The sequence below is a fragment of the Paenibacillus sp. NPDC057886 genome, from assembly GCF_042796655.1.
Taxonomy (GTDB): Bacteria; Bacillota; Bacilli; order Paenibacillales; family Paenibacillaceae; genus Paenibacillus.
Genome location: NZ_JBHVMZ010000001.1, coordinates 980418 through 1095760 on the forward strand (window position 1 = coordinate 980418; position 115343 = coordinate 1095760).

A 115343-nucleotide genomic window follows, 5' to 3' on the forward strand; every position below is an offset into this window, starting at 1 on the left:
GATGAGTCGCTTTCGGGATGATGTGGATGAAGTGGTTGAGTACGTGGAATCCTGGGTGGATTTCTGGGGGAGGCTTGTGTTCGCTATCGTATCCATCATCATTATGGCGAACATTAACTGGAAAATTACTCTGGTAGCTGTTTTGCCGCTGGTGGTCGTAACGATGCTGAATAACTTGTCTGGTAATCGGGCTCGCCGATATGCTCAAGTCAATCGTGAGTCGACAGGACGGATCACCAGTTTCATTGCCGAAATCTTTGGGGCTGTGCAGGCACTGAAACTTGGGCAGGCAGAAGAGCATGTCTCTGCTCGTTTTAACAAACTGAATGAAGAACGTCGTCAGGCCGCACTCCGGGATAATCTGTTCAAACAGTGGATGAGATCACTTAATCAGCATGTGCTCAGTATCTGTACAGGTCTCATTCTTCTGATGTGTGCGGCCGAGATGAAATCCGGCAATTTCACCGTAGGTAATTTTGCTTTGTTCACCAGTTATCTTGCCAATATAGGCTTTAGTATTTCCTTGTTTGGCTATATGGTATTTCAGCATAAACGGCTCAAAGTATCTTTTGACCGCATGCGAACCCTGTTTCGTCCTGGTGAGGAGGACCGGATCATGGATTTCAGAGAGACTTATCTGAATCAAGATCCACCTGAGCTTCCTACTAAACAGAGAGATCCCGAAGAGAAGCTAAGAGAGCTGGAGATCAGCAATCTGGCGTACCAATATCCTCATTCTGCAAATGGAATACAGGATATCAGCTTCCGTGTGAAGCGGGGGCAATTTCTGGTCATCACTGGACGGATCGGTTCTGGCAAGTCGACTCTGGTCCGCACACTTCTGGGACTGCTGCCCAAACAGGAGGGTACGATTCACTGGAATGGTAAAGATGTAGATCCTGCTACCTTCCTGATGCCGCCCAGAGCAGCATATACGCCGCAAGTACCCCGACTGTTCAGTGATACGCTGAAAGAGAATATTGTTCAGGGTAAACAGGGACGTACGGAAATGGCACTTGCAAAAGCCATTCGCTTGGCTGTTATGGATAAGGATATCCAAAATCTGGATCAAGGACTTGAAACGTCCGTAGGTCCAAGAGGTGTCATGTTGTCGGGTGGTCAGATTCAGCGCGCTGCAACTGGGCGTATGCTGATGACGGAAGCAGACCTGTTCATCTTCGATGATCTGTCCAGTGCGCTGGATGTGGAAACCGAGCAACAGGTCTGGGAAGGTTTGTTCCAGGAACCGGATGTCACATGTATTGCAGTGTCTCACCGCAGAGCAGCGCTTGCCAAGGCAGATCATATCATCGTCATGAAGGATGGACGAATTGAGGCCGAGGGCAGCTTGTCAGATTTGCTTGCTACAAATGAAGAGATGCAGCTGCTTTGGCAAGGCGAGCAAACACCGGTTAAAGTGGGATAGCGTAAGATATATAAGACATATAACAAATGAAAAAAGCCGTACAGACAACTCTTTGCGAAAGAGTTAAGATCTGTACGGCTTTTATTATTGCTCAATTGGTTAACATTTATTTGATCAGTTGCGCAATCAATGAATACGCAATGATGACCAGGAAGATGATCGTAATGTGATTAATGGAGAAAATAAACATTTTATGTGACCATTTCTTGGTTTCTTTCTTATCAAAAGTTGCCACACTAAGAATAAGCCAGGCCAAGCTTACCAGAAACGCAACAATGGCAATGAACGGACTCATCGGCCAAAACAAGAAGCTGGAGAATAACAACAATACCAGATAAACATTCGTCTGGATGTACGTCCGTCTGATTCCTTTTACGACAGGAAGCATAGGTACGCCAGCCGCTTTGTATTCATCGAATCTCCGGATGGCAATGCCATAGAAGTGAGGCATCTGCCACAACAGCATGGTAACGACCAAAGCCCAAATTTCATAATGACCCAACTCTGGTGAGATGGCTGCCCAACCGATGAGCGGTGGAACAGCGCCTGAAAGACTTCCTACTTCCGTATTGTATACCGTTGTCCGCTTGGTCCACATCGTATAAGGGAACACGTACAGCAGCAGTCCCAATATGCCGAATACGGCAGCCGAAGGGGAAGCGATATACAACATGATGCCCCCGATAATCGTAATGGCAATACCGAGGATCAATCCTGTTTTGGTATCTACACGACCTGTTACCGTCGGACGTGTTTTGGTGCGTTCCATGATCGCATCGATATCCCGATCATACAAATTGTTAAACACCCCGGCCGCTCCGATAATCAGGGAAGACCCGATGACAGAGAGGATAATGGGCACAATATTAGCTAAAATAGATGCATCAAATACATACAAAGCCAAACTTAAACCGGCAAACATGGCGATCAGATTGGATTTAATGATTCCGATCTTGATCGTATCAAAAAATACTTTCGGAATCGAGCTAGTATACTCCAGGCTGATTTCGGGTCGTGACCCTTTATTCAATGTTTTCAAGAACTCACTTCCTATATCTATACTTATATATCTCGTGGTTTTATTATAGCATTCAATACAGTATGTGAATTAATTAACGATTTAGTATTTAAAATAATGCCATTTGATTGTGAACAATTTAAAAACAAGGTTTTTTTCAATTGTTAAAAATGATTTTATGTGATACAGGTCATAGAATCTAAAAGGCAGCAATAACAAGTAAAGAATATTTTTCTTGCATTATGAGTTTCATTTGTTTATTGTAGATATAAGGGGTCTTTAATGGTTTAAAAGTGATCTCTTCTTACATTATTGTGTTAGAGAACAGCTGCAAGCGGCAAAAAGTAACCAGGATGGACATTTTTTTGGGACAATAAAGGATATTGAATATCTGGAAAGGGTGTTAAATATGAAACAACAGACGGATGTATTAATCATTGGTGGAGGACCTGCGGGTCTTAATGCAGCACTTGTACTAGGCAGAGCCCGCAAACAGGTGATGGTCATAGATGATGAACGCCCACGTAATTGGGTCACGCGTGAAACACACGGTTTTCTGACGAGAGATGGCGCAAGTCCGCGTGAATTTCGGAAGGTTGCGAAAGAACAGATTAGTGCTTATCCGTCCGTTCATTTTGTAGGGGACACAGCGACTTCAGTGACAGGAACAGATGGTGATTTTCAAGTTACAACGGCCCAAGGAGTCATCTATCGCACGAAGAAAATTTTGTTTGCAGTCGGGAAAAAAGACCTCCCGCTGGATATTAACGGGTTGACAGAGGTATATGGCAAGAGTGCTTTTGTCTGTCCTTATTGCGATGGCTGGGAATTAAGAGATCAATCGCTGGTCATCATTGTTAATGGAGCGAAGGCATTTCATATGGCCAAGACAATTTCCGGCTGGACAAGCCAGTTTACCATTTGCACAAATGGACCTGATGAATTAACGGATGAGCAGCGGGAGGAATTGAAGCAGCATGGTGTTCCGGTATGGGACTCCCCGATTCGATCCATTGAATCAAATGATGGGATGGTGCAGCAGGTTGTGTTAGAGGATGGCACCGAAATCTCGTGCACGGGAATTTTCTTTGGACCGAAACTAACAGCTGGATCAGAACTTCCGCAGACGATAGGCTGTGAGGTTACGGATGCGGGTACAGTCGTTGTAGATGATTTCGGCAAAACGACCGTAACGGGTGTGTTCAGCGCTGGAGATGCAGCATCGGAGCTGTACCAGGCTATTACTGCGGCATCCCTTGGTGCATTAACCGCTGTAACGATCAACAATGAGCTAAATATGGAAGCTTGGGATGAGCGCGGTAAACATCTAAACCCATAGGATAACGATGTACAGTGTCTTCTCCAAGACTTTGCATAAAGAATAATTCAACAAAAAAGATCAGATCGAAAGGGGATTGCAAACGCAATTCCCCTTTTTTGTGTTTAGTAGATCTTCTCTCTGACTAAGTGGACTGGTTCAGTCCGTTATTGGCATAAACCCAATATTTGATTTTCATTCAGGAACGGTTTATTATTTTATCAAATGATAGATATAACTATCATTGACGTTTATGCCAAAGAAGACACCTTCATAGGTGGCAAATATCCGCTGAAAAAAGGGGAGAGCTGCAGTATTCTTCTGCCACAGCTTCACCGTGACAAAGGAGCCTGGGGAGAGGATGCAGAGCTATTCCGACCGGAACGTTTTGAAGATACGACACAAGTGCCTCACCATGCGTATAAACCGTTTGGTAATGGAGAGAGAGCGTGTATCGACATGCAATTTGCTTTATATGAAGCAACCCTTGTTCTCGGTATGTTACTTAAACATTTTGAACTGGTAGACTACAGCGACTATAAGTTGGATGTGAAACAAACGTTAACGTTAAAACCAGGCGATTTTCGGATACAGGTGAGAGCACGCACAGTTTCACCCAAGCTGAGTACACCTGTTGCCCACTTGAATGAGAAGCCGAATCAGGTTATGCATACAAATGTAGCTGGCCACAGCCCTATTATGGAATCGATGGCCACTACAGAGGATGTTAATCCAACTTTATTGGTTCTGTATGGTTCCAACCTGGGGACGGCAGAAGGCATTGCCAGAGCGTTTGTAGAGAAAGCCCGCTCCTATGGAATTCCAAGCAAAGCCGCAGCATTGAATGATTGGGTTGGGCGCTTGCCCAAGGAGGGGATCGTTCTCGTCGTGACAGCATCGTATAATGGTAAACCTCCGCAAAATGCAATGGCATTTATGGAATGGTTGAAGGAAGCGGAGTCAGGGAGGGTGCACGGTGTGACATATGCAGTTCTGGGCTGCGGGGATCGAAGCTGGTCCGGTACATACCAGAGTATTCCTCGATTGGTCGATGAGAGGCTTGCGAGCTTGGGAGGCAACAGGCTGTTACCTCGGGGAGAAGCCGATGCAGACGGGGATATGGAGAAACAAGTGGAAGAGTGGCAGCGGATGTTGTGGCCTCCGATGTTAAACGCTCTGGGGATCAGCGAGGAATCCATGGAACACTCCTCACGAAGTACACTGCAAATGGAATTTGTTCGCGAGAAAGCTGATCTGCGACTTGCACGATCCTACAATGCCAGCTATGCCACTGTAGTGGTAAATGAAGAGCTTCAGGCCATGAATAGTGGACGGAGTACACGTCACATTGAGATGCTGCTGCCTGAAGGCATGACCTATAAAGAAGGCGATCATCTTGGCGTATTGCCCCTGAATGCCAATGAAATCGTGAATCGCATCCTTCATCGTTTTGAATTAAAAGAAGACGTTCAGATCCAATTAACTTCAAACGAAACACAGTTTACACATCTTCCTCTGAACCGTCCTGTCCAAGTAAATGAGCTACTCCGTTCCTGTGTTGAGCTGCAAGCACCTGTTACAAGAACGCAGTTGCAGGAGCTGGCGAACCATACGGTGTGCCCGCCTCATAAGCGTGAACTGGAGGCGATGTTGGAAGAAAACAACTACAGGAAACATGTACTTGAAAACAGAATCACCATGCTGGAACTGCTTGAAAAGTATGAGGCCTGTGAGCTGTCGTTCGAAAGGTTTCTTGAGCTGCTGCCTCCACTCAAGCCCAGGTATTACTCCATCTTCAGCTCTCCACATACTAATGCTAAGCAAGCGAGCATCACAGTGTCCGTTGTGAAAGAGCCTGCATGGAGCGGCAACGGTGAATTCCGTGGTGTGGCTTCATCCTATCTGGCCGACTGCCAAACGGGCGAGAGTATTCTGATGTTTGTACGTACGCCAGAATCCGGATTTGAGCTGTCGGAAGAGCCAGATGTTCCAATTATTATGGTAGGTCCAGGGACGGGGGTTGCACCGTTCAGAGGTTTCCTTCAGGCCAGATCTGTCCTGAAGGAGAGGGGATTGCCACTGAGTGAAGCACATTTGTTCTTTGGGTGCAGGAATGATTCGGATTTCATATATCGTCAAGAACTTGAACAATACGAACAGGCAGGAATCATCAAGCTGCATACGGCTTTTTCACGTGTTGAGGGTAAGCCCAAAACGTATGTGCAGCATCTGATGTTGCAGGAATCCGAACATTTGCTTCATTTGCTTGATGCGAAAGGGCGAATCTACGTATGTGGTGACGGAAGCCAAATGGCTCCCGCCGTGGAAGAGACTTTACTGCAAGCATATCAGAAAGCGAAGGGAGCAACCCTCCAGGAGGCGAAAGATTGGCTCAACAAGCTTCAGTCGGAAGGGCGCTACGTTCAGGATGTGTGGGCAGGTAAACGATCCGTTGAATCGGCTAAGACTCTGTACGTTGAGACACATTAAGATGGAGGCGGCGATAAGCCGCCTTTTTCTTGTCCCAAAAAAACAGCCGCCGATCTGGAAATTCTCATCCGGATTGGCGGCTGTTTTAATTTGGTTGATACGATCTCTTGACAAAGAAATTTTTTTGACGCAATATAATAAAATAACTTTATAAAGTATATAAATAAAGAGATTCAATCAGTTTTCTTGTGTTCATTTACTTTCAATTTATATGCAGGGAAGGGATCTATTTATGGCAACTTGGTTTCTTATCATTATCTACCTTGCGTTTATCAGTCTGGGGATTCCGGACTCTCTGCTAGGTTCAGCCTGGCCAGTCATGTGGCCTGAACTTGGCGCTTCGTTTGGGTCAGCAGGAATTCTGTCGATGGTCGTTGCAGGGGGGACTATCGTTTCAAGTTTGGTAAGCGGCACGGTTATTCAAAAATGGGGAACAGGCAAGGTTACGTTAATTAGCTGTTGTCTAACTGCCGGAGCACTCCTTGGATTTTCATTCGCACCTTCATTGGTATGGCTCGTCATTCTTGCCATTCCGCTGGGTCTAGGGGCCGGCGCCGTTGATGCTGCGCTGAATCATTATGTCGCAGAGCATTACAAAGCACACCATATGAACTGGCTGCACTGTTTCTGGGGTGTGGGCGCAACGACGGGGCCCATCATTATGTCGTATTACATTGCGGAACATCATTCCTGGAGAAGCGGGTATACAGCTGTAGCCATCGTCCAGTGCTGTCTTGTCCTGATTTTGTTTGCCACGTTGCCGTTGTGGAAGCGTGTTGCTGCAAGTCGGGAGAGTGCGAGTCTGAAAAACAAATCAGATGATGTGCAAACGGACAACACGTTAGCACAGCGTGAGAACAGACCCGAACGGAATGTATTGAAGATTAAGGGAGTCAAAAACTCACTGATCGCATTTCTATTTTATTGTGCCGTGGAGACAACGGTTGGTTTATGGGGAGCCAGCTATATGGTAGGCGCAAGAAACATCTCGGCAGAAACAGCTGCGGGATGGATCTCCTTATACTACGGAGGTATTACGATTGGCAGGCTGATTACAGGCTTTATCACGTTAAAAATAAAAAATCGGGTGTTAATTTTGGCTGGTCAAGTGACCGCCATTGTGGGTGGAATCATCTTATTGCTTCCACTATCCATTTCATTTGCACTGGCTGGATTTATGCTGATTGGTTTGGGGCTTGCACCCATCTATCCCGGACTTCTTCATGAAACTCCAGCTCGATTCGGCAAAGCAAATTCTGCCCGATTAATGGGATACCAAATGGCACTGGCGTACACAGGGACCACATTGCTTCCTCCGCTTTTTGGCGTTCTCGCTGCAAAAACCAATATCGGCTTTTTCCCGCTGGTTGTACTTGTTTTCCTTATCGTGATGCTGGCCAGCTCAGAGCAAGTGAATCGTATTTTGAAAAAGAAGATTCTGAATGGGTAGAGCTGGAAGGGGTGTAACAGGGACCGGGCTTGATCATGAAATTGGGATATGAAGAAAAGGGAGCGTTTAACATGCTATCATTAATATTGTTATGCTTGATCGTGTATGTGGGGGCATATGGGTGTCTGGCTGCGTCCAATCAGCCCATGGATGTAAAACCTGTGCGGTCGTTCGATGATTTCTTCGAGTAAGCGATATGATTTTTCATTTAAAAGATAATACACAAAAAAAGCGAGGAACAACTCTCGCTTTTTTTTATTATGCAGAATTATTACAGTTCATAGAGTTGCTCGTATTTATCCGTTAAGTAACGAATCAATGGAGCGGTATCAATCCTGTTTCCAGTGATGGATTGAATTAGCTCGTCCGCCGAACGTGATTTACCAAATTGATGAATATGAGTGGTCAGCCATCCGGTAATCGTCTCAATATGATCGGATTCAATCAAATGATCATAATCGGGAAGTTCGCGGCGAATGGCTTTGTGTAACTGTGCTGCATACACAAACCCAAGTGTATAGGAAGGGAATAATCCAAATCCGGCGCTCCAGTGTCCATCCTGTAAAATGCCTTCCAGATGAGTCGGGGGACGAATACCCAGATATTCCTCATATTTATCATTCCATGCTTCAGGCAATCCCTCGTAATCCACTTCTCCGGCAATAATGGCTTGCTCCAGCTCATACCGAATAATGAGATGCAGATTGTAGGTAAGCTCATCGGCCTCAAAACGGTTAAACGTCGGTTTTACTGCATTTAAAGCAAAATAAAAGTCATCCAAACTAACATGGCCAAACGTTTCAGGTTTGATTTTTTGCAAAATAAAATAGTTGTTTTCCCAGAAGCCCTTGTGTCTGCCAATAAATTTCTCGAAAAAGATCGACTGGGATTCATGAATGCCGTACGAAGTGAAGATCCCAAGTCCGGTATGTATCAGGTTGGGGTCAATATTCTGTGTATAGAGCGAGTGGCCTCCTTCATGTAAAGCACTCCACAAGGAAACGCGAACGTCATTTTCAACAAATTTGGCTGCGAGACGTGCATCGTAAGGATTGATGGCAGAACTGAATGGGTGCACGGTTGCGCCGAATTGCCCGGCATCAAAGTTGTAGCGAATGGCTTGTAACAACTCGATCCCAAGCTGCCGCTGCTGTTCAAGTGGGAAGGGATGAGTGAATATGGATGTGTCGGGTTGTTTAGCGGAAGATGTGACACGACGGATCAGCGGTATTAGAGCGGATTTGAGTTCACTGAAAATGCGATCCAACGTTACCTTATCCAGGTCAGGATCGAACTGCTGCACGAGTGGATCATATGCATGCTGCTCGTATCCCCAGTATCCGGCAAACTTCAAGCTTGCATCAAAGATTTGTTTCAAATGCGGAGCGAAAATGGAAAAATCATTGGCAGCTCTGGCTTCCAGCCAAGCGGCGTTTGCAAAACCTTGCTGCTGTACAAATGCCTGATATTCCTCTAAAGGAATGGCACTCCAGCGTTTATACGTTTTCCAATGCTCTGCAATAATTCGCTTGGATAGCTCATCAAGGTCCTCTTGTTGTGCTGCTTCCTCTAATCGCGAACCGAAATCAGCATCGGTCTGTAACTTAAACAGTTCTCCAGCCAATGTTGCTTTGGCTCGTGCGGCGTAGGATGCGCCCTTTCGAGGTGCCCCTGTGCGAGCATCCCAGGCAAGCAGGGTTTGTACCTGTTTATAATGCTCAACCTTCTCGATATGTGCCGCAAGTGCAGCATCCAAACGTTGTATCGTTGTCATGTTCGTGTCTCCTTCCAGATAAAGGATGAAATTTAAGTTGTATATTACCATCGGAATAGTTGGAAGTACATAGAATCACGCTTTTTCGTAGATTACAAAAAATGAATCAACCCATTACGATTGCTTATTTTACAAAAGACCTCTGTTCCCTTAGCCTGAAAATACCAATTTTCACTAATCCGACATGAACACTTGTATATCATTCGGGATAGTGAAATCGGATTTAACATTATGCATGAGAGCGAGAGGGGTTACATGATGAGAAAACATACGAAGCCTGCTTTGATGATGATTCTGGCATTCCTGCTTCTTGCAGGCTGCGCTTCAGGTGGAGAAGGACAGCAGAGTACACAAGCCTCTTCAACAACCGGTGAAAGTCCGTCACAGCAGACATCGGCTGAAGGCAAGACAGGCGGGACGCTGAACATTGGCTATCCAACACAACCGGTCACACTGGATGCACATGTGTCTTCCAATACAGCGGTCAAGGATATTTCACGCGAGATCTATGAGCAGCTGGTGACGCTGGATAAAGATGCACAGGTTATTCCGCTTCTGGCAGAATCCTATGAGATCAGCGACGACAAGTTATCCTATACATTCCATCTGCGCCAAGGTGTGAAGTTTCATAATGGCAAGGAACTGCAAGCGGAGGACGTAGTTGCATCCCTGAATCGCTGGATCAAACTGTCGAGCCATGGTAAAGCGAACTTTGTGGGTGCAGAGGCCAAAGAAACGGACCCCTATACCGTGGTACTTCAATTGAAAACACCGTTTCTGCTAACACTGCAACTTCTAGCTGACCCGATTCCCGCAGCGGCGATCTATCCTAAAGAAGTGGTTGATGAAGCAGATGATAAAGGGATCAAATCTTTCATCGGTACAGGTCCGTTTCAATTGGAGGAGTGGAAGCAGGATCAGTATATTCATTTGAAAAAATATGACGATTACGCTGCCCGTACCGAGCCGAGTGATGGAGCAGGCGGCAAAAAGGAAGCGCTGGTCGATGACCTGTACTTCCGCTTCGTAACAGACGAGTCGACCCGTCTTGCCGGAATTACTTCCGGTGAATATGACATTGCGCTGAATATCTCTGTGGATAATGAACAGCAGATTGCGGACAATCCCGACTTGCAAACATTCCTCAGTCCGGGAGGTATGATTGGATATTTCTATAACAGTAATGACGGCTTGTTCAAGAACGTCAAACTTCGTCAGGCTGTCAATGCCATTCAGAATGTGGATGACATACTGACATCGGCATTCCGTGATCCACAATTTTATGTGAAGACATCCTCTCTGGTTCTACCGGGATATCCGAACTGGTATTCGGAAGCAGGCAAGGAATCTTACAGCCAGGCTAACGCGGATAAAGCAAAGCAATTGCTTCAGGAGGCAGGCTATAACGGCGAAGAAATCAAAATTTTCACGACGAGAGATTACGTGGATCAATATAACGTAGCCGTTGTTTTGCAGCAGGAACTGGAGTCGATTGGCGTCAAGGTCAAGCTGGATGTCTATGATTGGCCTACTTTGCAGGAAAAACTCGGTACAGGTACAGGGTGGGATATCTATCCAATGAGTTATGCGTTCCGGCCTACGTTCTACCAGTATGCGTTCTGGGGAGGCGGGGCAGGGCTGCTGAAAAGCGAAAAACTGAACGAGCTTCTTCAAGGCATTCGCACATCAGATTCAGTAGAAGCTGCAAGACCGCTCATTGATGAATTACAGCAATTTGTATGGACCGAAGTTCCATTCTCTCAGATCGGTCATACCAAACAGGTTACAGCGCTATCGAAAAATATCAGTGGTTTCCAGAACATTTTGGGCCCGATCTTCTGGAATACAACCAATAACAAATAGTTAAAAGGAAAGGCAGCGGATGAAAAGGCGTAGCATCGCTCCCACAGGAATACGCCTTTCCGTTTTGCCATTGGAAAGTGAGGTGGCCCTCATATGGGTGGATATATTGTTCGTCGGTTATTGTCCTTGATACCTGTCCTTTTTGTGGTGGCAATCGTGGTGTTCTCCATTATTCATGTCACACCAGGGGACCCTGCTGCGATTCTGCTGGGTGAAGAGGCGAGCAAAGCCGATATCGATGAGCTAAGAAGCAAGCTGGGGTTGGACAGACCGATCTATGAGCAATTCGGCATTTGGTTGCTGGGGCTGTTATCCGGGAATTTGGGGGAGTCGATATTTCTGGACAAGCCTGTGACAGAGGCTTTTTTTGAACGATTGGCGCCTACATTGTCCCTTGCGATCATTGCACAGGTGATTGGTGTGTTTCTCGCCTTGTTCCTTGGCATTACAGCAGTCAAGCGAAGAGGGACCATCGTGGACCAATCGGTGATGGGTTTCTCCATGCTGGGCATCTCCATTCCGAGTTTTCTGTTGGGATCACTGCTGGTCATGTTCTTTAGCGTGAAGCTGCGCTGGCTTCCCGTTGCAGGGTATCAACCGCTAAGTGAGGGGCTGTGGCAGCATATCAAATACCTGTTGTTACCGGGCATCGTGCTCGGTATCATTCAGGCAGCGCTCATTACCCGAATGACAAGATCCTCCATCCTGGATGTGATGTCCGGCAATTTTATCAAAACCGCCAAAGCCAAGGGAGTCAAAGAAAAAACGATCGTGTATACACATGCATTGCGTGTTGCATTCATTCCTATTCTCACAGTTATTGGGGAATCGTTCGGTGGGCTCGTTACTGGTGCTGCGGTTATAGAAACGCTATTCAATATTCCGGGAGTGGGGCAGCTCATCGTCAATTCGATTAGTCGAAGAGATTACTCGGTTATTCAGGGCTCGGTGCTGCTGGTCACGGTAGCTTATGTGTTCGTAAATCTAATCGTTGATCTGTTGTATGGTTTGGTCGATCCACGAGTTCGATTAAGCAAGAAATGAAGGAGGTGGAGACAACTTGATAACCAATCCGGATACCACCATCGCTACGTCAGGACTTCACAAAAGGAAGAACAGGCGCATCGTATTCAGACGCTTTATGCATAATCAGTTGTTAACCACAGGGGCGGGAATTCTGCTTATTGTTGTGCTTCTGGTAATCATGGGGCCGATGCTTACACCATACGGGCCGTTACAGATTGATCCGGTGAATCGACTTAAAGGGCCCAACGGGCAGCACATATTTGGCACAGATAACTTTGGACGTGATGTATTCACTCGCGCCGTATATGGTTTGCGTATTTCGGTTGCGGTTGGTTTCGCTGTTACGGTCGTCTCTTCTTTGATCGGTATGATTGTTGGGCTTTTATCGGCAAGTTATTCCGTGCTGGATCACATCTTTATGCGCATCTGTGATGGTTTGTTTGCTTTTCCGTCCATTTTGCTTGCCATCTCCATCATGGCGGCTCTCGGCCCGAATCCGGGTAATGTCATTATTGCTCTAAGTATTATCTTCATTCCATCGATGGCCCGGATTATTCGTTCCAAGGCGCTGGTCATTCGGGAGTTAACTTATATTGAAGCGTTGCATGCGCAGGGAGCAAGCAGCTGGCGCATTATTTGGATTCATATGGCGCCCAATACGCTGTCTCCGCTCATTATCCAATCCAGCTTTATTTTTGCCGTATCGATCCTGACGGAAGCTTCTCTAAGTTTTCTTGGAGCAGGCATTCCTTCCCCGTCCCCTAGTCTCGGAAATATGCTTTTTGATGGAAAAACGGTGATCTACAACGCTTGGTGGATGACTGTCTTCCCGGGCATTTTCCTGGTGCTCGTTGTACTGGGGCTGAACCTGTTCGGTGATGGCCTTAGAGATCTGCTCGACCCGCATGCGAATAAGGTGAAAAGGGGGAGACGTCGTGGGAAAACAACCGCTGCTTGAGGTGAAGGACCTGAACGTGTCCATTTCAACCGAAAAAGGAACCATTCACCCGGTGGAAGGCGTATCCTTCCACGTCCTTGCCGGGGAGACGCTGGGCATCGTAGGCGAGTCCGGCTGCGGGAAAAGTGTAACCGCCGAATCCATTCTCAGACTGTTTGACGAAGATTACGTGGAATACTCGGGTGAAGTCCTCTACGAAGGAACCAATCTCTTAAGCTTGTCCAAAAGACAAATGGAACGCATACGTGGCAATGACCTCTCCATGATCTTTCAAGATCCCATGTCTTCCCTGAATCCTGTTCAGACAATTGGCAAACAAATTGCCGAGAGCTTGAAGCTGCATCAAGGCATGAATGGCAGACAGGCGCGTCTTGCTGCCGTGGATCTGCTGCGTATGACAGGTATCCCCTCCCCCGAAAAGAGGGTGGATGAGCATCCGCATGAAATTTCGGGCGGGATGCGACAGCGGGTCATGATTGCCATGGCGCTTGCCTGTAATCCGAAACTGCTTATCGCAGATGAACCGACAACGGCACTTGATGTGACGATTCAGGCGCAAATACTGGAGCTAATTGAAAGTCTGCAAGCGAAGACGGGACTTGGTGTCATTCTGATTACACATGACCTTGGTGTAGTCGCAGAGACGTGTACAAGAGTGGCCGTCATGTATCTTGGACAGGTCGTGGAGGAGGCGAGCGTGGACGATTTATTTTTCAATCCCCAGCATCCGTATACGTCAGGCTTAATGAAATCCATTCCTCGTATTGATGGCGAGCAGCACAGCAAGCTCCATGTCATTGAGGGAACGGTACCCGGGCTGCATCAGGTTCCGACAGGCTGCCGATTCGCTCCAAGATGCGCTTATGCGGATGAACAATGCCTGCGAGCAGCACCTTCCTTGAAACAGGTGGACGAGAACCATTCGGTACGCTGCTGGTATCCCGGAATAGCAACGATTCAGGAGGAGACACATGAACTCGAAATCATTGGTTGAGTCGAAGCCGCTGCTGCAGGTTAGCAATCTGAACAAACATTTCCCTGTTCGAACTTCTTTTGGCAGTACCAGGGGGCAAGTTAAGGCCGTCAACGGGGTATCCTTTGACATCCACACAGGGCAGACATTTGGATTGGTGGGCGAATCCGGCTGCGGTAAAAGCACACTCGGTCGGTCGATTCTCAGACTTGTTGAGCCAACGTCCGGGGAAGCATTTTATGAGGGCACGGATATTCTGGGGTTAAGCAAAAAAGAACTTCGAAGTTACAGGCAGCATATGCAGATGGTATTTCAGGACCCGTACACCTCGCTGGACCCTCGTAAACGCATTGGATATTCCATTGAAGAACCGCTATTAATCCACAAGAAGGGTAACAAACGGGACAGAATGGAAACAGCCATGTCGTTGCTACGCAAAGTTGGATTCAGTGAAGAACATTACGAGCGGTTTCCCCATGAATTTTCAGGTGGTCAGCGTCAAAGGCTGGGCATCGCCAAAGCGTTGGCCCTTGGGCCGAAGCTCATTATATGTGATGAACCCGTATCGGCGCTGGACGTGTCGATTCAGTCCCAGGTCATTAATTTGCTGGAAGAGGTTCAGGAGGAGCTCGGTATTTCCTATTTATTTATTGCACATGACCTTAGCGTTGTACGCCATATTGCGGACCGCATTGGTGTGATGTATTTGGGCGAGATGGTGGAGCAGGGGCCAGCGGAAGCTTTGTTCGCCGATCCTCTGCATCCCTATACCAAAACATTATTGTCTGCGGTACCTATCCCGAATCCCCGTGCCAAAAGGGAAAGAGTTGTATTAAGCGGTGAGATTCCATCGCCACTTCATCCGCCTGCGGGCTGTGTTTTTCATACCCGATGCCCGTACGTTATGGAGACATGCCGACAGGTCGTTCCGCAAAAACGGCTCGTCGCTCCAGACCGTGAAGTGCAGTGTCATTTATATGATGAATAGAGGAGGAATGAAACAATGAGTTTTCGTAGTTCAGCCGAAAAGTGGAAGGACGAGGCTATACGGCTTCGCCGCCATATTCACCAGAATCCTGAGCTTGGCCATCAGGAGTTTGAAACGGCCAAGCTGGTTGCCCAATTCTTGGAGGATGCTGGTCTCGAAGTACAGACGGGTGTAGGCGGCACAGGGGTTGTTGGGCTTTTGAAAGGCGGACGTGAGGGAAGAACCATTGGAATTCGCGCCGATATGGATGCACTCCCTATTGTAGAGAAGACAGGATTGCCGTTTGCCAGCGTTCGCGAAGGGGTGATGCATGCTTGCGGGCACGATGTGCATACCGCGATTCTTCTAGGGACAGCAGCCGCATTAAGTGAGCACAGGGATGAGCTTCAGGGAACGGTGAAGTTTATTTTCCAGCCTGCTGAGGAAGTACAGGGAGGCGCAACGGACCTGATTGATGCAGGTGTATTGCATAATCCGGAAGTGAATGCGATCATTGCGCTCCACGTGTGGCCGGATTTGCCTGCTGGCAAGATTGGTTTGAGAAAAGGGGCCATGCTGGCAGCGGCTGATGCTTTTGATATTCGAGTGACTGGAAAAGGTGGACATGCTGCCTATCCACATCGAACTGTCGATCCGGTCATCATTGCAGCCCAGATTATAACTGCGTTGCAAACGGTAGTATCCCGAAACCTGTCTCCACTTGATTCTTCCGTCATCTCGATCACAAAACTGCAAAGCAATAGCAATGCTTACAACGTTATCGCTGGGGAGGTTCAACTCAGAGGTACCATTCGTACGCATAATCCTGAGACACGTGAAGCCGTACCCGTATATATGAAGCGACTCATTGAGACCATTGCGGAAGGGTTCGGTGGTAGAGCGGAATTTGATTACTACCGCGGCGGTTCTCCTGTAATAAACGATGATCAAATCGTCGATGTGATTGAACAGGCAGCGGCAGACACTATTGGTCGGGAAGCTGTTGTGTATCTGAAGGAGCCATCCATGGGCGCCGAAGATTTTGGTGCGTATCTCGAATATGTGCCGGGTGCCATATTCCGGCTCGGCACGATTACAGAAGAAGATGCCCGATCAGAGCTGCCCCTTCACAGTGATTCCATTATTTTTGATGAGCAAGCGATTGTTACAGGAATATCGGTTCTTGGAGAAACTGCCATTCGTTATTTGAACCAGAGCAGTGATGATGAATCAAGGATTGCACTGGGCGTTGCAGCAGGCAATGAGGACAGGGGGGATCAACATGGCTGAGTTGCAGCAACAGTTGGAGGTGGATTCCATACTGCATGAGATCGATCATGATCTGCTGCTTGAATACAACAGACAGATTGCGAAGGAAATTCGTTTGTCGGGTTCCGAAGAGGAACTGCGGGCTTTCCATTATATTAAGGAACAGCTTGAAGACTTTGGATTGACCACAGAGCTTACGATTAACAAAGCCTACATCAGTATTCCTGTCAGAGCGGAACTTGAGGTCGGCGGCATTTCTTTTGCAGCTATTACACATTCCATGTCAGCCCGGGCGGAACAGTTGAACACGCATTTGAGATTCATAAATCTAAAGGATACAGACCATAACATCTGGGCCAATCAAGTGACAGGACATGCGGTGATCGTTCACGGACTAGCGAATGGGCCTACAATTTATCGTTTGCAGCAGTTGGGTGCCGCGGCGGTTATATTTATCAATAGTGGTGCGTATACGCATGAAATGATCGTTTCCTCCGTGTGGGGAAATCCGACACCGGAGGATGATGGCTATCCGTCCATTCCGGTTCTGTCGGTCAACCATTCGGATGGAGAGCAGATTAAGTCTTTGATCGCAGCGGGAGATGGAGAGATTCTAGAGATTACACTGACCGCGGAAGTGCGCACAGATTGGGTGGACATTCCGACCCTGGTTGCCGAGATACAGGGGACGAAAGAGCCTGAATCCTTTGTGCTGTTTAGCGGGCATGTGGATTCATGGCATTATGGCGCAATGGATAACGGCTCCGCCAACGCCGTCATGGTGGAGACAGCGCGGGTACTATCATTGCATCGTGACGCGCTGCGACGCTCCGTTCGGTTCGCATTTTGGTCAGGACACTCCCACGGCAGATATGCGGGCTCTGCATTATACAGCGATCTTCATTGGGAAGATTTGCACGAAAACGGGGTGCTGCATATCAATATTGATTCCGTGGGTGCCAAGGGAGCGAGTCATCTCGGTGCAGCAAATACAATGGCAGAGACTCGGACACTTTGTGCAGATGCCATACGTATCGTCACGGATGAACCTTTTCGAGGTTCACCGTTTGGAAGGTCGGGAGATCAGTCCTTCTGGGGTGCTGGCCTTCCGTCTGCTTTTATGGGGCTGTCCTATCAGCCTGAGGGCTGGTTTGGCTGGTGGTGGCATACGACTGAGGATACGCTGGACAAAATTGACGGAGATTATCTGGCCCGTGATTGCAAGGTGTACGTAGCAGCCGTCTATCATGCTGCCTCTGCTCCCATTATTCCAATTGATCAGAGACAGGCGATCCGAACCCTTTCCGAACGAATCGGCTATTATACAGAGCTTATCGGAGACAAGCTTGATCTTTCGCGTTTAACAAGCAGGGTTCAGCAGCTACAGGATGCCACGGACCATTTCTATGACCGGATAGGTTCCTCCCTCCCTGATACTTCCGTTGCAGAAGCGAACCGAACGATATTGTCACTTAGCAGATGGCTGGTTCCCATCAATTATGTTCGAGGCAGCCGGTATGATCATGATGCCGCAGGCAGTCATTCACTTGTGCCTGCGCTGTCAGACATCGAACTTCTGGCGATAGCCGAAGTAGGCAGTGAAGCCTTCTTCAAACTCAGAACATCACTTATACGTCAGGTGAATCGAATTAGTTATGAAATAAAGCAGGCAGAGCGACTTGTGGTGGAGGCCGAAAAGAATCCCGTTCTAAGTTAACGCCAGGTGAAGCAGCCTGTTTACAGCAAGAACATCATGTATAGAGGAGCGACTGTCATGCCGGAACGAACATTTGCAGGGAAAAAGGTAGTCATTACGGGAGCGGCAGGTGTGTTTGGCCAATGGATTGCACAAGCATACGCCGCCGAAGGCGCAAGCCTTTATCTGTCCGATATCCGGGAGGATGCCCTACGAAATATAGCAGATAAGCTGAAGCAGGAGGGAGTGGATGTTCACTGGCATATAACGAATCTTGTGGAGGAACAGTCCATTAATGAATTGGTTCAAGTGGTCGAGCAGCAATGGAAAGCGCCGGATATCGTCATCAATAATGCGGGAATATATCCATACCGCACACTCATGAACATGACGCTTCAACATTGGAATGAGACGATGGATCTGAATCTGGCAGCACCCTTCCTGCTCACTCAGCATTTCGCCAAACAGATGATTGCCAGCGAGGTAGAAGGTTCCTTCATTAATATAAGCTCTGGAGCAGCTTCCACCGCAGGTGTCGGCATGGGGAATTATTCGGTTTCGAAAGTAGGGATCGAGATGTTGACCAAAACCTTTGCCCTGGAGTTGTCACCCTATCGCATTCGGGTAAATGCAGTTGTGCCGGGTTATGCACCCGGCAGCGAGGTTAGTGTGATGACGAAGGAGCATACGGAACATATGATCCAAATTACGCCGCTAGGCCGGACATCAGGTCCGGATGACGCTCCCCAAGCGATATTGTATTTGACTTCTGACCAGGCTTCATTTATTACAGGCAGTATATTAACGGTAGATGGTGGACGCACGGCAGGCAGACTCAAGTAATAGTTGCACCCTAATAAAGAAAATAGAATGGCAGCTGGTGAGTCCAATTACGGCATAGCCAGCTGGGAAGGGAGTTCAAATTCAGGAACATATAAATTGCTCTGAAGCAGCGCAGCTCGAATGTCCAGCATGAGCTTTTCGCTCGCGGAGCCAAGCGGTATATTTCGCTTACGCAAAATGCCTGCAATGGGCCCAACTTTGAGATCGGCAATTTTTTGAATAACGGTACCGGGAATGGCTGGGCAGATTGTTGCAATCGGAGCAATGGTTATGCCTAATTTGGCTTGTACATAATACTTGTGAGACCGGATATTGCTTATTTCGATTCCCTGATAATCGCTGTCGATTTTCTCGGCCAATAGCTGCTCAATACGGATGCGAATCGGGCAATTAGGGGGTGTGAACAGAAATTGTTGTCCTTTCAGATCTGCCAAATGGATTTCATCACCCTGAGCAAATGGATGTGAATCATACAACAGCAACGCCATCGGTTCAAAAAGCAGCGGCTGAAACTCGGTATCCATACTCGTCTCAGGAGAGGGGCAGACGGCAAAGTCAAGCTGCTCATCAATTAGCAATTCATTAAGCAGCTTGCTGTCCCCGATGCGCACGCTGAGTTTAATCTTCGGATTCTGTTTCACAAAGGAAGACAGAATAGCAGGAAGCCGATGGCTGGCTGTTGGCTCGGATACTCCGATTCGTACAAACCCTGCTTGTCCCTGTTGAATGTCAGTAATCGTATTTGTCAAATACTCGTATTCCTTCAGAAGCTGATCGGCTCTGGCATAAAATATTTTCCCCGCTTCCGTCAATTTAATCTTTTTGCCTCTATCCAGTAATTTCATACCCAGATCGGCCTCCAGTTTCTGCATATGCAGCGTAATTGCGGGTTGTGAGTACTGCAAAGCTTCTGCTGCCTGTTGAAAGCTCCCGAGTTTTACAATCGTTTGAAAGGTCTTGATCATTCGCATTTCCATGGCAAACACCTTTCTATTCATTATTGTAATGATCAGTATATCATGGTTAATGCATACTATCCCAATAGGATATTATGTTTTTAAAGTGTTATCAAGGATAATTTGCTTCTGTTCTTTGCATGCGCTGAATTAATAGCGCTTTCAAGGGAATCGGCCCAAATATAAGGGTTGACAGTGTTTTTCGAAACGGTTTTAATTATATAGACCGATTGTTATAATTCATATAAGGATGTGGCTTTATTGAGTGAAAAGTCTAATGCTAGAGAACTAATCGTCAGCACAGCAGCCAGACTGTTTTTTTCACAAGGATATCATGCGACCGGTCTAAATCAGATTATTAAGGAGAGCAGTACGCCAAAAGGCTCGTTATATCATTATTTCCCACATGGCAAGGAAGAGCTCGCTCACGAGTGCATTCAAAAAGCCAATGAAAATATTCTGCAGAAGTTTGAAGAAATGTTTGCTGCTCATGATAATACGGGGGATGCCATTCAGCAATTTATTCATGATTTAGCGATTGAAACGGAAGCGGCAGGTTTTACGGGGTTTCTTCCATTTAGTTTCTGGGCAGCCGTGGAGACCTCCTGCATCAGTCAACAATTGCGAATTGCCTGTCAGGACGTGTTTGCAGGATGGCAGCAAATCATTACGAAACATCTGATTTTGGATGGCATAGGTGAAAAGAAAGCACAAGAGATGGGACTTCTCGTCATTTCCTTAATGGAGGGCGCATTGATTATCAGCCTGACCAACCAGGACAAACAGCCTTTGCTGACGGCTGCTGATTATTTGTCCGTTGTGGCGAAGAATGCAAAAGAGAAGCAGTAAGCTTCGTAAAGAGAAATAGAAATCGTCAGATTGTTTGAGGAGGATGGGATTGTGGAAGCTGCCATGAAGGCTGGTTCTGTAAAGGATCAACAAGAAACAAAACAATATAAAGTATTTCCGATTTTATTCGCTATGCTACTTAGCGGTTTTATTGGTCTGTTCGGTGAAACGGCACTTAACGTGGCATTGACACCGCTTATGGGCTTGCTCGAAGTTGGACCTACGACCATTCAATGGTTAACGACAGGATATTTGCTCGTTTTGGGTATTTTGGTGCCGGTTTCTGGCATGCTGTTACAATGGTTTTCGACGAGACAGTTGTTCACAACTTCTCTGATTTTTTCGATTGCAGGAACGCTAGTTGCTGCTATTGCACCGAGCTTTGAAATTCTGTTGGTGGCACGGGTATTGCAAGCTGTAGGTACAGCTCTGTTACTGCCACTAATGTTCAACACCATATTGGTTATCTTCCCGATTGAAAAGCGTGGCGCTGCCATGGGATTGATCGGTTTGGTTATCATGTTTGCACCAGCGAGTGGTCCGAGTATCTCGGGTCTGATTCTGGCCAATCTGAGCTGGCACTGGATTTTCTGGATCTCCTTGCCGTTCTTCATTATTTCATTGGTATGCGGCTTGCTGTTCTTACCGAATATCTCGAATTTGACCAAGCCCAAAATTGATGTTCTTTCCATTGTACTTTCCACACTTGGTTTTGGTGGCATCGTGTACGGATTCAGTAGTGCAGGAGGACATGGAGAAAGTGGCGGTGGCTGGACTAGTCCTATCGTTGTAGCCACACTGGTTATTGGAGTATTATCTTTGCTGTTGTTCAGCATCCGTCAATTGAGAATGAAACAGCCGATGATGGATCTGCGGGCATTCAAATATCCAATGTTTACAATCGGCTTGATTCTGATCTTCCTTTGTATGATGATGATGTTGTCATCCATGCTGATCCTGCCAATGTACCTGCAACAAGGTATGGCGGTTACGGCACTGACTGCCGGTCTGGTTCTGCTGCCGGGCAGCTTGCTGAATGGATTCTTGTCCCCGGTTATGGGGCGTCTGTTTGACAAATTCGGTCCGAAATGGCTTGTGATTAGCGGTCTTGCGATCGTGACTGTTGTACTCTTCATGTACACAGGAATCACTCCGACAACGACTCTGAGCAAGATTATTACGCTGCATGTATTCATGATGATCGGGATTTCGATGATTATGATGCCTGCACAAACCAACGGCTTGAATCAATTGCCACCTGATTTCTATCCTCACGGAACGGCGATTATGAATACATTGCAGCAGGTATCCGGGGCTATTGGTACAGCTGTTGCGGTAAGTATACTGAGCGCAGGTCAGACCCGCTTCTTGAGCGGTGTGACGGATCCTGAGAGTCCAGAGAATCAGTTGGCAGGTTTCACATCCGGTGTGCAAAATGCATTTATTTTCGCAATGGTTCTTGCTGTGATTGGACTGATCATCTCACTCTTCGTGAAACGAGTTAAGGTCGGTGCTCAGCAGGGTCAACAAGGTCCTATGCATTAATGGAAAGTCATATAAGAAATGAAACGATGCTCTCTCTTCAATAGGGGGCATCGTTTTTTTGTACCTTGACATGAAACGGGTTCCATCCATTAGAGTGAAAATAAACCTGCCAGTCGAATAAAATAAATCTCGATGTTGGAAGCAAATAGTTCATGTTCTGATGAAATTGTATATGTTCATATGGAATTTTAAAGATAATATAGAGAGTAGATTAATGATAACGGATAGAGGAAAACGTTTTAGAATGTATTTTATAATCAAGGAGACGTCTTTATGAGAATCGTTAAATCTATACCTGCGAATATTGAACAATTGCTAGATCGCTATGAGAAAAACGGTCATCTGACCATGCAAGCTTCACTAATGGGAAAGCAGCCGGTTGTCTATCGTTTACAAGAGTACTGCCTTAAGGTATATACTCCTCGTGGAAAAGTGGATGGAGAATTTGAATGTGAGGCGCTCTTGTCATTGCAAAACAACCATCATGTTCCTGAATTGTACGCGTACGCTTCGGGGAATTTTGTGCTGACAGAATGGATCGAAGGCTTCAACCTGAGACAGTATCGGGCAACATACGGACACATTCCGCACAATCTGATATATGATATGTTTTCAACAGAACTTCAGCAGATTCAGACGGGTTATCGTGATTGGGATGTCATTCGATATGAAAATTTGTTATGGACTGCAACAGGGGAGGTCAAGCGAACTGATTTTTGGCTGTGTGAACCTGTCAGTTGCATGCGTATTCGAGAGCGATTACAACAAGAGATTATTCGAAAAATTGAGCGGATATACAGTGGTGATGGGACTGACCTGGATGAGGTCATGCATTATTTTGATCGACACGGTCTTACGAGCCCGGAGGTTCAAGAGGCATTGGCACATTTCAGATCGCTAACACCGAGGATGGCACTAGCACAGTAACGGCACTAACAAAATAAAAACCCTGACGATTACCAGAATCGTTAGGGTTATTTTTGAAAATGAACTGTATTGCTAGTTTAGCATTTCTTCAGGAATCTACTTCTTAACCAGTTCCAATATTTCATTGGCTACAAGATCTGGGTGATATTGATGAATATAATGCTCGGTATCCTTAACTGTTACATGTTTGGAGTGTTCTGACCAGGATGTAAATTCAGCTTGGGTTTTATCCCATATCGGCTCACTGGCCCCGAAGTAATCTGCTGTCAGTATGGTAAGCGGAAACGGGAAGGGCTTTTTGTTGTCAACGACAACCTTGGCATTGGCTGACATTTCACGCAACTCATCCAAGGTGTTGGCATTCCCATAGTTAAGCAATAGAGCCGTTGTATCTATTTTCTTCAGATCATCTGGTACAAACTTCAGGCCGTTGCGATTGGCATTGGAGGCTTCCACAACAGCGTCAGACTGTAAAGTCAACCGAAACAAACCGGTTTTGATGCGGAATTGGTTCATGAAGCCACCAATCACACTTGCCATATCGTCAGTGTCATTGGCGTAATATTCCGGACTTCCCCCATCCAACATGACAATACCTTGTACTTCATCCGGATATTTTTGCGCAAACCGGAGCGTTTCCAGCGAACCGAGTGAGTGACCCACCAGAACGTAAGGCGGCTTTTGCCCAGATACCTCTAATAACTCGTGCAATTCATCTGCCACAGTATCGACATCGCGTTTCTTATCGGTCATATCGCTATAACCATAGCCAAAGCGATCATAAACCGCGAATTCCGTGTAAGGTGCAAGCTTTTCGTAGAGCGGATAATAATCCACATAAGGATCAGCTGTGCCCCATCCGGATGCAAGGACAACTGTTGCATCTCCTTGACCACCCGTATATAAATGCATATTGTCTCCATGTATGCTGTAGAGCTTGCCAGGCGGAATAAATGTTTTCTGATCCTGACGGGTGCTCACTTGTTGATAGATCAAACCTGTAACCAGAAGGAGAAGTACAGCCACTGCCCCGAATATAAACGTCTTAAATAATCTTCTGCGAAATTTTTTCATCATCTCTCACATACTCTCTCTGTATTTTCTCTATCATATATGCCCAATCTTATTAGAGAGAAAACAGAATCTTAATTCCACCTTAATTATTTTTCACCCGAATTAATTGGATAAAAAGTATATTTCTCAGAATTGATTGATAGCCAAAATCGCCCCTGTTGATATATTATACCGATATGAAGGATAGAAAGGGCGAGAAAGCAGATCAAGCTTACAAATGTAAGCGCTATCTTAATAGGCGCCTTAGAGCTGTATATTGTAAAAAAGGGGGCATCGCGATGAAAGTATTGATTGCCGACGACGACGATTATACAAGAGAAGGCCTAGTGGAGGCTATCGACTGGAAGAGCTTTGGTGTACATGAGGTGCTTCAGGTCGAAGATGGAGCAAAGGCTTTACGTGTTGCAACGGCTCAGAGGCCCGAAATTGTTATTACGGATATACGTATGCCGAAGCTGAATGGCATCGAATTCGCCGAGAAGTTCGTGGCAGTCTGCCCGGATAGCAAGCTGTTATTCATGAGCGGATATATGGATGTGGCTTACCTGAAGAGTGCAATTCAGCTCTCGGCCGTCGATTATGTGGAGAAGCCGATCAAGTTGCCGGAGATGGAGAACGCCATTCAGAAAACAGTACATTATATCGCCGAGCGGAAGGCGGAGCATTTACTGCTGGATCAGAAGATGGATCTGGAGCGTATGAAGCTGGCTAATGCCTTGAGAACGCAGTCCCACCACGCTGATGAACTTAGGTGCAAAGCCCAGGAGATCGGTTATCCGGTTCATTCGAGCTATGTATGTCTGATCGTATCCCAGTTCAACAAGGAAATGCGGGTTGATGCCGTCAACATCCAGAATTACTGGGAACAACATAATCTTGCTACCATCGCCGAGCAATTGGATTATGACCGTTTGCTGCTTGTCATGGCACTGCCCCGACCGGATGAGGAGATAGTGAGGATACTGGCAGAAACGCTATGCAGGGAGTACAGCGATCTTCGTATTGCAGCTGGTCAGGTAGTGGCCGGACTGGAGGAAGTATCTAGAAGTTTCCGCGAAGCGGCACTGGCCATGGAACGTGTTTTTTTCAAGCCAGATCTGTGTTACCTCAAATATGATCCGGTGAATTACGCACCACAGGGGCTCAGAAGCGACATATATCCTGAATTCTACAGGTTGCTGAAGCAGGAACCGGAAGGATTGATCATCTGGATGGAGACGTTCTGTAACAGAGTGGTGGAAGAAGGGGATCAGGCAAGAGAAAGAGTTCTTTCCATGTGTATCACATTTGCTAACGCGCTGTTCAAGGAGAGAAATGGTGTACTGATCCGCATGGGAAAGATGGTTCAGATTCAAGATGTGGAGAAGCAATTGAACGAATGCCGTACGATGCTTGAGGTGAAGGATCACATGCTTGAGCTGTGTTATGCATATCAGGAGGAGTTCACCCGGGTATCGCCATATTCGGGCTTGATTCGTGATGTGATGAACTATATATCTGACCATTGCAGTGATGTAGATCTAGATGTGCGGGAGATTGCCGACCATGTGCACTTATCCACCGCCCATCTTGGTGTCCTCTTTAAGCAGGAGACAGGAACTACGATTAAACAGTATCTGAATGACTATCGATTGGAGCTTGCCAAGAGGCTTATTCTCCAGGAGCACTTCAAAATGATCGATATTTCAAAAATGTCCGGATATGCCAGTGCAGGATACTTTGCCAAGGTGTTTAAGGCTGCTACGGGTGTAACGCCTGTGGAATATCGAAAGAAGTTTTCCCAATGAGGGTTCTGAAGTGGCTGGGCAATCTATCTCTGCAGAAAAAGCTGGTCATTCTGCTGGCACTCGCAGGCATTATTCCACTGATGATTACGTTCTCGGCGACGTATGGCGAGCTTCGTAATTCTGTAATCACCGGACAGAACTATGCAGCCAACCAAAGCTTTGACCAAACTTTATCACTGCTGTCCAGCAAATTTTCCCATATTGAGGAAGTGTCGTCGATGATTACGATTGACGAGCAGATCAATGCGGTTTTCTCCAAGGACCCGGAGCGTATGCAGGTGTGGGAGCAGTTGTCCGCCTTTGAACGAATCACGGATTATACACGTATTCTTCAGACGAACTCTGAGATTAACGGTATCGTATATTATATTAATGATGACTTCGTCATAACGGGTCCACATGCAACGATGTATCGTCCATATGCCAAGGTGTCGTCAATGCCCTGGGTCAGGAAGATCGTTGAAGGGGGCGGAGAAGCGGTGTGGGTGATGATGAAAGATGAGAGCAGCACATCGTCCGAGAGTTATTTAGCGCTGGGAAGAGTGCTGTGGAATATTAACGACTATTCCGAGCCGGTAGGCATCGTAACGCTGCGTGTGGAGTTGCCTCAGCTTCAGCCCTATATCATGAACTCAGCCATGGAGCAGCTGGTCTACTTGGAGACGGATGAGGGAGAAGTGGTTATCAGCAATGGACATGCGGAGTTGGAACAACGAAATGGATACAGATCTCAGGTGAGCCGAAACCAGTTTGAAGAGGTCAGAGTGGGTGACTCCTCTTATATCGTCCGAGATTCGAGAGTTGGATCGAGCAATCTGTTCCTGCACTCCGTCATATCTCCGGATACGGCAGCTACAGCCGTGAATAAGGTGCGAAACAAGGTGCTCCTCGTATACTTGCTTGTCTGTCTGGCTCTATTGGTATGCATCATCCCGGTGACGAAATCCATTACGAGTCGAATATTCTTGCTTATGAACAGAATGAGCCAGGTTCGGCAAGGCAGATTAAACACGCTGGATATTCCCAATAGGGAGGACGAAGTAGGTCATCTGGTATCCAGCTACAATTATATGATTAACAGTGTCAGGGAACTGATGGACAATCAATACAGGCTTGGGCAAGATAAGAAAGGGGCAGAACTTCGGGCATTGCAGTCCCAGATTAACCCGCATTTTCTGTATAATACGCTGGATATGATCGTCTGGATGGCACAGAAAGAAGAGAAGCAGAACGTTCAGCAGGTCGTGTACGCTCTTTCTGATTATTACAAGTTGATTCTGAACAAAGGGGAAGACTTCGTAACCCTGAGAGATGAGCTGCGGTTATCTGAGATCTATGTAAGCATTCAGCAGAAGAGATTCAAAGGCAAGATCCAATTCGATGTACACGTAGACGAAGCGGTAATGGAATGTATGTTGCCCAAAATTACGCTCCAGCCTCTGGTTGAGAACGCGATTGTACACGGTATTCTGGAGAAGCCCGAGAGCCGTGGCATCATTACAATTACGGGAGGCATAGAGGAGGGGCGAGTAAGGATCGTGGTCACTGATGATGGTCCTGGCCTAGAGCAATCTCCCTCTCGGCTACACCGCCATCAAGGCAGCGGATACGGCGTACATAACATCCGCAAACGGCTGGAGTTTTACTATAATGAAACGGATGGAATACATTATGAATCAGTTCAGGGTAGAGGCACAAGTGTAATTATCAATGTTCCAATGGTTTTTGGGGATGCGCATGAATTGAAACAAGCCAGTAATTGATTTTGATGAGAGCATGGCGACAGGTGTTCATACCTGTCGCTTTTGTTTTGTCATTTTCATCGAAAAGTACCAGAAATCTTGTGAAATTCGAATAGTAGGGAGGTATCGTGCCGGACTACAATAGGAAGCAAGGAAAGGGTGATACGATGGCAGAACCAAATATAGTAATGAACAAAGCGCTCAAACAGAAGAAAAGGCGATTTTCAGACCTCAGGGAACACAAAACCTATTACATTATGCTGATTCCCCTGATCGTGTTTTTCACCTTATTCAATTACCTTCCCATGGCGGGACTCTACAACGCGTTTACCGACTATGACTTTAGCAAGGGTTTGTTCAGTCCGTTTGTTGGGTTGAAAAATTTTGAGTTTCTGTTCAAAGGAGGCTGGGATTCGATTGTCTGGAAATTGACTCGCAATACGCTGCTCTATAATGTGGCCTTCATTGTACTCGGAAACATCTGTCAGATCGCCATGGCGGTTCTGCTTAGGGAACTGACATTCAAGAAATTCATGAAAACGTCGCAGACGCTGATGTTCATGCCTTACTTCGTCTCGATGGTCGTGGTTGGTTCCATTGTATACAATCTGTTCAACTACAAGTATGGTGTGTTTAACAACGTTTTTACGTCATTGGGTTTCGAGCGCTTTGACTTCTACCAGTCACCTGAGGTCTGGCCGTTCATTATCGTCATTATCGAAATCTGGAAGGGGCTAGGGTATGGGACGGTCATCTATCTGGCATCCATTATGGGTATTGATGAAAGCGTATACGAAGCAGCTTATGTCGATGGCGCCAGCAAGTGGCAACGAATTCGGTACATTACACTGCCGCTTTTGAAACCGACGGTTATCATCCTAGTTTTGTTTGCCATCGGAGGAATTATGAGAGGACAATTCGATCTGTTCTGGAACATTATTGGAAACAATGGTCTGCTGCTGAATGCAACCGACATTATCGATACGTATGTGTACCGTTCATTAACCGTGAATTTCAGTCTAGGACTGGGGACGGCGGCAGGGCTATATCAATCAATATTCGGATTGGTACTTGTTGTGACGGTAAACGCAATTGTGCGTAAAGTGGATCGTGAAAATTCTTTATTTTAATTGTCAACCGAATGGGAGGAAGCCTGATGGCACAACTTGCTGCAACATCTGACAAGAAGAAGTTAAAAGTGGATGCAAGCTCGAAAATATTCGATGTTATGGCTGTGGTCATTGTTGGTTTGGTAGCGCTGATCTGCGTCGCTCCATTTATCCTGATGCTGTCAGGATCACTGAGTGATGAATCCAAAATTGTAGTTAATGGCTATTCGCTGCTGCCACAGGATTTCACATTGGATGCATACAAGATTGTTTTTACCACCCTGGGAGGGGAAATTGGCAGGGCGTATCTCGTTACGATCTATGTTACGGTGCTGGGCACAGTGCTCGGATTATTGACAACGTCCATGAGCGGATTCATTCTATCCCGTCCCGATTTTAAGCACCGGGATAAGGTCGCCTTCTTTATTTACTTTACCACGCTGTTCAGCGGCGGACTGATTCCCACCTACCTGGTGGTCGCCAATGTGCTGCATCTCAATCATACGTTGTGGGCGATTATCCTTCCGGGTATGCTCTCTCCATTTAATGTGTTCCTGTTCCGCAACTATGTCAAAAGCATTCCCAATTCCTTAATGGAGTCGGCACGAATCGACGGGGCAGGCGATTTCAGAATCTATTGGCAGATTGTTCTTCCACTCTCGAAGCCTGTTAGCGCAACAATCGGACTGTTCCTTGGACTGGGTTACTGGAATAACTGGTTTGGCTATAGTCTGTACCTGATTTCCGATCAGGAGAAATGGGGATTGCAGTATCTGCTTTACCGCATGTTATCCCGTGTGACGGATGCCGTCAGGGATGCCCAGATTGTCGTGGATCAGCTGCCAAGTGAGACGATGAAGCTGGCAACGACCATGCTGGTAACAGGCCCCATCATACTATTGTATCCGTACATGCAGCGTCATTTTGTGAGCGGTCTGATTGTTGGAGGCGTAAAGGGATAAATGGTTATGGTTTTACACGATCAGGATATGGTGAAAGTCTGCCCCTGATTGATCCACATAAATAATATCATCGTAATGGAGGGGATTGTTTTGAAAGCGCTACATATTAGAAAATCACTTCTGTCTTGTCTCATGGTGTTCACGGTTATCCTTTCCGCATGTTCGAATGGGGGCTCAGACAAAGATGCTGCCGAAGGTTCAGGCACAACGACATCCGATGGCAAGACGATTGTGCAATTGAAGGGTATCACGATGGGAAATGCACCCGCCAGTGGTATGGACAATTTTTACAAGCAGTTAGATGAGCTAACGATTAAGGATCTGGGGGCAACTATTCGGTTTGACTTTGTGCCTTGGGGAGATGAAAAGAATCAGATTAGCAGGGCTATCGCCGCGAAGGAATACGACGTTTATGTGGGCGGCGCCTGGTCGGACTTTGCATCGTTCGCCACCAAGAATGCATTTGCAAATCTGACCCCACTCCTGGGAGATGTGCCTGATCTGGTGGAGCATTATAAAGGCACACTGGATACCGTGAAGATTAACGGCAGTCTCTACGGCATTCCACAATACAATAAGCCCGGAGGCGGCGGAGAAGGCCTGTTGTTCCGTGATGATCTGCGCAAAGCGTGGGGGTTACCGGAAATTACAGATCTAGATACTGTAGAACAATATCTTTACAAGGCCAAAGAAGCTTACCCAGACACGCCGATGATTAATGACAAGCGGTTCGCAGATAACGTCTGGACTCTGGTTGCTGGTTCTAAATATCTGGATTTGGTAAAAGGGTACGTCGTTGCCACCGTGGATGAGCCATACAAGGCGATCAGCATGTATGATACACCTGAGTATAAGCAAGTGCTGGAGCGGTCCAAAAAGTGGTATGAAGATGGCATTGTGAGCCACGATATACTGGCTGCTCAGGGCAATGCAACAAGCGAGACGCTGGAATTGATGAAAGCCGACAAAAAACCGCTTGAATTTAACAACCACTTTGGCGCTGTCAGCAGCAGTTATGTTGGTGCACTGAAAGAGCTGCATCCTGATTTTGAGTATGGCTGGTTTGATTATTATTTCAACAATATTCCGGCCTATATGCCGTTCATGGCACCGGATAATATCACCATGATCTCGATTGGTGCTCACTCCAAACACGTCGAAACAGCTCTAAAGCTAATAGAGAAAGCTCACACCGATCGAACGTATTATAATCTGTTGCAGTACGGTGTTGAAGGAGAAAATTACAAGCTGGCTGGCGAATTCGTTAGCTATGAAGGCATCAAATCGGAGAACAAAAAGCCAGGCTGGACGGGGCTATATGACGGCTATATGAACCTGCAGGAGAAATATCCGGACGAATGGCAAGTCATTAACGATAAATTACAGAATGAAGGTGCCAAGAAAGCGGAAGAGAATGGTCAAAGTCCACTGGCCGGATTCGGGCTTGCCACGTCTAACGTGGCCGCAGAGCTTGCAAGCATGGAGACGGTCAAATCGCAGTATATCGTTCCGCTGTCAGTGGGCATTACCAAGGACATCGATGCCGATCTTGCCAATGTGAAGAAACAGCTGGAAGGCGCCGGATTCGACAAGTTTATGGCTGAATTACAGGTTCAACTGGATGCTTTTGCGGCAAGCAAGAAGTAATAGACTCGGATTGGTTGAATTGTGGATACATTTGAACGAATCAATTATATAAGTATCAAAGTGCCTGTAGACCCCATGATACTCCGGGGTCTACACCTATATCATAGCTGGAGGAACGCTTGTGAAGCCAATCATATGTTATCCCCTGATTCAGGAAATTCCCCAATCTCAAGATTACATCATTCGTATTCGTGAGGCTGGCAGTGACGGACCATGGTCTGATGTAAATGTATACGGAGTAAAGGTTGATATGCACCATGTGCGGCAGGCCAGCATGGCTTATTTTGATATGGGTGTTCCTGCTGAATTGGAAATTGAATGCATGTATACGGAGGTCCAGACCGTTGATATTCGGCCCTTATCGTATGGAATCCAATCACAGATTCAAGGCAATATGGTCTCTTTTGAACTGAACGAACCTCTCCAGCTGTCCATCGAGGTGAATGGCGAACGGTTTCGTAATCTGCATCTGTTCGGAAACGGGCTGGAGACGGATGCTCCAAGTATTGACGATCCACGTGTTCACATCGTACAGCCTGGCATTCATCGTACGGAATGGCTGGAGACAGAGGCTGAGGTACTCTATTTTGCACCAGGCATGCATTACATTGAAGAGACCATCCTACGCATTCCATCGGGCAAGACGGTCTATATTGATGGCGGTGCTGCTGTCGCGGGTTCATTCGTCTGTGATCGGGTTCAGAACGTTACAATCCGGGGGCGCGGCATGGTCTATCTGGCTGATTTTCATCGATTCTCTGCATTCCGCGGAATTCGGTTGATCCATTCGAGCCGGATTGCCATTGAAGGCATTATGATCATCGACGTGCCGCATTACAGTGTGTACATCGGCAGCTCACAGTACGTGTCCGTCAAAGGTATTAAGTCATTCAGTACACGGGGCTGGTCGGATGGTATTGATATCATGTCCAGCTCGGATATTGAGATCGAACATGTTTTCATGCGCAACTCGGATGATTGTATCGCGATCTATGGCAGCCGATGGGGTTACCGTGGTGACTCACGTCGTATCCGGGTTAGACATGCTGTGCTGTGGGCTGACGTGGCACATCCACTTATGATTGGCACACACGGGGACCACGAGGCGAACGGTGATGTGATTGAGGATATCCGGTACGAAGATATCGATATCCTGGAACATCACGAGCCACAACCCAACTATTGGGGAGCCATGGCCATTAATGCGGGTGATCATAATACCGTGCGAAACGTTGTCTATGCGCGAATCAGAGTGGAAACCTTTGAAAAAGGTCAGCTGTTCGATCTGCGTGTGATTAGGAACAAGGATTACAATCCCGCTCCTGGTCGGCGGATTGAACAGATTGTATTTGAGGACATCGATTATGCAGGTGGGACACAACATCCTTCGCGGATCTATGGTTATGACGATGAGCGCAGCATCGAAGGAGTGACTTTTAATAATCTGACGATTGCAGGTCAACGTGTGCACAGCCCGGATCATCCAGCTATTGAAATGAACGAGTATGTACGTGGCATCACATTCCGCTAAGGCGTGTTCAATAGAAGAAACTACGACGGCTAAACAGGAAAGGGGGGATGTGTAATTTCAATGTCTGGCACAAGCGGGCTTCAAGGGAAGAACATCGAATTCCATGAAAATGAGGAGGTTTGATATGGAAATGAATAGCGGATTTCATGTGGGAAAAAGATGGAGACGGGTGATTGCTTTACTTGCTGCAATCAGTCTGTTGGCAACACTTATACCGGTAGGTACCCATTCCATCGCAGCTGCTGCGGATTCAAACGATGTTACTGTGTCAGGATATGAAGTTCAGATCAATGAAACAATTACAGGTGGCTTCACGCATCCCGGAGTTGGACTAACCAAGGAAGTCCTTGAGAACATGAGAGAGCAGGTGCTGTCGCAGCAGGAACCATGGTACTCCTACTATGTGGCGATGACTAGTTCGGCAGCTGCTTCCAAGACAGTGACGTCCAGCAATGCGAGTCAAACGGACCCAACAAAGCCGGCAAGCGATGCCTTCAACAGCCAAGGCTTCGACTCCCGTTTTATAAGTGATGGATTGAAAGCGTATACACAAGCGTTGATGTATTATATTTCAGGAGATGAGACGTATCGGGCCAATGCGATGCGTATCATTAGGATCTGGTCGCAGATGGACCCTGCCAAATATGTTTACTTTAATGATGCACACATTCATACCGGGATTCCGCTGAATCGCATGGTGACGGCAGCTGAGATTCTGAGATATACAAGTTATCAGACGGAAGAACTGGGGTGGACAGCGCAGGATACAACGAATTTTACAACCAACCTGATAAATCCGGTTATCGAGACCTTCCAACATGACAACAATCGCTTCATGAATCAGCATAACTATCCTTTGCTTGGTGCGATGGCAGGGTATATTTTTACTAACAATCAGAGCAGATATGACGAGGCAGTTGAGTGGTTTACTGTCAACAGCACTGCGCAAGACCAAGGCTTTAATGGGTCGATCAAGCAGCTGTTCCGTCTGATGAATACCAATGATCTGACTGGAGAGCCACTGGATGAGCCGGTGATTCAGCATGTGGAGATGGGTAGGGACCAGGCGCATGGTGGTGGAGACCTCACTAACGCTGCCATCCTATCACGTATGCTGCTCGCTCAGGGAACAAAGGTCGATCCCGTGGATGGTACCGTATCAACAGCGGCAAATGCGGTCGGACCGTATGAGTTTCTGGATGATCGCATATTGGCGGCCGCAGACTTCTTCTGGCAATTCATGCTTGGTTATGATACGCCTTGGACGCCAGTGGCCTACGCTATTTCGCCAGATGGAACGATTCGGGATACGTATAATCATATATCCAATGCCTATAAGGGTAGAATGAATACGGCAAATTTCTGGGATATGTATTATTACTACACATATGTCAGAGGCATTAACGTTGCAGAGAAGGCTCCTCATTATTATGAAGCATTTACGAAGCGGTTACCTTCCAACTTTTATTATGGTGGTACACTGAATAAAAACTGGGACAACGTGGACGGAGGCGGAGACTTCTGGCTGTATATGCCAGAGGAGGCAGCGTCTGAAGGTGCAGAATATCTGCCGCGCGAGCAGACAAGCGGCTCACTGATCGACATTGAAGATCGTTATACGAAGCTTGGCGGGGATACGGCCACCATAAAGGAAGGAGATACGTCGTTTGTGCGGTTTCAGGCGACGGAAGTGGGAAGTCGGATAGCATTTCTTAACGGTTCCAGCAGTGAGAAAATCATTGGTTTCCGTATCCGTACCACTGGGCCCGCCCGCTTGGAGCTTACTCCCGGAATCAATGATACGTTGACTTTGCCGGATACGCATGGACAGTGGCGGTATGTGACTTACACGCTGGACAGCTTCCAGAGCTTGAACGATATTCTGTATATGAAGGTCACAGGTTCGGACACGACAGTAGATATGGACCATATTCATATCAAAGCAAGTGAACAGCCGACACCGCCAGTATTCAAGACAGGCAACTCTGATCTCTCCATATTCGCCTATCCTGGCTCGCCGATTCGTGTTGATTTTGAAGCAACCGATGCTGGGGGATCAGATGTGGTGACCTATTCCAGCCCGAATCTGCCTCAAGGTGCAGTATTGAATGAAGCCACGGGTGAGATGCTCTGGCAGCCGGGAGTGTCACAGACTGGAACTCATTCCTTCCATGTCGCCGCTTCAGACGGTACAACAATCACGACAAGAGATGTGAAGATTATAGTCTCTGCGAATCGGGCTTCCGCTGTGGAACAGGCCATAGCTGCTTATGATGAGGATCGAATCTATGTCGCAGCGACACTCAACTCATTTCGGGCAGTGTATGAGAATACCCTGGACCAGCTTGACACAGCTACAGATAAAGTATTCTATGTGCAGCTGCAGGAGCTAGCCCAAGCAGTAGAAGCGCTGAAGCTGGTCACTCCGTTGCTGGAACAGGGTGGCGGGATAGATTACCATAACATCGTTGCGTCATCGACCTTTGGGACAGACATTGCCAATATGGTGGACGGGGACAATCAAACGGGGGTTTCGTATACACGTGCGCAAAACCTATACCATATGATTGATTTCGGGCCAGATTTCAAAGTATCGGCTACGTCCTTTGGATTCCAAAGTAATATTTTTGCCGATCGTCTCGCGAAGTCAGCCGTTTTTGGCTCCAATGATGGGGAGAACTGGGTACGATTGACCCCGGGGTTAACGGCATTTACCCAGAGCTTTCAGACCCTGGATGTTGCTCCCGAATACCTGGAGGATTCGTTCCGGTTCATCAAGGTTCAGCTGCTTCATCCACAGCCGGATGTATTGTATGGCATCGTACGGAATTTGTTCGAAATGACCGAGTTCCGAATCTATGGTGAACGTCATGAGACTGGCAATAAGCTGGCGTCCGTCTCCATCTTTTCGGATCAAAGTGAAAGTGGCAAGATTGCAACTGGGGACACGGTACAATTGACGATTCAGGCCAAGGAAGCAATCCAGAACGTAACGGCGACTATTCAGGGAATTGCAGCAACCGTTACGACTCAGGATCAGATCCATTGGACAGCGGTGGCTGCTATGGGAGATGATGTACCTACAGGTACGGTCAAGTTTACGGTAGATTACGAACAGAGTGACGGAACAGCAGGGGAGCGGACAGTGCTGACCACTGACAATTCGAAGCTGTTCCTTGTAGATGGTGGCAGGTATATTGATGTGTCCATGATGGCGAAAGTAAAGGCTTCAGATAAACAATGGCCAGGTAACGGGTTATCCCAGGATGAGGTGGGCTATCTGCTATTCGATGGTGATACATCCACCTATGGGGATCTGAATACATCATCTGGTTCCTTCTACACGGTGGACTTCGGTGAAGGTCTGTCTGTGAAGCTGGATGAAATTGTGCTGATGCCAAGAGCTTCCAACAGCTCAAGAATGAACGGGCTTGTCATTCAGGGCTCCAACGATAATTCAAACTGGACGGATCTGACACAGCCTCTAAAAGGTTCACAAGAGGGAACGTGGTCCGATATTCGACAGGATCAACTTCTGAATGATGGATATTATCGATATTTGAAACTGTACAATAACTCGGCATGGAGTGGTAACGTTGCTGAAGTTGAGTTTTATGGTGATGTAGACTACGATGCGGAAGTTGTGGATTCAAAAGTGGTTGCTCCTGAAGGCTACACCCAAGGAAGTTACTATCTGTATCAGCAGGAGGTTAACCGCATCAAAGCTTCATTAACCGAACCGGATGCAAACAAGATGGCATTGCTTAAAGAGTTAATTGCAGCCAAGACCCTGCTGATCTCTGTCGCTGACTTATTCCCTCCAATTCATGTAGACACTGCGATGGTGCTTGCATCCTCCATTTCATGGGATGGAAAGATTGATGCGATTAACAACGGATGGCGCGCATTTGACGGTGATCCTGCCACATCGCCAGATACCAAAACAGCAGCAGGTTGGACCCGAGTCGATCTGGGAGCAGAGCATGCCAAAGTGGTTGGCAGTATCAGGTTTATCCCACGCATCGGCAATGCCGCCCGTATGAATGGAGCCCTGATCCAGGGCTCCAATGATGGCGTGAACTTTGATACGCTTTATACCATAAGTGGTGTAAGCGAGATCAAGTGGTATAAGCAGACTATGAGCAGCAGTAATGCTTATCGTTATTTGCGCTATTATACGCCAAACGGCTTCGCCAATATTGGTGAGCTGGAGTTCTATGAGAAGATTGTGGACAGAACACTTCTTACACTATTGATGGAACGGGCTAGTGCAGTGAATGAGGAAGATTACACCGGAGAAAGCTATGCACAGTTACAGGCTGCTGTCACGAGTGCAGCCGTGGTTGATACGGATTTGGAAGCAAACCAGAATGATGTTGATTCCGCTGCAAATAGTTTGAAGACCGCGCTGGGTGGTCTGGTTTCCATTTGAATGGGGGAGATCAGGCCATTACGATATTTCAAATGATACGACTTCTTATAATGAACAGAAGCTAGATGCAGGGTGTATAGATGGAATTTTATATAAGGAAGTAGACTCTGTACTGAACATATGACAAAGAGAACAAGATAGTGTCCTTGTAGAGGGATACTATCTTGTTCTTATTCTACGTTTTTAGGGAGTTTTTATAACACCTTACATCACACAGCACTTTATAGAAAAACTCTGTTGTTTTGGGTTACTCGAATAAATTAGTGATATAGTCCTGTGAGATGTTCGTCGCTGGGCTGTAAAATCTTCGACAGCAGTACGATCTGGCCTGTATGGTAGCCATAATGTGTAGCGACCTTTATCAACAGAGAACGTACGATTTTATGCTCCTGCGCATCTTTGGCTTCATCCTCACTACGGTTCATACGATTCCAATCGGTCAGCTCATAGGGAATGGTCACTTCTCTGGACAAATCCTCCTCTTCCAGACTAGATAATATCGCGGTTGATTCTGTCCGAACATGGCGGAGCTTGGCTAACAATTCCTCCCCGGTCAGACCGCCATTGGTATTGAATTCAGCAGAGCGTTCCCGGATCAGAGGCTGGTTCCCGATACCTGTCACCAGGTTCTGATACTCATTGCCCGCCAAATGCAGACAATAATTTCCCACACTGTTCATGCCAGGCTGGAGTTTCTTCCAAATCTGTTCCTCGTTCAACCTGCTCAAGCTGGTTTCAATGCGTTCTAGCTGCTTGTTCATGTCCTCAACAACGTCCTGAATAAGTTTAATCATGATAACATGTCCTCCATTCATTAGGGTTGATTGAAGTTCAAATTCAGATAACCGAAGGCGAATTGATTATAAACGAACAATGATTTAATATAAAGGCTAATATTACTCCTGTTTTACTCAAGATTGAACCATTGCTTGAATTATTGATTATAGAGAACAGAAGGTATGAATAATGACAAAATACGAAAATCAGATTCCGACAGCCGCAGGTATGAGCTTTAGCTCCCTCGTGAGCATGTTGAAGGATTCAATGCGGAGAAGTATAGAGCGTAGACCTGCGGGCAGTATTCCCGTGGAGAAATATGAACCAACGGAATCTTTAAATGTATCCGATCATCCACAGGTAACATGGTTCGGTCATTCGGCTTTTTTGCTTGAGATCGAAGGACACAGACTTCTTTTTGATCCAATGCTGGGCAATCGTCCATCTCCTGTATCCTGGGCGGGTACGAAACGATACAGCACTAACCTGCCGATTCAACCCGAGGACTTTCCAGCCTTGGATGCGATCGTTATATCGCATGACCACTATGATCATCTGGACTATTCCTCTATCCACAGATTGAAGAATAAAACACAGCGGTTTATCGTCCCACTTGGTGTGCGTCGACGACTGATTCAACTGGGCGTGCCCTCGGAACAGATTACCGAACATAACTGGTGGGATGAGCTATCCTTCAAAGGTTTGACATTAGCCTGCACGCCGGCGCGACATTTCTCGGGCAGGGGGTTGTTGGACCGCAATTCGACCTTATGGTGTTCATGGGTCATTGCTGGACAAGAAACGAAGGTTTTCTTTAGCGGCGACAGCGGATACGGTCCTCATTTCAAGGAAATCGGCAGTAAGTACGGGCCTTTTGACCTGACCCTGATGGAATGCGGGCAATATGATGAGCGTTGGTCCAACATTCATATGATGCCGGAAGAAACGGTACAGGCTCACTTGGATGTAAGGGGAGGACTGCTCATCCCGATTCATTGGGCCGCATTTACGCTGGCCTATCATGCCTGGAACGAGCCGGTTGAACGGATCACCAAGGCTGCACATGCCCTGAATGTCACCATTGCAACGCCTAAAATCGGTGAGAAGGTTGTGCTGCATACGGGAGCTTACCCAAGCCAACCGTGGTGGAGATCAAACTGAGTTAATTTGAAATAAAAATAAAAGCGTCCAACTCATTAGATGGGAGGACGCTTTTTCTCTTGCATTTATTTTAAAATCGTTAGGGCACTATAGATGAGCAAAACACCCATTAGAATATTAAAAGGACGCTCATATTTCAATAAAAAGCTCTGAAATAACATACCGCATAGCCCCCAGGTCATATTGGCACTAATGCCAATGATGGTTAGAAGCACCGAAAATACGATCATATGAACATGAGAATCTCCTAGAGGCATAACAAATACCGAGATGGCCGTAAGACCATACAGAATGACTTTGGGGTTGATGAATTGCAGGGTGAAGCCAAAGAGAAACGAAAAACGATTGACCTTGGGATCTTTGGCATTCACAGGTTTACTTCGCATGATTTTGATCGCCAAATAGATCATATACACACATCCCGACACGTTCATGGCAGGTTTGATCTTTGGGATATATTGATGCAGAATAAGGTTGAAATAACTGGAAAGAAACATAATAAGCAGGCATCCAGCAGCTACGCCGGCAATAAACGGAAGAATTTTTTTGAATCCCTCGTTTCTTGCGTGAGTCATGGCGATGATGTTGTTGGGACCCGGAGTGAATGAAGCCACGATTGCGTAAATCAGTAACGGTATGATATTCATAAGTCCTCCACATTTGATTCTTGTTGTATGTTATATTTAATTGAAACGTACGTTATAACGCACGTTCTTTATAATTGTACAATATGTACGCTATAAAGCACAATTTTATTTTTTAAACAGAGGTGACCGAATATTGAAAAACATTAATGTGGTTCTGGCTCAGAATTTGAAGCAGCTCAGGGAACAAAGAAAGCTTAGTCTGGACAAGGTTGCCGAGATGTCTGGAATCAGCAAGACGATGCTTGGTCAGATTGAACGGGGTGAATCCAACCCCACAATTGCGACAGTATGGAAGATTGCGAACGGCCTGAAAATTTCCTTTACCGCTTTGATCCATGAACCAAAGTCGGACACTACTATGGTAACGGGTGATGATATTCAATCATTAATGGAGGATGGGGGACGAATTCGAATTTATCCGCATTTTCCTTTCGAAGAGGGGCGCCGTTTTGAAATGTACATGATGGAGATGGATGAAGAGTCTTCTATGAATGCTGAACCGCATATAGAAGGGGCAGAGGAATTTATTACGGTTTTTGAAGGGGCAGTAACAATTCGGGTTGGGGAGGAGGATTATACGGTAAATCAAGGGGAGTCGATTCGTTTTCGCGCGGATAAGGCTCATGCCTATAAAAATTTGGGTGCCTCTGCGAACAAATTAAGCATGGTCATTCATTATTCAAAGTGAAATGAAATAAAACGCCAATACAACAGCCTGTGGATTCAGACTGTTATATTGGCGTTTTTGTTATTTCCATTCAACTCCATAGATAAGAATTGAATATATTATGGATTTTCTTTTGCTAGACGCTGAATTTCCGTGGAGGTTAATGCTTTATCATATACTTTTACGTTATCCATTGAGCCTTTATAGAAGGGATCGGCTGTATAACGGCTTTTGCCCAAATAAGCTTCCGTCACTTGCAGATCCTTTGGGTTAAACGTGATTTCCGTGCTGCTTGCTACGACTTTTCCATTCACATACATAGTGCCGGTATCTCCTTGAAGGGTAACAGCGACATGCACCCATTGATTGGAGGGCAGCGGTTCAGCAGCAATCAGGCTTTGATCTCGTCCCTGATCATGAATGGTGAATTGCAGAGCTCCGGTATGCTGGGCGGGAGTAAGGAACATATGTCTGGTCAGGCCATTTCCAAAGTCGAAAATTCGCTGCCAGGCTCCGCCGCCACTCCAGTTGACCCATGCACTAAAGGTGAAATCCGTCGTATCGGTAATGATTCCGGGCAGCTGGATGTAGCTGTCGGTTCCATTAAAAGCAGCAGCTTGATTCTTGCTGCTAATAGCAGAAGTCGTCACTTTAAAAGCTTGCCCATGATATTCATTTTTGCTGAAATCCTGTGCGATTTTTGCAAGTTTCTTTTGTTCAAAAGTATACTCTCCAAGCAAAGGACTAACCGCCTGTTGTGGAATGATAACGTTAAACGTTTTGGAACTTACCGCACTACCTTTGCGAATCGTTGCCGTTAATGCCACCTTGGCATCTCCCTTACCAGTGCGAGGACGATTCACTACTCCGGTAGCGGACAGCGCAGAGGCGTTGGAAGATTTCCATGTAATCTCTGCATCACGTGTTCCTTTGGTCGGGAGGGACAGGTTGAAGAATACGTTCCCTGTGTCTCCGATGCCCAGATCCTTTTTTACCGCATTGACAATATCCTGATCCTTCATTGCAGCCATCTGACTTCCCCAGATTGCCACGCCAGAGGAGGAGAGAGCGCTAAAGGTCAGAACCGTCTTTTGGGAATCTGGCTCCCATTCATGCGTGAAGACACCTTTATACACAACATTATTCGATGTGATTTGCACCTGATTGTCTGAACCAAGACTCCATGTTCCCGTCACCGCACCACTAATCTGCCCATCTGCTGTAAACTGAACGGTCTGTGAAGATTTGATCTCGGCCGTGATTTCCTTCCCATGATTCACCCATTTGTATTGACCAGCAATCTTCTGGGTTGTCAGTTGGGCAGTGTTTTCTTCTAATGCCGCATAGCGGTAAGGAGAAACGACAGGCCATCCTTCCGAGTTCATATGCATCTCATGTACGCGGACTTCATGCTCTTCTCCGCGTCCTGGAAAGCGCGAATGGAAGATCAGAAATTGTTTTCCTGTTTCAGCGTCAACATAAGCGGAGTTATGTCCTGGTGATACATAGCCGATACCTTGACCTGTGCCTGGATCACCGATCTGTCTTTGAAACAGAAAGTTTCCTAGTAATTTGACGCCAAAAGGCTCGATCGAGCGGTCATCAAACAAGGGTTTGTCCTTGTCCGCCTTGACGTTGATCATATCGTTTCCTTCAGCATCGAGGAAAGGGCCGTCAGGTGTTTTGGAGCGAGCTACCCGAATGTTATATCCCCCGTCAGCACCCAATCCGCCATAGGACAGATACAGATAATAATAGTCGGTTTCGGGACTATAGAGCATATAAGGTGCTTCAATTCGGCTGTGATTGCCTCCGGTCAGTTTTTTGCCATAACCCTGATTAGGGAGAGGTTTTCCCGTCGTTTCATCCATCTCCAGAATGAAAATCCCCCCGGAATAGGAACCGTACACCATCCAGAGCTTGCCGTTTTTATCGAAAAATACATCAGGGTCGACCACATTTGGATGTATGGTTGCATCGTATATGGTGCCATCCTCACTGATCTCATCCCACATGCCGGATTTGAGCAGAATACCCTGATCTTTATAAGGCCCCTCAATGTTGTCTGCCACAGCAACGCCTAACGCAGAGCGGGGAGAGTCCCCTTTGCACGTATTGTAGTACATATAAAATTTGCCATCCGCCAACTGAATGACGTCTGCTGCCCATAACGTATCGGTCTGCGCCCATTGCAGAGCTTCAGCGAATTCCTTGGTTACATTGGGCACAACAGGGTTGTCATCCGTAACCCCGGAGGCGACCGAATCCCAATTCATCAAATCCTTGGATTTCGCTACTTGAAGATGTGAACCAAAAATATAAAAGGTATCACTCACCTTAATAACGGAAGGGTCATGAACGGAAACATTCCTGAATGCTGGAACCGCATTCTCAATGGATGTGGAAACTTGCGGGTTGGAACTGACTGCCCCCGGACTGTCCGCCAATACGGAGACGGGAGCCAAAGCTGTTGTCGTAAGTAATGCAGTGCTCAGTAAAGAAATGTTAAGTACGCTTACCCAATAACGTTTCATACGTTTCCCCTTTCCCAATACCTGAAATGAAAAATAACCCTATTCATTGCCGCAAACGTTATCTGGTCGGACAGCCCTCCTTTTGATTACCACAAATAATCAAGCGCTTTCATTTGTTATATTATCAATCAATTTATATATTTGTAAACCATAAATATTGGGGTTGTAGTGTCTTTACGGTTTAAAAATAAGATAAGCAGAAGACCGATGCATTCGAAAGAATTCCTATGCTGCAACGGATTTTATGTAATTTTGGGATTGAAATCTTTACTCGGAATAAGATACTATACGATTAGATCATGTGTTTATATATTTATCAATCAATTTATATTTATACGAATTAAAGAAAGCTCATCTACGGTAATTTACGCTACATAGGAGGAATGAACATGACTACATTTCACAATCAACTAATTGCACACTACAAGTTTGAGGATGCAGCCGAAATTGGCAAGGATAGTTCAGGGAATGGGTATGTTGGAGCCGCCGCAGGAAAGAAAATACCCGACATCTCCGAAGTGAATGGCAGATGGGCAGTCACTTTTACGGGAGGATCGAACGGAACATCCTATTTGGAGCTGCCTTCGAATTTGCTGCAAAATGTAAGCGACAACACCGGCGTGACTGTTGCGGCATGGGTCCATTTGAGCAAGGGATCAAACGTCTGGGAGCGGATTTTCGACTTCGGTAAAGGAGAAAAGGGCCCCTATTTATTTCTGACTCGCCAGATGCGAGGCACATTATATGCAGGCGATGATCTGGTTGTAGACCCGGGACACGGATTTGCCAGTGGGGAATGGATGCATATTGCTTTGTCAGTAGCTGGCAGTCAGGGCGGCACACGCAGCAGTGCGGGTCCGGTTGTATATGTGAATGGTGAGAAGGTGGCAGACGGTTCCATCAGTCAGACATCCAGTGGCAATTATGCCAAGCTGCGCAAATGGTTTGATTCGTTCGTGGATCCTGCGAATTATATCCGCAATTATATTGGACGTTCTCAGTACGCGGCAGATGTGGATTTTGCAGGATCATTGTCCGATTTTCGGATTTATCAGGCCGCTCTGTCCATGGATGAAGTGATCGAAGTCATGTGCGAGTCCCTGACGGATGAAGAGATTGTGAAGCTGGCAGGAGATAAATATTTGTCTGCTCCAGCTCGGATTATTACCAAAGATGTGTCATTGCCTGTAGATTTACTGGGGGGCAAGGTAAACGTTCAATGGAATTCAAGTCAGCCTGAAATTCTGTCAGCGAATGGAGAGGTTCAACCTCTGAGCTCGGCACAGGAGATTCGTTTGAATGCGCTCTTAACCAAGGGTGGAAATACGCTGAACAAAAGTTTTGATGTGTCCGTTGTACCAGAACACCTTCCGCCTTATACCGTTACAATCCATGGGGACCAGCAGGTGGCGGATATTAGTGAAGTGATGTACGGTCTGTTCTACGAGGATATCAACAATGCAGCAGATGGGGGAATCTATGCGGAGTTAGTTCAGAACCGTTCGTTTGAATCCTTTGCATTCGATACGTACTCGCATGACTCTGGCGAATGTGGTTGTTCGACAGGTCGGAACCGTGATCCTTTGTTTGCTTGGTCCGGGGATACCGAGAAAATGATCGTGCAGCATACCGATGGATTAAACACTCATCTTAACGTGGAAGACTCGGAAGTGAATGCTTATTATGTAACGGTTCAGGCGGGTGCGACGATTCGAAATCGCGGATTCTCGGATTCCAATCAGCATTGTGCCATGTCCATCAAGAAAGGCGAGGCATATGATTTTACCGTCTGGGCCAAGGCAGTATCCGCAGGTACAATTACGATTCAATTGCAGGATGGAAACGGTGCTGCCATCAGTGATTCAGTTATACTGCAAGTTGAAGGCGGTAACACATGGAAGAAGTACGGAATCGCCTATTCCGATAGCCGTTTCCTTATGGCCAATGCCGAATTCAGCGGTCATGCTAGTGGCACTCATGTGTTGACTCACCCCAACTCTACCAATATCACCAATTCGAACGTGACCCTGACCGGAACGGAGACCGCGCTGGGGCAGTTAGCACTTACCTTTGAAGGAGACATTTCCATAGACATGGTGTCGTTGATTCCGCAGGATGTATGGGGAGCCGATCCGAAAGAGCAGGGAGTATCCGCGTCAGCACATGCCAACTACACAGGTAATCCGAACTATCGACTCAGAAAAGATCTGGTTCAGGCCCTTGTCGATCTGCATCCGAAGTTTTTTCGTTTTCCGGGGGGGTGCATTTCCGAAGGTTCATTTATTTGGGACAATGTGTATGACTGGAAGGATTCGGTGGGAGCGGTGGAGCTTCGCAAAGAGAACTATAACGTCTGGGGTTACATGATGACGATGGGTCTCGGCTATATGGAGTATTTCCAACTGGCAGAAGATTTGAATGCTGCTCCGGTTCCGGTCATGGCCTGTGGCGTTCTGTGTCAGGCCCGTTCGGATTACGCACACCCGGCGGGTGGCGCTTTGAGGGATTATTATATCCGAAACTTTACAGACCTGATCGATTTCGCGCTCAGCACGGATATTGAACATAACGAATGGGCTGCCATCCGGAGTAGTATGGGACATCCTGAACCATTTGATTTGCGTTATCTTGGCGTAGGCAATGAGAACTGGGGAACCGAATTTTTTGCCAACTTTGAAGTATTCAAGACGTCAATTGATGATTATATGAAACGTAATTATCCTGATCATGAGCTTCATATCATTTCGACAGTCGGCGCTCAAGCGGATGATGATGCGTACCAACAAGGCTGGAAATTCCTGAGCGGCAATCTGACCGGATCAGCTCAGGTGGCTTTTGCAGATGGTAAAGAGGTGATCGAGGAGACGGTCACTTGGTATGAGAACCAGGACAACTATATGGATACCATTGCGGATGAGCACTACTATCGCTCCAATGACTATTTGCTGAATAACGTGGATCGGTACAACTATTACGAGCGGGCTTATCATGAAGACGGCAGTATGAATTGGACAGAGACATCCAAGGTATTTGTGGGAGAATATGCATCCACGGACAAAAATACACTGGCAGGTGCGATCGCAGAAGCTGCGGTGATGACCGGTTTTGAAAATAATGCGGATGTTGTTCGCCTGGCTGCCTATGCGCCGCTGTTCAACAAAGTACTGACGGACGGTACCTACCGCTGGACGCCGGACTGCATCTGGTTTGATGATGAAACGGTGTGGTACACACCGAATTACTATGTACAGCAGCTGTTTGCCAAGTATGTGGGTGAGCAGGTGCTGGGCACTTCATTTTCAACGTACAGCAAGGGTCAACCGATTGAACTCATTCCACGTGGCGGCATCGAGATTGCGACAGGCCATTCCGACATTGTGGTGAAACGGATTACGGTCACATCGAACCAGGATGGCAGCGTGCTTTTTACAGAAGATTTCAGGGAGCAGAGAACACTGAATGAGGCGTGGAATCTTATTCCGGGATTGGCAGGATACACGTTGGAAGCTGGAAAAGGTCTGGTTTTGAAAGCACAGGCAAGCGGTCTGAACGGGTTGTATCTTCTGAACGATCAATGGTCGAATTATAAAGTGGAAGTCGAGACGCGGCGTATAGCGGGTGAGGATGGCTTCACCATCGGTGTTGGATTAATGGATATATCACCTGAGAAAAAGGATGTCATCGAATACGCAATCGGATATGGCGGCAATGCAACGGGAGTCAAAGTATACAAACAAGGTGTGGAAGGCTACACACTGGGCGATTATTCTTCCAGTACAGCGGCGGGAAATTTCCGGGCAGCCAACTATGAACCGCTGGAGAACGATACGAATTATACGATTACGGTGAATTATGGTGGTGACACAGGGAAGAATCTGATCTGCTCGTATACCGATGGTTACACCACCAGCAGAATTCTGGATTATAAGCTGGAAGCGTACAACCGGGATGTATTTCATTCCGTTACGAGAGACGAGCAGCATGTGTATGTGAAGCTGGTGAACGCAGATGGGGTAGACAAAGCAACCCAAATTTGCCTTCAGAATCTGAGGGTTGCCTCTGTTGCGAGAGTGATAACGCTTAGCGGAGATGAAGAGTTGCTACATGTTCCTAATGTGAATCAGAAGAATGATGAGAAAATTGTTCCACAAGAACAAATGATACATCTGCAGGAGGATTCGGTTGTTTTGCAGCTTCCTGCCCATTCGGTCAATGTACTGATTATGGATGTCCAGAAATAATAAGAAATAACATCTCATCTCAATAATAAACTGATGCAGCCTTAAAACCGCGATACTCGCGGTTTTTTTGGTGTTCCGGGAAGAGAGTCAACAAAAGATACCTAAAGTAAATAGCCTACACTATTGCCGATTCCTGACGGATTCTATAATGAGTTTGAAGGAGGAGACAGCTCATGCGTTCCAACTACAAACAATTTATACGAAACGTTCCGCTTCATCTCATGATATTACCTGGACTGATCATCATTATTGTATTCGGTTACATTCCGATGGCGGGACTCTCCATTGCCTTTCAGAATTTCTCTCCCATTGCCGGATTCAAAAATATGAACTGGGTCGGCCTCGACAATTTCAGGTATCTGTTCGATCTGCCTGGGTTCGGACAGGTCGTCTGGAATACCGTATTTATTTCCGCGATGAAAATTGTGTCCGGTTTGGTCATTCCGGTACTTGTGGCCCTGCTGCTGAACGAGGTACGCAAAACAGGCTTTAAACGAACCATTCAGACGGTCATCTATATGCCACATTTCTTTTCCTGGGTTATTTTGGCCGGAATCATTGTGGATGTATTATCCCCCAGCACAGGGATCGTGAATATGTTGCTCAAGGCAGTAGGTGTAGAGCCGGTTCAATTCCTGGCCAGTAACGAATGGTTTCCTTACATACTCGTCATTACGGACCAATGGAAAGAATTCGGATTTGGCACGATTATATATTTGGCCGCACTGACAAACATTGATAAATCCCTGTACGAAGCATCTGTAATGGATGGAGCAGGAAGATGGAAGCAGACCTGGCATATTACGCTGCCTGGCATTCGTCCAATCGTGATTCTGATGGTTACACTGAGTCTTGGTAACGTACTTAACGGTGGCTTTGACCAAGTATTCAACCTCTACAATCCGCTTGTTTATGAATCTGGAGATATTCTGGATACGATGATTTACCGGATCGGTCTGCAAGATGCGCAGTACTCGGTATCAACCGCATTGGGTCTCATTAAGTCAGTTGTTTCGTTTATCTTTATCGGGCTTGGTTATTTCCTGGCCTACCGATTAGCCAATTACCGGATTTTTTAGAAAGGAGGCAAGAACATGCATCACGCTTCAAGAGCCTATCATTGGTTTCTGAGATTGAATTATGTCATCCTGACCCTTCTTGCCTTGCTATGCCTGTTTCCTATTGTGAATATTCTGGCGATCTCGTTCAGTTCGAGTGATGCAGTCAAGGCGGGGAGTGTCACATTCTGGCCGGTGGATTTCACCTTCTCCTCGTATAAATACATTCTCGAAAATCAGCAGTTTCTAAATTCATTCGGTACAAGTCTTCTCCGTGTGGTACTCGGAGTTGCGACCAACCTAATCTTCACGATTCTTGTAGCCTATCCGCTCTCCAAAGAGGCAGCGAAGTTCCGTTCCAGAACGTTCTATGCGTGGATTTTTGTCTTTACCATGCTGTTCAGTGGAGGATTAATTCCGGGTTATCTGGTTGTTAAGGAAGCAGGTCTTTTGGATTCGATCTGGGCTCTGATTTTGCCGGGAGCCGTTCCGATCTTTAATGTATTGCTTATGCTGAATTTCTTTCGAGGTTTGCCGAAGGAGTTGGAAGAAGCGTCATGGATGGATGGAGCAGGCCATTTCCGCACGCTATGGAGCATTTACCTTCCCATTTCATTGCCCAGTATCGCAACCATCACACTATTTGCCATGGTGGGGCACTGGAACGCCTGGTTTGATGGCATGATCTATATGAAAAGTCCGGAAGGTTATCCGCTGGCCACGTATCTGCAATCGATGCTCCAACAAGTGACGATGATTCAGAGTGAGATGATGACCCTGGAGGATGCAACGCTGTTAAGTCAGGTGTCGGATAGAACGACCCAGGCATCCCAAATCTTTTTGTCCGTTATACCCATTCTGCTTGTGTATCCGTTCCTGCAAAGGTATTTCGTTCATGGACTTGTTGTCGGTAGTGTAAAGGGATAAGATCGATGGAGGAAAACCAATGGGAGGAGCCGATTTCCGGCTCCTTTTTGCCGTTGAGGAGAGGAGTGAAGGGAAAATGAGGTTCGCGGTGGGCACTTGGAAAAATGCATCCATCGTCGTCAAACTGATGATTGCTTTTGTGCTCGTCATCCTGCCCCTTTATGGGATCAGCATTATGATCACGCATACCAGCTCCAAGCAAATGCAGACGGAAGTGGAGAAGGCGCATGAATCAAAGCTTTATTTTTACCACAATCATCTGCAATTTGAACTGGAGCGAATGAGTGGACTTGTTACCGAATTTTCGTTCGATGAAACGATGTCTACCCTGAGTACACGAGCTGTGATTATGAGCAGATATGAGGTGACTTCCAGTCTCAATAATATCCATAACAAGCTGGGGCAGATCATGGTGACGAGTCCCTATATCAGCGATGTTGTGTATTACGTTCCGGCTCTGCATAAACGGGTCAGCGCGGTGGACGGAATTCGCAATGTGGAGGAGACAGAATGGAAGGATCTGCTGGCAACTATGGGGAATCTGAATGGTGAGTTGTCTTATTCGGATAACCATCTTTATTTTCTCAAAAGCAATCCGTATAACATGAATCATGAGGAACCGCCCAATTTTATATTAGGCATCCGCTTGTCTGCGGAAGAACTGAAGCGCAGATTGCAGCAGCTCGCGGAAACAGGAGGCAGTGATATTACACTGAGCTTCGGAGAGAAGCACAATGTAGCCATTTCCTCTTCTGATAAACCTGCATCGGCAGCACAATTGCAAAAGGTATTACCGATATCTCCAGAATCCATGCAAGTGACGAGATTTCAATCTGATCCATATCTGTATTATTCGCTATATGATCCCGATCACTCGTTCACGCTGACAGCCAGTATCCCTAATGATGTGCTCCAAGCTCCCCTGGAACAATACAACTTATGGCTGTGGACGTTGACGCTTATTTCAATGGTCATCATTATGATCTTCTCTTTTTCAATCTACAGGTCAATTCACAAGCCGTTATCTGTGCTCATTCGCGGGTTCAGAATGGCGGAGCAGGGTCAGACCAGTATTCATATTCCGCAATCCAGACGAGATGAATTTGGTTATTTATACTCTCGCTTCAACCACATGATAGAGCGCTTACATATTTTGATTGATGAAAATTATGTTGCCCGGATTCGAACCAGCGAGGCAGAACTCAAACATTTGCAGTCCCAGATTCAGCCTCACTTTCTATATAACAGTCTGTTCAGCATCAAGCAAATGGCCGAGGTCGAGAATGTTGAATTGATTCAGGAATTTACCGATTATTTGGGTCAATATTTCAGGTATATGTCCAGGGATTCTCATTCCGAGGTATCGCTCGGTGAAGAGGTGGACCATGCCTTAGTCTATGCTTCTATTCAGAAAATTCGATTTGGCTCAAGAGTCCAACTGCAACTGGAGGAACTAAGTAGGGAGTATCGAGACATCGCCATTCCCCGAGTCATTATTCAGCCAATAGTTGAGAACGTATTTGAACATGCCCTTGCCAAACGCAGTCAGGGAGGCATTCTGAAATTATCCTATCAAGTTGAACACGACAAGTTGTCCATTCGGATAGAGGATGATGGCGATCAATTAACAGATGAAATTCTGAGCAGCCTGCAAGCATCCTTTCAGGAATCTGCGAACCAGAGACATGGGAATGAAGAGATTACGGGACTAATGAATGTGAATCAACGTTTAAGGATCAAGTTCGGAACGGGTTATGGTCTTTGTGCGCAGCGTAGTGAGTTGGGCGGTTTATGTATGATTTTAAATATTCCATGTAGACGGGAGTAATTGAATGCAGCGAATGTTAATTGTAGATGATGAACCGGTTATTTTGGATGGTCTATATGCTTTCTTTCAAAAAGCGGATTTTCAGGATATGGAGATTATTAAGGCATCTTCTGCCTTTGAAGCAATCGAATGGTTGAATTCTGTCAAAATTGATATTGTACTCAGCGACATCTGCATGCCTGGCATGGATGGCATGGAGCTGATCGAGAAGATAATGGATCGTTGGCCACGATGTAAAGTACTATTGCTGACAGGTCATAACGAATTTGATTACGCACATCAAGCAATACGTAACCCTTGTGTCGTGGATTACCTGTTAAAGACAGAGGGCATGAGTCATATTCGCGCAGCGGTAGAGCGGGCGTTAACACAGATTGCAGAGGAAAATGATTTCCGTTATCAGCATGCCTGGTTTCGCAGCAAGCTGCCCAGAGCGCTGCCGCAGCTGCAAAGACAGTTGCTGCTGGATCTCCTAAAACGAACAGAAAGACATGATATCGCCTCGCTTCAGGAAGAATTGGATGCGGTCCAGTTACCTTTCATGTCCAATGAGTCTATAATTCCGGTCATCATACGGGTTGAGGAGTGGAACAACTATCAATCCCAGGCGGACCGGAGTTTAATTCGCTATGCGGTTGCCAATGTTGCGGAGGAGCTGCTTCAGGATAAGGCCAAGGTTAAAGCTATTGATCTGGATTATCAGGTGATCGCCTGTTTTGTTCAGCCCAAGGAGAAGCCATCGAGCTACCATACAGGACGGCAGGAGCAGTGGGAACAGACGCTGCGTTTCGTCTATGGAACGCTGGAGTCTGTGCAGCAATCCTGTGCGGATTGTCTGAATCTGTCCGTCTCCATTATGGTGAGTGAACAGGCGGTGGAGTGGATGGAGCTAAGTCAGGCCATTGCACAGCTGCGCCTGTCGATCCATGAGGGCCCTGGACTTGGGATGGAGAAGCTTCTTCGGGTCAAGGTGCAGCATGAATCGCCATACACTCCCAATATTTTGAATCAGCAGAGTGTTGCGACTCTTCATCTGGATCAGATCAGGCAGCGTGTTACAGCAGGAGACAGGGAGTGGATGGAATCGTTTCACAAATGGACAGAAGCTTCAAAAGAAGGACTTCAGGACCCGTTCTTTCGAATGAAGATCTATTCAGGCGCAGGTAATGGACTGATTGAACTTCTTCATGAACTGGGCTTGTACGAATCAGCAATGGAGGAAATTGCGTTATCTCGCATGCTTCATTTTGACATCCATACGCCTTGGTCTGATCTCGTGGTTTTCTATCAATCGGCATATGAATGGATCATCTCCAAAAGAAGTGTTACACGTATTCATGATCAGTCGCAGATTCTCATCACCATTCATCATTATATCAAGTACCATCTGGAGGATGACCTATCGCTAACCCGAATTGCACAAGAGGTTTCTCTTAATCCGTCATATCTCTCCCGTTGGTACAAGCGCATAACTGGCAAAGGCATATCCGACTATATCCATGACCGACGCATTGAGCGCAGCAAGGAATTACTGCTCGGCTCCACCTGCAAAATGCATGAAATATCCGCCAAGGTCGGATTTAGTGATCAGCACTATTTTTATCGTTTCTTCAAAAAGGCCATAGGCTGCACACCGCAGGAATATCGGGATCAAAAAAGTTAGATCAATCCTTAAATGGTAAATCAAAGATACCAAATGTCAACGGGGTACACTCGAGGTGATAGCGCTTTCTTTATACAATAAAATTATATATAAGATGAAAGAAGATTAAACCATAACGGAGAGAGCAGAAGAGACCTGAAGAAGCGGAGCTAAAAGCTTTCCTTGAAAGCTACTTCGTAAGCATAAACTCGCCTTTATCACCGGATTTCTCCCTTCAAAAAGGGATAAAGGAAATCTGGGGATAACAGCGATCAAAAGGTTGTTCTGCTATCGGAGTGCAACGTTTAACATTCATTAGTTCATCTTATATACCTCACGGGAGGATTAAAAAGGGGGATTCGCATGAACATGTCATTAAAGAAATTCTCATTGTTAACGTTAACTATGGTTCTGGCCACGACGCTTGCAGCCTGTTCATCGGGTAAAGGTAGTGCTGAGAATGAAGCCCAACCGAACACACAGCAGGATGCAGGAGGTCCGCTTACGAAATATGATCCACCCATCAAATTAACATCAACCATGAATGAAACCGGGAAAGAATCGCTTGCCGAAGGCGATACACACGCCAATAACATTTGGACCAGAGGATACAAGGACGAGCTGGGGATCGATGTCACCTACGACTGGATTGTCCCGGATGCCAATTATAATGACAAAATGAACGTTACCCTGGCGAGTGGGGATTTGCCGGATGTATTGAAAGTGAGTGCTGTGCAGTTTGAACAGCTGCATGAAGCGGGGATGCTGGAAGATTTGACCGAGGTCTATGATAAGTATGCATCCGATCTGGTCAAGGAATTTATGTCTGCTGAGGATGGAGCAGGCTTGAAGCCAGTAACCAAGTATGGCAAGATATACGCGATGGTCAGCTTCCCAGGCTCGCTGGATTCCTCGGATATGATCTGGATTCGCCAGGATTGGTTGAAAAAAGTCGGGCTTGAAGCACCAAAGTCTATGCAGGACGTCATCAAAATTGCGGAAGCCTTCACCTTTGAAGATCCGGACGGAAATGGCAAAGACGATACGTATGGTATTGCACTCAACAAGGATTTGCCAATTAATGCGTTCCTGCTCGGTTATCATGGTTATCTCGAAACCTGGATCAAGGATGCTTCAGGTCAGGTTGTGAATGGTACCATTCAGCCTGAGGTGAAGGAAGGATTGCGCGAACTGCAAAATCTGTATTCGAAGGGTGTACTCGATCCCGAGTTTGGTGTTAAGGATTTTACGAAGATGATGGAAGATGTGAATGCAGGCAAATCAGGCATGTTCTTCCTGCCACAATGGGCACCATTTCAGGTTAGCAGCATGATTAAGAAGGATAAGAACGTGGACTGGCTGCCTTATCCGGTTCAATCGATCGACGATCAGCCTGCCAAAACGCAGAATCACCTAAGCTTGGGCGGCATATTTGCCGTACGTAAAGGTTATGAGCACCCGGAAGCATTGATCAAGCTGCTGAATTTCCAGGCAGAGAAAATGTTTGGTGAGTCGGCCAAGGAAGAGCGTGCTGCGTATTTGAACGGTTTGACCGGACTTGGTTTTCATAATGCGACCGTATCCAATCTGCCTGCCAACAAAAACGTGAAGGCACAGGATGAGGTCGAGCAGGCGCTCAAAACGGGAGATACATCCGGATTAGAGCTTGAAGCGAAGCTGTTCTACGATGATATTATGGATTACCGCAATGGAAATCTGGATAAGTGGCATATGGAACGTATTTTTGGACCGGAAAGCTCGCAGGGCGTCATCAAATATTATCGGGATAACGATCTCATTGTCATGAATGAATTTATCTACGCCCCAACGAGAACCATGAACACGAAACAGGCAACCCTGGATAAACTGCGCGCTGAGACGTTTCTGAAAATCATCTACGGCAACCTGTCTATTGACGAGTTCGACAACTTTGTTGCAAATTGGAAAAAGCTTGGTGGTGACCAAATTACCAAGGAAGTGAATGAAGTCATTAGTGCGAATAAGTAAAGCCACATTAAAACAGCAAATGCCACGCTGCGTACGATACTCAGGGTGGCATTTTTTATTACAGTGAAAAAGGTCATCCCGTTTCATGAGAGCCTTCTTTCTGCTTCTTGCGATATTCATTGGGGCTGCAGCCCATCTCTTGCTTAAACAGTTTGGTGAAGTGAGAGTAGTTGGTATAACCGACATTTCCAGCAATGGTATGCACCGATTGTGCGGTGGTCTCCAGCAGATGCCGGGCTGCCACAAGACGGGTATGGATGACATAATGGCCCAGTGAAATTCCCATCTCTTTCTTGAACAGCCTTGCCAGATAATCCGGATTCAGATAGACCATCTCCCCCAGATTATTCCTCGTTAAATCTTCTCCATAGTGAGTGCGTATATAATGGGTAATCTCATGCACAACCGACTTGGGCTGTTCGGCAACATTCAAATATTCAGCAGCCGTATTGACCAGATAGGCAATATAGGATTGCATGTCTTCAATAGAATGCAGAGATTGCATGAACAATTGATCATTCGTTTTGCCCATATACAGCTTATGCACTTCGATCTCCTTACTCTTCAATTGGGCATACACGAGTTGCACCAGATCAAGACGTAACAAACTTAGAACAGCGGTACCTACCACACCTTCGCGGACAAGTTGATGCAAATAACGACCTGTTTCATCCAGAAACGCCTGAAAGCGGTTTTCATTCAACAATTGCTCCAGCAATCCCAGATCAGGCGGGGTGTAATTCAATTCGGGTCTATTATAGTTTTCCAGTAAAAAGGTTTGGTTGCGGTGTTTGATTCGCTCTTCATTCATAAGCAACAACTCGTTGATGGTATGACGAATCTGACCCAGCGGCAGAGTGAACCCGATACTACAGCAGGCATCCGACTTCAGGTATGTATTAACCTTCGGTATGAATGAACCACACATGGATTCAATCAGCTGTGCATCCGGTGCTCCGTTCCATTTTAGAATAACCATCCAGTTGTAATCCTTAATCTCGGTAATGGCTTCAATGGAGAATAAAGTGTCCTGGAACCGTTCAACCATTACATTCAAACAAGCGTAATCGAACAGGTTCTTGTCCGTCTTGCCCAGTGTATGTTCATACGGGAACAGGTTAACCAGGATAGGAAGAAACAGATCCGTTGTTTCATAAGGCCAATTTTGTTCTGTCAAAAAGGAAGAGACGTCGGCAGGACCGGAAGGAAAGGCTTTACCGGAGATCAGTCTTCGCCAGCTGTCCTCAATCAGTTTACTCCTGTTTTTCTGCCACAGTTCACCCTCATGAATGGCTTTCTCGATGAACTGCTGGTCTCGGGCTTTGGCAACTGCTTTTTGAATAATAAGGGTCAACTTGTCAAACTCGATAGGCTTCAAAAAATAATCAAAGCTTTGCAGCTCGATTGCTTTCTGAGCATAGTTGAAATCGGCATAGTTGGTCAGAAATATCGTCTGTACATTATGCGATTCCTCCCGGACCCATGCGAGTAGTTCCAGCCCGCTGCCCTGGGGCATCTCAATATCACATATGAGAATCTGAACGGGATAATTTTGCAAAATCTCTTTGGCTTGCGCTATATTGTAGGCTGTGAATATCGTGTTGATCCCCAAGGCTTTCCAGTCAATTTTCTTTTCCAAAGCCATAACTACAAAGTAATCATCATCAACCAGCAATGCATCCATGGTTTGTCACCTCTCCCGAAGTATCTGAATTCAGTATCATTTTAGGCAAGGAAAGCGTGATCAGGGCGCCATCTGCGTCGTTCGCAAACGTAATATTCGCTTCATCCCGATATAACAACTCCAAACGTTGGATGGTGTTCATAATGCCAATCCGGTTACCGCCTGTTTGCTCCAGTGCTTCTCCACGCATCAGTGCGTCAAGAACATCCAGGCTGAAGCCTGGACCTGTATCCGAAATCCGGATGAGCACATAATCGCCATTTTCCTGTCGTTGTTCCGTCACGGATAAAGTAATACATAATTCCCGGTCCCGGGAGACCCCATATTTGACGGCATTTTCGATGAATGTCTGAATGACGAGTGGTGGCACAGCGATGCCCGTGATGACCTCAGGCTGTTCGATTCGATAGGAAAAAGCATCACGGTAACGTGATTTCTGGATGTCCAGGAACGTTCTCACATGTTCAATCTCATTCTCCAGAAGAACGAAATTCTCCCCACTTTGAAAGATATATCGGAAATATCGGGACGTAGCCAGTGCCATGCTCTCAATTTCCTCGTACATCTGCATCTGTGCCATACTGTACATGCTCGTCAGACAATTCAGGAAAAAGTGGGGTTTAATCTGCAATTTCATATAATCCAAACGTATTTTTTGTTTCTCCAATTCCTGCTCATAGCGATCGATCTTGAACCGTTTAATCTGGCCTACCAGTTCTTTAAACTGTGCATTGACTTGCTCCAGTTCCATAATCCGGCTGCTCTTGAAGTCTGTCGCTTCGTCCCCTTCGTTAATACGCGCCAGATTTTTGGAGAATCGCTGAATGGGAACAAGCAGATTTCTCCTGAAAAATATCATAATTGCACTTAATGTGGAGGTCACAATCAGAAAAAGCAGCATAATGAGCAGCTGAGCGACCATGATTTTCTCGAATGCACCAAACTTGATGGCCATACGCACACTGAATGCCGCATTGGAGAAGTCGCTGCTGACAATATTATGAGACTGGAACAGATCGAGAAATGAGTGTCTCTCTTCCGGTATGTGATCCCCGCCGGCAGGTCCGGATAGTTGCACTCCATTCTCGTCTACCAGAGAGGCGTACCCGTTGGCACCCAGATTAATCTGCTGGAGAGGGGCGATCAGTTCATCTGCGGATATCAAGGCAACAAGATAACGGTTGTAGTACGGTACAATATTGATAAGATAAGAAGTGCCGTTCACGTGAATTGGTGTCCAATGGGAATAGAACTTCTCATATACACCTTTATCGCGGGTTAGCGTAATGATCTGTTTTTTCACTTCGGAATAATCCGAATAGGAGATGCTTATTGGCGCGCAGTTGAGGAAATATTCACTATTCTCCAAATAATAAAAGAAATTGTACGACTGCCCGTAGTTTCGCTGCAGCTCGGCGAAGAGCAAATGTAGTTTCTCGTTGGCCTTCAGGAACGGAATACTGTTCACACCATATGTATTCATGTTGTCGAGATTCTCGTCATTAGCCAGTGTCCATCCCATGAAATGATTAATGTACGCAAAATCGTGATTAATGCGATTGATGTACAGATCGGCTGCATCCTGCAAGTATTGGGTGGATTGCTGTTTAACCATGGAGATGGAAGCAATGCTGATTACGAGATCCAAGATGAGCACGACAAAAGAAATGACGAACATCATGCGGATATAATGCCGGATGGGGTAGGGTTTGATGGTGTTCAGGTTTGCCATGGGACAATGCACCACTTTCTTGATTGCTTGGTTATGAATACGCTTTAATATCTCAGGAATAGTATAAAACCTTTGTTTGAAAAAAACATAAAGATTTGCATCTTTTGATTCAGAAGTCCGGATTACACACACGAAAGTCTGGATAACGATATGATTTTTGCTTGTAAGCATCTCGGTTACTTGTAATGTTCATGGATGGAACCATAGAAGTCCGAATAACGTCCTTAGCGGTCCGATAAACCCAATGTGAAGCGGTTTATACTGAAGCTATTCCAGAGATGACAGGTCCTACGGGAGAGCAGCATCAGTATATTTACAGGAGGGAAGGAAGAACCATGAGGACCAATCCACTTTATATTGGAAGAACGCTGGAGAGAATCAGGCGAAACTGGGGACTTTACGTTTTGCTTTTTCCAGCGGTTCTGTTGACACTTTTATTTGCCTACAAGCCGATGTACGGCGTATTAATCGCCTTTAAGGACTACAGTCCGGCATTGGGAATCGGAGACAGCCCTTGGGCTGGATTCAAATACTTTGAGAAATTCTTTCATTCCTATCAATTTACGAATACGATCCGCAATACGCTTGTGATTAGCCTGTACAGTCTGGCTACTTTTCCAATTCCGATTATGCTTGCACTGCTAGTGAACCAGATGAGGTCGGGAAGGTTCAAAAGGTTTTTTCAGACCGTTTCGTATATGCCTCATTTTATTTCAACAGTCGTTATGGTGGGGTTAATGTTGATCCTATTCTCACCAAGTACCGGGCTCGTTGGAAATATGTATCAGCTTTTTGGAGCACAAGCACCGGATTTGATGGGTTCATCCGCTTTATTCAGCAGTGTATATGTCTGGTCTGACGTGTGGCAGCATGTCGGTTGGGACAGCATTATCTATATTGCCGCGCTGTCTGCCGTAGATCCAAGCCTCTATGAAGCGGCCACGGTTGACGGGGCAAGTCGATGGCACAAGGTTCGTTATATTGATATTCCGATGCTGCTGCCGACGGCCATCACGCTGCTTATTCTGCGGGTAGGCGGATTACTCGGTGTAGGATTTGAGAAGGTTTATCTGATGCAGAACGACCTGAACATTCTCTCAAGTGAGATTCTGTCCACTTATGTATACAAAATCGGGTTACTGAGCAGCCAATACAGCTTCTCCTCAGCGATAAACCTGTTTAATACCGTCATTAATTTCATTTTGCTTATTCTGGTCAATCAATTATCCAAGAAATACAGTGAAAACAGTCTATGGTAGGGGGGAGACCAACAAGATGAGTGTTATGGAACCGGCAGCAATGACCCGAGCTCCCCGTGCAAAACGTCGATCACGTGTTACGGTTGCAGAAGTTGTATTGTATGCCTTTGCAGTTCTTTTTCTGATTGCTATCATTTATCCGATCTATTTTATAATCATCGCCTCGTTTAGTGATCCTTCATCTGTGGCTAACGGACAGGTGTGGGTTTTCCCTAAAGGCTTTACGCTTGAAGGGTATAAAGAATTGCTGCGACACGAAAACATCTGGATCGGATATCGAAATACCATTTTGTATACGGTAGTGGGAACACTTTTCGGGCTTGTCGTTAATATTTCGGCGGCTTATGCCTTATCGAGAAAAGATCTGGTCGGGCGCAAATTTTTCTCGCTGTTCTTTATCTTTACGATGTTCTTCAGCGGGGGATTGATCCCAACGTTCCTGACGATCCGCGACTTCCATCTTTACAACACGTTCCTGGTGATGGTGCTTCCGTTCTCCGTGGTGGTTTTCGACATGATCGTCGCCCGGACATTTTTCCAGACCAGTATTCCGGGGGATCTATGGGAAGCGGCCCAGATCGATGGCTGTGGTAACCTGCGGTATTTCGTACTGATTGTATTACCGTTGTCCAAAGCAATCATCGCAGTCCTCGGACTATGGATTGCCGTAGGGTATTGGAATTCATATTTTAACGCCCTGATTTATCTGAAAGATCCAAATCTGTATCCGCTGCAACTGATTCTGCGCAATATCCTTATCACGAATCAGATGCAGTCCGGCATGGGTACAGGAGAAGCAGCACAAGTTGCCCTGCGTCTTGCCAATTTGATGAGGTATTCCGTGATTATCATCGCTACAATTCCAATCATGTGTGTGTATCCGTTCATCCAAAAGTATTTCAATCAGGGGGTGATGATCGGCGCAGTGAAGGAGTAGGTCATGTTGAATTTCATTACGAATCAAGGGGGTTCCCAAATGGGGAAAAAGATAGGCAAGAAGTTGTTCACCAAAATGAGCAGCGTGCTTCTCGCGTCAGTCATGTTGGTCAGCGTTGTTGGTTGTAGTAGCGGGAATGGTAGTGAACCTGCGGAAACTACGGTATCAAGCGATTTTAATCAGGAAGGACTGCCGATTGTCAATAAACCGGTCACACTCAAGGTACTGACGGTTCGTTGGGGGAATATGGGCGACACCTTTACTCAGAATCAATGGCTCAAGGATTTGGAGAAGAATTCCAATGTAAATATTGAGTGGCAGGTCATGTCCTCCAACGACTGGGGTGAACAGAAATCCATTATGCTTGCCAGTGGTACGCTCCCGGACATTATCCTCGGTGATCAGGTGTTCAGCGATTCGGACATTGTAAACAACCTGAGCTATTTCCGTCCACTGGATGAATACATTGACTCGTATATGCCCAACTTGAAGGCGGCTATGGAAGAGACGCCAGATATGAAGAAAATCAGCACGTTCCCTGATGGCAAAATCTATTCCATGCCAACAAGACTGCCTGCCCGTCCGAAGAGCCGGAACCAGCCTGTAATCAATAAGGCATGGCTTGATAAGCTAGGGCTGAAAGCACCAACGACAACAGAAGAACTGTATCAGGTGTTGAAAGCGTTTAAGGAAAAAGATCCAAACGGAAATGGAAAACAGGACGAAATTCCGTACACCGAAACGGGCCTGAATGTGGATTTTCTGAATCCATTCGGAATCACTGACATTAATGCCAGCAGCATGATTGTGCAGGACGGTAAACCGGTCTTCTTCCCAACGACTGACGCCTATAAAGAAGCTCTTATTTATACACACAAGCTGTATTCAGAAGGGCTGATTGATCAAGAACTGTTCACACAAGACAATACAATGACATCCGCCAAATGGCAAAATGCAGACACTCCAATCGTCGGCTTCAGCAACCAGTGGACACCTGATGCGGTGTTTGGCAAGTGGAGCGACCAATACGAAGCGATTGCACCTATTGCCGGACCTGATGGCAAACGCTATCAGCCAGGGGATCCTGGCGGCATGAATCTGGCCCGTAATGAACTGCTCATTACAAGTTCATGTACTGTTCCGGAAGTCGCGGCACGCTGGGCGGATCAGTTCTATTCCAACGAAGCCAGCATTCAGAATTTCTGGGGTGCGATCGGAACGGTAATCGAGAAAAATGATGATGGCACATACACGCTGATGGACCCGCCGGCAGGCACCAGCGCCGATGCCTGGTATTGGGATCAATCTCTGCGTGATTTCGGACCCAAATATGTAAGCCCTTCCTTTGAAGAGAAAATTAAGCTTAATCCGAAGGCGGGTGACGGACTTAAGCTGCAAATCGATCAGTTGGGCAGTGCTGATGTAACAACACCTTATCCGAAGGTTATGTACAATGCAGAAGAGTTCCAGGAGCTGCCAACGCTGACAACGGATATTGACGGTTATGTAGCAACGATGCGTGCCCAGTGGGTAACCAAAGGCGGTATTGAAGAGGGCTGGGATGCTTATATCAAAAAGTTGAATGATATGGGACTTGAACAGTTACTGACCATCCGTAATAATGCCTTCGAACGTTATATGAACGTCAAATAGACTGGAGTTCAGTCATAAATTTTCATTGATTGAATAACAAACAGGTGCACTTCCTTATTGGAGGAGGGCGCCTGTTTGTTCGTTTATGATCTGCGTTTCAACAATAAAACGCCACTGATGTTCGATGTTTTTTTGCTATAGACCACTTTAAAACCAATATCATTGTCCAACAAGCAGTTTAAGGCATTGATCAATAGTGCACCAGGAACCAGGGTGAACGTACAAGGGAACGTGTTCCCAATCACACGCACACTTTTGATTCTGCGCGGAGAACCGGGAACGAGCGGATTTCTGGACCAATAGATCAATACCAAATCCGGTTGTGGAACAGCTTTTACACTAGCCATCCTCATCATCTCTTTTCTATTAGATTCTTTATAGTAAATGAAAAGCAGATGAAGAAGGTGCTAGACAGAAGACGCGATATTTAATAAATGGGACAATCCCCAACTATGCCTCATGGCAAAGCTCATGTTATTCGTATTTGTAATTCACACACATGATTCAGATCGAAGTATTGGTATATCAGGCAATCATACGTGTACTTCCAGTGCCATACATATAATGTTGAAGGTGATTGTGATGAGCAAGGAACCCACGGATGAGAACAAAAAGATTGAGCAGCGAAATGCCTTTCTTCGGGATAATAACGGAAAAGAAATGTCTTCCAACGAAGGGGTTAAAATATCGGATGATAGCAATTGAGCCTACGGTGAATTTGAGTTATATGAGTCACTTGAAGAGTTAACGATGGCGCATTTTCTTCAGGATCCCCGTGTGAAAACACCGCTGTTTGTTCGTTTTTCCGAGGTTGCAGGCTCCAAAGGAGTGAACGAAACAAATCGGAATGCTGTTGAACGGCCAAATCACGAATAGCAAGAAAAGGATCTCCCTCCAGAGGTCCTTTTCTTGCTGAAAGAAAAAAATGAGCAGTATTCCCTTAACTTGATTGCATGCCATGATAAGCTTACTTATTGGTGTTATGCTGCTTCGATGGCAGTTTATCCGTTGGCGTACCTTTACCATTGTTTTTGTTATGACGTGCTTTTTCGGCGTTCTCGTTTACTTTTTTTACAAAATCATGGGTGCTTTCCACGTTTAAGCACACCTCCTTCAAAAAATCAAAATGTGTAGCCTGAATCTTAATATAACCATTGGAAGGTCATTATATTTGCATACTCCGTTCAGACGTAAGATCACGATTCAATTAGGACGAAGGAACGGTGGGATAACTGGACATGGGAAGTTCAGGCGTCTAAACTGTATAGAACGATACAAAACAAGAAGGAGCCCGAATCGAACCATGTTGCAGAAATTCGGTTTTACACAATATGAAAGTCAGGTGTATGAGGCCATATTTGCGCAGGATGCACCGCTTGATGCCACATCCATTGTTAATTACTCCAATGTACCCAAGGCCAAGATATACGAAGTGCTTAATCGGCTTATTGATAAGGGAACGGTCCTAACAACCATGCATGGGAAGAAAAAATTATACATGGCGGTTGATCTTCAGTCCATTATCCTCAAAATAAGGGCCGACTTTGAGAAGGATATTGAGGAATTAAAGACATATAAAATCAAACGTACATTTACAGATGAACATATCTGGACATTGAAGGATGCATCATCTATTGCATCGAATATAGAACAGCTTATTGACGAAGCGGATTCATCTATCCTTTTTCTGGCGTGGAACGAGCAAATGGAGAAATACCGGGAGCTTCTGGAGAGAAAAGAGGCTGAAGGTGTACATGTGGAGGTCCTGGCTGTAGGGGGATTGCAAACGTCTCTAACCCATAAGTATTCGTTAATCCCGATGCTGGAGGACAGTAAGCTTGAGCCCTCACAGCTAATCATTGTTGACCATGGCTATCTTTTGTTTGCAGGTATTGAGCATGACTCATGGAAGGCCATCAAGACAACGTCCAAACCCATTGTTAAAGCATTAACGGATTATTTCTATCATGACGTCGCGCTTACTCAAATTACCAAAAAATTCGGTGACCAGCTGCTTCAGGACGAAGAAATTGCACGTCTGCTGGCACGATTAATTTATTAAAACGATGGTTCCAAAGCTATTCTTTCTGAGAATAGCTTTTTTGTATTGAAATCTTCTCGCAGTTGGGTTACTATCGTAGTTGTAACTTTCGAGGAGGCTTCAAAAAAATGAATAAAAAAGTATATGTCCTGGCAATCGCGGCATTTGTAGTGGGTACCGTAGAACTCATTTTAGGCGGCATTCTGGACTTGATTGCAACAGATCTTCATCTGACTTTGGCAAAAGCCGGGTATTTAATTTCCATCTTCTCACTTGTCTATGCGCTATCTGCGCCTATTTTGTTAAATATGACGGCCAGATTCGAACGTAAAAAAGTATATATGTGCACTTTATTCGTTTTTCTAATCAGCAATCTGATCTCTGCATTTAGTGCCAACTTCTATATGCTTTTGGCAGGCAGAGCACTAGGGGCCGCAACGGGCTCATTGATTTTTGTTCTGTCACTGACGCTCGCAGCTCGTATTGTGGAACCTCAGTATAAAGGCCGTGCCGTGGGGATAATCACGATGGGAGGAAGTGCATCACTAATTTTGGGTGTACCGATTGGAATCTTCGTCGGTAACCTCGCGGGATGGCGTGAAGTGTTTATGTTGATCGCGATTTTGACTGCAGTGGTCATGGTTGCCATTGGCATTGCCATGGATCGTGTGCAGCCCATTCCGGCAGTATCCTTGAAGAAGCAGCTTGCTGCTCTGTGGAATCCGAAAATGCTGGCGATCCATGTTACAACATTACTTGTGCTCGCAGGTCATTTGACGTTATATGCGTATTTCACACCATTTCTCCAGGAAGCGCTGGGAGCCAGCTCAACGATGGTCACCTTTATTTATATGATGTTTGGTATCGCTGCTGTAGCAGGGGGCGGAATCGGCGGCATATTATCAGATCGTTTGCATCCGGCCAAAGCCATTGTCATTGTGCTGATTCCTTTTATCGTGAGCATGGCAGTTATTCCATTTAGTATCGGCTTGCCTTTGATTGCATTCTTGATCCTGCTAAGTATCTGGAGTGCGCTAAGCTGGACAGTTACTCCCGTACAGAATAGTCTGATTATCAGAACCTCACCGGCAACCGCAGAAACATTAATTAGTACCAATTCAGGGATTGCACATGCCGGTATTGCTCTGGGAACCTATATTGGCGGGGTGGTTATCGATCATTCGTCCATTATGTATACAGGATGGGTTGGTTCTGTTCTGATTTTGATGGGTCTGGTGTCAGCCGTTTATGCAATTAGTCGCAAGGAGCAAACTGTTCAGGCGGTTGGATAATACTTTAGTTTAAAAGTTGTCTATGCAAACTGCTCTACATTGTTTTACTTCAATAAACCTCTGCGATCCAATAATTTATTGGATCGCAGAGGTTTTTTAATAACAATAGGCATAATATCTCTGCATTCAATATGTAAAAGAACTTGATTTATTTAGGTTATCCCATATAATTATTATAGCTTTATAAAGTATCTTAATTTATTAGTTCAATCATTAATATAGACGAAAAGGGGAAACAATCATGAGCAATATCAAAACAAAATCGGAAAAACAAAAAATGATCGATGGTGAGCTGTACTTGGCTTCCGATCCCCAATTGTCTCAAGACAGGGAATATGCAAGAAGAATGACACGTATGTACAATCAGACCACAGAAACAGATGGCGAGCTCCGTACAAAGGTATTGAAAGAGTTGTTGGGTTCAACGGGTGAACACCTGAGCATGGAACCAAATATTCATTTTGACTATGGATACAACATTCATGTTGGAGAACATTTCTATACCAATTTTAACTGTACGATACTCGACGTATGTGAAGTACGTATTGGAGACAACTGTTTAATGGGACCTGACGTTCACATATATACCGCTACTCATCCCTTGAATCCGTTCGAACGGATAACAGGTGCAGAGTATGGAAAGCCAGTAACCATCGGAAATAATGTATGGATCGGAGGCAGGGCAGTCATTAATCCAGGAGTCACCATCGGGAACAATGTCGTTATTGCTTCCGGTGCCGTAGTCACAAAAGATATCCCGGATAACATGATTGTTGGTGGGAATCCTGCTAGAATTATTAGAGAGATAGAGCTTTAAATCATTCATTTTGGACAGAAGAGTTGGAGGCACAGGAATTCATGACAGAAAAAGAGAAATCACAACTGGGACTACTGTATAATGCGAATTATGACAAAGAATTGATTGATGAACGTTTGTACGCGAAGGGACTTTGTTACGAGTATAATCAGCTTCATCCAGGTAAGATCACCGAGAGAGAAGCGTTGCTTAAAAAGCTGCTTGGAAAAACGACGGATCGTTTCCTGATCGAGCAGCCTTTTGTATGTGATTACGGCTATAACATTGAAATTGGTGAGAACTTCTATAGCAATCATAATATGGTTATGCTGGATGGAGCCAAAATTAGTTTTGGAGACAACGTTTTTGTTGCTCCAAACTGTGGATTCTACACTGCCGGTCATCCTTATGATGTGGAACAACGTAACGAAGGTCTTGAAATTGTAGGTGCCATCACAGTGGGCAATAATGTTTGGATCGGTGGCGGTGTAACTGTTCTTGCGGGTGTGACTATTGGAGATAATACAATTATCGGGGCAGGAAGTGTAGTCACCAGAGACATTCCTTCTGATGTAATCGCTGCGGGTAATCCATGCAGAGTTATTCGCAAAATAACGGAAGCAGACAAAACGAAATATAGAAGAAGCTAATCACCAAGTGTATAGCAACCCTCAGAATACCCGATGTTTTTCATCGGGTGTTTTTAAACCCTTTGGAGATATTGTATAGTTACTACATTGGAGAAGAAACTACGGAGTAGGGGTGCTTATGAAAATAGCGAACGCGTATCTGATGAAAGAAATTAATATAAACCATGTACGCCAGGTTATGAAACGGGTGGAAACAGCAACCAAGCCACAACTGGCCTCCTTGACCAAGCTCAGTGTAGTAACCGTCAATTCACTGGTAAAAGAGTTATGTGATCTGGGTGAATTGTTTGAGGACGAGACAGTGCCTTCCAACGGGGGCAGACCTGCATTAACTTATCGATATAATTACGATTTCAGCTTGGCTTTGGTCATGTATATCAACGAAAAGCAGGGGCAGGATCTGATTACGGCCACCGTCATTAACCTAGAGGATCACATGGTGTTCAGAGAAGAATATACGATGCCCACGTTTGATCAGAAACAGTTCTATGAGATCATAGGGAACGTGCTGACTCAGCATGCTTCCATTAAAGTGATCGGTATCGGTATTCCTGGGCAAACCGTGAATGGGGAAATTACAGTGAGCAGTCACCAGCAGCTGAAAGGTATACGTATGATTGAAGATCTTGAAGCGCAGTTTGGATTACCAGTCATGGTGGAAAATGATGTGAATGCTGCAATTAGCGGATACTGCGCAAAGCAAGAGTTAGACGAAGAACATTGTGTCATCGGAATCTATTTTCCAACCCATTACCCGCCAGGCATGGGTATTTATCTGGATGGTAAAGTGATCAAAGGTAAACTTGGCATGGCGGGGGAAGTGAAATACCTTCCTATGGGGGTTGATTGGTATAGCTTAGTGGAAAAGGAACTGTTTATTGAAACGGTATGCAAAATGATTCAAACGGTAAATGCGATTCTTGCACCAGATAAAGTTGTAATTTACCAAAATATGATTGATAAAGATTCAGTTGTTCAAGCATGGCAGATGAATCAAGCGGAGCTCTCAATGCCATCTTATCCTGACGTCATTCTGATCGATTCTTTCCGGGATGATTTTGAAGCAGGGATGCGATGGTTAACGTTGAAAGCGTTGGAACCGGCCCTTGTCCAATTTAATTGATTACTGGAACTCACTATATGAATAAAAATCCCCCAGCAGAAAACAGTGCAACATTACATCGTATACCAATGCATGTCCTTGTTTTCTGCTGGGGAAGAGCAGGAATGCACCTGCTACAGGTGTATCCATTCCTTAACGTTTCAGGCTTTGGCCGTTACTGCCGATGACATCTTTGTACCAGTGGAACGACTTTTTGCGATACCGATCGAGTGTTCCTGAACCATCGTCATGGCGATCAACATAGATGTAACCATAACGCTTCTTCAATTGTGCTGACGAAGCACTGACCACATCAATACATCCCCAAGACGTATATCCCATAACTTCAACGCCGTCTTCAATAGCTTCCGCGACTTGAACAAGATGATCATTCAAATACTGAATGCGATAGTTATCTTCAACAGTCTTTTCACCATCAGGTCCGGTAATAAGCTCGTCCACAGCGCCCAGTCCGTTTTCCACAATAAAGAGTGGTTTCTGATAACGGTCATAGAACATGTTGAGCACATAGCGCAGTCCTTGCGGATCGATCTGCCATCCCCACTCACTTGCAGGCAAGTAAGGGTTAGGTATACCGCCAAGCAGGTTACCTTCGCCCGCAACTTGTTTATCCGGATCAGACGTTTGGCAGATACTCATGTAATAGCTGAAAGAAATGAAGTCGACAGTATGGAGCAGCATGTCTTCGTCACCATCTTCCATCTGAATCTGGATTCCATTTTCCCGGAAGAAACGTTTCATGTATCCTGGATAGCGGCCTCTCACATGCACATCTCCGAAGAAATAATTGCTATGTTCGAATTCCATCACTTTAATCATGTCATCGGGATTCGGTGTTAGCGGATAGGTCGGCATACTGAGCATCATACAACCAATCTGCGCACCTGGAATGATCTCATGACAGAGTTTCACAGCAGAAGCGCTGGCTACAAATTCATGGTGTATCGCCTGATAAAGATCCTGTTTGCTCAATTTCTCTTTTGGTGTGTAGATGCCACCACTCATAAAAGGTGCTTCCAGAATCGAATTGATTTCGTTGAACGTGAGCCAGTACTTCACTTTATTTTGATAGCGTTTGAACACGGTAGTCACATAACGCTCATAGAATCCAATCATCTTCCGATTGACCCAGCCATCATATTCCTTGGAGAGATGCAGAGGTGTCTCGTAGTGTGAAAGAGTGACCAGTGGTTCGATCCCGTATTTAAGACACTCGTCAAAGAGATCATCATAGAATTGAAGACCTTCTTCATTGGGTTCCAGTTCATCTCCCTTAGGGAAGATACGTGACCAGGCGATGGAAGTACGGAACACCTTGAATCCCATCTCGGCGAATAACTTGACGTCCTCTTTATAACGATGATACAGGTCTATCCCGATCAGTTTCATGTTATCTTCAGTCGGTTCTTCCGTAATGGGACCCATGATACCTTTGGGAGCTACATCCTGAGTGGACAAACCTTTGCCACCTAGATTATATGCGCCTTCGGCCTGGTTGGCGGCAATGGCACCACCCCACAGGAAGTTTTCGGGGAATTGAAATGATGGATGTTGAGATTGACTCATGGGTATCGCTCCAATCGTTATGAATTCGTTGTGGATGTTACATACAGCAGCACTGCATAAAAAAAGCTTAAACGTTGGAACGGGTTACACGTCAAGTTTTACTTTTTATTTATTTTGAGGCAAACTGTAAATCATTATAGATAGTCAGCAAGAAAGGAGACTTCATGTGTCCAAGTTCGATGAAATTATGAAGCAGTCCGGCTACTCGAAGGCCACGGTGTCCAGAGTAATTAATCATTCACGACATGTGAGCGACGAGGCTCGCCAGAAAATAACGGAAATCATGAAACAGCTAAACTATATACCGAATCGAAATGCCGTTTCGTTATCCACCGGACAGACCAAGCAGATTGGGATTGTCACATCCGCAACCAACGAGATTATTCTTACGTTCATGAATCAATTCATTGATACCGCGATGGATTATGGATTTCAGACCCTGATCTATACTTCGCGTGGAGATAAGGAAATTGAATTGCAGGCGTTCGAGGATCTGCGGAGTAAACGGGTGGATGGACTGGTGATTATGACCTGTGTCAATCATCCCGACAAACTGAAAGCCTATTGCGAGTATGGTCCGATTGTATCCTGGCAGAGGATGGGGAATGACGAAATTCCGTCAGTGGCTATGGATCAGGCACAAGGCTACAGGCTGGCTCTAGAGCATCTGGTGTCCAAAGGCTATACATGCATTGCGAATGCCTTTGGCAGAGCAGAAAGTCTGAATACCCAGAGCCGGCGGGAAGCCTATGAATCCTTTATGGCAGATAAGGGTCTGCCTGTATTGCGTGAAGCCTATCAATATTCGGTATTCAGCTCATCTGATGGAGAAGAAGCGATGCGAAGAATGGCAAGTGGGCCAGAACTTCCTCAAGCGGTGTTATGTTCGAATGATTATGCAGCAATCGGGATTTGGTCCGAAGCACGCAAACAGAATATACAGATTCCTGAACAACTCGCCATTGTTGGCTTCGATGATATTGAGCTGTCCCGTGTTCTTGGAATAACCACCATACATAATCCGATTGCAGAACAGGCTACACAGGCCTTTCATCGATTATGGGCTGTCCTTGGCAAGCAGGAGCTACAGCCTCAGCAACTGGAATTTCAACTGATAGAACGTGCAACTACCTAAATTTTTTTGGAGGGAAACACACATCATTGCCTATGAATTTTTACAACAGATAGAGAACGGAAGCATAACAAAGGAGGGATAGCTATGGCACGTGTTTTATTTATTAACGGTGGATCAGAAGGACATGTCAATCCAACCATTGGCGTTGTGCAGGAGCTTATTTCACGCGGGGAAGAGGTCGTGTACTTCACTATAGAAGCGTATCGGGAACGAATGGTGAAGACGGGTGCTATAGTCCGAACCTTTGACGATCAAAAATTCATTAAAGCCTTTGTCTCAGGTGGCAGAGATTATTTGCTTGAACGTGTCAACGGTCTTTTGCTTACGGCAGATATCGTCATTCCGAGCGTGCTTGAACAGATCAAGGGTGAACATTTTGACTACATCATCCATGATTCCATGTTTGGCTGCGGACGCTTGCTTGCACAAATTCTGAATCTTCCTGCAATTAATTCGTGTACTTCTTTTGCACAGACCGAAGAATCATTCAATCATTTGATGCAACAATTTTTCTTAAATGTTCCTGCCGAAATCGTCCAACCTATAAACGATACATTCCATAGTCTGACGACAAGGTTACAGGAAAAATATAATGTAGAGATTCCTTCTCCCTACGAGGTATTTTGCAATCCCGCGCCGCTTACCATCGTCTATACTACAAGGGAATTCCAGCCAAATGGAGAAGTATTCGACCACACGTACCAATTTGTAGGACCGTCCATCTTTTCGCGATTAACGCATGAAGACTTTGACCTGGCAGCAATTAAAGGGAAAACACTTATTTACATTTCACTGGGTACGATTTTTAACCAAGCTCTTGATTTCTATAAGCTTTGCTTGGAAGCATTGGGGAATACCGATTATACAATTGTCATGTCTGTTGGGAATAGAACACAAATTACGGATCTGGGAGCAATTCCAGGAAATTTCATCGTTAAACGTTATGTTCCACAAATGGATGTATTGCAGTCCGCTAAATTATTTATCACACACGGCGGGATGAACAGTACCAATGAAGGTTTTTATTTCGGGGTTCCCTTAATTATACTCCCTCAAAGCGCGGACCAGCCGATCATCGCTGAACAGGTTGTCAGCAGGGGAGCCGGCATTAGCTTACAAATGCAAACCTTGACTGCCAATCAGCTGCGTAAAGCTGTGGATCATGTGTTAGACGCTCCCTCTTTCGAGAAAGCTGTTGCGAATATGAGGGAATCCTTTCGAAAATCAGGCGGGTATCATTACGCTGTTGATGCGATTTTCGAATTTAAGACTCAACATCTCACTCACGGATAGTTCAGTCATTAATTATTCAAAATTGAAGCATTTCCGGACCAGAACTATGCGGTATACTGAACAAGAAGTTTCAAGAGAAGCTGCATAATTACGGACTTATGTGGCTTCAAGTTGAAACATCTTGTAACAAGTTACATATTTCACAAACTAGCCGCTGGAAAGGTGAGATTGAACAGGATGAAGACAGTGACAGGTCGATTCAAAATTGCAGGCATATGGGAAGGTGTATCATTACTGCTGTTGATTTTTATAGCCATGCCGTTAAAATATTTTGCCGATATGTCTTCCCCGGTAACGATTATGGGCATGATTCACGGTATTCTTTTTCCGTTATATCTGATTGCGCTTGTGCATTTGGCAGTTGTGAAAAAATGGAAAGCTTCACGCTGGTTCATGGGAGTGGTAGCAGGCTTATTGCCTTTTGGAACATTTGTATTTGAATCCTATCTTCGCAAGAGAGACTGGAAGTAAGAATTGTCGAAAAGAACATGACAATGACAGCAGGCGATCAACTCCGGATGTTATCCGAACTGGTCGCCTGCTGTTTTCTGTGCACATTCTTTTTTTTGGAAAGAGTGCGAACGCTTATTTTACGGTGCCTGTTTGACGATCCGATAGCAGGCTGACGCCAATATCACCAGAGGCATCAGATACAGGTGCATACGTGGAGAAGGAAATTACAGCAATCAGGGCAGTTAGCAGAAAAAGAAATGATTTTTTCATACAATAACCTCTTTTCATATGGGATGATCTTCCAACTATATTTTAATGCAGATAGGCTGTATTTGAAAAGAAAATGTTTAGGCGAGCGCGAAATTTGTACAGTTAGACATTCATGATAAACTATAGTCTAAACTACAATCGCCAACTGACTGAAAGGGATGACCCTACACAATGATTATGTTGGTGGAGCAGAAGGAATACGTTCGAGCCGATATTTTTCAGCCTCAACCACAGTGACGGTAATCTTGAAAATAATTAAAAGAAAAAGTGTTGTATTGAAAACGGTTTTATGCTAATTTAAAATATATAAAAACGTTTTTATAGCAAAGGACCAAAAAAATTATGGGAAAGATTACGATTAAAGATGTTGCAAGGGAAGCCGGGGTATCCATTTCTACGGTTTCCAACGCCTTGAACGGCGTAGATGTCTTGAATCCGGAGACCAAATCGCATGTCCTGAAGGTGGCAGAGCGTTTAAACTACGTTCCCAACCTGAACGGCAAGCTGCTGAAATCCGGGCAAACCAAGATGCTGGGCTTTTTCACCACAAGTGTGTCGGGTCCGTATTTCTATAAACTGGTTGAATCCATGTCTCGAGAATGCGATCGTCTGGGTTACGGGCTGAATGTGTTTGTGACCAAGGATAAGCAGGTCATTATGAGTAATATTCTGGGACGGCGTGTGGATGGTGTCATCATCTACGAAGAACTACGGATTGATGAGCAGGATATAATCGCTATGGAGAAAGACAAGATCAAGGCTGTATTTCTGGATCGGGTCTATCAGAGCGATACGATGGGGAGCGTCATTTTTGACTCCTATGTGGCGGGTTACGAAGCGACCAAGTATTTAATTGGACTGGGACACAAGAAAATTGCCTACATTTCCGGCGTGGACACCATGTTTGACAGTAATCAGCGTAGAGATGGTTATCTGGCTGCATTGCGTGAGTACCAGCTTCCGCTGGATGATGATTACATCTTACAGGGATATTTTGAGGAAGAGGGCACCTACAGTGCAGTAAAATCTTTTCTTCATCTGCATCCTGCCAAGCTGCCTGATGCTTTTCTTGCAGGAAATGATGTGAGCGCAATTGGCTGCATCCATGCCCTGAAGTCTCATGGCTTTGAGGTTCCTCAGGATGTAAGTGTAGTAGGTTTCGATGATATTGATATTGCCCAATATTTTTCCCCACCATTAAGTACCGTAAGAAACCAGATTGCAAGGCAGGGCATCCTGGCGATCAATCATTTGGTTCGCATGATCAAGAAGAAGGAACATGGGGTTTCACAGAAACTGGCGGGTGAACTTATCATACGGGGTTCAAGTCATGTGAAGATGGACCGGAGTGATTTTTTAACATAACTGATTCAATCATTTCCGGTTTTTTTTAAATTATTGATTTGAGACTAGGGGGTTTTTTTGCCGGAAAATAAAAACGTTTTTATGAAGAGATGCTTAAGTTGGAGGGGAGCAAAAGAGCGTGAGTAAATTAGCCGTAGAGACATCGTCAACCGGTAAAAAGCCTGTAAGACCGGGGGGAAGGAAGCCAATCGGACAAAGAGTGAAAGAGTTCGTCATCGATTATCGAAGACAATGGGAAATTCAATCGATGATTATACCCGGCATCATTTTTATGATTATTTTTTGTTACATTCCAATATACGGATTGACGATTGCATTCAAAAATTACACCGTCATTGATACGCTTTCTAGCGCACCGTGGGTCGGTCTGGAAAATTTCAGAATCATTATGTCAGACAAATACTTCTGGGATGCCGTAGTGAATACGCTGGGGATTAGCTTTTTGAAATTGGGTATTGGGTTCGTCATTCCGATTATCCTGGCAATCATGATTTATGAATTAAACAGCGGCCGTTTCAAAAAGTTTGTGCAAACGGTTTCATATCTGCCTCACTTTCTGTCCTGGATTGTACTGGGCGGCATGCTTATCACCTGGTTTTCAACAACGGGTTTGTTTAATCAGCTGCTGCTTAGCTTGGGACTGATCTCTCAACCGCAAAACATTTTGCTGGATGCAGGCAAGTATTGGTGGATTGCAGTATTATCCGATATTTGGAAAGAGGCCGGCTGGGGAACGATTCTGTATTTGGCGATTATGTCCAAGATTGATCCTACGTATTACGAGGCAGCCAAAATTGATGGTGCAAGCCGTCTCAGACAAATTTGGAATATCACATTACCCAACATGAAGTCGATCATTAGCCTTAATCTGATTCTTACTGTAAGCGGTTTACTTGGTTCCAATCTGGACCAGACGCTCGTTCTGATGAACTCGCAAAACCGTGACAAGGCAGAAGTTATCAATTCGTATGTATATCGTATGGGGATGTCACAGGGTGACTTTTCGTATGCTACCGCGGTTGGTCTGGGCGTCTCGATCGTGTCCGTTATTCTGTTGGTCACCGCGAACAAAATTACAAGCAAATTAAACGATAATCAATCTGTGCTGTAGAAGGAGGCATCCCGTGTGAATGGAAAGGTGGCTAAAGAAGATCTCGATAGTCGGATCTTTGATACCTTAAATATTATTTTACTCGCTATTTGTACTGTCATTATTGTGGTTCCGCTCTGGAATGTCATTATCTCTTCTTTTAGCTCGGGGAAGGCTTTGGCGGAAGGCGGGTTCATCTTCTGGTCACCGGAGTTCTCGCTGGAGAATTATAGAGCTGTGTTCAACGATTCAAGCATCTGGCAAGCGTTCTTCATCTCCGTATCCAAAACAACAATCGGAGTCGTTACACATGTGTTCTTCTGTGCTATGGTCGGTTACGGTCTGAGCAAAAAGTACATACGTGGCCGTAAGCTGTACGTAGCCATGGGGGTTATCACGATGTTCTTCTCTGGCGGAATGATCCCAACGTACTTATTGATCAAATCACTTGGCCTGCTCAACAGCTTCTGGGTGTACATTATTCCGGCATTGTTCAGCTTCTATGATGTCGTCATCCTGATGAATTTCTTCCGGAATGTACCGGATTCCCTGGAGGAGTCAGCTAAAATCGATGGTGCAGGGGATTGGCATATTTTCCTGAAAATCTTCATCCCGCTGTCCATGCCAGCGATGGCAACCATTGCATTGTTCAATGGGGTTGGGCAATGGAATGACTTTATGACAACCAAGTTGTACATTACCGATCAGTCGCTGTATCCATTGCAGATGATGCTGTATGAGATTATTGTTCAGTCCCAAACGCAGTCGATGCAAAATATCGGCGGTTCAGCAGTCATCGAAACAACAACTAAAGGGGTGCAACTGGCTACGATTGTTATTACTACACTGCCGATCATACTGATCTATCCTATCCTTCAAAGATACTTTATCTCGGGTATGATGCTGGGAGCAGTCAAGGAGTAAGGGTAAGAGGAATCTAAGCTTGTTCGAAAGTTCGCTCTATTCAATATTTCTCACCTAACTATAAGGAGGAAACAATATGTTCAAGATGAATAAGGCAGCAGGCAAAAAAGGAGTTAAGCTGTGCGCGGCATTGCTGACAGCGGTGATTATGATTACAGGCTGTAGTAGTGGATCAGGGGGTTCGAGCGAAGGCAACTGGGTTTCCATTGAAGATCGCTATACAGTCGATCCGGAAAAACCAGCTTGGCAGCTGGATAAAAAGGAAGAAGCAACAGACCTAACTTGGTATGTTAATGCCGACTGGTGGAACACGGATTTCGGCAAAGACATTGTAACCAAGAAGATTAAGGAAGATCTGAACATCAATATCAAATTCATTACAGGTGATGACACGAAGTTGAATACGTTCTTTGCCGGTGGAGATATGCCTGACATGCTGACCGTGTTTGATTCCAACTCTCCGGTGGTGCAAAAAGCCGAAACTTGGGCTATGCCGCTGAACGATCTTGCGGAGAAATATGATCCATACTTCAACAAAGTCGCGGCTGCCGATACTCTGAACTGGTTCCAGCTAGCTGATGGCAAGACGTATGGCTATCCAAACTACTCCAATACGCAAGCGGATTATGATAGTGGCAACATCCCGGCCAAAACGGCATTTATCATCCGTAAAGATGTGTACGAAGCTTTGGGAAGTCCTGTCATGGGAACGCCAGAGGAATTCGAAAGTGTGATGAAACAGATCAAGGAAAAGTTCCCAACGCTGATTCCATTTGGTTTTAACTCGATCGGTGAAGGAACAGGTTCACTCGGAGACACGCTGCAAGACTTCATTGGCGTGCCGCTTGAAACTGAAAATGGAGAATTCTATGATCGCAATCAGGATGAAGATTATCTTACATGGCTGAAGACTTTAAATAAGGTATACAGAGACGGAAATATCAGTGATGACAGCTTTGCTGATGATGGTACAGCCTTTGAGGAAAAAGTGAAATCCGGAAAATATGCAACGATGCTGCTGGATGGTACTCCTCAACAGGGAGGAAATCTGCAAATTTATCTGAGTGCCAATGAAGGCAAAGAGTATGTTGCCATTGATGGACCACAAAGCACCAAGGGGAATGCACCGACACTCAATCAATCCGGTATTACAGGCTGGATGATCAACTTCATCTCCAAGGATGCCAAAGATCCGGCCAAAGCGATTCAAATCTTTACGTATCTGCTTAGTGAAGAAGGTCAGCTTCTGATGAACTATGGTATTGAAGGCGAGACGTATAAAAAGAATGCGGATGGTACGGTTGAGCTGCTGCCAGCAGTGAAAGACCTGCAGCTGCATAATGCGGACAAATTCAAGAAGGAATACCGGATGGGTGAATTCATGTTCTTTGGCCATGACCGTCACAAAGCACTGAGTGCGGATGCTTTCCCGGAAGCCATTAAACAAATGCAAGAGTGGGGCAAAGGAAAACTGAAACCACACTTCATTCTGGAGAATATTAGTCCGAATCAAGGAACACCTGAAGCACGTGCGTTGTCGGCGATCAACGCCAAGTGGAACTCAACACTGGTAAGCATGGTACGTGCCAAAGATGATGCCTCTTTTGACAATGCGCTCGCCGCTTACAAGTCATTTTTAGGTGGAAACCGTTGGGATGACATCGTGAAGGTACGCAGTGAGAAAATGAAACAGAATAAAGAGAAATTGGGTATCCAATAAGAGGAATGTGGAGGGAAATCATATGACGAAATTCAAAATGTACAAATCTACGGGAGAAGATGCATTGTTTGTATCCGTATCCCAGGATCAATTAAAACCGCAGGACTCCGGTACGGAGACAACAACAATCCTTCTGGATGATCAGCAAACGTATCAGGAGATGGACGGTTTTGGGGCTTCTTTTACCGATTCATCTGCCTATCTGATCAACCAGATATTAAACGAAGAGCAGAGAGCTGAAGTCATGACCCGGTTGTTCCATCCCGAAGAAGGTATCGGATTGTCGGTCATTCGTAATCCGATGGGAGCTTCAGATTACGCGAGAACGGTATATAGCTACAATGATCTTCCAGAAAATCAAACGGACCCGGAATGTTCCGGGTTCAGCATCGCACATGATGAAGCGGATGTTATTCCTTTGACTCAGAAGGCTCTGGAGCTGAATCCTGAACTGAAGCTGTTCGCTTCACCTTGGAGCGCCCCGGGCTGGATGAAAACAAGCGGCTCCATGATTACAGGTCAGTTAAAGAATGAGTGGTATCCGGCATATGCGAACTACTTTGTGAAGTATATCCAAGCCTACGCATCCCATGGATTGCCTATCCATGCAGTAACACCACAGAATGAGGCACTTTATGAACCAGGTCATTATCCCGGCATGTTGATGCCAGCCGAAGCACAAGCCGACTTTATCAAAAATCATCTCAAACCGGCTTTGGTCAGAAATGACATTCAATCCAAAATCCTCTGTTATGATCACAACTGGGATCGTCCGGATTATCCCCTGACCGTGCTTGAAGAGGCGGCAGAAGAGGTGGATGGAGTCGCTTGGCACTGGTATGGAGGCGAAGCCTCAGCACAAACCAAGGTGTATGAAGCCTTTGCCGGGAAAGAGGTACATTTCACCGAAGGATCAGGAGGAGAATGGATTCCACCATTCGAACAGGCCTTCTCCAATGTGATCAGAACAGGGATTGAGATTCTTCGCAATTACAGCAAATCTTTTGTGCTCTGGAATATGGCACTGGATGAGAACAACGGCCCTACTGTTCCTGGCTTCGGGAAAAGTACGTGTCGCGGCATTGTGAAGGTCAACCAGCAAACGAAAGAGCTTACTTACACACTGGACTATTATGCTCTGGCTCATTTCAGTGCATTGATTCGTCCCCAAGCGGTACGCATTGACTCTTCCTCCAATGAGGCATCCATTCGATCCGTAGCCTTCAAAAATACGGACGGTTCGATTGCTGTCGTGCTTTTCAATGACGGAGAAGAGACAGGAAATGTACAGGTTCAGCTAAGAGAAGAAGAACTGTTAAGTTTCCAACTCGAATCCAAAAGTGCCTTGTCCATTTTGATTAACCAAGAGTAATGCAGTGTTCTCCCATGCTCGGGGGAAGTAGACCTAACAGGCTGTTTAGATAGTGAATTGTATTGAAAGAAGAGGCGATACTGAGAGATTTATCTCTGAGTATCGCCTTTTTATATTGCGTCCAGAGGCCTATACCCCTTGATCGCTAGATTTGGTGTTCCTCATACGGTGATTTGTTTGCGGTACTCCGTTGGATTCAGACCTGTATGCTTTTTAAATTGCCTTGAGAAATAATATAAGTCACTATACCCGAGGTGCTCGGCAATTGCAGTAACTGTTTTTGGCGTACAGGTCAGAAGTTCTTTCGCCTTATCCATTTTTTTGCTTGTAATATAGTGGATGGGTGGAACGCCGATTTGCTGTTTGAAGAAACGAATAAAATAATTGGGATGCATGTAGGCAATCTGAGCCAGATCCCGGACAGAAATATTTTCTTCAATGTTGGAATCGATATAGGCTAGTATTGCAGATATTTTCTCCATAACAGGCACATTTATATAACTAATCTGTTCCTGATCCAGATGCATAATATAGTGGGACAACAGTTCAATTAATTTGCTTTTTGCCATCATATGCGCATAGACTTCACCGGATCGGGCGTAGTCAAGGATGCTGTTGAATATTTCCTGTATCAGCTCGGGCCGATCCGATGAACAGAAGTGGGGAAAATTCAGAATTTGAAATAGGTTGATGCCTCCGACCTTCGCACTGAAATGACACCAGTATTTGAGAAAAGGACGATCACTGATGGCCGAGTAAGACTGCGTGACCCCCTCAGGCATTAAAAAAAGCTGTCCCGGTGCAGGATAATACTCCTGATCGCCGATCTTGAGCCAGCCCTCTCCTTCGCAGATCAAATAAAATTTGCTGTAATCGGGCGTGTAATCGAGGTCCCGCCAATCCGTATCGCAGCGATTGTAGTTGACCATGAACAAATCAACCTGCAGATTGGATAAGTGGTTCGTGAGAAGCGTCTTATGATTCATTATCCTCAACTCCTTACAAAGGTTATTATTGTCCATCCCAAAGTTAACGTTCTGCATGTCTATCCGCGGATCATGCCACTACAATACAAGTGGATATGATAACGGAAGGAATGAGAATGATCATGGATAAAAATGAATATTTGCAACAGATCGAAAAGACCGTTGCCGAAGGAAAGTATAAGGACAACTGGAATTCACTTAGCGCATTCGAGGTTCCCAAGTGGTACCAGAACGCCAAGTTCGGTATTTTCATTCATTGGGGCCTTTACTCGATCCCTGCTTATGATAGTGAGTGGTATTCACGAAATATGTATATTGAGGGCTCCAAAGCTTATGAACATCACCTTAGCGTTTATGGTCATCCGAAGGATTTTGGCTATAAAGATTTTATTCCGATGTTCCTTGCAGAGAAGTTCGACGCAGATGAGTGGGCCGTGCTTTTTAAAAAGGCAGGAGCCCGTTATGTGATGCCTGTAGCCGAACACCATGATGGTTTTCAAATGTACAAAAGCTCCATCTCTCACTATAACACAGTTGAAATGGGACCCAAACGGGATCTGCTGGGTGAGATGAAGGTCGCGTATGAGAAGCAGGGACTTACCTTGTGTGTCTCGTCACATCGAGCTGAACATTGGTTTTTCATGTCTCATGGAAAAAGCTTCGATTCAGATGTCAAGGAGCCGCTCAGACGCGGTGATTTCTACTGGCCTGCCATGCCGGAACCGGATCATCAGGACTTATACGGCTCCCCTCCAACGGATGAATATTTGGAAGATTGGCTGATTCGTTGCTGTGAACTGGTGGATCAATACCAGCCGAGCGTTTTTTATTTTGACTGGTGGATCCAGACGGCAGCGTTCAAACCTTACTTGAAAAAGTTCGGCGCCTACTACTATAACAAAGGTGAAGAGTGGGGCATTCCGGTAGCGATCAACTATAAACATGATGCTTTTATACTCGGTTGTGCCGTCCCCGATGTGGAGCGCGGACAATTCGCCGATCTGAAACCGTATTTCTGGCAAACCGATACGGCTGTCGCCAAAAATTCCTGGTGTTATACAGAAAACAACAACTATAAAACAGCGGATGAGATCATCAGGGACCTCGTTGACATTGTGAGCAAAAATGGCAGCCTGCTGCTGAATGTTGGACCAAAAGCAGATGGCAGCATCCCGGATGAAGACAGGGATATTTTGCTTGCCATAGGTCAATGGCTGGAAGTGAATGGCGAGGCGATCTATGACACAACGTTCTGGCGGACGTATGGAGAAGGGCCGACCAAGGTGAAGGAAGGACAGTTTACAGATGGCGAAACCAAGATCTTTACAAGTGAGGACATCCGTTTCACCGTAAAAGAAAGCTGCCTCTATGCCACGGTTTTGGCCTACCCGGAGAACGGAGTCGTTCATATCCGATCACTGAAGGAGAATTCTCATCATTTTCATGGACTGATCAGGGACATTCAGGTATTGGGCTTCGAAGAAGAACCGGAATGGAGCAGAACGGAAGAGTCCTTGACGATAACGACAAGGAACGTGCATAGCGGCTCACCCGTCGTATTTAAATTAGAACTGGATTAAGAGATCAAAGGGCTATAACCAACAGTTACATTTACTGGTTATAGTCCTGTTTTTTTGTGCTATTCTGCAATGGATTATACTCGTTTTCTGGTTGAAGAAGGGCGACGGAGCGTTCTTCGTTTTTTGGACAAACGATGTACCTTAGCCATACGCTGCCGCTTCGATAAGCGCTGCCGCAAATGACGAGGCCGTCTTTTTTCTACAGGTTTGAGTGGTGATGTCATTTGTACTGGTGGCAGTTCGCAGTATTCATTGGGTATGTCCTTCAGTGCTTTATAGTTTATTGGTACAATGCCCAGCACCTGTATTGTTCGGGGAACTTCCTGATCAACAAACACTGCAAGCTCATGCTCCCGGATATCCAGCCAGTTGGAAATTTCACGCAGAGGTTCATCGACATATCCCGGATGACATACAATCTCGGTAATGCCATCTGGGAGCTTGGTTAAATGTTGAAGCAGCCGCTGCAAGCCCTTATGATCTCCGTAAGTATCCAGCAGGATCATATCCGTCATCCAGGGGACTGGTATATCAAGGCTTGAATGCTGGACCTGTGATTTCCGAAGTGGGGTGTTTTCCCGGACGGCTTTCTCCGCCATGATTTGAAATATTATGGGATCGTTTTGATGCAGCAACTGATGGGAATCGAGATGTGTAGGAGAAAGTGACGCTTGAACCAAAACGTTCCATTGAGCATCGAGTTCTTTTGCAATATCAGCGATGTCTCGCATCAATCCAATCTGGCCTTGATGAAAAGAACCGTCAGGCTTCACCAAAGAAGGCACGATGGCCGGATCGGTCACGGGTCTCCCGTAAGTCAGGTTGAAATGCAAACCGATTCCGAGGTCTGGCAATGACTGGGCTAAGCTCAATGCATGATCAAAGCCCGGCATATTCACCATCATCGAAGTACTGGTAATTCCACCAGCCTGATATGCTTGAATAATTCCCAGATTAACGCCGGGCGAAAGCCCAAAATCGTCCGCATTAATAATCACTTGCTTGCTCATGCCGCAGATCTCCTTCCTTACGTTGAGAACGAATCTTTTGCCATGTCCCCAATATATTAAAGTCCACAAGGTATGGACCGTTCATTCGCACAGGCCTGTTAAAATACTTCAAATGCTGTCTTGTCCATTGTATATCCTGTTCGTTGGTAGAAATAATCGACTTGCAGGCAGAATACATTTAATGTAAACGTTGTTACGGATTGAGAAAAAATAGGGTATCTCCGTTCAGATCAGTCCGTTAATATGGGGAGGGAAAAGATTGTTAAAAAAAAGAAAAATCGTAAGTATGCTGGTGCTGTTCAGTTTCCTAATCGCTTTACTGCCAGGCACGACGACAAACGCAGCGACCAATTGGAATCTGGTGTGGAGTGATGAATTCAATGGAAGTTCTCTGAATACGTCGAATTGGTCTGCAGAGATTGGTACCGGCAGCAGCGGATGGGGAAATAATGAATTGCAGTATTATACGAATCGCACCGAGAACCTGCAAGTTACAGGTGGCAATCTGGTCATCACTGCACGCAAAGAAAATTACAATGGCAGCAATTATACCTCGGCGCGAATCAAAACCCAAGGCTTGAAAGATTTTACTTATGGAAAAGTTGAAGCACGTATCAAGCTGCCGTCCGGTCAAGGGCTTTGGCCTGCTTTTTGGATGCTGGGAAGCAACATTAATTCCGTCGGTTGGCCCAAAAGCGGAGAGATCGACATTATGGAGCGGGTCAACAACAATGCTTATGTAAACGGTACCGTACACTGGGATGCTAACGGGCATGCCGATTATGGAAAGATATCGGAAAATCTTGATTTTTCCCAATTTCATGTATACAGCATCGAATGGGATTCCAAATATATAAGATGGTTTGTGGATGGTAAACAATTCAATGAGTTTTACATCGAAAATGGAACAGGGAATACCGAGGAGTTTCAGCGTCCATTTTTCCTCCTGTTAAATATGGCTGTAGGTGGGAATTGGCCTGGTAGCCCTAATAATGCGACCCCTTTCCCGTCACAAATGCTTGTGGATTATGTGCGGGTATATCAAGCAGCGAGTACACCGAATATTGTCAGCGGTGGCCTCTATACAATCGGTTCCAAAGCAAGTGGTAAAGTGTTGGATATTGTGGATGTATCTACGGCAAGCGGAGCCAAAGTACAACAATGGACCAACTACAGTGCGAGCAACCAAACATTCAGGGTAGACAGCACAGGGGATGGTTTCTATAAACTCACGGCTGTTCACAGCGGAAAAGTTCTGGATGTGCCTAACTCAACCGCATCACCCGGCGTGCAGCTCCAGCAATGGGACGATAACGGCTCTAACGCCCAAAGGTGGAGCATCCAGGATGCGGGCAACGGTTACTATAAAATCATTTCCAAGGTGAATGGATTGGCAGTAGATGTTTCGAGCTCTTCAACGGCGGATGGGGCTGCAATCCAGCAATGGAATGATAACGGTACGGATGCACAAAGATGGTCGTTTAATAAATTGAATTAATTCATTGACGATACTTTGTAGGGGGGGCTATCACGAAATTCCTTCTTGATAATTGGATAAGGATTCATCAACAAAGTTTTAAAATGCTCAAAAAGGAGACATCTGATCAGATGTCTCCTTTTTGGAGTTTGCCATAAATAATCAGAACAGATTATTGGCTGCAATCAACAGTAGGAGAACCCCGCTGACAAGTGTTCCTGAACGAACCAATACGAACGTTAGCCGCTTTGGAGCCCATCCACACGCCAAACCATACAGTAACAAAACTGCCAATTGCTGCTGTAAGGGAAATATACAAGGGGGATAAGCCCATCAGCCCTGCGCTTAAGCCGTTCGTCAGTGCGTTTGTCGAAAGGGCAACGCCCAGAATCAATGCTTCCAGAACGCCAATATGGTTTGATTTGTCCAAATCTACCCGTTCAGGATTTTGCAAAATAGAACCGATCCCTAGGGTTTGGGAGTCGGTCTCTTCCTGATCTTTCTTCTTGCGGGGAACAGATAACAAGATGATACGAAAACCGATAACAAGTAAGATAAATGTCCCCAGTAGTATAGGGAAAACGCCAGGAAGCACGATTGAAATCCATTTCCCAAACAAAATGCCTGAATAGCTGAACAATAAACAAACAACTGCGATCAAAAAATTCGAAAATAGGCTGATTCTGATTTTTCTGATCCCGTACGATAGTCCGACACCCAGATTGTCAAGACTCGAAGAGACGGCCAAAGCAAGAATAAGCATCCACGCCATAAAATCACCTCATGATCTGTATTCTGCTCTTAATGTATGTCGTGTTGAGATTTGTGTGCCCGTCCTTGAGAAAAATGCAACAAAACGCTGCTGATGAAGAAAGAATAAGGTAAACTTTCACCACATTGTCCCATATACTAGACTATCGATATATCTCTGGAGGGATGCTGATGAGAGCAAATGATCAAACAAAGGATTGCCATGTCGGAGATTTGATCAAGCCTCTGCTTGCCAGACGCTCTCTCTCGATGCGCAAATTCAGTACGCTGTGCGGAATGGACACGGCCACCATTTCTCGGATCCTGAACGGGAAGCAGCAACCGAAGCTTACGCATTTGCAGATCTTTTCCGAACAGTTGGACGTTTCCCTGGATCATCTCATTGAGGCTGCAGGCTACAAAATCAATCACGCAAAAAGAGGGACCGAGCAGGGTATTCTGGATTCGCTTGAATCGATCAAGACAGTCCTGCAACATACGAAATTATTTGACCTCGATGTGACAACAGAGCGGATTGAACAGGAAATGGTTAAGTACGAACAATATGCACGTACGGATGAAGGGCATCGAATAATCTGTAAGGAGTTTGATGTGAAAATCAATCAGATAAACGGTGCAGGACCGTTCATAGATCATTTGAAGGAAATGCATATTCGATACTGTGATGAGATTACACCTGAGAATGATCGTTCTCTGATCGGCAGTGCATTGTTGTACTTTATTTCTTCTGCTGATCTGATTCCGGATTATCTCTTTCCAATTGGTTATCTGGATGATGCCATCGTTGTGTATCTGGTGTTGGATCGTCTGAAGCAGCGCACATGAAACGATTTATTTCGGAGTACAATGCAACGCTTAACCGAAAAATCAGAACCTAAAAAGAACGGCGGAAGTTTCTCACGTCGTACTTTTTGATGTCCAAATGAATCAGACATAGTTATAAAGAACCGTTTGAATCTATCAAAAAGCCAGGAGATTCGCATTTGCGAAAAGCGGATGAATAACGGAGAGTCATTAGACTTACGAAAGCATTAAAAAGGCTTATTTTCTATTATTTTCTATAAAAGTGCTTGTATATCTCTTTTTGTGACTCTATAATATACCATAAATATACAATTAGATTCTGAATTTTATATTATATGTAATTTTAAGAGTGTTTGTACATATCTCAAGAAATCTCCTGATCTATGCAGATCCATAATACTCCCATGTAAAGTATGCGTTCTTGCTAACGCCGGTGATTACTCTCCTTAATGAATGCGAATAAAATTCCGCCCACAAAATGAATTGATCTGAAATCCACCTCTTCCATATACGCTGAAAATTGGCTATCTACTATTTTTCACATACGTTCTTTCACATACGATGTAATATAATAACCTGTCCTGTAAAGGAGGTGAGGCTTGATGTAAATAAACGCAATAAGTCTGTCCAGTTGAGGCTGTTCATCGTTTCGTTTAAAGAAATGGATACAGTGAATCGCTGTATTACAAAAACCGGGTAAAAGGAGTGGAAAAGTTTGATAAAGATGAATCGTTTACGCAAGCCGCTTTCCATGGGCCTGTCGCTTCTCCTTGCATTATCTATCATTCATCCGGTTTCAGCTGAAAACGCCGCATCGCAGAAGATCGACATGAAATCCAGTTCGGACAAAATCACCACCTCCAAAGTCAACGCCAAGCTGAGCAAGGAATTTGAGAGCAATGATTATGTTACTTATCTGGTGAAAATGAAAGAACAGGTAGATACAGCCTCTGTCTCCAAACAAGCCTTGCAAAAGGCAACAATCGAAAAGCAAACGGCTTCTGCAACGAAACTGTCCGTGCGAAGTACCGTTGTCAGCTCTCTGCGGGAAACGGCCTCACGATCCCAGTACACCCTGGAAAGTTTTCTTGAACAGGAACTTGACCTTGGCAAAGTCAAAGATTATAAAAGTTATTTCATCGTTAACGCACTCGCAGTAACAAGCACGAAGGAAGTCATGGAACAGATTGCACTTCTTCCCGAGGTGGATAAAATACTGCCTAACGAGCAGCGTTATATGCAGAAAACCGAGATTAGCAGCGAAAATGCAACAGCTGCTCCAGCAACGGAGTCTGCCAAGGCACCAGCCAAAGAGGCAGAGTCGAAGGAAAGTGCAGCTGCTAACGATAAGAGCCTGCAGACAGAGAACGTTGAATGGAACATCGATTCTATCAATGCGCCAGCAGTCTGGGATCGAGGAATCGACGGTACAGGAATCGTTGTTGCCAACCTGGACAGCGGGGTTGATTATACCCATCCGGCCCTCCGCAGCAAATGGAGAGGACTTGATGCTTCGGGAAATGTCGTTGATCCCGAGCTAAGCTGGTATGATCCCCATAGCCATGCCTCCCTTCCAGCGGACGGAGACGGTCATGGTACACATACAATGGGTACAATGGTAGGCTCCGAAGCGAACGGCACCAACAAGATCGGGGTTGCTCCCGGAGCTAAATGGATTGCCGTTCGGATTTTCAATCCGAGTACAACCGATGCCATTATATTGGATGGCGGGCAATGGCTGATTGCTCCAGTGGATGCCGAAGGAAACTTGCACCCTGAGCTTGCCCCGGATGTGGTTAACAATTCCTGGGGTGGTGGTGCAGGATTGGACGAGTGGTTCCGTCCAATGGTTCAGGCCTGGCGTGATGCACAGATCTTTCCGGAATTCTCAGCCGGGAATGTGACACTGACGAATCCGGGAGGTCCGGGTTCGGTTGCGAACCCTGCCAACTATCCAGAGAGCTTCGCTACGGGAGCAACGGATATCAACGGGAATCTGGCTTCTTTTTCCCTTCTTGGTCCTTCCCCTTATGAGGAGATTAAACCGGAAGTTTCGGCTCCAGGCGTTAATATCCGTTCCTCTGTTCCGGGCGGAGTATATGAGGGTGGCTGGAACGGCACGTCCATGGCAGGCCCGCATACAACTGCGCTGGCCGCACTCCTGCTTCAAGCCAATCATTCCCTTACGGTTGATCAGTTGGAGCAAATTATTATGGATACAGCGACACCGAGAACAGACAGCCGGTATCCAACCTCGCCAAATAATGGCTACGGTCACGGCATTATCAATGCACTGGATGCTGTAGGCTCCGTACTTGAAGGTATAGGCACGGTATCCGGCAGGGTTGTCACAGCAGGTGACGATCTGGAAGCGCCGGTCCTGGAACATACGCCTGTAAATTCTGCTTTTACTGGGCTTGATATTCCACTGACTGCGCGTGTTACCGATAATGTCGGTGTAACCACGGTGGAGGTTTTTGCCAAAACAACGGGGACGAGCCAGTACGTATATCTGCCAATGAATCGAATAGCTGGAGATGCCAAAGATGGAACCTACACAGCGACAATTCCGGCATTCCTGATCGAGTCACAAGGATTGGAATACTATATCCGGGTCAATGATTATGGCAATAACGGATTCGAGAGTAAAGTCTACAAGGTTGCTGTATCCAATGGAGTCCAGCCTGGGTATCTGCAGGATTTTGAGGAAGACAATCTGGGCTTTACCTCGGGTGGAGTTGGCAACACCTGGGCATGGGGAGCACCAACAAGTGGACCGGGAAGTGCCTTCTCCGGTGACAAGCTGATTGCAACCAATCTGACGGGTACTTATGCAGCCAACAGCAATGCCTATTTGCTCGCGCCACCAATTGATCTTACCCAGAGCCCCGAGGGAGCATTGTTATCCTTCAAGCACTGGTATGATTTGGAGAGCAACATCGATTTTGGCAATGTGTACATTGCAACAGAGGATAATGATTTCGTATTTCAGGAGGCATTGAGCTTTACAGGTGCTGGTGGAGGCTGGAAAACGCAATATATTGACTTGCGTGACTACGCCGGCCAACAGGTATTTATCAAATTTAATCTGACCAGTGACAATTCCGTTCAAAAGGCTGGTTGGTATATCGATGACTTTTTAGTACAAGCTCCAGATGATATTGCTCCGGGAGCACCAAGCGGATTGTCCGCTTCTGCCGACATACTGGGGAACGTAAACTTGTCCTGGACGGGATCGGACGATGAGGATCTGAAATCCTACAACGTGTATCGTTCAACGAATTCCGGCTCAGGTTATGAATTGCTCGGAAATACATCTGCAAAGACATTTACGGATACGGCTACAGTAACAGATTCGACTTATTTTTATACGGTAGCCGCTCTTGATTATAGTGGCAATGAGAGTGACAAGTCGAATGAGGTATCCGTGACCGTGGAAGTCCCTCAAGATATCTTCATCGATCACTTTGATGGTAGCAGTGACAATGGGTGGACTCATTCGGGCACCAAAGACGAGTGGGAACGCGGAGTACCCGTCGTTGGACCTGCCAGTGCGGTTTCTCCGCCGAATGTTTGGGCAACCGATCTGGACAGCACCTATGAGAACGGTTCTAACTATTCTCTGGTATCGCCAGTCGTGGACTTAACCCAAGTGGATCAAGCCACACTGACGTTCAATCATTGGTATGAAATCGAAAGTGGATATGATTACGGTTATGTTGAAGCCACGAAAGACGGTGGCAACACATGGTCTGAGCTTGGCAAGTTCTCTCATTCTTCAAATGGAAAACAATGGACTCCGGTATTCTACGATCTGGCTGCATTGAAGGGAAATGAAGTTCAATTCCGGTTCAGATTGACTTCGGACAGCAGTGTCGTCAAGCAAGGCTGGTACATCGATGACTTCCGCATTCTGGGTATCGCCGCTGAGACGGTTACGAAAGATACCGCGGTTGTTCTGAACAGTGATAAGCCTAAGCCGGAATATGATAATCCTTGGTACAAAATTTCAAACACGGACAAGGCTGAGTTCAATAAAACCAAGCAGGAACAGCCTGAAGTGCAGAAACCTGGCACTGGCTCTGTAACACCGCAAAGCCTGCCTGCAAGTGCAACGGTCACTGTTCTGGAAACAGGACGTTCAGTGAAGACGGACCCGACAACAGGCAAATACAGTTTCACACACGTGGCGGGTGATTACACGTTGAAGGCCGAGGCCTATGGATATTATCCTCAAACGAAGACGGTAACCATCACAGATGGTAGTGGAGCAACAGCCAACTTCAATCTGGAAACCATTCCCCAAGGAAAGATTGAAGGTATTGTGAGCGATGAGCGGACAGGGAAACCTATAGCTGGAGCATCCGTCCTCGTGTTGGAAGATGCTCAAGTGGGCGCTGTTCGCACAGGGGCAGACGGCAAATTCGTTCTGGATGTTCTGGAAGGAAGCTATACGCTCTCGATCATCGCGACGGACTACTATAGCAAAACTGTAAATGTAACGGTACCTGGAAACGGTACAGTCGAAGCGAAAGTTGCCTTAAAACCATTTATCGGATTTCCTGGTGAAATCGCTTATGACGATGGAACTGCTGAAAATGCAAGAGCCTTTGTGGCCGCAGATAACGCATGGGCTGTACGTATGACGCCGGAATTGGAGACAGCACAGCTTACAGGTGCTTCACTTCGATTCTGGAACACACAATGGCCTGTACCAGGTGGAACAGCATTCAAATATGCCGTCTATGATGCCTCTGGATCGGGTGGAGCGCCAGGCCGATTGCTGGCAGGACCATTCGATGGTACCGCATTGCGCAATGATCAGTGGACAACCGTTGAATTTCCTGAGCCAGTAGTGGTACAAGGCGATTTCTACATCGTGTATGTACAGACTGCTGTCGGAACGAGCGCACCTGGACTCGCAACCGATGAAAATGGTGTAAATGCGGGGCGGAGCTGGCAGCGTGTAGGCGGTGTATGGAGTACTTCACCAGCAGAAGAGGGTAACTATATGATTCGTGCAGTGGTGAAATATCCGGTGAATGCACCAGTACTCACGCAACCGACGAGCACCTATACCAATCAGTCGACATTTGCTGTATCGGGGACTTCCCCAGCTTCTGGAGCCCAAATTAAGGTATATAACGGGAAAGAAGTGACGGGAACTACAACAGTGGAGAATGGAAAATTCAAGCTGAATGTTAAACTTCGTGCAGGTGTTAATGCGATTACTGCAGAGGCGGTAGTTAACGGAAAAACGACGGATCGTTCCCTTCCAGTTGTGATTATCTTGGATCAGACAGCACCTGTGTTAACGGTTGTTACACCTGAGGAAGGAAGCCGAACCAACACAGAAGTGGTTCATGTAACCGGCGATGTACAGGACCAATTCCTCGACAAAGTGACCATTAACGGACAGAAGGTGAAATTGGAGCAAGATAGAAGCTTTAATCACCACGTACTTGTGAATGAGGGCAAGAACACGATCACAATCATTGCGACAGATATTGCAGGCAATAAAACAACCGTGACACGGACTGTTTATGTGGAAACGTCTTTGCCTGAACTGACCAATATCTCTCCGGCTGAGGATGTACGGATTGTGGCAGGAGAAACCGTAACGGTTTCGTTCGACAGTATCCCCAAATTGCAGGCTTCTTTCCGGATTGAACTGCCATCCAATTTGAGCACACAGGCTGGGGCAGAGATTCCATTGGTGGAAACGGAACCAGGTCATTATACAGGCACCTATACCACTGCTTCTTCGCTGGTGCTTGAGGGTGGAGTAATCGTGATCCGTGCTCAGGATGCAGCAGGGAACAAAGTCGAAGTGGAAGCGCCAGGACGGTTGTTCGTATCTGCAGCAGAAGCTCCCGACACGAATGTGCCAGCTGACGAAAATCTGTTGCCTTAATTGAAGCATCCGCCCGTTTGTAACAGAAGTGGTGGCTACTACAGTAAAGAACATCACTGAGTATTGGCTACCTTTAAATGAATACAGAATTAAGCAGATGTCAGGAAACTTATGACATCTGCTTTTTTAAACCGTTTTTTTTACGGGACAAAACTGATTTGAAAGAGTACAAATTCCTGTTCCTTCACAATAATAATATATCATGATATATTATTATGTGGTACGGAAAAAGTACCGGGTATTTATGGAGGTGCTGACATTGGGGAAAGACTCGGCATCGAAGCCGATGTATGAACGAATTTTTGAAGCCTTGCGAGAACGTATAGAAGGACAGCAATATAAGGTTGGGGAACGTGTCCCGTCCGAAAAGGAATTATGCGATGAGTTTGGAGTTAGCAGAATTACAACCAAGAAAGCGCTGGAGATGCTGGCCAATGAACAATTCATTGTTCGTCAACCAGGGCGAGGTTCATTTGTAACAGGTATGGTTCAAGAGGAACCAAACAAATTGGCTCACTTAGTTTCAACAAGAGATCAGGACAGAAAGTTGCTCATTGGCCTGGTTATTACTAATTTTAGCGATATGTATGGTACTGAACTTTTATACGGAATGGAGGAAGCTTCACGCGAGCATGATTGCTTTCTCGTTTTAAGGAGATCTTTCGGAATTCCCGAGCAAGAGGAACAGTGCATTCGGGAACTGCTTGAACTGGGTGTGGACGGATTGATTATTTTTCCTGCACAGGGCGAGTATTTTAGCGAAGAGATTCTGAAGCTGGTGATTCACAAAGTTCCATTTGTAATGATTGATCGTTATCTCAAAGGAATTCCAGCATCATCAATTAGCACGGATAATGTTGCTGCAGCCCGTGAGGGGACTAACTTTCTGTTTAGTCTGGGCCATCAGAATATTGCATTTCTGACACAGCCTCCGGCGAACACAACACCGATTGAAGAGCGAATTGAGGGCATACTGGAAGCGCATCAGGATCAAGGCGTTCTGGTTAACAGGGACTTGTGGGTGGAATCTTTGCTCTCAACACTGCCCAATGTGTTTGATGCTGAAGCTAAACTTCATGATGTTGAGACGCTCGTAAATCATTTGCAAAAGTATCCGCAGATTACAGCCCTGTTTGCAGCAGAATTCCCCATTGCCTTGCTTGCTGAGCAAGCAGCAGAACGCTTGGGTTTGCGCATACCGGAAGACCTGTCCATCCTATGCTTTGATAATCCGCAAACGATGGAGAATTGCAGGATCACTCATTTGAAACAAAGTCAGTTTGAGATGGGGAAAACAGCGTTTGAAATGGTTTTGCAGAACATGCAGAATGCTGAATCTGCAGCGGTAAAACGAATAATATTGCCTGCTCTGCTGGTGAAAGGGAAATCCACAAGTACAGCTAAAGGTAAAACATAATCATCGAGAGCCATGTTTTTCTCGGATTAGGGACTTCAATTCACGAAGTCTCTTTTTTGTTGTTTGAAATGAGGATATCCTATAAATGGTATATTATTTGTTGTTTTTATTTAAATAACATACTGATATGCAAAATAAATATATTGACATAACATTATATTCGTTTTAGGATGATGAAAGCGGTTAATCATTTGCATTACATAAGGAGGACATCATGTCAACAATTGAAAATAATCGCGAAGTTCCTTTCTCGATCACACGCATGATTAATGAGGTTAACGAACGTATGCCGGATTATCCGGAACTCGTAAACATGTTCAAAAACTGTTTTACCAATACGATGCTGACAACGATTCAGCGCAAAGAAGACGGGACTACTTTTGTGATAACGGGAGACATTCCGGCCATGTGGTTGCGCGATTCTGCCGCTCAGGTCAGGCCTTATCTGGTTCTTGCTTCAAAGGATGATGATATTGCGGACATGATCGCCGGACTGGTTGAACGTCAACTGAATTATATTCTCTTTGATCCCTATGCAAACGCTTTTAATGAGACGGAGAGTGGAAAAGGACATCAGGAAGACCTGACACAGATGAATGATTGGATCTGGGAACGGAAGTATGAGATCGACTCTCTGGCTTATCCGATTCAGCTCAGTTATCTCTTGTGGAAGAACACGGGAAGAACAACTCAATTCAACGATACGTTCCGCAAAGCAGCCAAGGTCATCATGCAATTATGGCAAGTGGAGCAGCATCATGAGACGAAATCACCCTACACGTTCCAACGTCTGGATGCTCCCGAAACCGATACGCTCAGCCGAGAGGGGCGAGGTACTGAAACAGCCTATACAGGCATGACCTGGTCGGGATTCCGTCCCAGCGACGATCGCTGTGAATATGGTTATCTGATCCCATCCAATATGTTCGCTGTTGTGGCGCTTCGTTATTTACAGGAAATTGCTGAAGCTGTGTACGAGGATGAAACGCTGGCAGCGACTGCTAAGCAGTTGGCCGAACAGATCAACAAAGGTATTCAGGATTATGGCACCGTTGAACATCCGGAATATGGAACCATATATGCGTACGAAACCGATGGTATGGGCAATCATAATCTGATGGATGATGCGAATGTGCCGAGCCTGCTCTCTTTACCTTATCTCGGATATGTGGATGAGAACGACGAGGTGTATCATAATACACGCCGTTTCATTCTATCCTCACACAACCCGTATTTTTATGAGGGAACAGCGGCAGCAGGAATTGGAAGTCCGCATACACCTGAAGGTTATATCTGGCATATCGCTTTGTCCATGCAGGGTCTTACTACGGAGGATCGCAACGAAAAATTAAGAATGCTCCAGCTCATCCATAAAACAGATGCCGATACCGGATTGACCCATGAAGGTTTTTCGGCCAACAATCCACATGAATATACACGTCCCTGGTTTTCATGGTCCAACATGCTTTTTAGTGAACTGATTATGGATTATTGCGGATTCCGCGTACAGAAATAGGATAGGAAAGCAAGAGATAGCCTGCGAGTACATCATAACGTTCGGAGTTCGGTGAATTCCGACAAGAGGAGAGCGAACCATGAGAAAAATATCATTGAAAATGCCGGTAGCAGCAGTTATGACATCCTTGCTCATTCTAACTACAGCCTGTTCGGGCGGAAGTTCAAGTACAGGCACAACTAGTGATGGCAAGAAGGAAGTAACCGTATCGTTCCGTTCTTCAGGATCTGAAGATACACTTACGAAATTTTTCCAATCAGGCTTGGTCGATCAATTCGAAAAGGAAAACCCGGATATCAAAATCAACATTGCGCCTGTACTGGCGAGTGAGGGCGATTATACGTCCAAAATGGTCTTGCAGATGAAATCGCCGGATACGGCGCCTGATGTCATTGCAGAAGATACATCCATCATCAAATCCGATGCTGCTGCCGGTTATCTGGAGTCGCTGGATACTCAGGTCAAGGGATGGTCCGATTGGGAAGAACACATCATTGACAACCTGAAGGCAGGGGTTACCGGAGAAGACGGCAAGGTGTATGGCGTTCCGGCTACCTCGGATACACGCGGGATCTGGTACAACAAGGAACTGTTTCAACAGGCAGGTCTAGAAGTTCCATTCAAACCTGCAAGCTGGGCAGAAGTACTCGAAGCAGCACGTACCATCAAGCAAAAGCTGCCGGATGTGACGCCGCTTAATATGATCGTGGGCAAAGCGAACGGTGAAGGTGTCACCATGCAAACGCTGGAAATGCTGCTCTATGGTACGGCGGATACGCTGTATAACGACACCAGCAAGAAATGGGTGGTTAACAGCCCGGGGCTGCTGGATTCCTTCAAATTCATAGATCAAGTGTTTAACACGGATAAGACAGGTCCTACCATGCAGGTTGCCCTGAATGGACAAGCTGGCAGTATTGCATTCCAGCAACAGTTTCCACAAGACAAACTGGCGATGGCCGTAGATGGTAGCTGGGCAGGTTCGACATGGGCCGAGAACGGAGCTGCTCCAATCGCCAACGTAGAAGAGAAAATAGGCTTTGCGCCATTCCCGACACAAAATGGGGAAGAACCTGGAGCAACTACGATGTCTGGAGGATGGGCCTGGTCTGTTCCTGCACAAGCCAAAAACAAGGAAGCAGCTTGGAAATTTATCGAGTTTCTGATGAATAAGGAAAATGCGACTGCACGCGTAGTAGCGGAAGGCAGCCTCAGTCCACGTAATGATTCCACAGAAGTTGAAGGTTATACGGATCGTCCATATACAAAAGAAGCACAGGAACTATTGAATGTGGCCCACTTCCGTCCGGCGAACGATCAATACGCAACGGTATCTGCACAATTGCAAAGTATCGTTGAAAGTATTGCCTCTGGAAAGCTGACGCCGGAAGAGGGAGTTACGCAATTGAAGGACAACGTATCCCGTTCCCTTGGAGCGGACAGCATCGAAGAGAAATAAGGATATCGATATATTCGGAGGGGGAGGCACGATCTCCCCTTTTTCCGGTTCGAATGGAGAGTGACTTATGAAAAGGAAAGCACCAGGCGCATTTCTGTTTCTAATGCCTTCCGTACTGTTATTACTTGTGTTTTTCATTGTTCCCATCATTCTGACGATCTGCTTTGCCTTTACGAATATGGCTCTGACCGGTGCGGCAGCCAAGAGTTTGGAGTTTGTCGGATTCCAGAATTTCATTAATATGTTCCATGACCCGGACTTCCGGATTAGTGTCTGGCGCACGCTTGTCTTTCTCATCTTCTCCGCAGTGATTGGTCAGGTATTGCTTGGGTTCATTCTGGCGCTTCTAATGAAGGAGAAAAATGTGACGTTCCGCCGGGTCATTGGGATCATCGTCATTGCCGGTTGGGTGACACCCGAGATTGTCGTGGCGTTCTGTATGGTGGCCTTTTTCAGTGACAATGGTTCATTGAATCAGATTCTCGGCTGGTTTGGGGCAAATCCGATCTCATGGTTGTTCAGTTTCCCTATGGTGAGTGTCATTATCGCGAATATCTGGCACGGAACGGCCTTTTCAATGATGGTCTATCAGTCGGCACTGGATGATATCCCGAAGGAAGTCGAAGAAGCTGCCATTATTGACAGTGCTACCGGGTTCCAGATTGTCAGACACATTACGATTCCAATGGTAAAAGGGTCCATCGTCACCAACATGATGTTGGTCACCCTACAGACACTGGGTGTGTTCACGCTGATCTATACGATGACAGGTGGGGGCCCGGGTACTTCGACACAAACCTTGCCGATCTTCATGTACAACCAGGCCTTTGTGAACTATCAGTTTGGATACGGCACAGCCATATCTCTGGTCCTGCTGTTCATCGGTATTATCGCCAGCCTGTTCTACATGCGATCCATGAAAGTGAAAGTGTAACCATGAAGGAGGTTCGATCCCTATGGTCAAACATGGGCTTCAACGCAAAATCCAGTACGGGATTCTAGTCTTTCTAGGGCTCTGTTTTTTATTGCCGCTGTTATGGATCATTCTGGCTTCATTTGATCCGAACGCGCAACAGGGCATCAAAATGCCCAGTACCTGGACCATTCAAAATTTCAAGGATGTGCTCGGGGATTCGAGCAATCTTCGTTCATTCGGTGTAGGCCTGATTCTGTCGGGAGGGCAAGCGATATTGGTTGTTCTGGTATCTGTTCTTGCTGCTTATCCTTTATCCCGTTACGAAATGAGATTCAAAAAAAGCTTCCTGTTATCCATTCTGTTCATGACAGCTCTTCCGATTACTGCCGTGATGGTTCCGGTATTTCAAATGTTTCTGTTCTTCAAAATGCAAAATAGCATCATCGCCACGATGCTGTTCCTGACCGCATCTTCACTTCCTTACGGCATCTGGATGATGAAAAATTTCATGGATTCGGTGCCAATTGATCTGGAAGAATCGGCATGGATCGACGGAGCGTCCGTGTGGAATGGTTTGAGACGAATCGTAGCGCCATTGATGTTGCCTGGTATTGCAACGATAGCGATATTTACCTTTTCGGGAAGTTGGGGCAACTTCTTTGTGCCATATATCCTGCTCCAGACACCGGAGAAACTTCCGGCATCCGTCACGATTTATCAATTCTTCGGCAGCCACGGTATGGTTGAATACGGCAGATTGGCTGCATTTTCACTACTTTATACGATGCCTTCGGTTGTGCTCTATATCTTCTCCCAGCGTTACATGTCCAAGGGCTTCAGCATGGGTGGGGCAACCAAAGGTTAATGACAGGAGGTACGCAACATGACAACCAAAAAGACGGCACATCTCATCTCGCATACCCATTGGGACCGCGAATGGTATATGCCGTATGAACACCATCATGTATTGCTCATTGAGCTGATGGATAAACTGCTGGACACGCTTGATCAGGACCCGGAATATCGCTATTTCCATCTGGATGGGCAGACGATTATTCGTGAAGATTATTTGCAGGTTCGACCAGAACAGCAGGAGAGGCTCGACCGATATATTCGCGAAGGACGCATTCATTTTGGTCCATGGTATGTGTTACAGGATGAGTTTCTGACCAGCAGCGAGGCCAACTTGCGTAATCTGCTTATCGGTCATCGTGATGCTCGACCTTTGGGTGTGATATCCAAGACCGGATACTTCCCAGACTCATTCGGAAATATGGGACAAGCACCGCAGATCCTGCAACAGGCGGATATTCATAACGCGATCTTTGGTCGCGGGGTGAAGCCTACCGGATTCAATAATGCCGTGGTTGATGCGGACAGTTACGAATCTCCCTATTCCGAGATGATCTGGCGTTCGCCGGATGGTTCGGAAGTACTCGGCATTTTGTTCGCGAATTGGTACTGCAATGGGATGGAAGTTCCGGTTGATCCGGAGAAAGCCCAAGTATACTGGGATAAAAATCTGGAGGATGCCGAGAAATTCGCCTCGACACCACATCTGTTGTTCATGAATGGTTGTGATCACCAGCCGATCCAGACGGATCTGCCTGAGGCTATACGCACGGCAGCTGCCTTGTATCCTGATGTGGAATTTATCCACTCCAATTTTGACGATTACATTGAGGCGGTTACGAAGGATGTCCCTGAGCATCTGGCGACCATTGAGGGCGAGCTTCGCAGTCAGCACACGGATGGTTGGGGAACACTGGTGAATACGGCATCCGCACGGGTTTATCTGAAACAGTTGAATCAGCAGGGTCAGACACTGCTTGAAAAAGTAGCCGAACCACTGGCCGCCATGGCCCATATAGCCGGGGTAAAAGATTATCCGCACCATCTGTTGACGCATGCATGGAAGATGCTGATGCAGAACCACCCACATGATAGCATCTGCGGATGCAGTGTCGATGAAGTTCACCGTGAGATGGTGACCCGCTTTGCCAAGAGCAGACAGCTTGCAGAGAAATTGGTTTCCCAGAGCGCGCAGGCGATTGCTGAGTCCATTCGTGTGCAACCTGCTGAGGCTTGGGGAGAGGAAGCGGTGCTGTTCACTGTGTTCAACACGAGTGGATGGAATCGAAATGGAATCATTGAGATGGACCTGATTGTGGACAAGGCATTTTTCCCGGAAGGTCCTCATCCTCAAGCGCTTGCCCAGAAGGTGGAAAAAGATGCACTGCCAGCGTATCAGCTAGTCGATTCGGATGGGCGCGCGTATTCGGTGGAAATCAAGGATCTGGGTGCGCATTTCGGCTATGAACTTCCGAAGGACCGCTTCCGGCAACCTTATATGGCTCGTAAAGTAAGAGTTACTTTCCAGGCGGTGGATGTACCTTCTCTGGGTTATAAGACGTATGCTCTCATTCCAGTCCAAAAGAAAGCAGAGATTGCTGAATTCCCCGATTCGGGAGAACTCATCCGGGTTCAGGGAATGATGATGGAGAATGGTCAATTGCGGGTGACGATTGAAGAGAATGGGACGGCAACGATCGAAGATAAGGTCTCCGGTGCTGTATATAGCGGGTTGAATTCATATGAGAATACTGGTGATATCGGCAATGAATACGTTTATCGTCAGCCTGAGGGAGAAACGACGCTGACCACAGAGCATCTGAAGGCCGACCTGCGGATCGTGGAGCAGTCTCCTTATCGGGCAGTCATGGAAAGTGTACTACGCTGGGATATTCCTGCTGGAGCAGACGAACTGTTCGAGCTGGAGAAGCGACAAATGGTTCCTTTTACAGAACGGAAGGCGCAGCGAGTCGAGAACACCGTTCCGTTGATGATTACGACAACGTATACGTTGGAAGCGGACAGCAGTATGGTTAAGGTAAAGACCACCTTTAACAATCAGGCCAAGGATCATCGACTGCGGGCTCTGTTTTCTTCTGGACTGGTAACAGAGGATCATTATGCGGATTCCATCTTTGAAGTTGCCAAACGTTCCAACACACCGGCAAAAGAATGGGTCAATCCGAGCAATGCGCAGCACCAGCAAGCGTTTGTACATGTGACAGATGGTGAACACGGCTTGATGATTGCGAACAAAGGCCTGAATGAATACGAAATTCTGCAGAGTGAAAAGGGCAGTACGATTGCGGTTACGCTACTTCGTGCTTCTTCGGAGCTGGGCGACTGGGGTGTATTTGAAACACCAGAAGCCCAGTGTCAGGGTAGCCACACGGTTGAATATGCAATTATTCCGTATGCAGGAGATGCCGCACAATCGGGAGCTTATGCTGCTGCATACCATTTCCCCATCCCGTGGACAACGGTACAATTAGGTTTACTTGCCCATACGTATGAAAAAGAACATTCGAATCCGGACAGAAACATGGCGGAGCTGTTACCCGTCTCCAAGCAATGGCTCCACTGGAATTCACAAGGATCGTCTCTTGTCTTTTCGACGTTGAAAATGGCGGAGGAAACCGGGGATTTGATTGCACGTTGGTATAACACCGGTTCTAATTCAGCTGAACTATATGTATCTCCAGGGTTCGAGTGTGTCTCTGCATATGAAAGTGATGTTTTGGAACGAAATAAAGGGATACTCAAGAATCAGAAACAAGAGATTTCTGGATACAAAATTGTTACACAAGGGTATACATTGCGTTAATCTGTTTATAATCGTTTGCAGTGCGCAAAGAAGCCTCCTACTCCACGTTGGTGTGAGTTGGAGGTTTCTTTCGTATATGCCCAGCTACTCCGTTCATGGAGAGACTCGTGATTTCGTTTCCAACTCGCGATTCATTAGGCGTTCAATCCATTTCGTGTCGTAATTTTATATAGTTATTGTCGTAAGTTCCTATTAAAATTAGATCAGGTCTGTGTTAATTTATAGTTAGATGTCAGAATATCATATAGTATGGAGGTTAATCATAGTGACCATTCGAATAGGTAAAATAAGCTTATGGCACGTACATGCCTGGGATTATATTAAACAGGCTCAGGAGCATGAAGATACGGTGATGGCTGCTGTATGGGATGAAGATGCCAAGCGCGGACAGGAAGCAGCTGAACGTCTGAACGTGCCATTCTATGCTTCGCTTGAAGATATGCTGGCACAGGACAACATCGATGCCGTCATTGTGGATGCACCGACACGTCTTCACGAAGATGTGATTACTGCTGCTGCGAAAGCGGGCAAACACATTTTTACAGAGAAAGTTATCGCTTCAACCTTGAAAGAAGTAAATACGATCATTTCTGATGTACAGGATAATGGAGTGAAAATGACGGTTTCTTTACCGCGTTTGAACGATGGATATACATTAACGATTCAAGATATTCTGAACCAGGGGCTACTTGGCAAAGTGACTTATGTTCGTGTACGCTTGTCTCATAACGGGGCTATCGCCAACTGGCTGCCTGAGCATTTCTATAATCTGCAAGATTGCCAAGGCGGGGCTTTAATTGACCTCGGTTGTCATCCGATGTACCTGACGAATCTGTTTCTGGGTCAAGAAGTGACAGGGGTTAATGCTAATTTCGGATATGTTACTGGAAAAGAAGTGGAAGATAACGCGGTTGCTACCTTATTTACGGATTCCGGAGCGATCGGTGTGGTCGAGGCTGGATTTGTGAACAGTCATTCGCCGTTCGCGATTGAGGTTCATGGTACGGAGGGCACACTGTTATACGGAACACCAGAGGATAAGCTGCTAATTCGCACGAATATTGGTTCAGATCAACAGAAAGAATGGACGGAGATTCCTTTGCTGGACAGAAGAGAAAGCGCATTCAGCCAATGGGTATCCCATATTCAAAATGATACGATCGCTACAGAGAATTTGCAGACGGCTGCTCAGTTAACTCGCCTGATGGAGGCGGCCAACCTTTCTGCGAAGGAAGGGCGCAAAATCTCCTTGAAGGAGTTACAGGGATAGGGTATTGGGAGGTGCCGCATTGAGCCGATATCCTTTTGAGAAAATGCTTGAACGACAGGATATCCTGGAAAGACTGGATGTCTCGATCCTGTGGGGACACTACGAGATACGGGTTCTGCGATTTCATCTGACTTCTTTTCCAGCAGGCAGAATCGTTGATTTTCATAACCATGCGGAATTCGAGTTCCATTTCATCCCGAGAGGGAAAGGAAAAGTCATTCTGGGGGATGAAATGCATCCGCTCTCTGAAGGCATGCTGTATTTAACGGGGCCGGGTCTTGTTCATTATCAGGAGGCGGATTCCCAAGAGGCCATGGATGAATTATGCCTGCACGTGGATATTATTGAACATCCCAGAGAGGGTGTAGATCCGTGGGAGGCAGCAGAATCAGAGGAAACAATCGAAAAGCTTAGAACACTTCCTCTTGTTCCAGTACATGATTATCATCGCGCCATGAACTGTTTCCTGGAAGCCTATGAAGCTTGTGACCGTAAACTGATCGGATATTACACGTCCATTAAGCAGCAGGTGATCAGTATTCTGCTGAAGACCGTCCGAGCCTACGATATCGGGGGGAATCGGGCGGAGGCGCCTGTACGAGACATGTCTGTGTACAGGTACGATTATGCCATTCAGTATATGGAGGCGAATCATCCCTCAGCAGTAACGCTGGAAAATGTAGCGGAGAAGCTGCATATTAGCAGTAGACAACTGCAACGAATTTTTTATCAGGTTCAGCCGGAAATGCCTTTCAGCCGTGTGCTGGAGGATATTCGCCTGCGAGCGGTGTGCCGCAATCTGGAAGAAAGTAATGTTTCCATCGAACAAATTGCCCTGGCTTCAGGGTTTACCAATGCCAATTATTTGCATGCTGTTTTTCGCAAGCGTTTGGGGATGACCCCATCGGCTTTCCGTAAAATGAAACAACCAAACCAAAAGTGAGGGTGATTAGATATGAGTAAAACGTATCGTGTAGGGATTATTGGCTGTGGCGGGATTGCAAACGGCAAGCATCTGCCAAGTCTGAGCAAGCTTGGTAGTGTGGAACTGGTTGCTTTTTGCGATATCGTTCAGGAACGTGCAGAAGAAGCCAAAGAAAAGTATGGTAGTTCCGAAGCACAGGTATACACGGATTATCAAGAATTACTACAGGATGAAACGATTGATATTGTTCATGTTCTTACGCCAAATATCTCCCATGCTGAGATTTCAATTGCAGCGCTGGAAGCCGGAAAACATGTAATGTGTGAAAAACCAATGGCCAAGACATCTGCTGAAGCGCAAAAAATGCTTGAAGCAGCTGAGCGTACGGGTAAAAAACTGACCATCGGATACAATAACCGTTTCAGAGAAGACAGCTTGTACCTGAAGCAGCTGTGTGAAGCTGGTGAACTGGGTTCAATTTACTTTGCCAAAGCACATGCGATCAGAAGAAGAGCGGTACCGACTTGGGGTGTTTTCCTTGATGAGGAGAAACAAGGCGGTGGACCATTGATTGACATCGGTACACACGCACTCGATCTGACCCTTTGGATGATGGATAACTATAAACCGAAGGTTGTTCTGGGCACAACGTATCACGAGCTTTCACAAAGAGAAAATGCAGCGAATGCATGGGGCCCATGGGACCCGAAAAAATTCTCGGTCGAAGATTCCGCTTTTGGTATGATTGTAATGGAGAATGGCGCGACAATCATGCTGGAATCCAGCTGGGCGCTCAATTCACTGGATGTGGATGAGGCGAAATGCAGCTTGAGCGGAAGCGAAGCGGGCGCGGATATGAAGAATGGTCTGCGCATCAATGGGGAGAAATTCAGCCGTTTGTACACCAACGAAATTGAACTGAGTGCAGGCGGGGTCGCTTTCTACGATGGAAAGAGTGAAAGTGCACCGGATGTAGAGATGAGAAAATGGATTGAAGCGATCGATAAAGATTTGGAGCCGGTTGTAACTCCTAAACAGGCTTTGGTGGTTTCACAGATCCTGGAGGCACTCTATGAGTCAGCTCGTACAGGTAAAGCTGTTTACATGAACGAATCCAATCAAGCCTAGAATGAATTTCAGAAACCTTTATCCTCATCAGGAGGATAAAGGTTTTTTTAGTCTTTTATACGCTATCAATTTGTCCATACCATTCTCTACTTCTGTACGTATGATAAAAAAATATATATGTGCAGAAAAGAGGGTATGTGATGACCGTAAATAAAACGGGAAACGGTGTTTCAATCATTGTATGTACCAATCGGCCAAAATTTTTTGACAACATTCTGCAAAATTATAATCGGCAGCGCTATAAAGTAAAAGAACTTATTATTATTTTGAATCATGACAGCATGAATCTGCAATTATATCGGAACCGGGTTCGAAAACATGCCAATGTTAGCGTTTATCAAGTGCCAGAAAGCATATCGTTAGGACAAAGCTTGAATGCGGGAATCACCCAAGCCCGATTGTCGTTGATCGCCAAATTTGATGATGATGACTATTACTCGCCTTTTTATTTGAAAGAACAAGTGAATGGACTAAAACGAACGAAAAGCGATATCGTGGGCAAACATTCGTGTCTGGTTTACTTGGGTGCTTCAAAAACGCTGCTGGTCAGATCACCCAATGAAAAGAATAAACATGTGGAATTTATACAAGGTGGCACACTTCTGTTCAAAAGGGAGATATTAAAGAAGGTCCGATTCACGGATCGTTCCATTGGAGAAGATGTAACCTTTCTAAGGCAATGCAGAAAAAAAGGTTTTAAAACTTATGCTACGTCGCCTTTTAACTATGTATATCACCGGAGACAAAACAAACAAAGTCATACCTGGAGAGCAGATGATCACTTTTATCTGGAAGGAAGCAAAAGGTTAGCGATTACGGAACATTTCAGACCATTTGCAGACAAGGAATTCTAGAGAAGAAGAGAGATTCATTTGCATGAAACAAAGAAATATTACCGACGAATATTCCAATGAAAAAGATGTGTCTGTCTAATGCAGATGCATCTTTTTTTGCTTGGAAAACGGGCAGAACTGAAAACTATTTTTAAAAATAATCAAAAAAAGTATTGCATATCTGTTTAGTCGGAATTATATTAATGGTATAAGGTCTAGACCATTTACAGATCGGAGTGTTTACATGTCCAGTACGTTTTCATTTCGTTTTGAAAAAGTATCTACCAAAAAGGTCAGTGAATTTATTAGGGAACAACTGGAAGAAGCCATCATTCTCAAAGAATTAATGAGTGAAGAACAGCTTCCTTCGGAACGAGAGCTGGCCGAGATTTTTAATGCAAGTCGCATTACGGTGCGTGAGGCGCTATCAACGCTGGAAGACAAGGGTCTGATTGAGAAGCGCGTGGGGGCTAAGGGTGGAACTTTTGTCCTGCCTCTGACAGCCAATTCTCATAAACGCACACGAGAAGAAATTAAACGGGATTGGGAACAACTGCTGAAAGTGTTTGAATACCGGACCATTATTGAGCCGGAAGCGGCTTTTCTGGCTGCTGAGCGGATTACCGCAGGCGAGCTGGAGCTGCTGGAAGCCTATATGGAGCAAAGCATTCAACCTCATTGTACAAGGGAATGGTTCCGGGCTTTGGATGTGAAGTTCCATCTGACCATTGCTAAGGCGTCCGGGAATCCATACTGCGAGGCGGCAGTAAGACAGATCAGAACAAAAATTAATCCGGCATTGGATCTGATGCCATATGATGACCGAATCCGCTCCGTCAATCATGGGATACATATGGAGATTCTTGAAGCGCTGAAAGCACATGACAGTATCAAATCCCGGGAGACAATGAAAAGGCACATTGAATTCTCGGCTGATGCGATCTATGCCCGACTGGTATCAGAATCCGATGACAAAGAAGGGAATGAGAACTAATGGACCAATCACAACTATATCAACGTGCACAAGCATTGCAGCCACAACTCATTGCCTGGCGGAGAGATTTCCATCGCCATCCGGAAATCGGCTATGAGGAATTCAGAACGTCAGAGATCGTAGCCAAGCACTTGGAAAGTCTGGGTCTTGAAGTGACGCGCAATGTCGGAAAAACCGGAGTCGTTGGCTTGCTGAGAGGAGAGTCAGAGGGCCCCACTTTTGCACTTCGGGCAGATATGGACGCATTGCCAATACAAGATCAGAAGTCATCTGAGTACAGTTCCCAAGTGGAAGGCAAGGCGCATCTGTGCGGGCATGATGCACATACAACCATTCTGATGGGAGCGGCTGAACTGCTAACGAGTCTCGGCCGGCCGAAATCGGGCAACATCAAATTTGTGTTCCAGCCTGCGGAAGAAGGATTGGCAGGTGCACGTGCCATGATTCAGGATGGAGTACTGGAGAATCCGAAAGTGGACGCGATTGCAGGACTGCATATGACTCCGGGACAAGATACGGGTACTGTCGGGGTAAGCAAAGGCGTAGCGTTTGCCTCGGCAGACCGTCTGGTGATACGGATACTTGGCAAGGGCGGACATGCTGCCCGACCGCATGAAGGTATCGATGCTATTGCTGTATCAGCTCAGGTCATCACTGCACTACAGAACCTGGCTAGTCGTATGGTAGACCCGCTGGAACCAGTTGTGGTAACGATCGGTAAAATTACCGGGGGCTACATGGGAACAGCAATTGCGCCTGAGGTTGAGATGATCGGCACGGTTCGAACACTTTCTCCAGCCATTCGTGAACGCATGCCAGCCTTGATTAAACAGGTCGTAAGTGGGGTGTGCAGTTCGTTCGGGGCGGGTCACGAAGTCATCTATGGCGATGGCTACCCGGTTGTGGTTAACGATCTGGGCATGGTGGACCTGCTTACGGAGACCGTTGACGGCCTCGAATGGGCGAACGGATGGACCAGTATTCCGCCTTCCACGGGCGGCGAGGATTTCGCGTTCTACTGTGAACAGATTCCGGGTGTTTTCTTCCGATTGGGTTCAGGGAATGAGGAAGAGCGAACCCGTTACCCACTGCACCATCCGATGTTCGATCTGGATGAGGCGGTCATGCCTTATGGTGTGGGAATGCTGTCCGCCGTAGCGCTTGAATATTTGGCAAGAAACACAACTTCTGAGGGGGAGCATGGAAAATGAAAAAAAGACAATGGACAAGCATGTGGATCACATTATTGGCTGTAGTATTGGTGCTTAGCGCTTGCGGTGGCAAGAGTACTGGTACGGAGAGCAATTCTGCATCAAGTGAATCAGGAAGCGGATCATCTGCCAGTACTACACTTACAATCGCAGCTGCTACGGATATTGAGAGCTTTGACCCGCACAACAACAATAATACCTCCAGCGAAGCGGTGCTGGTCAACGTATTTGATTACCTGATCAAAAATGACAGTGAACAGAAGAAGGTTCCAGGTCTTGCGACTTCATGGGAACAAGAAGATGATACAACCTGGCGCTTCAAGCTGCGTGAAGGGGTGACTTTCCATAACGGTGATCCATTCACTTCGGCAGATGTGAAGTATACGCTGGAGCGCGTAGCCAAAGACAGCACACTGAAACAAAACAGCTACTTCAAAAACATTGTTGAAGTAAAAGCGGTCGATGAATATACGGTAGATATTATTACCGACGGACCGGACCCGTTGCTGCTTAATCGCTTGTCCAAGATGGGGGCTGGCATTCTGCCTGCCAAATATATTGAGGACAACGGGTTTGATCAATTCCTGAAACAACCGGTTGGCACAGGTCCATACAAGTTCAGCAAATGGACAAAAGATGATCGTGTAGAACTTGTGAAAAATGAAAAATACTTCGATGGTGAACCGAAATGGAATGAGGTTGTATTCCGTGTCATTCCTGAAGCTTCCACACGGGTATCTGAACTGCTGGCTGGTGGTGTGGACATCGCAGCATCCATACCGTCGACAGATATTGCCCGCATTGAAGGCGAAGCGGACAAGAAGATCGTCAAAGCGCCGATCCAGCGTGTACTTCAGTTGATTTTCCGTCAAACAGAGGGCAGTGTCACAGCTGATCCGAAGGTTCGGGAGGCTATTGATCTGGCGATTGACAAGCAGGGCATTGTAGACAGCATTGCCGGAGGTGCAGGTATCGTGACTCGCACATCCGTAACACCTGGCAACTTTGGGGCAGATCCTTCGTTGTACAAAACATCACTTTATGATCAAGAGAAGGCGAAGCAACTGTTGCAGGAAGCAGGTTATGCAGAAGGTGAAGCAGAGATGACCATCTCAGTATCCTCGCAGTATAAAGAGCCTGCCGAAGTCGTGGCAGCGATGCTGGAGCAAGTGGGCTTCAAAATTAATCTGGACGTGCTTGAACCAAGTGCTTTCAGTGAACGTTACAGCTCCAAATCATTCAAGGAAATCTTTATGATCGGAATTGGGAACTCCCTCTTTGATGCTTCCAATAACTACAATCGGTACATGTTGGAAGAGGCCAAAGGAGAGTCGGATTATAACAATCCGGAAGTGGAGAAATTGCTCCAGTCTGCGTTGGTTAACATGGACCCGGCTTCCAGGGAGAAAGAGTATCAGCAAGTACAACAAATTCTTGCTGAAGATCGCCCAGCAGTGTATCTGTACCAAATGGAAGGTGTATATGGTACCGATAGCCGTGTGAACTTCGAGCCACGTAGTGACGAGATGTTCTATGCTGACGAGATTACACCTGCACAGTAACATCAGACAGAACAACCTGATATGACAAGGATAAGCCGAGAACGGCAGGGACTGTACCACGTTCCTGTCGTTCTTTTTTTAAAAGGAGGTGGACAGAGAATGGGCAAATATGTACTTAAGTCACTACTGCAGGTTATTCCGGTTCTGTTCATTGTTTCATTAATCGTATTTATATTGGTCCGCGTCACGGGAGATCCGGTTGCCCTGATGCTGCCTGAAACAGCTACCGCTGAAGACCGCGCTGTATTAACGCAGGCGCTCGGACTGGACCAACCGTTATATACCCAATATATAAAGTTCCTGGGCAGCGCCTTGAAGGGAGACTTTGGTCAATCCTTCCGTTATGGAGAACCGGCTTTACAGCTTGTACTGGAACGATTACCGGCCAGCTTTGAACTGGCTGTTGCAGCAATGTTTTTTGCCATTGTTATGGCTATACCGCTTGGAGTTGCCTCAGCAGTCAAACGTAATACGTTTACCGATCTGATCATCTCCGGAATATCGGTCATTGGTAAAGCCATGCCGAACTTTTGGATGGGTATTATGCTCATTTTGTTATTTTCCGTCATGTGGGGAGTGTTACCTGTATCCGGCCGCGGCGGAGTAACACATTTGATATTGCCTGCCTTTACGCTAGGAGTCGGGCTTGCTGCACAAATGACTCGTCTTATTCGCTCCAGCATGCTGGAAATTCTGAGTCAGGATTACATCCGAACAGCACGGAGCAAGGGGCTTGGCCGGATGGTCGTGATTGGCAAACATGCGTTTCGCAACGGCTTGATTCCAGTCGTGACGATTATGAGTTTGCAGTTTACAAGCTTGATCGGTGGAACATTGATTACGGAAACAGTATTCTCCTGGCCCGGACTGGGTCAATTGCTGGTTGTTGCAGTTAACACCCATGACATGGCGATTGTACAGGCCGCTGTTTTTGTCATTGCATTTATCGTGGTTGTAACCAATATTTTGACGGACGTGGCCTACCGGCTGCTTGATCCACGCATTAAATACGATTAGAAGGAGGTGCAATCGATGACAGGCAGCAATGAAATGCCAATGCCGGGTGCAGAACAGGAACACGAGAATGTACGTACCCCAACAGGACTTCGCTATATCTGGAGACAACTGATCATCAGCAAGACCGGGATATTTGGCGCTGTGCTCGTTTTGTTGGTTGTGTTAATCGCCATATGTGCACCTCTGTTAACGAGTCATGATCCTGGTGCAGTGAATCCCCTCAATCGTCTTAAACCGCCAGCTTGGCTTGATGGGGGAACGGCTGAATACTGGCTGGGTACGGATAATCTGGGCAGGGACATGTGGAGCCGAATCGTATATGGTGCGCGGGTTTCATTAATTGTAGGTATGGGTGCAGTCATCGTGTCTGGAATCATTGGTGCGATTCTTGGTCTCTTGTCCGGATTTTATGGAAAATGGCTGGATGCAGTTATTATGCGCGTGGGTGATGCATTCATGGCCATCCCTACCATTCTGTTTATGCTCGTTGTGATGGCTATTGTGGGTCCAGGCATTACGACGCTGATTTTGGTTATCGGTGTGACTAACTGGGTTCCTTTCACCCGTGTAGTTCGCAGTGAGGTGTTGAGTATCAAGGAACGGGACTTTGTTCACGCTGCCAGATCGATCGGTGCCAAGAATGGAAGATTAATTCTGAAACACATTCTGCCCAATATTTTATCTTCCTTTATTGTGATCTGCGGTATGAATGTCGGGACCACGATCATTATGGAAGCTTCGCTCAGTTTCCTGGGCCTTGGCATTAAGCCACCTGACATTTCCTGGGGAGGCATGCTCAGTGATGGAAGACAATATGTAGCAACAAGCTGGTGGGTGGCAACTTTCCCTGGACTGGCAATTACCCTGACGGTTCTTGGTGTCATTTTCCTGGGAGATTGGCTGCGAGATGTACTTGATCCACGTACGGATACAAACAAAAAATAAGAGGAACGGAGATGGGAGCCATGGACATGAATAAAAGACCGATCTTGCCAGAGGACTTAGTTCATTACCGCTGGGTTAGCCAGCCTGTAATCAATCAAAATGGTCAGGTGGCGTACGTTGAACAAACAATTGATCAGCAGAAAAATGAATATATTACGCAAATTCGTGGCGTTGCACTTGATGGTAGTGGGGACAAGCAACTTACAGATGGAGTAAAGGATTCATCTCCTTCCTGGTCACCAGATGGAACACAGCTCGCTTTTTTACGTTTGGAAAGTGGGGGTAAAGGGTTATGGACCCTTGCGTCAGGTGACACAAAGCCTATAAATCTCATCACGCCTGAGCGCAAGCTTTTACAATTTGTGTGGTCCCCGGATGGGCAATATATTGCGTTTACCAGCAAAGCTGTAGAAGGCAAAGTAGAAGCGATGGCTGACAATACATCAAAGACAGATGGATCACTTAAAGTAACTCCCCTGCGAGGCAAGGTATTCGAGCGCACGACACCCAAGGCAGAGGGCTCCGGCTGGTGGGATGGTCTTTATAGCTATCTGTTTGTATATGAGATCGGGAGTGGAACCATTACACAGGTCACAACCGGACCATGGAATGTTGCTGCTCCGGTCTGGTCGCCAGACGGTCAGGCTATTTCCTTCATTTCCAAGCAGGTACAGGAAGAGGGGGTGGATGCCGATCTGCTGTACTTTGCAGATGTTCATACCGTAGATTTGGAAAGCGGCGAGCATTGCAAAGTAACGGATTCCAGTCTTCAGGTAAGCCAGTTCGCATATTCACCCGATGGAGAGCAACTGATTCTAATCGCCAGCGACCGAGAGTATGGCAGTGGCAGTCATAACAGACTATATGAAGTGCCGAGTAGCGGAGGTATTCCAAAGCAGCTGGCGCCTGATGTCGATATGCAGTTGGGGAACGCAGCACTTGGGGACATGAAATCGGCAAGCGCATCTCCGTCGCCTCTGATCGATTATCATCATACGCAACGTACGGCCTATGTTCTGGGTACTTATGGTGGAAATGTGGACGTGTATCAAATCACCGAGGATGGGCATTGCCAATCCGTAACGGGAAACGGCGAGAAGGATGTATATCAATATACCCTGTCACCTGATGGTAAGACGCTGGTCATTGGCGCATTGACTGAGGATCACCCTGGAGAACTGTACCGTGTGGATATTAACAGTGGTGACATGTTCAGACTCACTCGGCGAAACGATGAATTTTTGGCAGGCTTGGAAGTCAATGTACCTGAACGTGTCGAATTTACATCGTCGGACGGATGGCCCATTCAAGGTTGGTTGTTGAAGCCGATTATGCAGAAATCGGACACGAAAGTGCCGATGATTTTACAGATTCATGGTGGACCGCATGCCATGTATACAGGCATCTTCAGCCATGAAATGCAGACACTTGCTGCACAGGGGTATGCCGTTCTATGGGTGAATCCTCGAGGAAGTATGGGGTACGGGCAGGAATTCGCCAGAGCTTGCCGAGGAGATTTTGCCGGGGGAGACTGTCGGGACCTGCTCGAGGCGGTGGACTATGCACTTGCTACATATGATATCCTCGATGAAACACGTCTTGGTATAGGTGGAGGCAGTTACGGAGGCGTCATGACCAACTGGATCGTTGCTCATACCAACCGATTTAAGGCGGCAGTAACGCAGCGTTGCATATCCAATTGGTTGTCCTTGTATGGAACCAGTGATATTGGAATCTCTTATGTAGAGGGCGTAATTGGTGGCAATCCAACCGAACATGCAGACATGTTATGGTCCCGTTCTCCCCTTGCTCATGCGCATAAGATAGATACACCACTTCTGATTATGCATGGAGAGCAAGATTATCGTACACCGATCGGACAGGCGGAGGAGTTATATACCACGTTAAAACGATATGGAAAAACGACCAAACTGATTCGATATCCAGGCTCCAATCACACTTTGCTCAAAAGCGGAAAACCCTCGCTGCGCGTGGATAGCTTTGAACAGGTAAATGCCTGGTTTAATTACTACCTCAGAGATGGAGAGGGCGGAGCATGAGCCGTGTTCAGTTATCCATTCCTGTAGCCCTGTTAGTGGAAAATGTTCTGACGAGCGGTGAAGCGAGCGAATTAATCATTGATTGTTTACAGAGGAAAGATTTCTCTTCGTTGTTATCGAACATCAAGGAACCCGTGATGGATCTGGCAGAGAGACTGGATACAGCTGTTGAAGTGGGAGACAACTGGGAAGAGGCCATACGCAGCGGAGTCTACGAGTTTAAATTTTTGCATATTAACGCCTTGAAAAGACTGCTCTATTTCCGGTTTGGCCTCAAGGCAGACCAGGATTATATCCAGGAAGATCTGTCACTGAGACATGTCCACTTGACCTTGCGGGAAACCGAGTTGCTGCAAGTGTTGGTTGGCAGACAGTGGATTGTTCATGAAGGAAAACAAGACATTCAAGATAAAGATAAGTACAGAGACGCATCGTTACGTATTCCTGTTCACATCCGATTGAAGTACTAGCTAAACACATATTGGGAGCCAAAAGCCGCGATTTTTGCGGCTTTTTTATTGTAGTAGCTGCATTTCTTTGAAAAATAAGAACCTTGACTTTTGCAGGCGTTTAAGCAGGTACTTGACAGCCGTGTGGTATATTATAAAAAGTTCTTTAATAGTGAACATATGATAATGCTCAAAATGGGGTGTACGTGATGTATCAATATAAGGATCAGGAATATGAAGGGGTACATTTTGAAGGACGTGACTTGCGGTATGGTGAACTAATAAGCTGTGTTTTCAAACAGTGTACCTTTATGAACGCTTCAATGGAAGAAATCGAGACAAGCAACTGCCGTTTTATCGAGTGTGACTTTAAAGGCGCTTCCATGAATGGCTCCATCCATAGAGAGTCGGCTTTTGAAAACTGTTTATTTGGTGGTGCTAATCTTTTCGCTTCCAAATTCACCTCCTGCAAGATGACGGGGTCGGACTTTTCCGGATCGCAAATGGATGGTATTACACTAAGTCAGGGCGATTGGTCTTATACGAATCTGAGACATGCCCGATTGGGCAAACAGGACTTGCGAGGAATTCGTTTCTTTGAAGCCGACTTTACGGACACGGATTTTACCAAAGCGGATTTGAGAGATTGTGATCTCACAAGAGTAGTTTTAAGCAGAGCCAAGCTGCAAGGGGCCGATCTTAGAGGCGCTAACCTGGAAGGAATCGATCTGAAATCATTGGATATTAAAGGCGTACGTTTGGATCGCGAACAAGCAGTTCTGTTTGTACGCTCTTATGGTGCGAAAGTAGATTAAGTTGAACATCTGTGGTTACAGATCATGTTGGTACAATCGAGTTCAAGAACTTCTTATAGCGTAAATAAACCGCCAAGGGCGGTTTTTTTGGCATGAAGCGTATCATTTTTGCAAATAAGCAGGAATAGGTGATGGAAACCAGAAGTAGTAAATATCACTTTCAGTTAAAAGGAGGCTATCATGTCAACCACATTGATTACGGTGATTGCAGTCATTGGCTTTGGAATTATAACAGGTGCAATCATTATGATTACGGTATTTAGACTTTTGCATAGCGCTAAGCAGAAACAACAACTTCGAAAAAGCATTTTAATGGAGGGGATTTCCACAGAAGCGATTATTCATGACATTATACAAACTTCATCCAGTATGGATGGAAGGCCGGGAGTGCGACTGGATCTGACCGTAACCCAAGTTGACGGCCGTACCTTTCCAACGATTGTAGAGACATATATCCCGTTTACACATATTTCCCAATTCCAGAAAGGAAATGTCATTAACGTAAGATACATAGCAGACGGAAATGAACGAAAGGTTGAGGTAGAGGATGCCTATATTCCTTAGGTGGGTAATCAATCCTCTTCTTTTGACAAATTTCTAACGACCAGAAAAATAGCAAATATACCGATTAAAATAATAATTCCATTTATTATTGGAAACCACATGGTCGTATATACCTCGCTTCATTTCATGAAATGAGTTGCATTATGTTTCAACACCGTTTCTTTTTGAGTGTTTTAAACGCAAGGCTACCCAGCTCATGATCAGAGCAGCAGCGAGCAAAAATAAAGTTAACCCTGCAATCACGACAAAGAAGGATTGGTCAAAAGCAGCAATGGCGGCAACTTTGAGTGACTCCGCATACTCAGTAGGTAAACTCTCGGAAGCGAGAAGAGCTTCATCCAGACTGTCCTTCACATTAGCTGGCACACTAATCCCCTCTGGAATCCTCATAGCAAGCGTGTATACAAGAGTAGACATGCTCCCCATGATGGCAATACCTGATGCTCCACCCAGCTCATAACCCACTTCCTCAATCGATGCTGCCATACCCGCTTTGTGCGGAGGTGCGTAACTCATAATGGAATGGGATGCTGCGGTCATCCCTGCTCCAAGACCTGCGCCAAGTAGC

At 45.9% G+C, this 115343-nt stretch carries 85 protein-coding genes and 2 pseudogenes (2 of these 87 cut by a window edge); 70 read left to right on the forward strand and 17 right to left on the reverse strand.

The genetic code is table 11. The annotated features are described in order from the left end of the window. Nucleotides 1-1426: the 3' portion of an ABC transporter ATP-binding protein gene (locus ACFVQB_RS04455; protein WP_379435182.1), read on the forward strand. The gene continues 344 nt to the left of window position 1, outside the view; the window shows 1426 of its 1770 coding nt (coding positions 345-1770); its start codon lies beyond the left edge, outside the window; its stop codon occupies nt 1424-1426. A gap of 106 nt (nt 1427-1532) precedes the next feature. On the opposite strand, the gene cyoE is transcribed toward ACFVQB_RS04455, so the two are convergent. Further along, nucleotides 1533-2456, reverse strand: coding sequence for a heme o synthase (cyoE, locus tag ACFVQB_RS04460; RefSeq protein ID WP_379436314.1), 924 nt, complete (start codon nt 2454-2456; stop codon nt 1533-1535). Nucleotides 2457-2853: 397 nt separating this feature from the next. Here cyoE and ACFVQB_RS04465 point away from each other — a divergent pair, with 397 nt between their 5' ends. From ACFVQB_RS04465 to ACFVQB_RS04475, 3 genes are all read left to right on the forward strand, one after another. Then, on the forward strand, nt 2854-3783 hold the full coding sequence (locus ACFVQB_RS04465) for an NAD(P)/FAD-dependent oxidoreductase (protein ID WP_379435183.1): 930 nt from the start codon (nt 2854-2856) through the stop codon (nt 3781-3783). 204 nt (nt 3784-3987) lie between these two features. Further along, nucleotides 3988-6252 carry a bifunctional cytochrome P450/NADPH--P450 reductase gene (locus ACFVQB_RS04470; protein ID WP_379435184.1) on the forward strand — a complete coding sequence of 755 codons (2265 nt, stop codon included), beginning with the start codon at nt 3988-3990 and terminating at the stop codon, nt 6250-6252. Between the two features lie 232 nt (nt 6253-6484). Beyond that, the gene (locus tag ACFVQB_RS04475) at nt 6485-7702 is read left to right on the forward strand and encodes an MFS transporter (RefSeq protein WP_379435185.1); all 1218 of its coding nucleotides are present in this window, start codon (nt 6485-6487) and stop codon (nt 7700-7702) included. A 271-nt stretch (nt 7703-7973) separates the two neighbouring features. Here ACFVQB_RS04475 and ACFVQB_RS04480 read toward each other — a convergent pair whose 3' ends face one another. After that, on the reverse strand, nt 7974-9476 hold the full coding sequence (locus ACFVQB_RS04480; RefSeq protein WP_379435186.1) for a carboxypeptidase M32: 1503 nt from the start codon (nt 9474-9476) through the stop codon (nt 7974-7976). 255 nt (nt 9477-9731) lie between these two features. Here ACFVQB_RS04480 and ACFVQB_RS04485 point away from each other — a divergent pair, with 255 nt between their 5' ends. From ACFVQB_RS04485 to ACFVQB_RS04520, 8 genes are all read left to right on the forward strand, one after another. Beyond that, a complete protein-coding gene (locus ACFVQB_RS04485) occupies nt 9732-11339 on the forward strand; it encodes an ABC transporter substrate-binding protein (RefSeq protein WP_379435187.1) in 1608 nt (535 codons plus the stop codon). A gap of 93 nt (nt 11340-11432) precedes the next feature. Then, nucleotides 11433-12383 carry an ABC transporter permease gene (locus tag ACFVQB_RS04490; protein WP_379435188.1) on the forward strand — a complete coding sequence of 317 codons (951 nt, stop codon included), beginning with the start codon at nt 11433-11435 and terminating at the stop codon, nt 12381-12383. Nucleotides 12384-12399: 16 nt separating this feature from the next. Continuing rightward, nucleotides 12400-13323 carry an ABC transporter permease gene (locus ACFVQB_RS04495; protein WP_379435189.1) on the forward strand — a complete coding sequence of 308 codons (924 nt, stop codon included), beginning with the start codon at nt 12400-12402 and terminating at the stop codon, nt 13321-13323. Then, nucleotides 13301-14317 carry an ABC transporter ATP-binding protein gene (locus ACFVQB_RS04500; RefSeq protein ID WP_379435190.1) on the forward strand — a complete coding sequence of 339 codons (1017 nt, stop codon included), beginning with the start codon at nt 13301-13303 and terminating at the stop codon, nt 14315-14317. The genes ACFVQB_RS04495 and ACFVQB_RS04500 overlap by 23 nt, the downstream gene beginning before the upstream one ends. Continuing rightward, complete coding sequence (locus tag ACFVQB_RS04505) at nt 14295-15284, forward strand: ABC transporter ATP-binding protein (protein ID WP_379435191.1); 990 nt, start codon at nt 14295-14297, stop codon at nt 15282-15284. The genes ACFVQB_RS04500 and ACFVQB_RS04505 overlap by 23 nt, the downstream gene beginning before the upstream one ends. 15 nt (nt 15285-15299) lie before the next feature. Continuing rightward, nucleotides 15300-16553: a M20 metallopeptidase family protein gene (locus tag ACFVQB_RS04510; protein WP_379435192.1), complete on the forward strand. Its 1254-nt coding sequence runs from the start codon at nt 15300-15302 to the stop codon at nt 16551-16553. Further along, nucleotides 16546-18249 (forward strand): M28 family peptidase, encoded by a 1704-nt coding sequence (locus tag ACFVQB_RS04515; RefSeq protein ID WP_379435193.1) that lies wholly within the window; start codon nt 16546-16548, stop codon nt 18247-18249. The genes ACFVQB_RS04510 and ACFVQB_RS04515 overlap by 8 nt, the downstream gene beginning before the upstream one ends. 57 nt (nt 18250-18306) lie before the next feature. Beyond that, the gene (locus ACFVQB_RS04520; protein ID WP_379435194.1) at nt 18307-19071 is read left to right on the forward strand and encodes an SDR family NAD(P)-dependent oxidoreductase; all 765 of its coding nucleotides are present in this window, start codon (nt 18307-18309) and stop codon (nt 19069-19071) included. Nucleotides 19072-19118: 47 nt separating this feature from the next. On the opposite strand, the gene ACFVQB_RS04525 is transcribed toward ACFVQB_RS04520, so the two are convergent. Beyond that, nucleotides 19119-20048, reverse strand: a complete 930-nt coding sequence (locus ACFVQB_RS04525) for a LysR family transcriptional regulator (protein WP_379435195.1) — start codon at nt 20046-20048, stop codon at nt 19119-19121. Between the two features lie 240 nt (nt 20049-20288). On the opposite strand from ACFVQB_RS04525, the gene ACFVQB_RS04530 reads away from it, so the two are divergent. From ACFVQB_RS04530 to ACFVQB_RS04540, 3 genes are all read left to right on the forward strand, one after another. Continuing rightward, complete coding sequence (locus ACFVQB_RS04530) at nt 20289-20876, forward strand: TetR/AcrR family transcriptional regulator (protein ID WP_379435196.1); 588 nt, start codon at nt 20289-20291, stop codon at nt 20874-20876. Nucleotides 20877-20939: 63 nt separating this feature from the next. Further along, nucleotides 20940-22421 carry a DHA2 family efflux MFS transporter permease subunit gene (locus ACFVQB_RS04535; protein ID WP_379436317.1) on the forward strand — a complete coding sequence of 494 codons (1482 nt, stop codon included), beginning with the start codon at nt 20940-20942 and terminating at the stop codon, nt 22419-22421. Between the two features lie 273 nt (nt 22422-22694). Further along, nucleotides 22695-23348 (forward strand): serine/threonine-protein kinase, encoded by a 654-nt coding sequence (locus ACFVQB_RS04540; protein WP_379435197.1) that lies wholly within the window; start codon nt 22695-22697, stop codon nt 23346-23348. A gap of 96 nt (nt 23349-23444) precedes the next feature. Here ACFVQB_RS04540 and ACFVQB_RS04545 read toward each other — a convergent pair whose 3' ends face one another. Then, the gene (locus ACFVQB_RS04545; RefSeq protein WP_379435198.1) at nt 23445-24425 is read right to left on the reverse strand and encodes an alpha/beta fold hydrolase; all 981 of its coding nucleotides are present in this window, start codon (nt 24423-24425) and stop codon (nt 23445-23447) included. A 275-nt stretch (nt 24426-24700) separates the two neighbouring features. Between ACFVQB_RS04545 and ACFVQB_RS04550 the strand changes: the two genes are divergently transcribed. The 7 genes from ACFVQB_RS04550 (at nt 24701) to ACFVQB_RS04580 (ending at nt 37632) form a co-directional block, all read left to right on the forward strand. Then, nucleotides 24701-26209, forward strand: a complete 1509-nt coding sequence (locus tag ACFVQB_RS04550) for a response regulator (protein WP_379435199.1) — start codon at nt 24701-24703, stop codon at nt 26207-26209. Beyond that, complete coding sequence (locus ACFVQB_RS04555) at nt 26206-27972, forward strand: sensor histidine kinase (RefSeq protein ID WP_379435200.1); 1767 nt, start codon at nt 26206-26208, stop codon at nt 27970-27972. The genes ACFVQB_RS04550 and ACFVQB_RS04555 overlap by 4 nt, the downstream gene beginning before the upstream one ends. 146 nt (nt 27973-28118) lie before the next feature. After that, nucleotides 28119-29081, forward strand: a complete 963-nt coding sequence (locus ACFVQB_RS04560) for an ABC transporter permease (protein WP_379435201.1) — start codon at nt 28119-28121, stop codon at nt 29079-29081. Between the two features lie 26 nt (nt 29082-29107). Continuing rightward, nucleotides 29108-30022, forward strand: coding sequence for a carbohydrate ABC transporter permease (locus ACFVQB_RS04565; RefSeq protein ID WP_379435202.1), 915 nt, complete (start codon nt 29108-29110; stop codon nt 30020-30022). 90 nt (nt 30023-30112) lie between these two features. Further along, nucleotides 30113-31669: a DUF3502 domain-containing protein gene (locus tag ACFVQB_RS04570; protein ID WP_379435203.1), complete on the forward strand. Its 1557-nt coding sequence runs from the start codon at nt 30113-30115 to the stop codon at nt 31667-31669. 121 nt (nt 31670-31790) lie between these two features. After that, nucleotides 31791-33200 (forward strand): glycosyl hydrolase family 28 protein, encoded by a 1410-nt coding sequence (locus ACFVQB_RS04575; protein ID WP_379435204.1) that lies wholly within the window; start codon nt 31791-31793, stop codon nt 33198-33200. Between the two features lie 124 nt (nt 33201-33324). Further along, on the forward strand, nt 33325-37632 hold the full coding sequence (locus tag ACFVQB_RS04580; protein ID WP_379435205.1) for a discoidin domain-containing protein: 4308 nt from the start codon (nt 33325-33327) through the stop codon (nt 37630-37632). Nucleotides 37633-37892: 260 nt separating this feature from the next. Here ACFVQB_RS04580 and ACFVQB_RS04585 read toward each other — a convergent pair whose 3' ends face one another. Next, nucleotides 37893-38426 (reverse strand): DUF1572 family protein, encoded by a 534-nt coding sequence (locus ACFVQB_RS04585; protein ID WP_379435206.1) that lies wholly within the window; start codon nt 38424-38426, stop codon nt 37893-37895. A gap of 172 nt (nt 38427-38598) precedes the next feature. Here ACFVQB_RS04585 and ACFVQB_RS04590 point away from each other — a divergent pair, with 172 nt between their 5' ends. Beyond that, on the forward strand, nt 38599-39570 hold the full coding sequence (locus ACFVQB_RS04590) for an MBL fold metallo-hydrolase (protein ID WP_379435207.1): 972 nt from the start codon (nt 38599-38601) through the stop codon (nt 39568-39570). Nucleotides 39571-39635: 65 nt separating this feature from the next. On the opposite strand, the gene ACFVQB_RS04595 is transcribed toward ACFVQB_RS04590, so the two are convergent. Then, nucleotides 39636-40217, reverse strand: coding sequence for a LysE family transporter (locus tag ACFVQB_RS04595; RefSeq protein ID WP_379435208.1), 582 nt, complete (start codon nt 40215-40217; stop codon nt 39636-39638). Nucleotides 40218-40350: 133 nt separating this feature from the next. On the opposite strand from ACFVQB_RS04595, the gene ACFVQB_RS04600 reads away from it, so the two are divergent. Continuing rightward, on the forward strand, nt 40351-40905 hold the full coding sequence (locus ACFVQB_RS04600; RefSeq protein ID WP_379435209.1) for a helix-turn-helix domain-containing protein: 555 nt from the start codon (nt 40351-40353) through the stop codon (nt 40903-40905). Nucleotides 40906-41003: 98 nt separating this feature from the next. On the opposite strand, the gene abnB is transcribed toward ACFVQB_RS04600, so the two are convergent. Further along, on the reverse strand, nt 41004-43418 hold the full coding sequence (gene abnB, locus ACFVQB_RS04605) for an arabinan endo-1,5-alpha-L-arabinosidase AbnB (protein ID WP_379435210.1): 2415 nt from the start codon (nt 43416-43418) through the stop codon (nt 41004-41006). A 389-nt stretch (nt 43419-43807) separates the two neighbouring features. Here abnB and ACFVQB_RS04610 point away from each other — a divergent pair, with 389 nt between their 5' ends. From ACFVQB_RS04610 to ACFVQB_RS04635, 6 genes are all read left to right on the forward strand, one after another. Then, nucleotides 43808-47659, forward strand: a complete 3852-nt coding sequence (locus ACFVQB_RS04610) for an alpha-L-arabinofuranosidase C-terminal domain-containing protein (protein WP_379435211.1) — start codon at nt 43808-43810, stop codon at nt 47657-47659. Between the two features lie 173 nt (nt 47660-47832). Further along, nucleotides 47833-48738: an ABC transporter permease gene (locus ACFVQB_RS04615; RefSeq protein ID WP_063563569.1), complete on the forward strand. Its 906-nt coding sequence runs from the start codon at nt 47833-47835 to the stop codon at nt 48736-48738. Nucleotides 48739-48753: 15 nt separating this feature from the next. Further along, nucleotides 48754-49644: a carbohydrate ABC transporter permease gene (locus ACFVQB_RS04620; RefSeq protein ID WP_379435212.1), complete on the forward strand. Its 891-nt coding sequence runs from the start codon at nt 48754-48756 to the stop codon at nt 49642-49644. Between the two features lie 19 nt (nt 49645-49663). Continuing rightward, nucleotides 49664-51472 (forward strand): sensor histidine kinase, encoded by a 1809-nt coding sequence (locus ACFVQB_RS04625; protein WP_379435213.1) that lies wholly within the window; start codon nt 49664-49666, stop codon nt 51470-51472. A 4-nt stretch (nt 51473-51476) separates the two neighbouring features. Then, nucleotides 51477-53135, forward strand: coding sequence for a response regulator transcription factor (locus ACFVQB_RS04630; RefSeq protein ID WP_379435214.1), 1659 nt, complete (start codon nt 51477-51479; stop codon nt 53133-53135). 342 nt (nt 53136-53477) lie between these two features. After that, complete coding sequence (locus tag ACFVQB_RS04635) at nt 53478-55121, forward strand: extracellular solute-binding protein (RefSeq protein ID WP_379435215.1); 1644 nt, start codon at nt 53478-53480, stop codon at nt 55119-55121. A gap of 73 nt (nt 55122-55194) precedes the next feature. Here ACFVQB_RS04635 and ACFVQB_RS04640 read toward each other — a convergent pair whose 3' ends face one another. Further along, nucleotides 55195-56805, reverse strand: a complete 1611-nt coding sequence (locus ACFVQB_RS04640; protein WP_379435216.1) for a response regulator — start codon at nt 56803-56805, stop codon at nt 55195-55197. Next, nucleotides 56786-58537 carry a sensor histidine kinase gene (locus ACFVQB_RS04645; protein WP_379435217.1) on the reverse strand — a complete coding sequence of 584 codons (1752 nt, stop codon included), beginning with the start codon at nt 58535-58537 and terminating at the stop codon, nt 56786-56788. The genes ACFVQB_RS04640 and ACFVQB_RS04645 overlap by 20 nt, the downstream gene beginning before the upstream one ends. A gap of 335 nt (nt 58538-58872) precedes the next feature. On the opposite strand from ACFVQB_RS04645, the gene ACFVQB_RS04650 reads away from it, so the two are divergent. From ACFVQB_RS04650 to ACFVQB_RS04660, 3 genes are read left to right on the forward strand one after another with little or no spacing between them, the layout of a single operon-like run. Further along, the gene (locus ACFVQB_RS04650) at nt 58873-59796 is read left to right on the forward strand and encodes an ABC transporter permease (RefSeq protein ID WP_379435218.1); all 924 of its coding nucleotides are present in this window, start codon (nt 58873-58875) and stop codon (nt 59794-59796) included. Nucleotides 59797-59836: 40 nt separating this feature from the next. Next, nucleotides 59837-60733 carry a carbohydrate ABC transporter permease gene (locus ACFVQB_RS04655; RefSeq protein ID WP_379436320.1) on the forward strand — a complete coding sequence of 299 codons (897 nt, stop codon included), beginning with the start codon at nt 59837-59839 and terminating at the stop codon, nt 60731-60733. A gap of 39 nt (nt 60734-60772) precedes the next feature. Continuing rightward, nucleotides 60773-62386, forward strand: coding sequence for a type 2 periplasmic-binding domain-containing protein (locus ACFVQB_RS04660; RefSeq protein ID WP_379435219.1), 1614 nt, complete (start codon nt 60773-60775; stop codon nt 62384-62386). Nucleotides 62387-62469: 83 nt separating this feature from the next. On the opposite strand, the gene ACFVQB_RS04665 is transcribed toward ACFVQB_RS04660, so the two are convergent. Continuing rightward, nucleotides 62470-62733: a hypothetical protein gene (locus ACFVQB_RS04665; RefSeq protein ID WP_379435220.1), complete on the reverse strand. Its 264-nt coding sequence runs from the start codon at nt 62731-62733 to the stop codon at nt 62470-62472. Nucleotides 62734-62968: 235 nt separating this feature from the next. Between ACFVQB_RS04665 and ACFVQB_RS04670 the strand changes: the two are divergent. Further along, a pseudogene (locus tag ACFVQB_RS04670) lies at nt 62969-63235 on the forward strand (catalase); the annotation flags it as partial. A 118-nt stretch (nt 63236-63353) separates the two neighbouring features. On the opposite strand, the gene ACFVQB_RS04675 reads toward ACFVQB_RS04670, so the two are convergent. Then, on the reverse strand, nt 63354-63482 hold the full coding sequence (locus tag ACFVQB_RS04675; RefSeq protein WP_379435221.1) for a DUF4023 family protein: 129 nt from the start codon (nt 63480-63482) through the stop codon (nt 63354-63356). Between the two features lie 207 nt (nt 63483-63689). Between ACFVQB_RS04675 and ACFVQB_RS04680 the strand changes: the two genes are divergently transcribed. From ACFVQB_RS04680 to ACFVQB_RS04700, 5 genes are all read left to right on the forward strand, one after another. Next, on the forward strand, nt 63690-64448 hold the full coding sequence (locus tag ACFVQB_RS04680; RefSeq protein WP_379435222.1) for a TrmB family transcriptional regulator: 759 nt from the start codon (nt 63690-63692) through the stop codon (nt 64446-64448). A 107-nt stretch (nt 64449-64555) separates the two neighbouring features. After that, nucleotides 64556-65719, forward strand: coding sequence for an MFS transporter (locus ACFVQB_RS04685; RefSeq protein WP_379435223.1), 1164 nt, complete (start codon nt 64556-64558; stop codon nt 65717-65719). A 241-nt stretch (nt 65720-65960) separates the two neighbouring features. Then, the gene (locus ACFVQB_RS04690) at nt 65961-66536 is read left to right on the forward strand and encodes a sugar O-acetyltransferase (RefSeq protein WP_379435224.1); all 576 of its coding nucleotides are present in this window, start codon (nt 65961-65963) and stop codon (nt 66534-66536) included. 41 nt (nt 66537-66577) lie between these two features. Continuing rightward, the gene (locus ACFVQB_RS04695) at nt 66578-67165 is read left to right on the forward strand and encodes a sugar O-acetyltransferase (protein WP_379435225.1); all 588 of its coding nucleotides are present in this window, start codon (nt 66578-66580) and stop codon (nt 67163-67165) included. 118 nt (nt 67166-67283) lie between these two features. After that, nucleotides 67284-68288, forward strand: coding sequence for an ROK family protein (locus ACFVQB_RS04700; protein WP_379435226.1), 1005 nt, complete (start codon nt 67284-67286; stop codon nt 68286-68288). A gap of 132 nt (nt 68289-68420) precedes the next feature. On the opposite strand, the gene ACFVQB_RS04705 is transcribed toward ACFVQB_RS04700, so the two are convergent. Beyond that, nucleotides 68421-69854: a glycoside hydrolase family 1 protein gene (locus ACFVQB_RS04705; protein WP_379435227.1), complete on the reverse strand. Its 1434-nt coding sequence runs from the start codon at nt 69852-69854 to the stop codon at nt 68421-68423. Nucleotides 69855-70020: 166 nt separating this feature from the next. On the opposite strand from ACFVQB_RS04705, the gene ACFVQB_RS04710 reads away from it, so the two are divergent. The 3 genes from ACFVQB_RS04710 to ACFVQB_RS04720 all read left to right on the forward strand — a co-directional run bounded on the left by ACFVQB_RS04710 (nt 70021) and on the right by ACFVQB_RS04720 (nt 72753). Continuing rightward, complete coding sequence (locus ACFVQB_RS04710; protein ID WP_379435228.1) at nt 70021-70989, forward strand: LacI family DNA-binding transcriptional regulator; 969 nt, start codon at nt 70021-70023, stop codon at nt 70987-70989. A gap of 84 nt (nt 70990-71073) precedes the next feature. Continuing rightward, nucleotides 71074-72282, forward strand: a complete 1209-nt coding sequence (locus ACFVQB_RS04715) for a macrolide family glycosyltransferase (RefSeq protein WP_379435229.1) — start codon at nt 71074-71076, stop codon at nt 72280-72282. A 177-nt stretch (nt 72283-72459) separates the two neighbouring features. Next, on the forward strand, nt 72460-72753 hold the full coding sequence (locus tag ACFVQB_RS04720; protein WP_379435230.1) for a DUF3817 domain-containing protein: 294 nt from the start codon (nt 72460-72462) through the stop codon (nt 72751-72753). A 114-nt stretch (nt 72754-72867) separates the two neighbouring features. On the opposite strand, the gene ACFVQB_RS04725 is transcribed toward ACFVQB_RS04720, so the two are convergent. After that, the gene (locus ACFVQB_RS04725) at nt 72868-73005 is read right to left on the reverse strand and encodes a hypothetical protein (RefSeq protein ID WP_379435231.1); all 138 of its coding nucleotides are present in this window, start codon (nt 73003-73005) and stop codon (nt 72868-72870) included. A gap of 342 nt (nt 73006-73347) precedes the next feature. Between ACFVQB_RS04725 and ACFVQB_RS04730 the strand changes: the two genes are divergently transcribed. The 5 genes from ACFVQB_RS04730 to ACFVQB_RS04750 all read left to right on the forward strand — a co-directional run bounded on the left by ACFVQB_RS04730 (nt 73348) and on the right by ACFVQB_RS04750 (nt 79476). Continuing rightward, entirely contained in the window at nt 73348-74370 is a 1023-nt protein-coding gene (locus tag ACFVQB_RS04730; RefSeq protein WP_379435232.1) for a LacI family DNA-binding transcriptional regulator, read from the forward strand. A gap of 118 nt (nt 74371-74488) precedes the next feature. Next, nucleotides 74489-75481 carry an ABC transporter permease gene (locus tag ACFVQB_RS04735; protein ID WP_379435233.1) on the forward strand — a complete coding sequence of 331 codons (993 nt, stop codon included), beginning with the start codon at nt 74489-74491 and terminating at the stop codon, nt 75479-75481. 15 nt (nt 75482-75496) lie between these two features. Further along, nucleotides 75497-76384: a carbohydrate ABC transporter permease gene (locus tag ACFVQB_RS04740; RefSeq protein ID WP_379435234.1), complete on the forward strand. Its 888-nt coding sequence runs from the start codon at nt 75497-75499 to the stop codon at nt 76382-76384. Nucleotides 76385-76460: 76 nt separating this feature from the next. Continuing rightward, nucleotides 76461-78104 carry a type 2 periplasmic-binding domain-containing protein gene (locus ACFVQB_RS04745; protein ID WP_379435235.1) on the forward strand — a complete coding sequence of 548 codons (1644 nt, stop codon included), beginning with the start codon at nt 76461-76463 and terminating at the stop codon, nt 78102-78104. A gap of 22 nt (nt 78105-78126) precedes the next feature. Next, on the forward strand, nt 78127-79476 hold the full coding sequence (locus ACFVQB_RS04750; protein ID WP_379435236.1) for a glycoside hydrolase family 30 protein: 1350 nt from the start codon (nt 78127-78129) through the stop codon (nt 79474-79476). A 161-nt stretch (nt 79477-79637) separates the two neighbouring features. Here ACFVQB_RS04750 and ACFVQB_RS04755 read toward each other — a convergent pair whose 3' ends face one another. After that, entirely contained in the window at nt 79638-80462 is an 825-nt protein-coding gene (locus tag ACFVQB_RS04755; protein ID WP_379435237.1) for an AraC family transcriptional regulator, read from the reverse strand. 122 nt (nt 80463-80584) lie between these two features. Between ACFVQB_RS04755 and ACFVQB_RS04760 the strand changes: the two genes are divergently transcribed. Further along, on the forward strand, nt 80585-82042 hold the full coding sequence (locus tag ACFVQB_RS04760; protein ID WP_379435238.1) for an alpha-L-fucosidase: 1458 nt from the start codon (nt 80585-80587) through the stop codon (nt 82040-82042). A gap of 74 nt (nt 82043-82116) precedes the next feature. Here ACFVQB_RS04760 and ACFVQB_RS04765 read toward each other — a convergent pair whose 3' ends face one another. After that, nucleotides 82117-83052: a carbohydrate deacetylase gene (locus ACFVQB_RS04765; protein ID WP_379435239.1), complete on the reverse strand. Its 936-nt coding sequence runs from the start codon at nt 83050-83052 to the stop codon at nt 82117-82119. A 286-nt stretch (nt 83053-83338) separates the two neighbouring features. On the opposite strand from ACFVQB_RS04765, the gene ACFVQB_RS04770 reads away from it, so the two are divergent. Next, nucleotides 83339-84550 (forward strand): RICIN domain-containing protein, encoded by a 1212-nt coding sequence (locus ACFVQB_RS04770; protein ID WP_379436323.1) that lies wholly within the window; start codon nt 83339-83341, stop codon nt 84548-84550. Between the two features lie 141 nt (nt 84551-84691). On the opposite strand, the pseudogene ytaF reads toward ACFVQB_RS04770, so the two are convergent. Further along, nucleotides 84692-85301: pseudogene (gene ytaF, locus ACFVQB_RS04775) on the reverse strand (sporulation membrane protein YtaF). A gap of 170 nt (nt 85302-85471) precedes the next feature. Between ytaF and ACFVQB_RS04780 the strand changes: the two are divergent. The 21 genes from ACFVQB_RS04780 to ACFVQB_RS04880 all read left to right on the forward strand — a co-directional run bounded on the left by ACFVQB_RS04780 (nt 85472) and on the right by ACFVQB_RS04880 (nt 114775). Further along, nucleotides 85472-86125 (forward strand): DUF1232 domain-containing protein, encoded by a 654-nt coding sequence (locus tag ACFVQB_RS04780; RefSeq protein WP_379435240.1) that lies wholly within the window; start codon nt 85472-85474, stop codon nt 86123-86125. Between the two features lie 694 nt (nt 86126-86819). Beyond that, nucleotides 86820-92018, forward strand: a complete 5199-nt coding sequence (locus ACFVQB_RS04785) for a S8 family serine peptidase (RefSeq protein WP_379435241.1) — start codon at nt 86820-86822, stop codon at nt 92016-92018. Between the two features lie 250 nt (nt 92019-92268). Next, nucleotides 92269-93435, forward strand: a complete 1167-nt coding sequence (locus tag ACFVQB_RS04790; protein WP_379436325.1) for a GntR family transcriptional regulator — start codon at nt 92269-92271, stop codon at nt 93433-93435. Between the two features lie 214 nt (nt 93436-93649). Beyond that, a complete protein-coding gene (locus ACFVQB_RS04795; RefSeq protein ID WP_379435242.1) occupies nt 93650-94951 on the forward strand; it encodes a glycoside hydrolase family 125 protein in 1302 nt (433 codons plus the stop codon). 79 nt (nt 94952-95030) lie between these two features. Continuing rightward, the gene (locus ACFVQB_RS04800; RefSeq protein ID WP_379435243.1) at nt 95031-96410 is read left to right on the forward strand and encodes an extracellular solute-binding protein; all 1380 of its coding nucleotides are present in this window, start codon (nt 95031-95033) and stop codon (nt 96408-96410) included. 67 nt (nt 96411-96477) lie between these two features. Next, nucleotides 96478-97344, forward strand: coding sequence for a carbohydrate ABC transporter permease (locus ACFVQB_RS04805; protein WP_379435244.1), 867 nt, complete (start codon nt 96478-96480; stop codon nt 97342-97344). A gap of 22 nt (nt 97345-97366) precedes the next feature. After that, a complete protein-coding gene (locus ACFVQB_RS04810) occupies nt 97367-98191 on the forward strand; it encodes a carbohydrate ABC transporter permease (protein ID WP_076211825.1) in 825 nt (274 codons plus the stop codon). Between the two features lie 18 nt (nt 98192-98209). After that, nucleotides 98210-101002, forward strand: coding sequence for an alpha-mannosidase (locus ACFVQB_RS04815; RefSeq protein ID WP_379435245.1), 2793 nt, complete (start codon nt 98210-98212; stop codon nt 101000-101002). A gap of 265 nt (nt 101003-101267) precedes the next feature. Next, nucleotides 101268-102272, forward strand: coding sequence for a Gfo/Idh/MocA family protein (locus tag ACFVQB_RS04820; protein ID WP_379435246.1), 1005 nt, complete (start codon nt 101268-101270; stop codon nt 102270-102272). 19 nt (nt 102273-102291) lie between these two features. Continuing rightward, complete coding sequence (locus ACFVQB_RS04825; protein ID WP_379435247.1) at nt 102292-103215, forward strand: AraC family transcriptional regulator; 924 nt, start codon at nt 102292-102294, stop codon at nt 103213-103215. A gap of 12 nt (nt 103216-103227) precedes the next feature. Beyond that, nucleotides 103228-104325 carry a Gfo/Idh/MocA family protein gene (locus tag ACFVQB_RS04830; protein ID WP_379435248.1) on the forward strand — a complete coding sequence of 366 codons (1098 nt, stop codon included), beginning with the start codon at nt 103228-103230 and terminating at the stop codon, nt 104323-104325. A 140-nt stretch (nt 104326-104465) separates the two neighbouring features. Beyond that, the gene (locus tag ACFVQB_RS04835; RefSeq protein WP_379435249.1) at nt 104466-105179 is read left to right on the forward strand and encodes a glycosyltransferase family 2 protein; all 714 of its coding nucleotides are present in this window, start codon (nt 104466-104468) and stop codon (nt 105177-105179) included. A gap of 223 nt (nt 105180-105402) precedes the next feature. Next, a complete protein-coding gene (locus tag ACFVQB_RS04840; protein ID WP_379435250.1) occupies nt 105403-106152 on the forward strand; it encodes a FadR/GntR family transcriptional regulator in 750 nt (249 codons plus the stop codon). Further along, nucleotides 106152-107363: a M20 metallopeptidase family protein gene (locus tag ACFVQB_RS04845; RefSeq protein ID WP_379435251.1), complete on the forward strand. Its 1212-nt coding sequence runs from the start codon at nt 106152-106154 to the stop codon at nt 107361-107363. Before ACFVQB_RS04840 ends, ACFVQB_RS04845 begins: the two co-directional genes overlap by 1 nt. Further along, complete coding sequence (locus ACFVQB_RS04850) at nt 107360-108925, forward strand: ABC transporter substrate-binding protein (RefSeq protein ID WP_379435252.1); 1566 nt, start codon at nt 107360-107362, stop codon at nt 108923-108925. The genes ACFVQB_RS04845 and ACFVQB_RS04850 overlap by 4 nt, the downstream gene beginning before the upstream one ends. Before the next feature lie 99 nt (nt 108926-109024). Continuing rightward, complete coding sequence (locus tag ACFVQB_RS04855) at nt 109025-109942, forward strand: ABC transporter permease (RefSeq protein ID WP_379435253.1); 918 nt, start codon at nt 109025-109027, stop codon at nt 109940-109942. Nucleotides 109943-109981: 39 nt separating this feature from the next. Beyond that, entirely contained in the window at nt 109982-110887 is a 906-nt protein-coding gene (locus ACFVQB_RS04860; protein ID WP_371129157.1) for an ABC transporter permease, read from the forward strand. 26 nt (nt 110888-110913) lie between these two features. Beyond that, nucleotides 110914-112947: a S9 family peptidase gene (locus tag ACFVQB_RS04865; RefSeq protein ID WP_379435254.1), complete on the forward strand. Its 2034-nt coding sequence runs from the start codon at nt 110914-110916 to the stop codon at nt 112945-112947. After that, entirely contained in the window at nt 112944-113417 is a 474-nt protein-coding gene (locus ACFVQB_RS04870) for a hypothetical protein (RefSeq protein WP_379435255.1), read from the forward strand. Before ACFVQB_RS04865 ends, ACFVQB_RS04870 begins: the two co-directional genes overlap by 4 nt. A gap of 188 nt (nt 113418-113605) precedes the next feature. Next, nucleotides 113606-114211: a pentapeptide repeat-containing protein gene (locus tag ACFVQB_RS04875; RefSeq protein WP_379435256.1), complete on the forward strand. Its 606-nt coding sequence runs from the start codon at nt 113606-113608 to the stop codon at nt 114209-114211. A 180-nt stretch (nt 114212-114391) separates the two neighbouring features. Beyond that, nucleotides 114392-114775 (forward strand): hypothetical protein, encoded by a 384-nt coding sequence (locus tag ACFVQB_RS04880; RefSeq protein ID WP_379435257.1) that lies wholly within the window; start codon nt 114392-114394, stop codon nt 114773-114775. 141 nt (nt 114776-114916) lie between these two features. On the opposite strand, the gene ACFVQB_RS04885 is transcribed toward ACFVQB_RS04880, so the two are convergent. Continuing rightward, nucleotides 114917-115343, reverse strand: partial view of an MFS transporter gene (locus ACFVQB_RS04885; RefSeq protein ID WP_379435258.1) — the end only. Its footprint extends 1079 nt past the window's final position; 427 of the gene's 1506 nt are visible here — the last part of the coding sequence; the start codon falls outside the window, past its right edge; it ends in the stop codon at nt 114917-114919.

Bases quoted from the DNA above. Each gene is read 5' to 3' on its own strand.
- ACFVQB_RS04560 (WP_379435201.1), top strand. From the start codon at position 28,119: ATGGCAGAACCAAATATAGTAATGAACAAAGCGCTCAAACAGAAGAAA.
- ACFVQB_RS04535 (WP_379436317.1), top strand. From the start codon at position 20,940: ATGAAGGCTGGTTCTGTAAAGGATCAACAAGAAACAAAACAATATAAA.
- ACFVQB_RS04635 (WP_379435215.1), top strand. From the start codon at position 53,478: ATGAACATGTCATTAAAGAAATTCTCATTGTTAACGTTAACTATGGTT.
- ACFVQB_RS04650 (WP_379435218.1), top strand. From the start codon at position 58,873: ATGAGGACCAATCCACTTTATATTGGAAGAACGCTGGAGAGAATCAGG.
- ACFVQB_RS04505 (WP_379435191.1), top strand. From the start codon at position 14,295: ATGAACTCGAAATCATTGGTTGAGTCGAAGCCGCTGCTGCAGGTTAGC.
- ACFVQB_RS04585 (WP_379435206.1), bottom strand. From the start codon at position 38,426: ATGATTAAACTTATTCAGGACGTTGTTGAGGACATGAACAAGCAGCTA.
- ACFVQB_RS04700 (WP_379435226.1), top strand. From the start codon at position 67,284: ATGAAAATAGCGAACGCGTATCTGATGAAAGAAATTAATATAAACCAT.
- ACFVQB_RS04640 (WP_379435216.1), bottom strand. From the start codon at position 56,805: ATGGATGCATTGCTGGTTGATGATGATTACTTTGTAGTTATGGCTTTG.
- ACFVQB_RS04860 (WP_371129157.1), top strand. From the start codon at position 109,982: ATGCCGGGTGCAGAACAGGAACACGAGAATGTACGTACCCCAACAGGA.
- ACFVQB_RS04485 (WP_379435187.1), top strand. From the start codon at position 9,732: ATGATGAGAAAACATACGAAGCCTGCTTTGATGATGATTCTGGCATTC.
- ACFVQB_RS04465 (WP_379435183.1), top strand. From the start codon at position 2,854: ATGAAACAACAGACGGATGTATTAATCATTGGTGGAGGACCTGCGGGT.
- ACFVQB_RS04475 (WP_379435185.1), top strand. From the start codon at position 6,485: ATGGCAACTTGGTTTCTTATCATTATCTACCTTGCGTTTATCAGTCTG.
- ACFVQB_RS04695 (WP_379435225.1), top strand. From the start codon at position 66,578: ATGACAGAAAAAGAGAAATCACAACTGGGACTACTGTATAATGCGAAT.
- ACFVQB_RS04515 (WP_379435193.1), top strand. From the start codon at position 16,546: ATGGCTGAGTTGCAGCAACAGTTGGAGGTGGATTCCATACTGCATGAG.
- ACFVQB_RS04810 (WP_076211825.1), top strand. From the start codon at position 97,367: ATGGTCAAACATGGGCTTCAACGCAAAATCCAGTACGGGATTCTAGTC.
- ACFVQB_RS04815 (WP_379435245.1), top strand. From the start codon at position 98,210: ATGACAACCAAAAAGACGGCACATCTCATCTCGCATACCCATTGGGAC.
- ACFVQB_RS04510 (WP_379435192.1), top strand. From the start codon at position 15,300: ATGAGTTTTCGTAGTTCAGCCGAAAAGTGGAAGGACGAGGCTATACGG.
- ACFVQB_RS04690 (WP_379435224.1), top strand. From the start codon at position 65,961: ATGAGCAATATCAAAACAAAATCGGAAAAACAAAAAATGATCGATGGT.
- ACFVQB_RS04870 (WP_379435255.1), top strand. From the start codon at position 112,944: ATGAGCCGTGTTCAGTTATCCATTCCTGTAGCCCTGTTAGTGGAAAAT.
- ACFVQB_RS04850 (WP_379435252.1), top strand. From the start codon at position 107,360: ATGAAAAAAAGACAATGGACAAGCATGTGGATCACATTATTGGCTGTA.
- ACFVQB_RS04795 (WP_379435242.1), top strand. From the start codon at position 93,650: ATGTCAACAATTGAAAATAATCGCGAAGTTCCTTTCTCGATCACACGC.
- ACFVQB_RS04545 (WP_379435198.1), bottom strand. From the start codon at position 24,425: ATGATGAAAAAATTTCGCAGAAGATTATTTAAGACGTTTATATTCGGG.
- ACFVQB_RS04840 (WP_379435250.1), top strand. From the start codon at position 105,403: ATGTCCAGTACGTTTTCATTTCGTTTTGAAAAAGTATCTACCAAAAAG.
- ACFVQB_RS04800 (WP_379435243.1), top strand. From the start codon at position 95,031: ATGAGAAAAATATCATTGAAAATGCCGGTAGCAGCAGTTATGACATCC.
- ACFVQB_RS04835 (WP_379435249.1), top strand. From the start codon at position 104,466: ATGACCGTAAATAAAACGGGAAACGGTGTTTCAATCATTGTATGTACC.
- ACFVQB_RS04550 (WP_379435199.1), top strand. From the start codon at position 24,701: ATGAAAGTATTGATTGCCGACGACGACGATTATACAAGAGAAGGCCTA.
- ACFVQB_RS04770 (WP_379436323.1), top strand. From the start codon at position 83,339: ATGCTGGTGCTGTTCAGTTTCCTAATCGCTTTACTGCCAGGCACGACG.
- ACFVQB_RS04580 (WP_379435205.1), top strand. From the start codon at position 33,325: ATGGAAATGAATAGCGGATTTCATGTGGGAAAAAGATGGAGACGGGTG.
- ACFVQB_RS04830 (WP_379435248.1), top strand. From the start codon at position 103,228: ATGAGTAAAACGTATCGTGTAGGGATTATTGGCTGTGGCGGGATTGCA.
- ACFVQB_RS04630 (WP_379435214.1), top strand. From the start codon at position 51,477: ATGCAGCGAATGTTAATTGTAGATGATGAACCGGTTATTTTGGATGGT.
- ACFVQB_RS04725 (WP_379435231.1), bottom strand. From the start codon at position 73,005: ATGAAAAAATCATTTCTTTTTCTGCTAACTGCCCTGATTGCTGTAATT.
- ACFVQB_RS04715 (WP_379435229.1), top strand. From the start codon at position 71,074: ATGGCACGTGTTTTATTTATTAACGGTGGATCAGAAGGACATGTCAAT.
- ACFVQB_RS04610 (WP_379435211.1), top strand. From the start codon at position 43,808: ATGACTACATTTCACAATCAACTAATTGCACACTACAAGTTTGAGGAT.
- ACFVQB_RS04760 (WP_379435238.1), top strand. From the start codon at position 80,585: ATGGATAAAAATGAATATTTGCAACAGATCGAAAAGACCGTTGCCGAA.
- ACFVQB_RS04855 (WP_379435253.1), top strand. From the start codon at position 109,025: ATGGGCAAATATGTACTTAAGTCACTACTGCAGGTTATTCCGGTTCTG.
- ACFVQB_RS04880 (WP_379435257.1), top strand. From the start codon at position 114,392: ATGTCAACCACATTGATTACGGTGATTGCAGTCATTGGCTTTGGAATT.
- ACFVQB_RS04625 (WP_379435213.1), top strand. From the start codon at position 49,664: ATGGGAGGAGCCGATTTCCGGCTCCTTTTTGCCGTTGAGGAGAGGAGT.
- abnB (WP_379435210.1), bottom strand. From the start codon at position 43,418: ATGAAACGTTATTGGGTAAGCGTACTTAACATTTCTTTACTGAGCACT.
- ACFVQB_RS04720 (WP_379435230.1), top strand. From the start codon at position 72,460: ATGAAGACAGTGACAGGTCGATTCAAAATTGCAGGCATATGGGAAGGT.
- ACFVQB_RS04620 (WP_379435212.1), top strand. From the start codon at position 48,754: ATGCATCACGCTTCAAGAGCCTATCATTGGTTTCTGAGATTGAATTAT.
- ACFVQB_RS04490 (WP_379435188.1), top strand. From the start codon at position 11,433: ATGGGTGGATATATTGTTCGTCGGTTATTGTCCTTGATACCTGTCCTT.
- ACFVQB_RS04845 (WP_379435251.1), top strand. From the start codon at position 106,152: ATGGACCAATCACAACTATATCAACGTGCACAAGCATTGCAGCCACAA.
- ACFVQB_RS04555 (WP_379435200.1), top strand. From the start codon at position 26,206: ATGAGGGTTCTGAAGTGGCTGGGCAATCTATCTCTGCAGAAAAAGCTG.
- ACFVQB_RS04520 (WP_379435194.1), top strand. From the start codon at position 18,307: ATGCCGGAACGAACATTTGCAGGGAAAAAGGTAGTCATTACGGGAGCG.
- ACFVQB_RS04805 (WP_379435244.1), top strand. From the start codon at position 96,478: ATGAAAAGGAAAGCACCAGGCGCATTTCTGTTTCTAATGCCTTCCGTA.
- ACFVQB_RS04685 (WP_379435223.1), top strand. From the start codon at position 64,556: ATGAATAAAAAAGTATATGTCCTGGCAATCGCGGCATTTGTAGTGGGT.
- ACFVQB_RS04660 (WP_379435219.1), top strand. From the start codon at position 60,773: ATGGGGAAAAAGATAGGCAAGAAGTTGTTCACCAAAATGAGCAGCGTG.
- ACFVQB_RS04875 (WP_379435256.1), top strand. From the start codon at position 113,606: ATGTATCAATATAAGGATCAGGAATATGAAGGGGTACATTTTGAAGGA.
- ACFVQB_RS04590 (WP_379435207.1), top strand. From the start codon at position 38,599: ATGACAAAATACGAAAATCAGATTCCGACAGCCGCAGGTATGAGCTTT.
- ACFVQB_RS04480 (WP_379435186.1), bottom strand. From the start codon at position 9,476: ATGACAACGATACAACGTTTGGATGCTGCACTTGCGGCACATATCGAG.
- ACFVQB_RS04750 (WP_379435236.1), top strand. From the start codon at position 78,127: ATGACGAAATTCAAAATGTACAAATCTACGGGAGAAGATGCATTGTTT.
- ACFVQB_RS04765 (WP_379435239.1), bottom strand. From the start codon at position 83,052: ATGAGCAAGCAAGTGATTATTAATGCGGACGATTTTGGGCTTTCGCCC.
- ACFVQB_RS04665 (WP_379435220.1), bottom strand. From the start codon at position 62,733: ATGGCTAGTGTAAAAGCTGTTCCACAACCGGATTTGGTATTGATCTAT.
- ACFVQB_RS04755 (WP_379435237.1), bottom strand. From the start codon at position 80,462: ATGAATCATAAGACGCTTCTCACGAACCACTTATCCAATCTGCAGGTT.
- ACFVQB_RS04780 (WP_379435240.1), top strand. From the start codon at position 85,472: ATGAGAGCAAATGATCAAACAAAGGATTGCCATGTCGGAGATTTGATC.
- ACFVQB_RS04705 (WP_379435227.1), bottom strand. From the start codon at position 69,854: ATGAGTCAATCTCAACATCCATCATTTCAATTCCCCGAAAACTTCCTG.
- ACFVQB_RS04470 (WP_379435184.1), top strand. From the start codon at position 3,988: ATGATAGATATAACTATCATTGACGTTTATGCCAAAGAAGACACCTTC.
- ACFVQB_RS04645 (WP_379435217.1), bottom strand. From the start codon at position 58,537: ATGGCAAACCTGAACACCATCAAACCCTACCCCATCCGGCATTATATC.
- ACFVQB_RS04615 (WP_063563569.1), top strand. From the start codon at position 47,833: ATGCGTTCCAACTACAAACAATTTATACGAAACGTTCCGCTTCATCTC.
- ACFVQB_RS04865 (WP_379435254.1), top strand. From the start codon at position 110,914: ATGAATAAAAGACCGATCTTGCCAGAGGACTTAGTTCATTACCGCTGG.
- ACFVQB_RS04745 (WP_379435235.1), top strand. From the start codon at position 76,461: ATGTTCAAGATGAATAAGGCAGCAGGCAAAAAAGGAGTTAAGCTGTGC.
- ACFVQB_RS04655 (WP_379436320.1), top strand. From the start codon at position 59,837: ATGACCCGAGCTCCCCGTGCAAAACGTCGATCACGTGTTACGGTTGCA.
- ACFVQB_RS04730 (WP_379435232.1), top strand. From the start codon at position 73,348: ATGGGAAAGATTACGATTAAAGATGTTGCAAGGGAAGCCGGGGTATCC.
- ACFVQB_RS04595 (WP_379435208.1), bottom strand. From the start codon at position 40,217: ATGAATATCATACCGTTACTGATTTACGCAATCGTGGCTTCATTCACT.
- ACFVQB_RS04525 (WP_379435195.1), bottom strand. From the start codon at position 20,048: ATGGAAATGCGAATGATCAAGACCTTTCAAACGATTGTAAAACTCGGG.
- ACFVQB_RS04565 (WP_379435202.1), top strand. From the start codon at position 29,108: ATGGCACAACTTGCTGCAACATCTGACAAGAAGAAGTTAAAAGTGGAT.
- ACFVQB_RS04540 (WP_379435197.1), top strand. From the start codon at position 22,695: ATGAGAATCGTTAAATCTATACCTGCGAATATTGAACAATTGCTAGAT.
- ACFVQB_RS04680 (WP_379435222.1), top strand. From the start codon at position 63,690: ATGTTGCAGAAATTCGGTTTTACACAATATGAAAGTCAGGTGTATGAG.